This is a genomic window from Streptomyces sp. NPDC091377 (genome assembly GCF_044757045.1).
GTDB lineage: Bacteria > Actinomycetota > Actinomycetes > Streptomycetales > Streptomycetaceae > Streptomyces.
Genome location: NZ_JBIVUE010000002.1, coordinates 222,454 through 337,796, shown reverse-complemented (window position 1 = coordinate 337,796; position 115,343 = coordinate 222,454). Strand labels below are relative to the sequence as shown.

Below are 115,343 nucleotides of genomic sequence, written 5' to 3'. Positions count from 1 at the left end.
GCGCGGCGCGTTCCGGGGCGGAGCGCAGCAGCGCGAGCAGCAGGGCGAGGACGGCGAACCCGGCTCCCGCCAGCACGGCGGCCGTGTAGACGCGTTCGGCGCCGGACTGGAGCGGGGAGTCGACGAACCGGTCGCGTTCCTCGGACCTGAGCCGGACATGGGCGTCGCTGCCCGCGGTGGCCTCGCGCAGGGCGTCGCCGTCCGGGTCGCCGGTGGCGAGCACGGCGGTCGGCCGGGCCGCCTCGTCGCCGAGCCCGGCCCGGTCCACGACGAGGAACTCCGTGCCGGAGACGGCCGGTGTGCTCGCGCGGACCAGGGCGATCCGTACGGTGATCTCGCTGCCGTCGCCGAGCCGCACCGGGAACGGCCGGGTGCCGTACGCCTCGGCGACCACCGGGGAGGCCAGGGCGGGCAGCGGGTCGTCCGGGTCGGTCGGGCGGCGCACCTCGTCGGCGCCGAAGGCCCCGAGGCCGGTACGGTCGGCGAGGCCGGCGTAGGAGGCGATGTCCACGCCCGCGACCGGCACGGACTGCCGGCCGGCGTGCGGTTTGGCCTGGTAGTCGACGCTCATGGCGGTGGTGGCGCCCACCCCGGGCAGGTCGGCGACCCGGTCCGGCAGTCCGGCCGGGAGCGGGGCGATCCTCTCGACCCGGACGTCGGCGCCGACGGCGAGCAGGGCCGCCCGGTCCCGGGCGTCGTGCACGCCCGCGACGACCGAGCCGCCGAAGGCCGCCGTGGTCAGCGCGACCGACAGGGCGAGCAGCGGCAGCACGGCGGAGGCGGAGCCCCTGGCCGCGCGGGCCAGCGACAGCGGGCCGACCGTGCCGCGCAGCCGGGCCGCCGGGCGGGCCAGTGCGCGCAGCGGCAGCGGGTACAGGCGCAGCAGCACCAGTGCCGCGATCACGGCGACCAGTACCGGGGCCGCGGCGGCGAGTTCGGCACCGGCGGTGCCCCGGCGGCGCAGGGTGAGCACCGCGCCGACGGCCAGCACGACGAGGGTCAGTTCGGCCACCGTACGCCGCCGGGAGGGCCGTACGGAGGTCACGTCGGCGCGGGCGTCATGCACCCGGACGGTGCGGTGGGCGGCGAGGGCGCGCAGCGGGAGCGCGAGGACGGCGACGGCGGTGACCACGGCCGCGGCGAGCAGCGCGGGCAGCCGGCGGCCCTCGGGGGCGAGCAGCAGCGCGGCGCCGAGCCCGACGGCCCCGGCGGGCACCGCGACGACCGCCGTCTCGCCGGCCAGGCGGGCGGTGAGGCCGCGCAGGGAGGCGCCGCGGGCCCGCAGCAGGGCGAGTTCGGTGCGGCGCCGGTCGGCGGCGAGACCGCCCGCCATGACCAGGACCACGGCGGCGACGGTGCCGGCGCCGACGGCCGCGACGGCGACCAGCGGGCTGACGCCGGAGCGCAGCCGTTCGAAGCCGGTGAGGACCTCGTCGAGATCGGTCCGCACCTCGGTGCGCTCGTCGGTGACGGACCGTACGGCGCGCAGCCCCGGTCCTGACTCCAGCGCGGCGACGGCCGAGCGCAGCCCGGACAGGCTGTGCGAGCGCAGGGGAGCGGTGGCGGGGGCCAGATGCCAGTAGCGGGACAGCTCGCCGGGGACGCCGAGCAGGGCGGGGGCGGCCTCGGGGGCGAGGTGGAGGGCGCCGAGCCAGTAGACGAGGCGTTCGGGGCTGTTGGGGACGGTCATCAGGGCCGGGGTGCGCAGCAGCGGCACGGTCGACCAGTAGGCACCGCCCGGGTCCCGGGGGGTGAAGACGCCGGTGACGCGGACGGCGAGGGGTGCGCGGCCCTCGCCGGGGACGTGGATCACCGAACCGGGCGCGATGTTCATGTTCTCGGCCGTCTCGGCGCTGACCGCGGCCTCCACCTCGGGGGTGTCGGCGGTCACCGGCGCGGTGGACGCGCGCGGCAGCCGGCCCGCCGTCAGCGTGGAGTGGTCGGCGAGACCGGACTGCGCGGCGAGGACGACCTTCGCGGGCAGTCCGCTGGGCTGCGGGATCCACTTCTCGGGCACGGCCAGCGCCTCGGTGGTGCGCGCGCCGTACGACGACTGCCGCGGATCGGCGGCCAGCGGCTCCCGGACGGCCTCGCCGACCTGCTCGAACTGCCGGGCCAGCGTCTTCGGCCGCAGCGCCCGCGCCCGTTCGGCCGGGGACAGCGCGCCGTCCGGCTGCGGTGCCGACACCTGCACGGTGGAGCGGTCGGCGCCGGAGGCGTCGAGGGCCCGGCGCAGTCCGTCGTCCTGGTACTGGTCCACGGCGCGGGGGAACGCCGCCGCGAGCCCCGCCGTCAGCGCGACCAGGAGCGCCAGCGCCCAGGCGGCGGCGGGCGCGGCCCGCAGCCGGGTGCGGATCCAGGGGGCGGCGAGCCCCCGCCCTCGACCGGAGCGACCGATGCCCATGGTCACTCACCCCCCTCGCGCAGCGCGGCCACCGGATCGGTTCGTCTCAGGGCCAGGGCCGCCGTGACCAGCAGCGGGGTCACCGTCACGGCCGCGAGGAGCACGGCCACCCGGCCCGGCGGGAGTTCGACCAGGACCTCGGGGACGGGGCGGGTGGCCCGGGAGGTCAGCACGATGAGCGGGATGACGGTCCGGGCGAGGACGACGCCCAGGACCGCGCCCACCAGCAGCGCCAGCCCGACCAGCACGCCCTGTTCGGCGGCGATCGTCCGGGCCAGTCTGCGGCGTGGGGCGCCCAGCGCGCGCAGCACCGCGAACTCCGCGTCCCGCTCCCGCAGGGACCCGGCCGCGCTCACCGCGAAGCCCACCGCGGCCAGCGCCGCCGCCACCCCCGCCGCCGCGGTGAAGGCCGCCTCGGGTCCGGCGCCGAACGGGTCGTCGCGCAACTGGGCGGCGATCTCGTCGCGCACCACCACCTGGCCGGGGTCCAGGTCCGGCCGGGCCCGCAGTGCGGCGGCCACGGCGGCGCCGTCCCCGGGGGCGTCGGTGCCCAGCCACCATTCGGTGGGCATCAGGGCGGATCCGTACCGGTCGTGGAGCAGTTGGTTGACCGCCCGCAGGTCGACCAGGAGCATGCCGCCGTTCTTGTCCTCGGGCGTGGTCGGCAGCCCGGGCACCGCCCGCACGATCTTCACCGGCAGGGTCTCCCCGCCGAGGGTGATGTCCACCCGCTGCCCGGCGCGGGCGCCGGTGGAGTCGAGATAGCGGTCGGTGGCCACGGCCAGCAGCGGCGCCGGCTTCGGCTGCGCGACCTGGAGCCGTACCGTCACGACGACCGCGTAGCTGAACTCGTCGTAGCGGTATCCGGTGCTGTAGGTGGCGGACGGCGGTGCGTGGGAGGCCAGCTTCGGCGGGGTGGGCGCGCTGTCGTCCTCGGGGTCGGTGGCCAGTTCGTCGTCCGCGCTCGCGCCCTCGGTCTTCGCCGTCCACTCCTCGGGCAGCGCTATCGCCTCGCGGGTGCCGTCGGCGGCGGTCGCGGCCAGCTCCCGCAGGGTGAGCCGGTGCCGCTCGGGCGCGCCGATCGGCTGTGAGGCGGCCGACTCGACGGTGGTGAGGGTGAGCGGGCCGACCGCGCCCCGCAGGTCGGCGGTGAGCACATGGGGGCGGCCGTCGGCGGGCAGTTGACCGACCGGGACGTCGTACGGCGTCCCGCCCGCGTCCACCACCGTGACCAGCACCTCGGCGTCGGCGCCGCGGGCCCCGCCGGACAGGGACGCGGTGACCCGCAGTTCGGTCGAGCCGTCCGGGATCACCGCCCCGGCGATCCGCTGCTTCGGGGCGAGGGCGGAGAGCAGCCGGTCCACCGGCTCGGGGGAGAGGTCGGAGCGCATCAGGACGGAATCGGCGGCCTCCCCGGTGTCCAGGGCGAGCACGGTGCCGGTCCGGTTCCCGGACAGGGACTGCTCGCCGCGGGACGCGGGGGCGACCGAGGCGACGCCGGGGAGCCGGCCGTAGGCGACCGCGCGGCCCGGCTCCGGCTCACCGGCGGCCAGCACCCGCACCGGAGCGCCCGCCCGGAAGTCGGCCTGGTCGTCCTGCGACCGCTCCCACGAGGCGCCCTGGCCGATCGCCAGCATGCCCAGCGCGAGGGCGAGCACCAGCAGCAGCACCGGGCCCGCGCCACGCATCGGGCGACGGCTGAGCTGCCAGCCCGCGAGCGCGGCGGCGAGCCCGCGCCCGCCGGTCGCCCGCCGCTCGGCGAGCCGGGCCACCGGCGGCAGCAGCCGCAGCGTCAGCACGGTCCCGGCGAGCAGCGCCAGCGCGGGCGCCGCGACCAGCAGCGGATCCACGCCCAGGTGGCCCGCGCGGTCGTCGGCGACGACGCCGGACGTCTGCCCGGAGAGCTGCCAGTACGCGACCCCCGCCACCACCAGCAGCGCCAGGTCCGCGCCCGCCCGCACCACGCCCGGCAGCGCCCGCGGCCGGCCGGCCCGGAAGCCCACCGACGCCAGCGCGGGCAGGGTGACCGCGAGCGCGCAGCCCAGCGCCACGCCCGCCGCGACCAGCCACACCCCCGGATCCCCGGCGCCCGACACGTCCAGCCGCAGCCCGATCCGGTCCAGCGCGCCCTGTCCGGCCAGCAGCCGGGTCAGCGGCCCGGCGAGCAGCGGTGCGACCAGCAGCGCGGGCACCGCGATCAGCAGCGACTCCATCGCGGCGTGCAGCGCGACCCGGGCGCGGGAGCCGCCGCGGGCCCGCAACAGCCGGGTCTCGCCCGCGCGTTCGGCGCTCAGCAGCCGCGCCACCAGCAGCAGCGCGCAGCCCGCGAGCAGCACCAGCTGAAGGGCGACGATCAGCAGGGTGGAGCGGGACACCAGCAGGGAGCGCTCGATCCGGTCGAGCACGGCGGGCAACCCGGTGCCGGCGGCGGTGGTGCCGCTCAGCTCCGGCTTGCCGCGCAGCCCGGCCGCGCCGGTACGGGCGGACTCGCGCAGCGCGTCGATCCGCGCGGTGGTCAGCGCCGAGTAGTCGGCCGTCGCCAGCCACCCCGACTGCCCCGCGCTCACCGCACCGGCGGTCACCGTCTCCCGGGCGGCGAGCAGGGGACCGTACGTCGTGAATCCGCCCTGCTTGATGCCCCGGCCCTGGAGGTCGTCGAGCTGCCAGTACGGTGCCGAGGGCGTCGCCGGCCGGTAGACACCGGTGATCAGCACCCGGACGTCGGGGCCGCTGAGGCGGTTGGTGAGCGAGAGCCGGTCGCCGGGCTCGATACCGAGCCGCTCGGCGGCGGTGTGGGGGACGGCGGCCTCGATGACAGCGTTGCCGTCACCGGTTCCGGACGCGGACGCGGCCGTTGGCGGCGTGCCGGAGTCCATCCGGACCTGCGCCGGGTCAAGGGCGGCGAAGTGGGTCAGATCGGGTTCGCCGGCGGGTCCCGCCGCGTCCTTCGGCCGCAGCGCGGCGGGCAGCGCGTAGGGGCCCGAGCGCTCGAAGGTCCGCACGGTCACCGGCAGTCCGTCGAAGGTCCGCCGCGCGGCGTCCCGCACCGCCCGGTCGGCGGCGGCACGCTGCTCGGCCGTCACATCGGCCTTGACGATCAACGCGGTGTCGGCGGCGTTGCGTTCGTCGCGCAGGGAGTGCCGCAGGGCGGCATCGCCGATGGCGCCCGAGTAGGCGGCGAGCGTGGCCAGCACGGCCGTGGTCAGCAGTACGGTCAGCAGAGCCGCGGCCAGCAGCAGACGGTGCGCCCGTCCACGCAGCAGCACAAATCCGACAGCCCCCGTGATGCCCACCCGGCTCGCCCCTCGCCGTCGTCCCCCTGAGAGGTCCGGAGCCATGGCCGGACCACCGGTGATGTTGTCAGAGGGGCGGGGTCACAGGTAAGCGTCAGCGAACCGGCCTTGACCGGATTGTGACCGAAAATCGGCGAAGAGCGCCCGGAATCCGAGCTTCAGTGCAGGGGCGAGCCGGAGTACGGCTGTCAGCCAGGGGTGTTGACCATCGCGGCGGCGGCGTACGTCAGGTAGTCCCACAGCGTGCGCTCGTGCTCCTCGGAGAGCCCCAGCTCGTCCACCGCGACCCGCATGTGCTTCAGCCACGCGTCGTGCGCGGCCCGGTCCACGGCGAACGGGGCGTGCCGCATCCGCAGCCGGGGGTGGCCGCGGTTGTCACTGTAGGTGGTCGGACCGCCCCAGTACTGGATGAGGAAGAGAGCGAACCGCTCCTCGGCCGGTCCGAGGTCCTCCTCCGGGTACATCGGCCGCAGGACCGGATCCTCGGCGACTCCCTCGTAGAAACGGTGGACCAGGCGGCGGAAGGTCTCCTCCCCACCGACCTGCTCATAGAAGGTCTGCTCCTGAAGCGTCCCGCGCCGAATCTCTTTCACGCCGTCCATGGTCTCAGACGGCCCGACGGAGGACTTGAGACTTAGGTCCCGTCGTTCGGATCATCCCGGCGTCGCGTCCCGAGGTCCAAAGGCCGACGCACACCGGATGCGCGGCCCGTGACCACCCGACTCCCGTCGGTCAGCACCCCGGGGCGGTGCTTCGCGTCCGTCCCGCCGGGCCCGTGGACTCCGCCGCTCCTTCGGGTGACCGCTGCTCGCTTCCCGCGGGGAATCGCCGCACAGTGGAGCCATGGGCGCGCACGTTCCCGGTCGGGAGACGGAGGACCTCGCCGCGGCGGCGCGGGAGACGCTGGTGCGGGAGATCGACGCGAGCGGTGCCTGGGCCGCGGACCCCGTCTGGCGGGAGGCGTTCCTCGCCGTGCCCCGCCACCTCTTCGTGCCGTACTACTACATCGGCTCCGTCGGCGGCTACGCACGCTGCTGGGGCGAGAGCGCCGACCCGGTGGCCCGCGAGCGCTGGCTGATCGGCGCCTACGCGGACAGCCCGCTCGCCACCCGGCTCCGCGACGGCGAACTGCTCTCCTCCAGCAGCCAGCCCTCCCTCATGGCCCGCATGCTCACCGAACTGCGGGTCCGGGACGGCGACCGCGTCCTGGAGATCGGCACCGGCACCGGATACAACGCGGCCCTGCTCGCGCACCGCCTCCGCGACGACTCCCTCGTCACCACCGTCGACCTGGAACCGGAGATCACCGACGCCGCCCGCGGCCATCTCGCCGCCGCCGGACACCACCCCACCGTCGTCACCGGCGACGGCTTCCGCGGAGTGCCCGAGCACGCGCCCTACGACCGGATCATCGCCACCTGCGCCCTGTCCACCGTCCCGCGCGCCTGGCTCACCCAGTGCCGCCCCGGCGGCCGGATCCTCACCCCGCTCGCCACCGGGCTGATCGCGCTCACCGTGACCGACGCCGACCACGCCGAAGGACGCTTCCTGGACACCCCCGCCTACTTCGTGCCCCTGCGCGGCGCCGCTCCGCCCGAGCGCGAGCCGCAACTCGGCGGGGTACCGCGCCGGGGCCGTGAGCACGACCTGTACCGCTTCCTGATCGCGCTCACCCGCTCCGGTCCCGGCCCGCAGGAGGCGTACGCCCTGTGGGAGCAGGAGGGCCGCCCCGAGCGGGAGCGCTACGGCATCACCCTCGCCGGTGACCAGGCGTGGGCGTGGCTGGACGACCCGGAGGGCCCCTACGTCTGGCCCCTGCCGGGTTGATCAGCGGCGCTCAGCCGCGTCGGACGGTGATCGTCGTCCAGGCGCCCACATGCACCCGGTCCCCGTCCTGGAGCGGCACCGGCACGAACGGCTGGATGGGCTCCTCGGAGCCGTTCACCGTCGTCCCGTTGGTCGAGTTCTGGTCGACCACCGCCCAGGTGCCGTCCGGCTGCTGCACCAGCATCGCGTGCGCGTGCGAGACGCCCGGGTCCTCCGGCGGCACCGACAGATCGATGTCGGGCGTCTCGCCGGTGGAGTGGCGGCGGCGGCCGATGGTGATCTGGTTGCCGGTCAGCGCGCGCTGCTGCTCCGGCGAGTACGCGGGCAGGTTCAGCCCCGCCGCCTCCGGGCCGGAGCGCTGCATCATCGCCAGGAAGTAGTCACGGTCCGGGCCGATCGTCGCCGTCCAGGTCATCGGACGCTGTGGCGCGGGCGGGGCCTGGGTGGCACCGGGCTGGGGGTAGCCGTAGCCGCCACCACCGACCGGACCGCCGGGGCCCGCGGGGCCGCCCGGGCCGCCGTGTGCACCCGGGTTGCCGTGTCCACCAGGGCTGCCGTGTCCCCCGTGTCCGCCGTGTCCGCCGGGGCCGGTCGACGGCGGGGAGATCACCCAGTCGTCCTCACCGCCCCCGAACTGCGGACCACCGGCCGGCTGCCGGGGGAAACCGGGGGAGGCCGGAGGCGCGGGCGGTCCCGGGGGGCCGGGCTGCTGGAACGCCGACGGGACACCGCCGGTCACGGCCGGACCGGGCGGCGGCGGAACGGGCGAGCGTGACGGATCCCCGCCGAAGGGGCCGCCGGGGCCAGGAGGTCCGCCGTGTCCACCAGGGCCGCCGAAGGGGCCGCCGGGGCCCTGCCCCGGACCGGCGCCGGGTCCGCCCGGGCCGCCCGGGCCACCCGGCATCCCCGGGCCTCCGGGGGCTCCCGGCGGGCCCGGGCGCTGGCCGGCGGGGTCACCGTAGGGGCCGCCGGGCGGGATCGGCTCGGCGGGCCGGTTCACCTGCGAGGGGCGTGAGCCCTGGTAGTCGTAGGAGTCCGGACCCCCGCCGTACGTCGGGCCCGTCTGGAAGCTCGGGGGCGGGCCGCCGCCCGGCGGCCGGGTCGCCGCCGGGGTGTACGACGTCGCGGTGTTGGTCAGGAAGTTCCACCGGCACTCCTCGCAGAACGGCGCGGCCCCCTCGCGGGGCGTGCGGCACTGCGGGCAGAACTCGGGCTGGCGGCCGGCGGGCGCGCCCTGGCCGGCGGGCGGCGGGAAGCCGTACCCCCCGGGCGGTGGCGGCGGGGGAGGCGGGGGCACGGCACCGGCCATGCGGTGACCGCAGACCTCGCACCAGTCCTCGGAACCCGACTGGTGTCCGTTCGGGCAGGTCGGCATGTCGGCGCTTCCCCCTCTCCTGTCCGGCCGTACGGCCGGTTTCTCCCACCCCGAGGGGCCGGGCTCGCTGCGGTCCGGGACCCTGTCGGCCCGGCCCCGCACTGGCTACTTCCTGGCTGTCTGCTGACTACTTCTTCACGCGAACCGTCTTCGTGGACCGGGTTTCGAGAGTCATCTCGTCCGCGTCCGCGACCTTCGCCTTCAGTCGCACAGTACCCGCCGAGGCATCCACGACGTCCACCACCTTCGCAAGGAGTTTCGCCGTATCGGCGTTGCCGGAGGCGCTGGCGAGCTGAACCGCGCGGCCCAGTTTGGCCGTTGCCCCATCGACATCTCCCGATTTGCGCAATTCAAGCCCTTGTTGGATGACGTGCGCCAGTTCGGCCTGCCCGGTGTAGTGCGCGACCTGAGGGTTGATCGACGTGGACGCGACCATGTCGTCGGTCCACACGGCCCGTACGAGACCCTGCGCGCCGAGGTTGCGCACGGCACCGTCGGCCTCCGGGACGACCAGGGAGACGCGGGCGGCGAGCATCTCCTGACCCAGCCCGGCGGAGGGAACCTCCACGCAGACGTGGTAGTCACGGGACTCGTCGCCCCAGGAACCGGTGGGGTAGTCGCCCGCGCGCGGCCCCGACTCGGTGCGGCGCGCGGTGAGGTCCGTGACGGTCGGCGCGACCTGCTTCACGAACCTCACGGTGGTGCCCACCGGGGTCCACAGCCGGAGCGCGACATCGGCGACCTCCTTGCCCATCGCCGTCTCCATCATCTGTGTGAAGTCGGCGGAGAGCCCGGTCGGATCGGCGACGATGTCGGCGGTGCCGAGCAGCGCCGTGGCGATCCCTGTGACTTCTTTCACTTCCCAGTCGGTGCCCACGCCCCGCGCGTCACAGGTGAACCGTCCGGCACAGGAGTCCAGCGCGGCCCGGAGTTCCTCCGGCGACTCGTGCTCGTTGCGGCCGTCCGTCAGCAGGATGCCGTGCCGGATCTCGACGTCGGCGGCCGACAGCAGCCGGTCGGCCAGCCGCAGCCAGGTGCCGATCGCCGTGCCGCCGCCCGCACTGAGCCGGCGCAGCGCCTGCTTGGCCTGCTCGCGGGTGGCGGGGTCGGCGACCGCGAGCCGCCCGCCGCCCGGGTAGACCTCCGTGGCCACATGGGTGCCGCCGACCACCGCGAAGTGCACCCCGTCGCGCAGGGTGTCGATCGCGGCGGCCGTGGCGTCCCGCGCGCCGCGCATCTTGGCCGGCGGGTAGTCCATCGACCCCGAGCAGTCGACCATGATCGCGACGGCGGCGGACGGGCCCTCGCCCGGTGCGTAGAGGTGCGGTGCGGCGGCGGCGCTGCCGACGGTGCCGCCGCCGGTCGCCGTCACGGTGACGATCGCGCTGACCTCGCGCCCGCCCTCCGGCAGGAACTCGTTCTGGTACACGTCCACCGAGAACTGCGGCACGTGGGACTTCGAGAAATTGGCCATCCTTGCTCACATCCCCCCTTGGCCGCCCCGGAGCGGGGCGACGACGGTGAGCGGACCGGTCCCCTCCGGTCCGCGGGCGCTCATTCCGTACGTTCAGTACGCTCGCGGGGCCGCCGCGGCGGCCGGTCGAGACGGCGCGCTCTCCCGCCCGCGCGCCGGACTCTCACGCCGATCCTGCCCCCTGCGGCGGGACCGGGAACGGCAGGACGGCCACTGTTACGTTGTCGTGGCCCCCACCGTCCAGGGCATGGCCGACCAGCACCTGGGCACTGTGCAGCGGGCGCAGTGCCGCGTCGGCGGGCACGACCCGGGCCATCTCGTCGGCGGCCTCGGCGTAGTTCCACAGGCCGTCGGTGCAGACCACCACCACGCCCGGCCGGTCCGGCTTGAAGGACGCGGTGTGCGGCTCCAGTTCGTAGGCGTCGGCGCCGAGCCAGCCGGTGATCGCGTGGGCGCGTTCGTCGGCGTACGCCTCCGCCTCGTTCATCAGGCCCGCCGCGACCATCTGGGCGGCCCAGGAGTCGTCCTCGGTCAGCCGGGCGGGCGGTGAGGTGCGGTCGTCCGGCACCCAGTAGGCGCGGCTGTCGCCGACCCAGCCGACCACGAGCAGTCCGGCGGTGACGACGGCACCGACCAGGGTGCAGGCCGGGGCGTTCTGGTGCGGGGCCTGCTCACGGGCGGTCGCGGGCTCGTTGGCCAGCGAGTTGACCGCGCGGGAGGCCGCCACGATCGCGTCGTGCATCGCCTGCTGCGGATGCGCGCCGGTGGGCAGCGTCCCGAACAGCGTCTCGCTCGCCGCGCGGGAGGCGGCCAGCGAGGCGTCGTCCGGGCGGGTCGCCGAGGAGACGCCGTCGCAGACGATCGCGAGCGAGACGGCGGAACCGTCCGGCAGCGCGGTGTGCCCGACGGCGAACGCGTCCTCGTTGCGGTGGTGCCGCAGCCCCCGGTCGCTGACGGCCGCGATCGGCCCCGACTCCTGCTCCATGTGGTCGCGTTCACGCGGCTGGGCGTGCCCGCAGTTCTCGCAGTACCCGTCGTGGTCCACCCGCCCGGCCCGGCACGCCACACACACGGCGGGCGTGGCCGCCGCGGGCTGCTGCTGCTCCGCGATCCGGGGGTCGGGGGCCTGGAGCGGGTACTCGTCGGGCTCCCAGCCCGCCGAGGGCACGTCCTGCCCGCCGGGCGCCGGTGCCGCGGGGTGCCCGGCGGCACCGGAGCGGTGGTCGAAACGGACCTCCGCCGCGCGGGAGTCGGGCGACTGGGCCGGGACCGGCGGGACGCCCCCCGCGCCCGAACCGGCACCGGAACCGGCGCCCGCACCCGTGCCCGTGCCCGTTGAGCCTGCCGGACCCGCCGCACCCGATGGGCCCGCCGTGCTCGCCCGCGACGCCTGGGGGGGCACCCCGCCCGCGACCGCGCCGGGCGCGGCCCCCGGCACGGGGGAGCCGCCCGACAGCGGTGAGCCGCCCGAGTCCGTGCCCGGGAGGTCGGTCGGGAGGTGGGTGGAGCGGCTGCCGGCGGGGTCCGGGGCGGCGGGCTGGGGCCAGCCCGGGGCCGCGCCGGGCGCTCTCGGCGCACCGCCGTTCAGTGTCAGCGTCGGGTTCTCGTCCGGCCGGGCCGGCACGGCGGACAGGTCATAGCCGCACGCACCGCAGAAGCGGTCACCCGACTCAAGCGGCTCCGCGCAGCTCGGGCAATGCGACACAGCGGCCTGCTTCGGCATCTGCGACATCAACTACACCCACGTCCGGGGGCGGTAACGGTTGGCTCGTTCCACCAGGTCGATCCTTTCCTCGCCGCCCGGCGCCAGGCGGGCCAGCGTGCGGTACGCGCGCTCCAGTCCGAAGCGCAGGCCCCGCTCGTCCAGACCACTGCCGAGCAGCGTCCGTCCTCCGGCGGCAGGAGGGACGGAACCCTGGTCACCGGAGAGTATCCAGTCCAGGGCCGAGCCGAGCACCTCGGTCGCCAGCCGCTCGCGCCGGGTCGCGTCCAGACCGTACGCGTCGAGCGCGTCGACCTGCCCCGCGGCGGCGCTCAGATCCTCCAGGAACGGCACGTCGGAGGCGATCGCCGTACGGTGCCGCAGCCGGGCTCTGACGGCGGCCACCCGCGCGGCCGTGTAGTGGATGGACGCCTCCGGCACGGATTCGAGCGTGCGTACGGCACCCGCCCGGTCGCCCGCCGCGAGCTGGACCCGCGCCAGGCCGAACGCCGCGCTGACGAAACTCGGGTCGGTCGTCCACACCAACCGGTAGTACTCGGCGGCGTTGTCGAGCTGACCGAGCACCTCCGCGCACACCCCCAGCGCCAGCTTCGGGGCGGTCTCGCCGGGGAAGGCGTCGTAGATCGCGTCGAAGGAGAGCGCCGAGCCCTCGAAGTCACCGGTGGCCAGCGCGGCCACGCCCCGGTACCAGACCACCCGCCAGTCGTCCGGCCGCTCCCCTTCCAGCCGGCCGAGGGCCTCCAGCGCGGTGGCCGAGTCGCCGTGCTCCAACCAGGCCCGGATCTGGCGCAGCCGGGTCTCGATGGAGGGCGCGGGCGCCGCCGCGAGCGCGGTGACCAGCTCACCGGCCGCGGACGCCATCAGCCCCGCCAGGAAACCCGCGTTGGGATCGCCGGGGTCGACATGCGGCACGGGCAGCGCGATCGACGCGGCGGTGGTGTCCACGGCCCTGACGAGCCGGGGCGCGGCGACGGCCGCACCGCCCGGCCCGGCGGAACCACCGCTGAGGGCCCCGCCGCCGTGGTTCCGGTTCGCCACGCCCACGCCCACGACCACGGTCCCGGCGGCGGACGGGACCGCGCTGACGGTCCCGGCGGCGATCGGGACGGCAGACGCGGCGGGGCCCGCCGCTGCGGGCCCGAGCGCCGGGGCGGACGTCCCACCGGCCGCCGGAGCCGGCGCCCCGTTCGCCGCCCCCGGGCCCTCCACGCGGCCCGCCCGGGCCGCCCGGTCCGCGCGGCCCGGGACCGGACGGGCCCCCAGCCGGGACACCTCGCCCTCCAGCTCCGCGAACAACACCGCGTCCGTCACCCGCAGTTCGGGACCGAACAGGGTGGACAGGGCGGGACGGGCCCGGCCCGACTGGAGGGAGACCACCTCGCGCAGGACCCCCGTCAACTGCTCCGCCATCTCCTGGGCGGAGGCGAAACGGCGGGCCGGGTCCGGGTCGGTGGAGCGCACCAGCAGCCGGTAGAAGGACTCGTACCGGCGGAACACCTCGATGTTGTCCGGGTCGGGCAGCGAGTCCACGAACACACTCGTGTAGCCCTGGAAGTCGAAGGTGAGCACCGCGAGCGTACGGCCGACCGTGTACAGGTCGGACGCCACCGACGGGCCGGTCTCCGCCACCTCGGGAGCCTGGTAGCCGACCGTGCCGTAGATCGCGGACTCGTCGTCGTCCATCCGCCGGACCGCGCCCATGTCGATCAGCTTGAGCTGGTCCTCGGTCTGGATGGCGTTGTCGACCTTGAAGTCGCAGTACAGGAGATGACGGCTGTGGAGATGGCCGAGCGCCTCCAGCGCCTCGATGCCGTACGCGCACGCCTGCTCCACCGGCAGCGGATCGCGCCGCCCCTCGGGCGTACGGCGGTCGTTGGCGATCTCCTTGAGGGACTTGCCGCCGACGTACTCCATCACGATGTACCCGTCCAGCGAGCCCGTGCGCTGGTCCAGGTGCTCCACGAAGTTGTAGATCCGCACGATGTTGGAGTGCTCGATCTCGGCGAGGAAGCGCCGCTCGGAGATCGCGGCGGCCATCGCGTCCTGGTCCCCGGTGTCGAGCAGGCCCTTGAGCACCACCCACCGGTCGGAGACCGCGCGGTCCACGGCCAGATAGACCCAGCCCAGCCCGCCGTGGGCCAGACAGCCCATCACCTCGTACTGCCCGTGCACCACATCGCCGGTCTTCAGCTTCGGCACGAAGGAATACGGATGCCCGCACTTGGTGCAGAAGCCCTCCGTACGGCCCGGCCGTTCGCCGCGCGCGCGGCCCACCGGCGCCCCGCAGTCCGAGCGGGAGCAGAACCGCTTGCGCTCGGGCACCTCCGGGTTCTCCAGCACCATCGCGCGCGGGTCCGGCCGCGGGATCGGCGGCACCTGCACCAGCCCGGCGCCCAGCCGCCCCCGCGACACCGACCCGGTGCCGGAGCCCGAACTGCGCACCGACACCGAACGGCTCGTGGACCGCCCCGACAGCGAGCGCGAGAGCCGGCCCGACACCGACCGGCGCGACCTCGCCGACTGCGACGACTGCGACGACGTACGGGAACTCGCGCGCGAGCTGCCGGTACCGGTCGAGCCGCGGCCACCGCCGGTGATCCCGGTGGGCGGCGAGGCGACCATGCCGGTCGGCGACACGACCGGCGCCAGCCCGCACGTGTCGCAGTACAACTCGCCGCCGCCCACGTCCTCGTAGGTCCCGCCGCAGCCCGGCCGCTGGCAGGTCGTCCCCTGTCCGACACTCATGACGCTCCCCCTACCCCCTACGGTCCTCGGACACCTGCGGTCCACCACCGAGCACTTCGGCCGCCGCCCACTGATAGCGCAGCACCGCCTGTTCCGCCACCCGCAGATCGCACGGCGCGCTCCACAGCATGCGGCGGGCCGCGTCGTACCGCTCCACCAGCAGCGGATCTTCCGCCAGCCCGTGCCGGGTCACCTTCGCCCGGTACGCGTCCAGCCGGCCCCGCAGCTCCGCGCGCACCGCCAGCGGCGCGGTCACCGCGGTCAGCGACTCCCGGGCGCGCAGCAGTTCGTCCTCGGCCTTCTCCTCCAGCGACTCCAGCAGCGGCGACAACCGGTGCCAGCGGCCCTGCCGACGGTACTCGGCCGCCGTTGCGAGCTGCTCCTGGAGCACCGTCGGCGGGCCGCTCACCACCGGCACCTCCGTCGCCGCGATCTTCGCCAGCACCTCACCGCGCGCGGTGCGTGCCTCGGCGAGGGTGCGGTCCGCGCGGCTGAGCACGTCCCGCAGCCGGATCAGCCGCTGCTCGGCGTCCTGCCGCACCCCGAGCACCGCGTCGATCTCACGGCGCACCTCGTCCAGGGCGCGCGCCTCACGGTCGTAGACCGCGGTGTCCGGCCGGCCGCCGCCGGGCGCCGAACTGCCCTCCGCCGCCTGCCAGAACGCCAGCGGGTCGGACACCACCTGTTCGCGCAGCGAGGTCAGGGTGCGGGTGATGCGCTCCAGGTCGTCGCCGGCCGGATGCTCGCCGGGGCGTACGCCCACGGAGTGCGCCAGCTTGCGGGTGCGCTGGAGTTCGGCGGCCAGCAGATCGATACGGGCGGGCAGCGCCGACCAGACCGCGTCCGCCGCGACCACCATGTCCAGCGAGCGCGCGTACAGCTCGTTCATCCGGTCCACCAGCGCCGCCAGGGTGAAGCTGTGGCTGAGCCGGCCCGTGCCGTGCAGGGTGAGCGCGTGGGCGGTCGCCGTCGCCGCGCCGCCCGCGACCGTGACGGACTCGCCGCGCAGCAGTTCGGTCAGGTCGGTGAGGTCCTCACGCGAGGACCAGCGGCGCCGGGAGCGGATCTCGCGCGCGGTGCGCAGGGCGGCGGTGTACGCGTCGAAGTACGTCCACAGCAGCGTGATCGACGCCTCCGCCGACTGCCAGCGCTCCTTGGTGACGCCGGTGAGCTGGGCGCCTTCCAGGAGTCTGCGCCCGGCGTGGTCCTGGAGGGCGAGCAGGGACGTCTCGATCGCCTCGTGCTCCGCGCCGAGCCGCGCCAGCGCACGGTCCACCTCGTCCCGGTCCATCACCGGCCCGGTGGCTCCCGTGCCGCCCATCGATCACCCCTCGCTGCTGTCGCTCCACCACGGCCTCAGCCGCCGTCTGCCCACCAGGTCCCGCTCCCCGCCACCGCCCGCCGTACACCACCCGACCCACCGAGCGCGGCCTACCGCGTATCGCTTGCGTGTGGCCTACCGCTCCTCGCCCGCCGCCAGCTCCGCCGAGCCCTGCCTCCACCCGCCGACCGCCTCCACCGACCGCCTCCCGCGACCGCTTCCGCAGGAAACCCCGCAGGAAACCCCGCAGGGGACCCCGTAGGAAACCCCGTCACCGAGCGGGACGGACCCGGTCATCGGTACTTCGGGTCGGGTGGGGTCGCGGACTCCGAGTTCGCGCCCATCGTCGGCGACAGCCACCGGTCGTAGGAGTCCTTCCAGCCGCCGTCCTGGCGGTACTCCTCCAGTATTCGGTTGACGCGGCGCACCAGGTCGTCGGCGTCCTTCTTCATCGCCACGCCGTAGTACTCGGTGGTGAACCGGCGGCCCTTGAGCGCCACCGTCGGATCCTGCGCGGCCTGGCTCGCGGCGAGCGCGCCGTCGGTGACCACCGCGTCGACCTCGCCGAGTTGCAGCCGGACCAGGCAGTCCAGCTGGTTGGGGACGGTCGTGGAGATGTCCGCGCCCTCGGCCAGTTCGCCCGCCTTCCGGTCCGCCTCCAGGGTCTCGTACGCCGTCGAACCGGCCGCCGAGCAGATCCGCTGCCCCTTGAGGGACTCGTCGTAGCCCTCGACCGGGGAGGTCTTCGGCGCCAGCACCTGCTGGCCGGTCAGGAAGTACGGGGCGGAGAAGGAGACGTCCTCCAGGCGCGTGCAGCTGATCGTCATCGTGCGGACGACCATGTCCACCCGGCCGCTCTCGATCGCCTCGATGCGCTGGTTGGTCGGGATCGCCTTGAAGCGGATCTTGTCCGGGGCGCCGAGCAGCTCCTGCGCTATCCGGCGCGCGAGGTCGATGTCAAAGCCCTCCAGCTCGACCGTCTCCTCCTGGCTGTTGGGGTCGCGGTAGCCCCAGCCGAGGCTGTTCTGGTCGACACCGACCAGCAGATGCCCGCGGTCCTTGATGGCCTGCACCGAGGCCCCGTCGGCGGTGTCCGGGGAGAGGCTCTGATCCTGCGGATTCTCGCACTCCTCGGCCCTCACCCGGGAGGCGTCGGCGACACCGGAGCCGCCGAGACCGGCACGGTCGTCGTGCGACCCGGCCAGCGGCAGGAGCAGCGTGAGCAGCGCGGCCAGGGCGCAGACGACCGCCATGGCGGCCACGCCGCCCCAGCCCCTCAGACTGGACCGCACCCGACGTGCCCGCATCGTCACGCCCCCTTTCACCGGTACTCCGAAAGCCTGCGGCCGATGCCCACGACCGCGCCCGCCGCGCCCAGCACGGCCAGTACCGCCGCGCCCGCCGTGAGCCCGGTCATCGCGCCCAGACCGGCCTCGGCCGCCTGCTTGAACTCCTCCTGCTCGTGCTTGAGCGCCGTCTCCAGACTGCTGTCGACGGCGTCGAAGCACTCGCCGGTCGCCTGGTCGTCCTTGTCGGTGCCGATGGTCCGGTCCAGCGCGGTCTGGTAGTCGCCCGCCTCGTCGGCGGCCCGCGCCTCGCCGTGGCGGTCCTGCCACTCCTTCATATTGCTCGCGGCGTCCGCCACCGGAACCTCGCCCTGTCCGTCGGCCAGTCTCCCGGCGGCCTCCAGAGCGGTGGCGAGGTCCCGCATCGACTCCTTGAACGCGACGTCGAACTTGTCCTCGAACTCGCCCGGACGGACCTCCACGGTCTCCGCGCCGCGGTTGACCAGGGTGAGGTTCTCGTCGCCGCGGGCCTTCAGCGAGGCGATGCGCGCGTCCGTGAGCACATTCAGCGAGCGGACGCCGTCCTCGTAGGACTCGTCCAGGTTGGCGCGGGCCACGCTGTGCCCGGCGAGCAGCCACAGCAGCACCACCGCGGTGGCCGCCGACGCCGCGACCATGCCGTGGTTGAGGACCCGGTTGGTGCGCCGGTAGGTGCGGTGCTGGGCCCAGCCGAGGGCGCCGAGGGCGAGCACGCCGAGCGCGATGGCGGCCCACGGGTAGGGCGTCGCGTCGTCGTAGTCGGCGGCCAGCCTGCGGTTCTCCGTCGAGTACAGCGCCTCGGCCGCCGGGAGCATCTCGGTCTGCATCGTGTCGTTGGCGTACCGCAGGTAGGCGCCGCCCAGCGGGTAGCCCTGGCGGTTGTTGGCGCGGGCCCGCTCGATGAGGCCCTTGTACTCCGGCAGCAGCCGGCTCAGTTCGGCGATGGTCTGCGCCGAGTCGGAGCCGGCCTCGGAGCTGTTGGCCGCGCGCACCAGGCCCTCGGCGGCCTTGCGGATGCCCTGTTCGTACCGCTCGCGGGACTCCTTCGTCTCCTGACCGCCCGCCAGGAAGCCGCTGGAGGCGGCCGTGTTGGCGTCGGCCAGCGAGCGGTAGACGTCGGCGGCGGCGGAACTGAGGGGCTGGCTGGTGTGGAGCACGTCGTCGGCGGCGGTCGCGCGTCCGTCGGTCTGCCAGGCGGTGACCCCGCCGAACGCGATGACGACGAGGGCGAGCATCGCGCCGATGAGGCGCAGCCGCCCGGGCTCGGTCGTGGCCGCCGCGCGCACCCGGTCCACGCCCTCGGCGAAGGCCGTGCGGCGGGGTACGACGGGCGACGGGGGCGGCGCCTGCGCCGGTGCGGCGGCCGGAGCGCCGGACGGGGCGCCGGACGGGGCGACCGGGCCCGGCTGGGACGGCAGGACCTGCCCGGTCCGGGGCCCGGCCCCGGGCACGGCGGGCGTGCCGGGACCCCCGGCCGCGCCCGGTGGCACCGTGCTGCTGCTGGGCGGTTGTGTCACTGCCTCGACCTCCCCCATGGCCCTCCGTCGCCGCAAGTATCCCTGCCGGGGCCGACCTTCGCATCGGGCTTGCATGGATCTTGATTCCCGCAGCGCTCCCTTTCCATGAATACGCCGGTGGGATCGGTTCGGTTCCCACACGTCCGGACCACATGGAACCGCCCCCCGCGCGGACGGAGCGTCCGAGCGGGGGGCGGGGCGCGAAGGGGGCTCCCGGGGCGCCGAACGGCCCGGTGCGCTACGGCCGGGTGAAGTGCTCGCGGAGCCGTTCCCGGGCCGCCGCCCCCGCCCCTGCCTCGTCGAGGCCCAGCAGCGCCGCGCCCAGTACCGGACTGGCCGTCACCACCCGGGGCACGGCCTTCGGGGCGCGCTCGGCCAGCAGGTCCCGTACGCCCGTGTCGAGTTGTTCGTGCCGGGCGGCGAGGATGCTGCCGCCGAGGACCACCGGGGTCTCCTCCTCCAGGAGGCCGAGGCGGGTCATGGCGACCGTGGCCATCGTGGCGATCTCCTCGGCGAGCCGGTCGATCAGCCGGCGGGCGACGGGATCGCCCTCGGCGGCCGTGCGGAAGAGGACGGGGGCGAGTTCGTAGCGGCGCTGCTGGGCGATGTGTTCAAAGTGGAGCGCCTCTATGAGGGCCTGCATGGAGGGCAGTCCGAAGTACTCCGGCAGGGCGCGGGCGAGCGCGGTGGGCCCGCCCCGGCCATCCTCGGCGCGGGCCGCGTGGTACAGCGCCTCCTCGGCCAGGCCCCAGCCGCCGCCCCAGTCGCCGGAGAGCCGGCCGATGGCGGGGAAGCGGGCGACCTGTCCGTCCGGGCGCATGCCGACGCAGTTGATGCCCGCGCCGCACACCACGGCGACCCCGAGCGGCTCGGTGACCCCGGAGCGCAGGATGGCGAAGGTGTCGTTGCGGACGTCGACCGTCCGGCCCCAGCCGCGCGCGTGGACGGCCGCCGCGAGCTGTTCCTCCTCCACCGGGAAGTCGGCGTTGGCCAGACACGCCGAGACATGGGCGACCGAGTCGACCCCGGCCGCGGCGAAGGCCCGTCCCACCACCTCGGCCAGGACGTCCGTCGCCGCGTCCACCCCGACCGCGGGGGGCCGGAAGCCGCCGCCGCGGGCCCGGGCGAGGAGTTCGCCGTCACCCGCCACGACCGCGACGTCGGTCTTGCTGTTCCCCGCGTCGACGGCGAGGACCGCTGCGCTCATGCCCACGCGAGGTGCTCCCGGTTGTGCGCGATCAGCGAGTCGGTGAGCTGCTCGGCGTACCGGTACTGGCCGATCAGCGGATGGGCCAGCAGGGCCCGGAAGACCCGTTCCCGGCCGCCGTGCAGGGCCGCGGTCAGCGCCAGGTCCTCATAGGCGGTGACGTTCGCCATCAGCCCGGCGTACAGCGGGTCCACGGCGGTCACCGGCAGCGGGGCGGGACCCTTGGGGCCCACGGCCGCCTGGACCTCGATCACCGCGTCGTCCGGCAGGAACGGCAGCGTCCCGCCGTTGCGGGCGTTGACGACCTGGTACGGGCTGCCGCCGGCGCCGAGCAGCGCCGCCGCCAGGTCCACCGCGGCCTCCGAGTAGTAGGCCCCGCCGCGCTTGGCGAGCAGCGCGGGCTTCTCGTCCAGGGCCGGATCGGCGTACATCTTCAGCAGGTTCCGTTCCATCTCCGCGACCTCGGCGGCGCGCGAGGGCTTGGTGCGCAGTTCCTCGACCACCTCGTCGTGGGCGTAGAAGTAGCGCAGGTAGTACGACGGGATCACGCCGAGCCGGTCCACCAGGGGGTGCGGGAGCCGCAGATCGGCGGCGATGGACTCGCCGTGGGCGGCCAGCAGCGACGGCAGCACGTCCTCGCCCGCGGGGCCGCCGAGCCGTACCCCGGTCTCCCAGGTGAGGTGGTTGAGGCCCACGTGGTCGAGGTGGACCTCCGACGGGGCGACGCCCAGCAGTCCGGCGAACCGGCGCTGGAAGCTGATCGCCACATTGCACAGCCCGATCGCCTTGTGCCCGGCCTGGAGCAGGGCGCGGGTGACGATGCCGACCGGATTGGTGAAGTCGATGATCCAGGCGTCCGGGTTGGTACGGCGGACCCGTTCGGCGATGTCGAGGACCACGGGGACCGTGCGCAGCGCCTTGGCGAGGCCGCCCGCGCCGGTGGTCTCCTGGCCGACGCAGCCGCACTCCAGCGGCCAGGTCTCGTCCTGCTCGCGGGCGGCCTGGCCGCCGACGCGCAGTTGCAGCAGGACGGCGTCGGCGCCGTCGACGCCCGCGTCCAGGTCGAAGGTGGTCACGATGCGCCCGCCGTGCCCCTGCTTGGCGAAGATCCGCCGGGCCAGCCCGCCCACCAGTTCCAGCCGTTCCGGGGCCGGGTCCACCAGGACCAGCTCCTCGATCGGCAGGGTGTCGCGCAAGCGCGCGAACCCGTCGATCAGCTCGGGTGTGTAGGTCGACCCTCCGCCGACCACGGTGAGTTTCATCGCGTGCTAACCCTTCACTCCGGTGAGTGTGACGCCTTCGACGAACGCCTTCTGTGCGAAGAAGAACACGAGGATCACAGGGGCCATGACCAGCACGGTCGCGGCCATGGTGAGATTCCAGTCGGTGTGGTGCGCGCCCTTGAAGGACTCCAGGCCGTAACTCAGGGTCCAGGCACCCGGGTTCTCGGAGGCGTAGATCTGCGGTCCGAAGTAGTCGTTCCAGGCGTAGAAGAACTGGAACAGGGCGACGGCCGCGATGCCCGGCTTGGCCATCGGCAGCACGACCTTGATCAGGGTGCGCAGTTCGCCGCAGCCGTCGACGCGCGCGGCGTCGAGGTATTCGTCGGGGATGGTGAGGAGGAACTGGCGCAACAGGAAGATGGAGAACGCGTCGCCGAACGCCATCGGGATGATCAGCGGCCACAAGGTGCCGGTGAGGTCCATCTGCTTGGCCCAGAACAGGTACATCGGGATGATGACGACCTGCGGCGGCAGCATCATCATCGAGATCACCATCAGCAGGGAGAGATGGCGGCCCCGGAAGCGGAACTTGGCGAGCGCGTACGCCACCGGGATGGACGACACGACCGTCAGGAGCGTGCCCAGTCCGGCGTAGAGCAGGGTGTTGCGCCACCAGGTCAGGAAGCCGGGGGCGTCCAGGACCTTGGTGTAGTTGTCCCACTGCCAGGTGGTGGGGATCAGGTCGCGGGTGAGGGTCTGCTGGTCGTCCATCAGCGAGGTGAGCACCACGAAGACGAACGGCAGGACGAAGAAGAGCGCGGCGGCCACCCCGAGGGAGTGCACCGCGATCCACTCCAGGAGGGCCCGGCGGCGGGCGGCGCGGTGGGCGGGGGTGGGGCCGGGCGTGTCGTGGGTCGTCACGGATCGTGCGGGCTGGTCGGGCTGTTCGGGTCGGTCCGGCCGGTCCGGTCGGCCGGCTCTTTTCACGGTCCGGGTCATCGTTCACCTGCCGAGATCAGTCCGCCCCTGCGGCGCATCAGCAGTGCGGTGAACGCCATGGACAGGGCGAACAGCACCAGTGCGACGACGCAGGCGGCGCCGTAGTCGAAGCGCTGGAAGCCGAGGTTGTAGACGAGCTGGGGGAGGGTCAGGGTGGACTTCTCCGGATAGCCCGGTTCGAAAGCCTGTCCCGAGCCGCCGATGATGCCGGAGGCGACTTTTCCGGCGACGAGCGGCTGGGTGTAGTACTGCATCGTCTGGATCACGCCGGTGACCACCGCGAACAGCACGATCGGCGAGATGTTGGGCAGGGTCACGAACCGGAACCGCTGCCAGGGCGACGCCCCGTCCAGCTCGGCCGCCTCGTACTGCTCCTTGGGCACGTCGAGCAGGGACGCCATGAAGATGACCATGAGGTCGCCGACGCCCCACACCGCGAGCATGGTGAGCGCGGGCTTGGACCAGTCGGCGTCGGTGAACCAGCCGGGCGCGGGCAGCCCCAGGTTCTCCAGCACGGTGTTGACCGGTCCGGTACCGGGGTTGAGCAGGAAGACGAAGGCCAGGGTCGCGGCCACCGGAGGGGCGAGATAGGGCAGGTAGAACAGGGTGCGGAAGACCCCGGCACCCGTCTTGATCTTGGTGATCAGCAGTCCGACGCCCAGTCCGAAGACCACCCGGCAGGCCACCATGACCAGGACCAGCCAGAAGGTGTTGCGCAGCGCCGGCCAGAACATCGGATAGTCCTGGAAGACATACGTCCAGTTGTCCAGGCCCCGGAACTCCGGGACGCCGAACCCGTCGTACTTCATGAAGGAGAAGTAGACGGTGGACACCAGCGGATAGGCGAAGAAGACGCTGAAGCCGATGATCCACGGTGACAGGAAGGCCGCCGTCCGAAGCGCCGAGTTCCGGCGCTTCGCGCGGAGCGTGTGCGTGGCCATCGACCGCTACTTCGCCTGCTCGATGTCGCGGTCGATCTGCCGGGCGGTCCGTTCCAGACCGGCCTGGAGATCCTTCTCCTTGCCCGACTCGAACTGGTAGCCGAAGTCCTGGAGGGTCTGCTGGTAGGTCGAGCCGTTGACCGAGGCCGGCGGGGTGTTCGACTGCGGGTGCTGGGCGATGTCCAGGAAGGTCTGGAACTCCGGGTCGTGCTTCAGGTCGGGCGACTTCAGCGCCTCCAGGGTGGAGGGGACGTTGCGGATCGCGTTGGAGAAGGCCACGACGGCGTCGGTGTCCGTCGTCATGTACTTCACCAGCTCCCAGGCCGCGTTCTGCTTCTCGCTCTGCGGGGCGATGCCCATGACCGTGCCGGACAGGAAGCCCTTGCCGTACTCGGCCACCTCGTCGTCCGCGACCGGCATCGGCGCGGTGCCGATCTCGAAGTCCACCCCGGCGTCCTTGGCCATGCCGAGCCGCCACTCGCCGTCGAGCTGCATCGCCACCTGGCCGGTGTGGAAGGGGTGCTTGGCGCCCCATTCGTCGCCGAAGGTGTTGCGGTACTTCTCCAGCTTCGAGAACCCGCCCAGTTCGTCCACCAGGCTCTTCTGGTACGTGAACATCTCCGCGAACGCCGGGTCCTTGGCGATGGTGGACTTGCCGTCGGCGTCGAAGTAGGTGTGGTCCCACTGGGACATGTAGTGGTCGACCACGGTCTCGTAGCCGTGGTAGTTCGGCATGAACCCGAGCTGCTCGTAGCTGTCGCCCTTGGACTTGGTCAGCTTCTTCGCCACCTCGGTCAGTTCCGACCAGGTCTTCGGCGGCGCCTCGATGCCCGCCTCCTCGAAGGCGTCCTTGTTGTAGTAGAGGCCGTACGCGTCACCCAGCAGCGGCAGCGCGCAGCGGGTGCCCTCGAACTGGGTGTACTCCAGCATCGGCTTCGGGATGATCGTGTCGAGGTCGAGCTTGTCCTTCTCGATGAAGGGCTTGAGGTCGAGGAAGGCGCCCGAGGAGCAGAACTTGCCGATGTTGGCCGTGGTGAAGGACGACACCACGTCCGGGCCCTTGGAACCGCCCGCGCGCAGGGCCTGGTTGAGCTTGTCGTCGTTGATGTTGCCGACGACCTTCACCTTGATGTTGGGGTGGGCCTTCTCGAAGCGGGCGATGTTGTCCTCGATCGCCTTGACCTCACCCGGGGCGCTCCAGCCGTGCCAGAAGGTGAGGGTGGTCTTGGCGTCGGGGTCGTCGGAGGCGCCGGATTCGGCCGACCCGGTACAGGCGGTGGCGAGCAGGGCGAGCGAGGCGGACGCGGCCAGGGCCGCTACGACTTTTCTTGATATGCCGGGCATGGCGGGGTCTCCTGGGGAAGGGGGTGGACGGGGAGCGCCCTCATGAGGGCGTGAGGTGCCGTACGACCCGCCAGGTGCGGGCCGCGGTGATCTTCGCGGGGCTGTGAGTACGGGGCCGTGAGTACGTGCGTACGGGGCCGGGGGGTACGGGGCCGGGAGTCTGGGTGAGGCGGGGGCTTCGGCGGTCCGGGGCTTCGGCGGGTCCGGGCTCTCGTCGGCCCGGGGTCTTGTCGGTCCGGGGTCCCGTCGGCCCGGGGTCTTGTCGGTCCCGGGGTTTCGTCGGTCCCGGGGTCTCGGAGGGTCCGTAGGGTCCGTCAGCGGAGCGAGAGGGTGTCGAAGACCTCGTCGCGGGTGGTCGCGAGCGAGCTTTCCAGGGCGCCGCGCAGGACGGGGTGTTCGGTCACGTCGCCCACCACCAGCCGGGGCCGGGGAGCGGCCAGCTCCTCCAGTTCGGCCTGGACGAGGGCGCGCAGCCGTTCTCCGCCGGCGGTGAGCGCGGAGCCGCTGAGGACGACGAGTTCGGGGTCGAGGACGGAGACGAGGGAGGCGAGACCGGTCGCGAGGCGGGTCGCGTAGGTCTCCAGGAGCAGCCGGTCGCGGGCGGTGTCCCGCTCCACGGCCTGCTCGACGAGCGCGGCGGCGACCTCGCAGTAGTCGCCGGAGGGAAGGTCGGTGAAGCCGAGTTCGGCGGCGAGCCTCGGGACGGCCTGGGAACCGGCCAGTTCCTGGAAGCCACCGCTGTTGGCCTTGGTGACATGGCGGACCAGCGGGGTTCCGGGGACCGGCAGGAAGCCGACCTCGCCCGCGCCGCCGGTCCAGCCGCGGTGCAGCCGGCCCCCTAGGACCAGGGCGGCGCCGAGGCCCTCCTGGTTCCACAGCAGGACGAAGTCGTCGTGGCCGCGGGCCGCGCCGAGCCGCTGTTCGGCGAGGGCGACGAGATTGACGTCGTTCTCGTACTCCACCGGCATCGGCAGGGCGACGGCCAGCTCTTCGAGGAGCGTGGGGGAGTGCCAGCCGGGCAGGTGGGAGGCGTAACGGAGGCGGCCGGTGCCGGGGTCGAAGGCGCCGGGGGTGCCGATGACCAGCCGGTGGATGTCGGCGCGGGTCAGTCCGGCGGCCTTCACGGCGCCGTCGAGGGCGTCGGTGACCTGGCGGACGACGGTCGTGGCGGGGCGTCTGCCGGGGGTGGGCAGGGCGTGCTCACCGACGGTACGGCCGGTGATGTCGGCGACCGCGGCGCGGATCCGGCCGGGTGTCACATCCAGCGCCGCGGCGTGGGCGGCGGTCGGATCGACGGCGTAGAGCTGGGCGTTCGGCCCGGGGCGGCCCTCGCTGGTGCCGGTGGCGCGCACCAGCCCCGCGGCCTCCAGCCGGGCCAGCAACTGGGAGGCGGTGGGTTTGGACAGCCCGGTGAGCTTGCCGACCCGGGTACGGGACAGCGGCCCGTGCTCCAGGAGCAGATCCAGCGCGGCCCGGTCGTTCATGGCCCGCAGGACCCGCGGGGTGCCCGGCGTACCGGCCGTTCCAGCCATGGGCTCGACACCTGCCTCTCGCATGATCGTCGGGTCAGCTTGGCAGCGACGTGGACGACACGTCCATCCCCGGTCGCCGGGGCGCGATGAGCCGTACGGGAAAGCACTGTTAGGAAACTTTCCTATCCGGCTCGGTTGACAGAACGTAATCCCGCTGCGAGGAACCCGTCAAGAGACAGCGCCCCCGAGGCAACGGAGTCGTTACCTACGGGGGCGGGGAGGCCGGGCGAGGGTCAGGGGCCGATGGGCGGCGCGGTGTCCGCCGCCGGTGCTGCCGACACGCGAAGGCGCCGCTGCCGGGGGTGTCGCACGGCTCGCGCCGTCACGCGGGAGGGCCTTGAGCGTCGCCGTCGTCGCGCTGGTGGCCGCGGCGGGCGTCGCGGTCGAAGAGGCCCAGGATCTCGCAGACCCCGCCCTCGGCGCCGATCGCGTGCGGCATCATCGTGGGGAACTCGGCGGCCTGGTTGGTCTCGATACGGAAGCGGCGCCGGCCGAGCAGGAGGATCGCGGTGCCGGACAGCACGACGAGCCACTCGCGCCCCGGGTGGGCGCGCATGCGGGCGGGGTTGTCGGGCGGGGGGTCGGTCAGGCGCTGGCGCACCACGCTCATGCCGGGGTCGGCCTTCAGGTTCCAGCGCAGCCGGCCGTGGGCGCCGTCGACCGTCGGGCTGGTGACGACGTCGTCGGTGGCGGTTTCCACGAGCTGATCCAGCGTGGTGTCCAGGGCGCGGGCGAGGGTGACCAGTTGATCCAGCGCGAGGCGGCGCGGGCCGTTCTCGATGCGGCTCAGCGAGGACTGGCTGAGGTGGGCGCGGGCGGCCAGTTCCTCCAGTGACAGGCCCTGTGCCACCCGCAGCGCACGGATGCGTTTGCGTACGAGGCTGTCCAGCTCTCCATTCTCTTGCGTCATGAGCAACATTGTATGCCTTGGATGCAATGCGGGGTTAGCGTCGTGTCCCAGCTGGCCCGCACCTCCCGGGGACCACGCACGACGAAACCAGGAGGGCAGGGCGGTGACCGCGACGACTTCTCCGTACGCGAACGCGAGCGACGCACTGCCCGGTGGGACCGTCGGCGCAGTGGTGACCGGCGGGGGCACGGCGGGGCCGACCGGCCCTGCCCGGCGTCGGCTCGGCATACCCATTTTGTGAGGAATCCATGAGCACACCCCAGCCCCCACACGCCGCGCCCGTCAGGGGCGAAGGCGGCCCGGACGCGCGTCAGCTGCGGACGGTCCTGATCGCCGTCTCCCTCGCGCTGATGTCGGTCATCGCCTCGGTGTCCGGGCTGAACGTCGCGCAGACCCACCTGGCCGTGGAGTTCGGGGCCTCGCAGAACACGGTCCTGTGGATCATCAACATCTACACCCTCGCCCTGGCCGCCCTGCTGCTGCCGCTCGGCGCCATCGGCGACCGCCTGGGCCGCAAGCCCATGCTCCTCGCCGGACTGGGCGTGTTCGGCGTCGCCACCGTCGTCTCGGCCCTGGCCCCCACGGCAGAGGTGATGATCGCCGCCCGCGTCGCCGGCGGTATCGGCGCCGCGATGATCATGCCGATCACTCTCGCCGTCATCACCTCCACCTTCCCCGCGGAACAACGCGGCAAGGCGATCGGCGTATGGACCGGCGTCGCCGGCGGTGGCGGCATCCTGGGCATGTTCCTCTCCGCCCTCCTCGTCGACGTCGCCTCCTGGCGCTGGCTGTTCGCTTTGCCGGTGGCCCTGATCCTCGCGGCCCTGGCCCTGACGGCGAAGGCGGTTCCCCACTCCCGCGAGACCTCGGCCCACCGCTTCGACACCGTCGGCGCGCTGCTCTCCACCCTCGCCGTGACCGGCCTCATCTTCGTCCTGCAAGAAGGCCCCGAACGCGGCTGGACCGCCCCCGTCACCCTGATCAGCCTCGCCGTCGGTCTGCTCGCCGTCCTCGGCTTCGTGGCCTGGGAGCTGCACCGCCGCGACAGCGCGCTGCTGGACGTGCGGCTGTTCCGCGAGCGCGGTCTGAGCGGCGGCTCGATCACGCTGCTGGTGGTCTTCGGTGTCCAGGCGGGCATCGGCGTGGTCCTCTTCCCGTTCTTCCAGGCCGTGCTCGGCTGGTCCGGGCTGCTGTCCACGGCCGCCATGATGCCCATGGCCGTCATGATGATGGTCACCTCCGGGCTGGCCCCCCGGCTCGCCGCGGGCATCGGCTCCCGTATCACCATGGCGGCAGGCATCGCGTTGGGCGGGCTCGGCCTCGGGCTCATGGCGCTGCTCGTCTCCGTCGAGGGCGGCTACTTGTCCGTCCTGCCCGGACTGCTCGCCATGGGCGTGGGCATGGGCCTGTCGATGACCCCGTCCACCACCGCCATCACCGCCTCCCTGCCACGCGCCGAGCAGGGTGTGGCCTCCGCCCTGAACGACGTCACCCGCGAGTTCGGCACCGCACTCGGAGTCGCTCTGCTCGGCGCGCTGCTGGCCAACGGCTACCGCGGCGCCATCGACAACCGGCTGCAAGGCATCCCCGAAGGAACCGCGGACACCGCCCGCGAAGGCGTTGCCAACGCGGTCGAAGCGGCCGGCACCGCAGGCCCGCACGCTCCGGACCTGCTCCACGCGGCCCAGCAGTCTTTCGTAGACGGCTGGCAGCAGTCCCTGTGGGCAGGCACCGCCGTCATGGGCGCCCTGCTCGTCCACATCGTCTTCCGCGGCCCCAAGAACACAGCACCCGCGGTCACCGACGAGGCGGAAGCCGCCGAGACCCTCGCCGCCCGCTGACCGCACAAGAGCCAGACACGCACCAGGCACACACCAGGCACACACCAGGCACGCACCAGGCACACGCCTGGCACACCGCTTCGTGTGCATCGCGTTCACCGGCGCACGATCGGCCGGCCGGATCCCGGCCCGGCTGATCATGCGCCGATTGCGCGATCCGACCGTGTCCCCTACTTGGTGATGTTCGGCGGCGGTATCGGTGAGGCCGCCGTGGACTGGGGGGATGTCGTGCTGGCGAAGGCGGAAGGGGCGGACATGCCGGCCGTCGGGTCGGGTTCGGGGCCCGAGTCCAGCTGGACGGGGAGACCGCCGACCAGGCGGATGCCCTCGGCGTCGAAGGCGCGCTTGATGCGCCAGCGCAGTTCGCGTTCCACGGCGAGGGACTTGCCGGGCATGGTCCTGGCGGTGACCCGGACGACCATGGAGTCCATCAGGACGCTGTCCAGGCCCAGCACCTCGACCGGCCCCCACAGCATCTCGTTCCAGGGCTCCTCCTTGCTCAGCTCCTCGCCGACCCGGGTGAGCACCGCCTTCACCTGGTCGAGGTCCTCGGAGGGGTGCACGGTGACATCGACGCCCGCCGTGGCCCAGCCCTGGGAGAGGTTGCCGACCCGCTTGACCTCGCCGTTGCGGACGTACCAGATCTCACCGTTGTCGCCGCGCAGTTTCGTCACCCGCAGTCCGACCTCGATCACCTCGCCCGAGGCCACCCCCGCGTCGATGGAGTCGCCGACGCCGTACTGGTCCTCCAGGATCATGAAGACACCGGAGAGGAAGTCGGTCACCAGATTGCGGGCGCCGAAGCCGATCGCCACGCCCGCGACACCGGCCGACGCCAGCAGCGGGGCCAGATTGATCTCGAACGTGGACAGGATCATCAGCCCGCCCGTGCCGAGGATCAGGAAGCTCGCCACCGACCGCAGCACCGAGCCGATCGCCTGCGAGCGCTGACGGCGCCGCTCCACATTGACCAGCAGCCCGCCGATCGCGGTGCCGTCCACCGCCTGCGCGGTGCGGTTCATCCGGTCTATCAGCTTGGTGATCGCCCGCCGCACCGCCACCCGCAGCACCACCGCGATCGCGATGATCAGCAGCACCCGCAGCCCGATCGCCAGCCAGGTCGACCAGTTCTGCTCCACCCAGCTCGCCGCGTTCGTCGCGCTCTCGTGCGCGTCCTTCAGTGAGGGCACGGCCGGTCCGGTCGTCTCCGACTCCGACGGTGAGGGCGACGGCGAGGACGCCGAGGCCGGCAGCACGGGGGCGAGCAGAACGGACAGGGACGACACAGCGGGTACCTCCTGGTGCGGTGGTCCGCGCGCCCCGTCTCTCCACGGTGGATGTCTTCGATTTCGCTGTCTTCGACTGCGAGCGGCTTCAAGGTCACGAAAAGGTCACCGAGGCGGCGGAGCCACCCACATTAGCCGGGCCCGGCGCGGGGATCGCCGTCACGGCCGGGGGAGAGACGGGCCTCACCCCGGTATGAACTGGTGGGACGGGCGGTCGCGGCCCCCGGGGACGGATCGGGGTGTGGTCGAAAACACTCCCAGCCCGTTACCAGGACATGGTGGCGCTTCCACCAGGCATGAGGGGAGACTGTTGACAGATCGTCCCGGCGCGAGCCACGCGTCGCCGGCGTACAAGGAGGCATCCGTGCCGCATGTCCTGGTCCTCAACGCGTCGTACGAGCCACTCGGCGTCGTACCGCTCCGCCGCGCGCTGGTGCTCGTACTGGAGAACAAGGCCGTATGCCTTGAAGAGTCCGGCGCGTTCCTGCACAGTGCCACCGTCACCGTCCCCGCACCCAGCGTGGTCCGGCTCAAGCGCTTCGTCCGGGTCCCCTACAGGGGGCCCGTTCCACTGACCCGCCGAGCGCTCTTCGCGCGTGACGGGGGGCGGTGCATGTACTGCGGTGGCGTCGCCACCAGCGTCGACCACGTCATCCCGCGCTCACGCGGGGGCAAACACGTCTGGGACAACGTGGTGGCCTCCTGCCGCCGCTGCAACCACGTCAAAGCCGACCGCCACCTCGGTGAGATCGGCTGGCGCCTGCGCCACAAACCCGCCCCGCCCACCGGCCTGGCCTGGCGCATCATCGGCACCGGGCACAGGGACCCGCGCTGGATGCCGTACTTGCAGCCGTACGGCGCGGACGACGCTCTGGCCCGGATCGACGGCATCTCCGCCTGACGACCCGGGCCTTCGCATTGCCCGACCCGCCCCGGCGACCCCGGCCCGTCCACTCCGGTCCCGCCGGGACCCTCCGGTCCCTCGATCCATGGCCGCCCATGGCGGTCCGTCCGGGTCCGCCCGGCCAGTGGGCCGCCGGTCGGCGCGCCCGGGAGGGCCTACGACGGCCCCGCCCGGGCGGTGGGCCCGGCACCGGGGGCTCGGGGGTTGCGACGGCCTGGGCCCCGCCCCGGGGTGGACCGGGGAGACCCCCGTCCGCCCCGGTCCACCCTGTCTCTCTGACCCTCTTCGGTACGTCCCGTGGTCCCGCCTGCCGGTGCGCAAGGGAGGGCCAACGCCGGTGTGCCCCGAGGGACCTTTGACGCCCGGCCCCCCGGGGAGACCCCCGCCCCCGGGTCCCCCGGCCGACGGCGGTCCGTCCCGCCCGGCACGGCCCGTGGGTCCGCCCGTTGGGCGCCCGGGAGGACTTCGACGTCGGGGCCGGGGCCCCGCGCCCCGGAGGGACTGCGCCCCTGACCTCTGCCCGCGACACCCCGCCTCCGGCGGGTGTTACCCGTAGAGCAGTTCGGCCTCCGCCTCTTGGTCGCCCCCGGCTCATGGGTGCTCCGTACGTCCCGTGGTCCCGCCTGCCGGTGCGCTCGGGCCGACGGCGTCGGGGGCCCACGGCCGTGTGCCCCCGAGGAGCCCTTGACGCCCGGCCCCGGGGGAGACCCCCGCCCGGGGGCCCGGCGACGGCGGTCCGTCCCGCCCCGCACGGCCCGTGGGCCCGGCCGCGGGGCGCCAGGGAGAGCTTCGACCTCGGGCCGGGCCCGGGGCCGAAGCACCCGGTACGGCCACGGCCGACCCCGGGGCCCGGCGGTCCCGTGCCTGGCAAGGCCCTCGCCCTCCACCTCGGGCCCGATGCCGCAGGCCCGGGAATGCCCACCACCTCGGGCCCGGGCCCCTGCGCCCGGCACAGCCCACGACCGACCCCCAGGGGCCTGAGGCCCCGCGCCGACCCCGGCCCGCGACCCCGGCCGCCCTCCCCGGCCCACGACCCCGCCGGACGGCGCCCGGCGCCCGGCGCCCCGCGCCCCGAGGAGCCGACAACCCCCGCGCCCCGAGAGGCCCCCGCCCGTCGTCACCCGTACCGCAGTTCGGAGGCCCGTACCGATCTGCTCAGGAGTGGTAGGGAGGTCGCCGAGGCCAGGAGGGAGGCCGCGTACACGCCGGTCGGGACCAGGAGTGCCGCCCACGGGACGGTCAGTCCTCCGCTCACCAGGGATCCGTAGGCGATGCCGATGGCCAGCCCGCCGGTCGCCGCCAGCAGTATGGCCGGGGCCAGCGGCAGGGCGGTCTCCAGCAGCAGCGCCCGGCCCAGGACCGCGCGCGGGACACCGGCGGCCGACTGCGCGGCCAGACCCCGCCGCCGGGTCGCCAGGGACTCGGCGGCGCCGACCGCCAGCGCGCACAGCGTGATCAGCAGCCCCACCCCGATCGCGGCGGCGGTCAGATCGATGCCGGTGGTGTAGAAGTCCATCGACTCCGCGAGGCCGGTCGCGCCGTTCAGTTCGTCCAGCAGCCCCGCCCGCACCCCCACGAACCCGGTCCCCACCACCGTCACCAGCAGCACCGCCGCATGCGTACGGGCCGCCGCCCACGGGTCGTCGCGCAGCCGCTCCGCCGCGATCAGCACCGCGGGACGGGAGGTCCGTGCCGCCAGCACCCGGCCGGTCAGCCGCGCCGCCGCCCCGGCCAGCGCGATCGCGCCCAGCCCGGTCAGCAGGACGGCCAGGAAGACGGAGAGCGGCGCCGCGAGCCGGGAGACGTTCGGGCCCCGCATCAGGGACGCCGTCGCCAGCAGCCCCACGACACAGATCACCGTCCCGGCGACCACCAGCCACGCACCGCGCCCCCGGGGCGGCCGGACCCGGCGCACCCACCCCAGCGGCGACGCCACCACCCGGCGCAGCGCCAGCACGCTCACCAGCGCCCCCACGACCGGCACCGCCAGTGTCACCGCCGCCACCCCGAGCCAGGTCGTCAGCGTCGCCTCCGGCCACCGCAGCAGCAGCACCAGCACCGAGAACACCGCGGCCACCCCCGCGCCCGCCAGACCGGCCAGCGCGGTCTCGTAGCCGGCGATCCGCCGCACCTGGCCCGGGGTCGCGCCCGCCAGTCTGAGCCCGGCCAGCCGCCGGTCCCGGTGCACCGCCCCGATCCGCGCGCACTGACCGAGGAAGCCCAGCACCGGGATCAGCAGCAGCACCAGCGCGAACACCACCCCGTGCCGCTGACCCGGCTGGTCCAGCAGCCCGTGCGCGACACCGACGGAGTGGTCGCCCTCCAGCGACGCCAGGGCGACGGCCGCCAGCGCGAAACCGGTGCCGATCGCGGCCCCGATCCCGGTCAGGGTGATCCGCCACCACTCCCGTCGGTCGGAGCCGTTCAGCAGGGTCCACGCCAGCCGCAGATCCGCCCGCGTCCCCCGTATCGCGGGCCCGATCCGCACCGTCCGCACGGCCTTGAAGACCCGTGTCACGCCTGCCACACCCGTGCCACCCGTTCCGCCCGTTCCGGCCGTCCTGCCCGTCATCGCTCCACCACCGTGCTCCGTACCACCCGGATCCCCCGGACCGCCCTGTTCCCCCGGACCGCCCGCGCCGTCGCCCGCATCCGGGCCCGCACCCCGGTCATCCGCCCCTCACCGTGTCCCGGGCCACCACGGGGCCGGCGTCGTACGCCGCCACCCTGCCGTCGTGGAGGGCCACCTCGCGGTCGGCGTACGCCGCCACCCGCGCGTCATGGGTGATCAGCAGCACGGCGATGCCCGCCTCGCGGGCCGTGTGGACCAGGGACGTCATCACCTGCTCACCGGCGAGCGAGTCCAGCGCGCCCGTCGGCTCGTCGGCGAAGACCACCCGGGGGCCGGTCACCAGCGCCCGCGCCAGCGCGACCCGCTGCGCCTGGCCGCCGCTCAGCTCACCGGGGCGCCGCTCCTCCTGCCCGCGCACCCCGAACCGCTCCAGCCACTCGCCCGCCGCCGCCCGCGCCGTGGCCCGCGCCTGCCCGGCCAGCAGCAGGGGCAGCGCCACGTTGTCCACGGCCGTCAGCTCCGGGATGAGCTGCCCGAACTGGAACACCACACCGAAGTCGGTGCGGCGCAGTTCGCTCAGCCGGTGCTCCGGCAGCAGGTCGAGGCGGTCGGTGCCGTAGTCGACCTCGCCCTTGTCGGGCCGGACGATCCCGGCCAGGCAGTGCAGCAGCGTGGACTTCCCGCTGCCGCTGGGGCCGGTGACGGCGAGGATCTCGCCCGCGCCCAGCTCCACCGACGCGCCACGCAGCGCCACGGCCGGGCCGTGCGCCTTGACCAGTGCGCGGGCCGCGAGCAGCGGGCCCGGTCCGGTGGTGGTCATGGAGTTCATACGGGGTCTACCTCCGCGGTCAGGGATGTCAGCCGGGCCGCGGTGGTGGTCATCCAGCGCAGATCGGCGTCCAGGTGGGACAGGGCGTAGTCGGCGGACAGCACGGTCGGCAGCCCGGCGCCCGGGGTGGTCTTCAGCGCGGTCAGCTCCCGCATCCGCGCCATGTGCGCGGCGCGCTGCTCCCGCAGATAGGCGGCCGGGTCGCCGGAGGCCAGGATCGACACGACGACCTTGGCGAAGATCTCGTTGGCGACGAAGGGCGCGGGAGGCGCGACCTCACCCGCCCAGTGCGCCAGTTCGCGCCGGCCGTCCTCGGTGGCCCGGTACCGGGTGCGCTCCGGGCCGCCGTCCGCGTCCGTGCCGTCCACCTCGGCGAGACCGTCCCGGACCAGCCGCTGAAGGGTGGTGTACACCTGCCCGTAGGCCAGCGGCCGGGCTTGGGGGAAGCGCTCGTCGTGCCGTCGTTTCAGGTCGTACCCATGGCGGGGCCCCGAAGCGAGCAGGCCGAGCAGGATGTGGCGGGTGCTCATGGGATCAGTATGTACTGAGTACATGTACTGAGTGAATAGCTGACGGAGAATTCGTCTGCCACCCCCCTCCCACCAGGAAGGACGCCGACCACAAGCGCCCCGCACACCAGGAAGTACGCCCATGGCCGTGACGAGTTACGTCTGTGACCGCCCCGGCTGGGTAGGGCTGCACTTAACCGGCACGACGTCCGCCACCCCGCACCCGACGAAGGAGCCGCCTCGTGGCCGCATCAGCCCATCTCCTGCTCTCCGCCCTCACCGACCTGCCCGAACAGAGCGAGCGGACCCTCGAACCCGGCTTCGACGCGGGCTTCGATCCCGATCCCGATCCGGGCCACTGGGACCTGTGCGTCTTCAGCTCCGAGGGCCCCTGCGCGCAGACCCCGCTGACCAGCGAACCCCCGCTGCCCGACGCCGAACCCCTCACCAGCGAGCCCCCGCTCGCCGCCGCGGACGCCGACACCACGAGGCCGTAGATGAACGCACCCGGGCCGGCCGGGCCCCCGGACGCCGCCGACACCCCCCACGCCGACCCGCCCCCCGAACCGCCGTCCGGCGCCCCCGACGACGACCTCGTCCGGCTCGCCACCCTGCACGGCGTGATGTCCTCCTACAGCCCCGCCCCCGACCGCACCGTCACCGCCTCCGCCGCCGCCCTCACCCGCGCGCTCACCGCCCTCGGCGTCGACGCGAGCGGCCCCGACGCGGTCCGCGCCGCCCTCGCCGAACGGCGCCGCGCCCTGGACGAGCGGCTGCTGCCGCCGACCGTCGTCTCCTGGGGCAACGCCGCCCCCGCGGTCCTGGACACCCTGCCGTCCGGCACCCGGCTGCGGATCGTGACCGAGCAGGGCGAGGCCCGCGACTTCGCCGACGGCCTCCCGGCCGGTGTCCACCGGGTCACCGCCACCGCCCCCGACGGCCGCACCGCCGACGCCCATCTCGTCGTCGCCCCGCTCCGGCTGCCGGCGCCGCCGGGACGCTCGTACGGACTGCTGGTCCAGCTCTACTCGCTGCTCTCGCGGCGCTCCTGGGGCATGGGCGACCTCGGCGACCTGAGCGAGCTGGCCGCCTGGGCGGGACGGACGCTGGGCGCCGGATTCCTCCAGGTCAACCCGTTGCACGCGGCCGTGCCCGGCAGCCCCACCGACCCCTCGCCGTACCGCCCCTCCTCCCGCCGCTTCCCCGACCCCGTGCATCTGCGGATCGAGGACGTGCCCGAGTACCCGGAGTGCGCCGCCGACGACCGGGTGCGGGCGCTGCGCGAGCGGGCCGGACGGCTGCGCGAGGGCGTCCTGGCCAAGGGTGAGCTGATCGACCGGGACGCGGTGTGGGAACTGAAGCGCGCCGCGCTGGAACGGCTGGCCGAGGTGCCGCTGGGCCCCGGCCGCCGGGCCGCGTACTGCGACTTCCTCGCCACGCACGGCCGGGCGCTGGAGGACCACGCCACCTGGAACGCGCTCGCCGAGGTCCACGGACCCGACTGGCACACCTGGCCCGAACCCCTCAGGGACCCCCGCTCGCCGGAGACCGCCCGCGCCCGGACCGCCCTGATGGACCGGGTCGACCTGCACTGCCGGCTCGCCTGGCTCACCGACACCCAGCTCACCGCCGCCCAGCGCACCGCCCGCGAGGCCGGGATGCCGGTCGGGATCGTGCACGACCTCGCCGTCGGCGTGCACCCGCGCGGCGCCGACGCCTGGGCGCAGCAGGACCACTTCGCCGCCGGCATGTCGATCGGCGCCCCGCCCGACGCCTTCAACGCCCGCGGCCAGGACTGGGGGCTGCTGCCCTGGCGCCCCGACCGGCTCGCCGCGTCCGGCTACGCCCCCTTCCGCGACCTCCTGCGCGGCCTGCTCCGCTCGGCGGGCGCCCTGCGCATCGACCACGTCATGGGCCTGTTCCGGCTCTGGTGGGTGCCGGAGGGACTGCCCCCCACCGAGGGCACCTACGTCCGCTACGACGCCGAGGCGATGCTCGCCGTCCTGGTGCTGGAGGCCGCGCGCGCCGGGGCCGTGGTCATCGGCGAGGACCTCGGGACCGTGGAGCCCGGGATGCGGGAGGCGCTGCGCGAGCGCGGGGTGCTCGGCACCTCCGTGCTCTGGTTCGAGCGGGACTGGGAGGGCGACGGCGCCCCGCTGCCGCCCGAGCGCTGGCGCACGGACTGTCTGGCCACCGCCACCACCCACGACCTGCCGCCGACCGCGTCCCGGCTCAGCGGCGACCATGTCGCCCTGCGCGACCGCCTCGGCCTGCTCGCCCGTCCGCTCGCCGTCGAACACGCCGAGGCCGCCGCCGACACCGGCGAGTGGCTCGCCCTGCTGGCCCGGCTCGGGGTGCTGCGCGGCGGCAGCGGCGGCCACGGCCCGGACGAGGAGGAGGCCCAGATCCAGGCCGTCCACCGCTATCTGCTGCGCACCCCCGCCCGGCTCACCGGCGTCTGGCTCCCGGACGCGGTCGGCGACCGCCGCCCGCAGAACCTCCCCGGCACCTGGGACCAGTACCCCAACTGGCGGCTGCCCGTCGCCGACGCCGACGGCCGTCCGGTCACCCTGGAGGACCTCGCCGCCTCCCGCCGCCTGCACGCCCTGCTGGAGGTGATGCGCGAGGAACCCCACGGCCCCGCGTGAAGCGGGCCCGCGGTGTCCCGCCCGGCCCGCTCTTACGACACCCCGGGCGCGCGGCCGGAGCGGGCGTTGGATACGTTGGCCCCGTGGACAAGAAGAACGCCCTGCGCGCCGGTGCCGTGGCTTCCGGTACGACGCTGATGATGCTGCTCATGTCGTCCCCCGCGTTCGCGCTGACCCGCGACGACGGCGACGACCCCGGTCCGGGCTTCAGCGTCATCGAGACGCTGGGCTGGTTCGTGTTCCTCCCGCTCGTGATCTTCGGGGTCATCGCGGGTCTCGTGCTGGTCCTGGACAAGTCCGCCCCGGCCCACCGGGTCCTCGCCCCCGGCAAGCGCGGCCAGGCGAAGTCCGGCGTCTGAGCCGCCCTTCCGCACCGCTCACCGCGTCCGGCGCTCCCTGCGCCTGCGCCACCACGTCCGTGCCCACAGCACATGGACGCCGCCCAGCGTGATCAGTACGGCGGCGGCGTCGAGGCGTTGCGCCGTCGTGCTCCCGGTGGCGGTGAGGCCGCTCGCCGCGCGCGTGAGCAGGGCCGCGTCGGCGGGCAAGGTCACCGTCGCGAGGAACGCCAGGCACAGCACCGTGCCCACGACCAGGACCGCGCTGTACACCCGTACCGCCCGCCGCTCGTGCGCGGGCAGCGCGAGACTGGGGTCCGGGGGGCGGCGCCCCGTCAGCCGCCGGGCCGTGTACCGGGCGTAGGCCCGCCCGTCGCCGTACAGATCGCGGCAGCGGGTCAGGTCCTGGAGGACGAAGTACAGGTCCGTGCGCATGAAGACCATCAGCTGGAACGGCAGCGGCAGCAGCGCCAGCACGGTCAGCGCGGCCAGCATCCGGTGGACGGTGCCCTCGGTCGCGCCCGCGGCCAGCGCGGCGGCCGACGCGGCGGCCAGATTGACGGCGACGCCCGACAGATAGGCCGTCATACGGTGGCGCCGGGCGGCCAGTTCGATACCGCTGATGTCGGTCTGCATGACCAGGAACTGCAGTCGGGTGCCGAGCCGGATCCGGCCCGGGACCCCGGTCGCCCGCGCGGTCACCAGATGGGCCAGCTCGTGCAGGAGCAGCAGCGTCCAGCCCGACGCGGCGCCGAACGCCAGCACCAGGCTGCCGTGGTCGCTCCACAGCAGGGCGCGGTAGCCGAGGGAGACCCCGTCCGGGCGGACCGTCAGCGCGACCGCGATCAGCAGACCGACCAGGACGGGCAGCAGCGGGCTCAGCGTCCAGCGCACATGGTGCGGCAGGAGCCGGGGCAGCGTCGGCCGCGGCGGATCGGGCAGCGGCACCGGGCGGCCGTCGACCTCGGCCACGAAACCCAGCCCCACCAGCGCGTCCACGAAGTCCACGACATCCAGCTCGTGCCCGGTCTCGCGCGCCAGCCGCCGCGCCGCCTCGCCGGTGCTCAGCCCCTGTCCGAGCAGGTCCAGCACCCGCTTGCCGGCCTCCGGCACCGCCACGAACGTACCGGTGGCGGGACGCCCCACGATCCACTCCGTGCCGTCCGGACGCGCGGCCAGCTTATGCAGCCGCACCCGGTTCATGGCGCCGGGTCGCCGCAGGCCGGGCAGGAGCGGCGGCGCGGGAAGCGCTGCACCACCCGGTCGCCGGGCACCATCAGGTTCACCCCGAACCGGAACCCCGGCTCCAGCGCGGGCACCCCGGTCAGCAGGGACAGCGCCGCGTGCGCGAGCAGCCCGCCGGACAGCCCCGCGGTGACCGCGCTCGCCGGGTTCCACGGCAGCCGCGGCGAGGCCACCTCCTCGTCCTGACCGGGCGCCAGCCGCAGCTCACGCCGCTCGGCCTCACCGACCCGCAGACACTCCCAGCAGGCCCCGCGCCCCGGCACATACACCCCCGCCGTCACCAGCGGCCCCCGGTACCCGGCGTCCACCCACGCCAGCCCCGCCGCCACACAGGCGCGGTTGGCCCAGCGCCGCAGATCGGCGGGCCGGTCGGCGGCGAGCACGAGCAGGTCGTAGGCCCCGCCGACCGGGGACACCAGCTCCGCCAGATCCCGCGCCGCCCGCACCTCCCGGCGCTCCCCGGTGACCGTCACGTCCGAGTTCAGGGCACGCAGGGTCGCCACCGCCGCCGTCACCTTCGGACGGCCCAGATCGGACTCGCGGTAGAGCGGCTGGCGGTTGAGGTTGGACAGCTCGACCACGTCCGGGTCGACCAGATGCAGCCGACCGACCCCGGAGGCCACCAGCGCCTGGGCCGCGTGACCGCCGGTGCCGCCGACCCCGAGCAGCAGCACCCGGGCACGCCCCAACTGCGCCTGCGCCTCCCACGCGCTGGCCCGCGGACCCAGGTCCATCCAGCGCAGCAGCGGCACCCCCCGGCTGTAGCGCTCGCGCTCCCGGTCGGAGAACGGCACCGGCGCCGCCGCGTCCTCCACGAACCCGGCGTCCAGCAGATCGGCCATCGCCTGCCGTACGTCGTCCCCGGCCACCGCCGGATGCCCCGCCCGCACCCGCGCGACCACCCCGGCGGGGGAGCGTGAGCCGTCCATCGCCTCCACGAGCAGCCACACCCAGCCCTGCGGATCCTCGATCTCCGCGCCGATCCCGTAGACGACACTGCCGATGCGCACATGGCCGTCGACGGTCCGGTAGGCCCGGTGTTCCGGCTTCACCCGCGGGCGGCGCAAAGCCGCCACGTCCCCAGGCACCCGGCCGCCTCCCCTCGTGACATTCGGTTCGAAAGCACACCCTTGACACTGTTGTTCACCAGGACGACAGTTGGCAAGAAGTTCCCCCCGGGGAGCTGTGTTCCAGTCAAGTACCTTGCGAAGTCGGCGAGTTGAACGGGAGGAGAGCCGCATGGCCGAGAAGATCGTGATTCGCCCGCTGGACAAGAAGGAGACCACCGGAGACAGCAACTCCCAGGGCGCCTGAGCGGAGCACCAGCGTGCGGACTTCGTGCCATCCGGGATATCCGGCCGTCGGTGAACTGGAGCGGCGGGCCCGCGCGCTGGCCTCCGCGGCGCCCGGCACCCTGCGGCTCGAAACCGTCGGTGAGAGCCGAGCCGGGCGCCCGCTGTGGCTGTTGTCGGCCGGCCACGGTGAGCGCAACCTCCTCACCGTGGCCGGTGCGCATGCCAACGAACCCGTCGGCGGGGCCTCCGCGCTCCGGCTCGCCCGGCTCCTCGCCCACCGCCCGGCCACCCTCGAACGACTCGGCTGCACCTGGCACTTCCTGCTCTGCCTCGACCCCGACGGGGCCCGCCTCGCCCACGGCTGGGCCCCCGAGGAACCCGCGCCCTCCGTCGAGGAATGCCATCTGCGGTTCTACCGGCCCGCCTTCGCCCGCCAGCCCGAGTCACTGCCCGCCCCGGGCGAGGACCGCGCCCCGCTGCCCGAGTCGGCGACGCTGGTCGCGCTGCTGGACCGGCTCAGGCCGGTCGCCCAGTTCACCCTGCACGGCATCGAGTTCGGCGGCGCCTTCGCGATGATGACCCGGCCGGTGCCCGGCGCCGCCCGCGCCTTCCGCGCCACCGCCGACCTGCTGCGCATCCCCCTGGACGACCACCCCTGCGACGGCCCCGACTGGCAGCCCGACCGCCCCGGCGTCCTGATCCGCCCCGGCGGGCCCCCCGGCGACCGGGCCGGCAGCGAACGCGACCCCAGCGGCTTCACCGCCGACAGCACCTGGCTCTACCCGCGCCGCTACGGCACCCTCACCACCCTGATCGAGGCGCCCGCCTGGGCGGTGCCCGCCGTCAGCGACCCGCGCCCGGCACCCGACCCGGGCCGCGAGGTGGCGCGCGTCGGACAGCTGCTGCTGGGCCGCGTCCGGGAACTGACCGACCTGCTCGGCAGCGCCCCGGCCGCCCTGCGGGAGCCGCCGCGGGACCTCGCCCCGCTGCGGGACGCGGCCCTCGAACTGATCGCGGTCGCCCCCTCCGTCGCCGCCACCTGGGCCGCCGAGGAGGTCAGCGGCTCACGCGGCCACTTCGCCACCCTCCAGATCGCCGCCCGCCGCCTACCGCTGCGCGCGGCCGGGATGATGCGCCGCGCCCTGCTGCCCGTCGCCCCCGCCACCGCCGAGGCCCTCGGCGACCTGGTCCGCGAATGGTGCCAGGAACTGGACAAGACGTACGCCCCGCGCTGGGTGCCGATCCCCGCGCAGACCGCACTGCACCTGCGGACCATGGCGGACATCGCGGAACGGGTCTGCGGCCCCTCGGGCACCGGGAGCCGGCCGTGAGCGGGAAGGGCGGGTGACCGGAGCCCCGGCCACCCGCCCTTCCCCTGCCCGTACGCCGGGTTACCGCGCCGCCGCGTCCGCCGCCTGCGCCCTCAGCGCCCGCTCGACGCCCGCGCGGGACTCGGAGACCAGCCGGCGCAGCGCCGCGTTGGGCTCGGCCCGCGCCAGCCAGGCGTCCGTACGGTCCAGGGTGTCCTGGGCGACCTGCACGGCCGGGTAGAGCCCCACCGCGATCTGCTGCGCCATCTCGTGCGAACGCGAGTCCCACACGCCCTTGACCGCCTCGAAGAACTTCTCCGTGTACGGCGCGAGCAGCTCACGCTGGTCGGTCTGGACGAAGCCCGCGATCACCGCCTCCTGCACGGCGTTCGGCAGCTTGTCCGACTCCACGACCGACGCCCACGCCTGCGCCTTGGCCTCCGGCGTGGGACGGGCGGCGCGCGCGGTGGCCGCGTGCCGCTCACCGGCGGCCGTGCGGTCCCGCTCGTACTCGCCCGCGATCTCCGTGCCCTGGTACCGGCCCACCGCCGCGAGCCGCTGCACGAACGCCCACCGCAGTTCGGTGTCGACCGCCAGGCCCTCGACCGTGTGGGTGCCCTCCAGCAGCCCCTCCAGCAGATCCAGCTGCTCGGGGGTGCGGGCGGTCGCCGCGAAGGCCCGCGCCCAGGCCAACTGGTGGTCGCTCGCGGCCTCGGCGGCCCGCAGATGCGCCAGCGTGGCATCGGTCCAGCGGGTCAGCAGCGCGTCCCGCGCGGACGGCGCCGCGTACAGGTCGATCGCCAGCTTCACCTGCCGCTGGAGCGACTGCACCACCCCGATGTCGGACTCCTTGCCGATGCCGGACAGCACCAGCGAGAGGTAGTCACGGGCGGGCAGTTCGGCGTCCCGGGTCATGTCCCACGCCGACGCCCAGCACAGGGCGCGCGGCAGCGAGTCCGCGAAGTCGCCGAGATGCCCGGTGACGAACGCGAGGGACTCCTCGTCCAGCCGGACCTTCGCGTAGGACAGGTCGTCGTCGTTGAGCAGGATCACCGCGGGGCGCCGCTTCCCGGTCAGCTCCGCGACGGCGGTCAGCTCACCGTCGACATCCAGCTCGATCCGCTGCTCGCGCACCAGCTTGCCGCTCGCCGCGTCCAGCCCGTACAGGCCGATCGCGATGCGGTGCGGGCGCAGCGTCGGTTCGCCCTGGGCGCCGGCCGGGAGCGCCGGGGCCTCCTGGTGGACGGCGAAGGAGGTGATGACCCCGTCGGCGTCGGTCTCGATCCGCGGGCGCAGGACATTGATCCCGGCCGTCTGCAGCCACGCCTGCGACCAGGTCCCCAGATCCCGGCCCGAGGTCTCCTCCAGCGCGCCGAGCAGGTCGGACAGCCGGGTGTTGCCGTAGGCGTGCCGCTTGAAGTACGCCTGCACACCCTTGAAGAACTCGTCCTCGCCGACATAGGCGACCAGCTGCTTGAGCACGGAGGCGCCCTTGGCGTACGTGATGCCGTCGAAGTTGACGAGCACATCGTCCAGGTCGCGGATCTCCGCCATGATCGGGTGCGTGGAGGGCAGCTGGTCCTGCCGGTACGCCCAGGTCTTCATGGAGTTGGCGAACGTGGTCCACGCGTGCGGCCAGCGCGAACCGGGCGCGTCCGCCTGACAGGCGATGGAGGTGTACGTGGCGAACGACTCGTTGAGCCAGAGGTCGTTCCACCACTCCATGGTGACCAGGTCGCCGAACCACATGTGGGCCAGCTCGTGCAGCACGGTCTCCGCGCGCACCTCGTACGCCGCGTCCGTGACCTTGGAGCGGAACACGTACTGGTCCCGGATGGTCACCGCGCCGGCGTTCTCCATCGCGCCCGCGTTGAACTCCGGCACGAAGAGCTGGTCGTACTTCTCGAACGGGTACGCGTAGTCGAACTTCTCCTGGAACCACGCGAAGCCCTGCCGGGTGACCTCGAAGAGCGCGTCGGAGTCGAGGTACTCGGCCAGCGAGGGCCGGCAGTAGATACCGAGCGGCACGGACTGCCCGTCCTTCTCGTACACACTGTGCACGGAGTGGTACGGGCCCACGATCAGCGCGGTGATGTACGACGAGATCCGCGGCGTCGGCGCGAAGACCCAGACGTCGTCCGCCGGCTCGGGCGTCGGCGAGTTGGAGATGACGGTCCAGCCGCTCGGCGCCTTCACCGTGAACTGGAAGGTCGCCTTCAGATCGGGCTGCTCGAAGGAGGCGAAGACCCGGCGCGCGTCCGGCACCTCGAACTGGGTGTACAGATACGCCTGGTCGTCCACCGGATCGACGAAGCGGTGCAGGCCCTCGCCGGTGTTGGTGTAGGCGCAGTCCGCCACCACCCGCAGGACGTTGGGGCCGGCCTCCAGCCCGGGAAGCGCGATCCGCGCGTCCTTGAAGACCTCGCCGGGGTCGAGCGCGTCCCCGTTCAGCGTCACCTCGTGGACGTCCGGAGCCACCAGGTCGATGAAGGTCTCCGCACCCCCCTCGGCGACATCGAAGCGCACCGTGGTCACCGACCGGTAGGTGCCGCCCTCCTGCGCGCCGGAGAGATCGAGGTCGATCTCGTACGAGTCCACGGTGAGCAGCTTCGCGCGCTGCTGCGCCTCTTCGCGAGTCAGGTTTGTGCCAGGCACGCGGTCATCTCCTCGTGATGTGTCGTTCGCGCCATCCTTCCATGCCCCCCGCACCGGACGCGATGTCCGGAATCCGCCGGTGACCGGCGCGGACGCGGGTGAGGCTGGGCCCATGAGGACTTCCACGCACCCCCGCACGGCCCCCTTCACGGCCCGCCCCGTCGACCCGCGGACCCTGGCGGAACTGCGCGCCGCCGACGACGCCGGCCGTCCCGCGCGCCCGGTCCGCGACGAGGAGGGCGGCGCCCCGCTCCGCTGCTGCCTTCGCCGCAGCCGCCCCGGCGAGCTGATCGCCCTGGTGTCCTACGCCCCGCTGCGCCGCTGGGCCACCGCCACCGGCGCCGACCCGGGCGCCTACGACGAGCAGGGCCCCGTCTTCATCCACGCCGAGGGCTGCGAGGGCCCCGCCGACGACGGCCTCGCCTTCACCGGCTCCCACCGCGTGCTGCGCCGCTACTCGGCCGACGGCCGCATTCTGGGCGGACGGCTGGTGGAACCGGCCGGAGAAGCCACGAACGCCTCCTTCAGCGCGGCGCTGAAGGAGGCGTTCGATCTCCCGGACGTGGCATTGGTGCAGGTCAGGGCGGTGGAGTACGGCTGTTTCCTGTACGAGGTACGGCGGCCGTGACGGGCGCTGTCAGCCGCGCAGCTCCTCGGCGACCAGCTCCGCGATCTGGACGGCGTTGAGCGCGGCGCCCTTGCGGAGGTTGTCGTTGGACACGAAGAGGGCGAGGCCGTGCTCCACGGTCTCGTCGCGGCGGACCCGGCCCACGTAGGACGGGTCCTGGCCGGCGGCCTGGAGCGGGGTCGGGACCTCGGTCACGACCACCCCGGGCGCCTCGCCGAGCAGCTCGACGGCCCGCTCCGGGGAGATCGGGCGGGCGAACCGGGCGTTGACCTGGAGGGAGTGCCCGGAGAACACCGGTACGCGCACACAGGTCCCGGACACCTTCAGCTCCGGCAGCTCCAGGATCTTGCGGGACTCGTGGCGGAGCTTCTGCTCCTCGTCGGTCTCGTTCAGCCCGTCGTCCACGACCGAGCCGGCCATCGGCAGCACGTTGTACGCGATCGGCGCCACGTACTTGTTCGGCGCCGGGAACTCGGCCGCCGAGCCGTCGTGGGCCAGCTTGGGCGCGTCGTCGCCGACCTTCTTGATCTGCTCGAACAGCTCCTCCACACCGGCCGCGCCCGAGCCGGAGACGGCCTGGTAGGTCGCGACGACCAGCGCTTCGAGGCCCGCCTCGGCCGCCAGCGGCTTGAGCACCGGCATCGCGGCCATGGTGGTGCAGTTCGGGTTGGCGATGATGCCCTTGGGGCGGTTCCTGATCGCGTGCGGATTGACCTCGGAGACCACGAGGGGCACCTCGGGGTCGCGCCGCCAGGCCGAGGAGTTGTCGATCACCACGGCGCCCTGCGCGGCGACCTTCTCGGCCAGCGCGCGGGAGGTGGCGCCGCCCGCGGAGAACAGCACGATGTCCAGGCCGGAGTAGTCGGCCGTGGCCGCGTCCTCCACCGTGACGCCGTCGAGGACCCTCCCCGCCGAGCGGGCCGAGGCGAACAGACGCAGCTCCTCGACCGGGAACTTCCGCTCCGCGAGAATCCCGCGCATGACCGTGCCGACCTGACCGGTGGCTCCGACGATTCCGACCCTCACGGCGACTCCTTAGCGTGACGTGCGTGTGACGTGCCTGTATACCCAGGCGACCGGGGCCCCTCCATCATGCGTGGGACCCCGGCCGGTGTGTCCAATCGATTGCCCGAGGTGTGGACGGTCACACCTGGCCGGACCGGCCGCCCGCGCCGCCCGACGGTCCGCCCGCCACGGGCACGGACCTGGAGGATTCCCTCCGATATCCGCTGGGGATCGGAAGAACCGGTGATTCCGCGCCCGGGGAACAGGTTTTCGGCAGGCCGGGCGAGCCGCCGCGCGATCCCCGCCGGCACCGACGGGGCCCCGGTGCCCGGCCCGGTGTGACGTACGACTCCACCGCCGGTGCCCCGGCCCCGAACGTTTCCGCCGCCCTCGGCGTCGTAGAGGAAACGCGGCAAGGAGAGGGGTGGCTGTGCTGCGCAGAAAGGCCCGCCGCGCCCAGGGGGCGGACCGCTCGGCGGACGACCCGTTGGACGCGGCCCAGGAACGCCGGGTGCGTGCGGTGCTCGCGCTGGGCGGAGTGCCACAGGCGGACCTGCCGGACGGGGTGCAGCAGGTCCGCCTACGGCTGCTGGAGCGCGCCGCGAGCGGCCGTGAGGCGCCCCGCGACGTCTCCGCCTGGGCGGCGGTCGTCGCCTCCAACCTCGCCATGGACTGGCATCGCGCCAAGCGCCGCCAGGAGCGCCTCGGTGAGCGGCTCGCCGCGCACTACGACCCGGCGCTCCCGTCGGCCGAGGACAGCAGGCTGCTCTCCCTCGCCGTCGCCCGCGGCCTGGACGAACTGCCCGCCCCGCAGCGCCAGGTGCTGGTCCTGCGGTTCTACGCCGACCTCCCGGTGCGCGGCATAGCCGAGGAGCTGGGCATCCCCGAGGGCACCGTCAAGAGCAGGCTGCACACCGCGGTCCGGGCCCTGCGCACCCGGCTGCACGAGGACGAGGTGGTGTGACGTGTCCCTCGAACACGACGACTACAACCGTGACCGGCCCGACGACCGGCCCGACGACCGGCCAGGTGACCGGCCCGGCGACCGGGAGGACCCGGACGGCCCGCGTGCCTCAGGTGCCTCAGGTGCTGCTCAGGGGCCCGAGACGTCGTACGACGCCATGGACGCCCTGCTGGCCGTGCTCACCGAGGAACCGCTGTCCGAGGCCGCCCGCGCCGACGCCGGCTTCATGGCCGAGTACCGCGCCGCGACCGCCGATGTCACCGCGCTGCGCGAGGGGCTGGAGCAGATCGCGGACACCCTGGCCCCGCCCGGACCCGGAGCCGGACCCGGAGCCGCTCCCGGACGGGCGAGTGCTCCCGTACGACCCGCCCCCGCCCGTGCCCCCGCCGTACGTCCCCGCCCGCGCCGACGCCCCTTCGCCCTCGTCCTGGGCGGTCTCGCCGCCGCCTGTGCCGCGGTCCTCGTCGCCGGTCTCGGCTGGATCGCGGTCCAGGGCGGTGGCGGGGTGGCCGCGGACGCCTCCTCGTCCGGCGGCGACGAGAAGGCCGCGGCCGACCCCCGGCAGGACCTCCCGGCGAGCGGGGCGGGCCCGGGGCTCAGCGCCTCCGCCCCCGGGTACATCGCCTGCTCCCGGCTGGTGTTCGAGGGCGACGTCACCGGTGTGCGCGAGGGGACCGGCGGCGGCCGGGACCGGATCACGGTGGACGTGACGCGCTGGTTCAAACCCGCCCGGGGGGAGCGGCGGATCACCTTCCCGATGAGCCAGGACGTCGACCCCCGGCTGGAGGAGGGCGACCAGGTGCTGATCGGGATCCCGCTGGGCGGGGCCGAGCCCGACATCTGGACGACCGGTGAGCGGGAGACCGCCGAGACCCGGGACTGGATCGTCCGGGCCCTTCCCCTGGCCGCCGAACTCACCTGCGACCAGGACACCCCCCGGACATGAGGAAGGGCGGGCGCCCCCCGGGGAACGCCCGCCCTGGTCACCGGTCACCCGTGACTACGGCGTCACCTTGCCGATCGCCACGCTGCCCACGCCCGCGGTCGTGCCGCGGGTGTTGACCAGCTTGACCTCGCCGAAGAACGCGCGTCCCTCGGGCGCCGGGGCGTTGGCGGTGACACTGGCCGCGACCTGCGCCTTCTCACCCGTGCCCAGCTTGACCGGCGCGGACCCGTCGACGCTGACACTGCCCAGCGCGGAGGAGAAGAAGACATCCAGGTAGTCGAGGGCGGTGGTGCCGGAGGGCACCGAGTAGCCGTCGATCTCCACCCGGTAGGTGCCGGCCGCCGGGTCGGCGATGGACACCGCCTCCTCGGAGTCGCCGTCGGCCGCCTGGGCGACGACGTTCCCGTTCGGACCGTAGACATAGAGGTCCAGGTCGGCGGCGGCGTCGGAGACATTGCCGATCGAGACGTCGAGCCGGGTGGCGCCCTCGGGCACGGTCACCGTACGGCTGTCGTCCACCGTGCCGTGGGCGATCTCGCCGCGCTCGGCGAGCGAGGAGCCCAGCGGGCCGCCCTCCAGCCTGCCGTCGATCGGGGCCCGGGTGTTGGTGACCTCCCAGGAGACCGGCGACGGGGTGCCGACCTTGATCTCCGGCAGGGTCACGGTCTCCGGGGCGAAGTCCGCGCCGAGGACGGTGACCTCCAGCGTGTACGGGTTGTCGAGCAGCGGCGACGTACGCCGCGACTCGACCTCGATCTCCCACACGCCCGGCTGCGGGTCGGCGTACGAGCGCGCGTCGGGGCGGCAGCCGTTGCCGTCGAGGTAGTTGTTGTAGCAGAACGGCGTGGAGTTCTCGTCCAGCGGGACGCCGTACGGGTGCAGGGTGATGAACCGGGTCTGGCTCTTGTCCTTCAGCCCGCCGATCGCGACCTCCAGCGTCTTGGCGCCCTCGGGCACGGTGACGAAGTAGGACGTCGAGCTGTTGCGCTGGACCGAACCGGACGCCGAGAAGGTGTACTGCGCGGGCTTGGCGACCACGACCGTGCTCAGCACCTGGCGGTCGATGCCCTCGGTGCGCGGGTCGTCGACCTCCAGGATCGCGCTCTTGACCCCGGCCGACTTCGGCGACGCCTGGACCTTGACGGTCACCGGCTGGTTGAGCGGCAGCCGCACCTCGTCGGAGCCGACGATCCGGAAGGCGCCCTCCGCGTTGTTCTCGAAGTGCAGTTCGTGCCGCAGCGGCCGGTCCGCGCCGGACGTACGGGTCACCGTGATGTCGTACGTCTTCCTCTGCCCGGCCTTGAGCCCGCCCTCGCGGTCGTAGAGGCCGGTGCCGAAGCCCGGGGTGGCCAGGAACTGGTCGATCGCGGTGTCCACCGGCGCCTTGACCGTGTAGTCGTGCGCGGTGGCCCCGTCCCGGATCGCGTCCCAGGCGTCCTCGATGTTGATGAGGCCCGCGCCCTCCTCGTACGCCTGCACACCCTTGATGTGGTCGGCGGTGGAGGTCAGCGCGGTGCGCAGCGTCGCGGGTGTCAGCTCGATGCGCTGCTGCCGGGCGGCGCTCAGCAGCAGCGCGGCGGCGCCGGTGGCCTGCGGGGAGGCCATCGAGGTGCCCTGGAGCATGGAGTAGCCGGGCGGCAGGCTGTAGCCGGCCTCGGCGACCGGGCCGCCGGGCGACCAGGTCTGGGTGGTGTTGATGGCGGCGCCGGGCGCGGAGAGGGTCGGCGTGAACCCGCCGTCCTCACGCGGGCCGCGCGAGGAGAACGGCATCATCGCGTACCGCTTCTCCACCTGGGAGCCGTAGTTGGCGGCCCAGGTCTCGCGGGAGGCGGTGGCGCCGACCGAGATCACCTTGTCGGCGACGGCCGGGTCGCTGATGGTGTTGGTGCCGGGGCCGTCGTTGCCCGCGGAGATCACGAGCTGGACGCCGTACTCGTCGATCAGCCGGGTGTAGAGCGCGGCGCGCACGTTGTTGCCGTCGTTGAGGGAGGGCAGTCCGCCGATCGACATGTTGACGATGTCGACACCGCGGTTGACCACGAGGTCGATCATGCCCTCGGTGAGCGCCATGTTGGTGCAGCCGCCGCTCCAGGTGCAGGCGCGCGAGGAGACCAGCTTGGCGCCGGGCGCGGCCCCGTTCATCCGGCCGCCGAAGAGGCTGTTGGCGGCGGTGATCCCGGCCACGTGGGTGCCGTGGGCGCCCTCGATGACACCGATGCTGACGTAGTCGGCCTTGGCGCCGGTGCCCGGGTTGTAGACGACGTCCTTGCGGGTCTCGATGACGAACGGGATCCGCTCGGCGATCTCGGTCGCCGGGTCGTCGGTGCCGAACCAGCCGATCTGGAAGCCGTCCTTGTACGGCTTCAGGGCGGTCTCGTCGCCGAAGTCGAGATCGTCGTCCAGGTCCACCCGGACGGTGCCGGCGGCGGCGTCGTACAGCACGCCCCAGACGTCGGTGCGGTCGCCGTCGCGGTTGAGGTCGCCGGCCATGTCGCCGCCGGTGGTGGCGGACTCGGCGAAGTAGTTGAACTTGTACGAGCCCGTGGGCGCCGTGAAGGTCTCCCGGGTGCCGGTCGGCGAGGTGACCGTGAAGCCGGGGCCGCTGACGGAGGCGGTCATCCGCCGCCAGGTGCCGTCGCCGTCCACGACCGGGTCGGTCGCGGTCACCCAGTCGACGATCTTGCGCTCGCCGGTGGTGGTCTTCTGGAGCGCGGGGTGGCCGACGTCCACGCCCGAGTCGAGGATGCCGATGGTGACCCCGCGGCCGTCCGCCTTCGGACGGTCCTCGACGAAGTCGACGGCACCGGTCTCGAAGGACGGGTTGTACGGGTTCTCCGCCGGGGTCCGCCGGTTCGGCGCCGGGTAGGAACCGGTGGCCGAGCCGCCCTTGGCGGTGGCGCCCGCGTCGGGGCGCGGGTCCTCCAGCGGTATCTCCTCACGCAGGTCGATGGCCTGCACGGAGGAGAGCTTCGCGGCGGCGGCGATCGCGGCGTCCGCCTTGCCGGTGGGGAGCGTGGCGCGGACGTAGCCGAGCCGGTCGTAGGTCTTGCCGACCAGGGCGCCGTCGACACCGGCGAGCTGGTCCTCGACCTGCTCGGTGGCGCCGGGCGCGGTGGCCACCATCAGGGTGACGGTCTTGTCGCCGTCCGCCTTGGCCTCGGCGAGCAGTTCGGCGTCGTTGGAGCCGAGCTTGTCGTCGGCGGACTTCACGACCGGGTCCGCGGTGGCGGGCGGGGCGTCGGCGGCGAGGGCCACGGGTATCGGCCCGGCTGCGGCGAGCGCGGCCACCAGGCCGGCCGCCACGGCGATCCGGGCCACGCGTCTCGCGCCCGGTATCGATTCGCTCTCGGGGGTCAGGGTCATCGGCATCCCTTGTAGGTGAAGGAACGGGAGCGTTGCTCTGCGACCAGGGCCGATCGACCCTGGCCGAAGGGGTCCGGAAAGCGGTCCCGGACGACCGCTCAGCCTTACGCAAGAGGCGGTTGTTTGGGGAGAGTTGACCGAAACGAATTGGTGGAATGGGGAAAACCCGCGATGGGTTTCGCGGCCGTACGTCCGGGTTGGTGAGGCTTGCCCCCCCGGGGTGCCACCGGGGCACCCCAGAGGCGTTCCAGAGGTGTTCCGGAGGCGTTCCGGAGGCGGCCCCGAGGCGTTCCGGAGGCGGCCCTGAGGCGTTCCGGAGGTGTCCTGAAGGCGTCCTGATGGCGTCCTGGAGTGTCCCGGCGGGGTGGGCCTGATCGGGTCACGGCCCCACCCGTGCGACCGGGCCGGGACGGTGACCCGATCAGGCCCGCGCCGCGGGTGTCCGCGCCGGTCCGCCCCGGCGGCCGTCCGGGTCCGCGACCGCCGGGCGGCCCGTCCGGGCGGCTGTTTCCGGGCGGCGGCACGGAACACGGCGGCCCGCGCCGCCCTCCGCCCGCCGCGAGGTGACCGGCCACCATGTCGGGACCACCGCCCTCCTCGGCATCGACCCCCTGCGCGTACCGGTACCACGCCCCGGGCCGTTCCGCCCGGCCGGCCCCTCGGGCGAACTCCGGGTGACCGTCACCCGGACGGCCGACGAGCGGCCGGGGACGGGACGGTGGGGTCCGGGCGTCGTACGGCGATGGGCGTCGCGCGTTGTCGCCTCGTTCACGCACACGCCATTCCCGGTGCCGAGCATCCGGAGGAGGCGGACGTCCGCGAGCGCGGGCGGCCCGCCCCCACCTCCGACGCGTCCGCCCCGGGGAGATCGCGCCATGCCGCGCACACACTCTGCCGCCCACTCCGCCGCCGATCCGTCCACCACTCCCACCTCCCGCCCCACCGAGGGCCCTGCCACCGACGCCGGCCCGGTTGCCGGGTCCTCCACCGCCGGATCCCCCGCCGTCCCCGTCCCCGTCCCCGTCCCCGTCGCCGGTTCCGGGTGCCGTTCCGCCGAGTCCGTTGCCCGGGGCGTGGCTCGGGGTGGGGTCGATCGGCGGGGGGTGCTTGCCGTTGCCGGGGGGCTCGCTCTGTCCGCGGGGGTCGGATGTGCCCCGCGCCCCGCCGAGAGCAGGGTCGCCGCCGTGCGTGAGGCGCCGCCCTCCCGTACGGCCCCGCTCGCCCCCTACACCCGCGGCACCACCCTCTCCTCCGTCGCCGGGCCGCTCCCCGGTGACCGCTCCGGGTACCGGCGGCTCGGGGCCCGGCCGGGGTGGCGGCGGGTGGTCCGTGCCGACCTCGCCGCCCCGAAGCCGGGCCGCGCCGAGCGCCGTACGGTGCTCGCGGCCTTCGTGCAGCTCACCGATCTGCACCTCCTCGACGTCCAGCACCCGCTGCGCCTGGAGTTCGTCCGCTCGGCCGACGTGCACGCCTGGCGTCCGCAGGAGGCGCTGACCGTGCACGGCGCGATCTCCCTGGTGGAGCGGATCAACGCGCTGCGCGCGGGGCCCGCCACCGGCGCCCCGCTGCACTGCGCCATGACCACCGGCGACAACACCGACAACAACTGCGGCACCGAACTGGACTGGTTCCTCACCGTCCTGAGCGGCGGCCGGATCACCCCGAACTCCGGCGACCCGCGCCGCTACGAGGGCGTCATGAACAGCGGCCTACGCCAGTACTGGCACCCCGACTCACCCCTGCGCGACGCCGACAAGCAGCGCGGCTTCCCCCGGCTGGAGGGCTTCCTCGCCGCCGCCCTGCGCGAGGTCCGCAGCCCCGGCCTCGACCTGCCCTGGTACTCCACCGTCGGCAACCACGACTCCCTCCCGCTCGGCTGCTACGGCCACGGCGACCCCTACCTCGCCGACTTCGCCACCGGCGGCCGCAAACTGATGTCCCTGCCCGCGGACGAGGCCGAGCGGCTCCGGAAAACCATCAGGAAGGCCAAGGACCCCGTCGGCAGCCACTTCCGCGACCTGCTCAAGGCCCACGCCCGCGACCTGCGCCCGGTCACCCCCGACGAGCGCCGCGCGCCCTTCACCGCCACCGAGTACCTCACCGCCCACCTCGACCCGGCCCGCACCGGCAGCGGCCCGGTCGGCCACGGCTACTCCCGGGACAACGTCGCGGCGCGCACCCAGTACTACTCCTTCCGCATCACCGACGACGTCCTCGGCATCAGCCTCGACACCACCGACCCCGGCGGCCACTACGAGGGCTCCCTCGGCACCGCCCAGCTGGACTGGCTCGACCGCACCCTGCGCGAGAACGCCGACTCCCCGGCGGTGATCTTCAGCCATCACACCAGCACCTCCATGGACAACCCGCGCCCCGACCCGGCCCGCCCGGGCGAACGCCGCCACAACGGCGCCGAGGTCGTCGCCCTGCTGGGCCGTCACCGCAATGTCGTCGCCTGGGTCAACGGCCATATCCACCGCAACGCCGTCACCGCCCACCGGGGCCGCGGCGGCTCCGCGTTCTGGGAGATTTCCACCGCCTCGCATGTGGACTTCCCGCACCACGCGCGGATCATCGAGCTGACCGACAACCGCGACGGCACCCTCTCCGTCTTCACCACCCTGGTCGAGTCCGCGGCCCCCCGTCGCACCGACTACACCGACCTCTCCCAGACCGGTCTGGCCGCCCTGTACCGCGAACTCTCCTTCAACGCCCCCGGCGCCCGCACCGACCTGGGGGGCACCGCCCGGGACCGCAACACGGAACTGCTGGTGCGGAAGGGCTGAGGGGGGCGGCGCGGAGAAGGCCGAAACCCACTCAACCGGCCCACACCGAGCAACCTTCCGGGAAAACCCCCGGTCTTGGCCCTCGACCGAACCGTGGCCCGCCGTGTCGACGAGCGGGCGAGAAGGGGGAACGACATGACCGTACGTGCACGGGCGACCCTGGTGGCGGCGACCGCGACCGCGCTGTCGCTGGCTGTCGCCGTACCCGCGTTCGCGGCACCGTCCGGCGGCCAGCACACGGCGACCCGGGACGCGATGCGCGCCGCCGTCCAGGACGGAGTGCCCGGCGTGACGGCCACCGTACGCGACAGCCGCGGCACCTGGCGGGCCACCGAGGGTGTCGGCCATCTCAAGACGGGCGCCCCGCGCTCGGCGGACGACACCTACCGCGTCGGCAGCATCACCAAGACCTTCGTGTCCACGGTGATCCTCCAACTGGAGGCCGAGGGCGAGCTGTCGCTGGACGACACGGTGGACTCATGGCTGCCGGGCCTGGTCACCGGCAACGGCCACGACGGCCGGAAGATCACCGTGCGCCAGCTCCTCAACCACACCAGCGGAGTCTTCAGCTACACCGCGGACGACGCCTTCGCCCAGGAGTTCTTCCTCAAGGAGGGCTTCTTCAAGAACCGCTTCCGCACCTACGCCCCCCAGGAACTGGTGGCGAGGGCGATGGAGCACGCACCCGACTTCGCGCCCGGCACGTCCTGGAACTACTCCAACACCAACTACATCCTGGCCGGACTGGTCATCGAGAAGGTCACCGGCCGCCCCTACGGCGAGGCCGTCCGGGACCGCATCATCGACCCCCTCGACCTGGACGACACCTTCGTGCCCGCCGGCCGCCCGACCCTCGGCGAGCGGCACAGCCGCGCCTACTCCAAGCTGGCGCTGACCGCCGACGGACCGTCGTACGACGTCACCGTCTTCAACCCGTCCGCCGCCGGCGCCGCGGGCGAGATGGTCTCCGACTCCTCCGACCTCAACCGCTTCATGAGCGCCCTGCTGCGCGGCAAGCTGCTGCCGCCCGAGCAGCTCAAGAAGATGAAGAACACCGTCCCCGCCCCCGGCGTCCCCAACGCCACCTACGGCCTCGGGCTGATCGAGCAGAAGCTGTCCTGCGGGATCACCGTGTGGGGCCACGGCGGCGGCATCCACGGCTCCAGCACCGAGTCCGTCACCACCGCCGACGGCAAGCACAGTCTGGCCTTCAACTTCAACGGCGACTGGTCGGGCGACAGCCAGGCGGTGATCGAGGCGGAGTACTGCGGCTAAGTGACGGTCGCCGGTCCACGGCCCTGACCGCCGCACGGCATCCGGAGGCCCGCCGGATGCCGTGCGGTGCGGTGCGCGGCGGTGCGGGGCGGTGCGGTGCGAGGCGGTGCGGGGGCGTCAGCGGGGAAGGACGACGACGTACGCCGCCGGGTCCCGCTCGCCCGCCGTCATCAGCGCGGTCCGCACCACCGCCGCCTGCTGCTCCACCGCGTCCCGCAGTTTGCGCGGGGTGAGGTGGACGACGGTGATGCCGAGCCGCTCCAGGTGTTCGCGCTTACGGGCGTACTCCGACCAGAGGGCGTCCTCGTCGTGCGGGTCGCCGTGGCGCGGGGCGCGGGTGTCGAGTTCCACGGCGACGGACTGCTCGGGCCAGTAGGCGTCGAGGCCACCGAGGTGCGGGCCGCCGGGCAGCCGCAGGTCCACGTTCCACAGCGGGTCGGGCAGCCCGTGCTCGCGGACCATCCGGTACAGCCGCTCCTCGGCGACCGCCCGCCCCTCCGCCAGCAGCGAATCCACGGCGTCCACGACATGCGCCCGGTTCAGCAGTCTGGCCAGATTCAACTCCCGTACCACCGCGCCCGGTTCGCAGTGTCCGTCGCGCACCGCCTCGGTCAGCAGCAGACGCACCGCGCCCGCGTCCGACAGCCGGGCCACCGCGTCGGCCAGCGCACGCGGCACCGGCGCGACCGGGAGTCCGGTGCGCTGCTGGGGCGCGGGCGGCGCGGCGGCCCGTACGATCCGCGCCCAGCCGGTGGAGCGCAGCCGCCGGTTGCGGGGCACGAGGACGTCGATGGGGTCGAGGGAGAGCAGCGGCGGCGCCCCGGAGAAGCCGTGCAGATTCAGCGCGGCCGGCCCGGTGATCATCGCGTCGGGGTACGCGGGGGCGCCCGGCGGCTCGTGCCCGCCGTCCGGCTGTGTCGGGACCCCGGGCGGGACCTGGCGCGGGGAGGCGTACATCAGCACCGCGTGCAGCCGCTCCTCGCTGGTCGGCGGACCCGGGTGCAGCAGATAGACGCCGGGCAGCACCTGCCGCCAGGCGCCACCGCCCCGGCATCGCTCATCGGCCTCGGCGGCGGAGACCCCGTGTGCCCGCAACTGGGCCGCCGTCATCACCCGCCGCCGCACATCGGCCGGCCGGCCCAGCGGGCGCGGGGTGAGGGGGGAGACCTGGGGGAGGGGGGCGTCGTGGTTCATGCCGGGCCACTTCCCACCCGCCGCCCCTCCCTTAACCCCTGTTACCAACCCGTCGACAAATCAGGACAACCCAGCGCTAAAGTACGCATGTTCGGATACCGAAAACCTTGACTCGCCACCCGGCCGCCCCTGTTACCTGGCCGCCCCGTCGCACTCCTGTCCCCGCAGGGTCCGTGCCAGGTCGTCGCGGGACTCCAGGACCAGGCGGCGCAGGGCCGGCGCGGCGTCCTCGTGGGCGGTCAGCCAGGCGTCGGTCGCCGCGAGCGTCTCCGGGGTGTCGACCAGGGACGGGAACAGCCCCTCGACCACGTCCATGCCGATCTGGATGGACCGCTCCTCCCACACCCGCTCGATCACGGCGAAGTACCGCTCGGCGTACGGCGCCAGCAACTCCCGCTGGGACGGCTGCCCGAAGCCCGCGATCGTGGCCTCCACCAGCGCGTTGGACAGCGCGTCGGACTCCACGAGCCGCGCCCACGCCTGGGCCTTCACCGCCGCCGACGGCCGGGCCGCCAGACACCGCACCTGATGCCGCTTCCCGGACGCCGTGTCGTCCCGGGCCAGTTCGGCGGCCAGTTCCTTCTCGCCCACGACCCCGTGCACCGCGAGGGACTCAAGGAACGCCCAGCGCAGCTCCTGGTCGACCTCCAGACCCGGCAGGGACACCGTGCCGTCGAGCAGCCCGCCCAGCAGTTCGAGGTCGGCCCCGTCCGCGGCCACCCGTGCGAAGAACCGCGCCCACGCCAACTGGTGCTCGCTGCCCGCCTCGGCGGCCTGCAACCGCGTCGACGCGCCCCGCGCGAGGATCCGGCCGGTCTCCTCGCGCCGCCCGGGGGCCGTGTAGTGCACCGCCGCCGACTGCGCCCACGCGTGCAGCATCTGGAGCACCCCGATGTCGGACTCCCGGCCGCCGAACTCCAGCACCAGCTCGATGAACTCCCGGGCCGGCAGCAGCGCGTCCCGCGTCATGTTCCACAGCGCCGTCCAGCACAGCGCCCGCGCCAGCGGGTCGGACAGCAGGCCGAGGCCCTCCCGCAGGGTCGCCAGCGAGGTCTCGTCGAAGCGGATCTTGCAGTACGTCAGATCGTCGTCGTTGACCAGGACCAGCGCCGGCGCCTGCTCGCCCGCCAGTTCCCCGACGACCGTGCGCGGCCCGTCCACGTCCACCTCGGCGCGCGCGTACCGCTCCAGCGCGCCGCCCTCCGTACGCCGGTACAGACCGATCGCCACCCGGTGCGGACGCAGCCGCGGATGCGCCTCCGGCGCCTCCTGCACCACCGCAAGCTCCGCGATCCGCCCGTCCGCCGCCAGCAGCGTCTGCGGGGTCAGCGCGTTGACGCCGGCCGTCTGGAGCCAGGCGGCGGCCCACGCGCCCATGTCCCGCCCGCTGGTCTCCTCCAGCACCGACAGCAGATCACCGAGGCGCGTGTTGCCGTACGCGTTCCGCTTGAAGTAGCGCCGCGCGCCCTCCAGGAACGCGTCCTGACCGACGTACGCCACCAGTTGCTTGAGCACGGAGGCGCCCTTGGCGTACGTGATGCCGTCGAAGTTGAGCTTGGCGTCCTGGAGGTCGCGGATGTCGGCCGTCACCGGGTGGGTGGAGGGCAACTGGTCGGCCCGGTAGGCCCACGCCTTGCGGCGGTTGGCGAAGGTGATCCAGCCGTCCGTGAACCGGGTCGCGCCGACCAGCGAGAACGCGCCCATGAAGTCCGCGAAGGACTCCTTCAGCCACAGGTCGTCCCACCACTCCATGGTGACCAGGTCGCCGAACCACATGTGCGCCATCTCGTGCAGGACGACATTGGCCCGGCCCTCGTAGGACGCCCGCGTCACCTTCCCCCGGAAGATGTACTCCTCCCGGAAGGTCACCATCCCCGGGTTCTCCATCGCCCCCAGGTTGTACTCCGGCACGAACGCCTGGTCGTACTTCCCGAAGGGGTACGGGTAGTCGAAGTGGTCGTGGAAGAAGTCCAGTCCCTGCTTGGTGATCAGGAAGATGTCGTCCGCGTCGAAGTACGGCGCCAGCCCCTTGCGGCACATCGCGCCCAGCGGGATCTCCAGCTTCGTCCCATCCTCGAAGACCCGCTCGTAGGAATCCGTGACGTAGTGGTACGGCCCGGCGACGACACAGGTGATGTACGTCGAGATCGGCTTCGTCTCCGCGAACCGCCACACCCCGTCCGTGAGGGTCCCGGCGCCGTTGCTCCACACCGTCCAGCCCTCCGGCGCCCGCACCTCGAAGCGGAACGGCGCCTTGAGGTCCGGCTGCTCGAAGTTGGCGAAGACCCGGCGCGCGTCGGCCGGCTCGTACTGGGTGTACAGGTACACCTCGCCGTCCTCGGGGTCCACGAACCGGTGCAGCCCCTCACCGGTACGGGAGTAGGCGCACCGCGCGTCCACGATCAGCTCGTTGTCCGCCGCCAGGTCCTCCAGCGCGATCCGCGCCCCGTCGAAGACCTCGGCCGGGTCCAGGTCCCGTCCGTTGAGGGAGACCGCGGTGACCTCCGGCGCGATCAGGTCCGCGAAGCCGGCGGCGCCCGGCTCGGCGCAGCGGAACCGGATCGTGGTCACGGACCGGAACGTCCGCGGGCCCCCTCCCGCGCCCCCCGGGTCCCCGTCGGCCTCGCCGACGGCCGACCGCAGGTCGAGGGAGACCTCGTACCCGTCGACCGAGAGCAGGGCGGCCCGCTCCCGGGCCTCGTCGCGGGACAGATTCTCACCGGGCACGGGCGGCACTCCCTAGCATCAGGTCCAGGCTGAACAGGACCGATCCTGCCATGTGCCCCTGACGGCGGGTACCCGGGGAATGGGGTGGACAGGACCACTGTTGCCGCCAGTGTTGACCGACTTCACAGGGAGAGCCATGTCCGAGACCGCGTCCCCCGCCCCCAAGACACCCGTCGACTTCTGGTTCGACCCGGTGTGCCCCTGGGCCTGGATGACCTCCCGCTGGGTGCTGGAGGTGGAGAAAGTCCGTGACATCGAGATCCACTGGCATGTGATGAGCCTGGCGGTGCTCAACGAGGACCGGCTGGACGAGCTGCCCGAGGAATACGCGAGGAACATGCGCCCCGGCGGCAGCACCTGGGCCCCGGTCCGGGTGGTCACCGCGGCCCAGCAGCTCTACGGCGACGAGGCCGTCGGCCGTCTCTACACCGCGCTCGGCACCCGCTTCCACAACCAGCGCCTCGGTGTGAACCGCGACAGCATCGCCGCCGCCCTCGCCGACGCCGGGCTGCCGGCCGATCTGATCGACCACAGCGACAAGGACACCTACGACACCGAGTTGCGCGCCTCCCACAAGGAGGGCATCGACAAGGTCGGCCAGGAGGTCGGCACCCCGGTGATCGCCGTCCCCGGCCCCGACGGCACGGAGGTCGCCTTCTTCGGCCCCGTCGTCACCCCCGCCCCGCAGGGCGAGCACGCCGCCCGCCTCTGGGACGGCACCCTCGCGGTGGCCTCGGTCCCCGGCTTCTACGAACTGAAGCGCACCCGCACCAAGGGCCCGGACTTCAGCAACCTGTAACGGGGCCCGGGCTTCTGGGCCCCCGGGTCTGCGGGCCCTGGGCTTCCGGCCCCCGGGGCTGCGGGTCTGCGGGCCCTGGGCTTCCGGGTCTCCGGGCCCTCGGGTCTCCGGGCTCCCGGATCTTCGGGGTTCGGATCTCCGGGCCTCCGGCCCCCGGGCCCCGGCCTCCGGGCCCCCGGGCCCCCGGCCTCCGGCCCCCGACCTCCGGGCCCCGGCCCCCGGGCCTCCCGGCCTCCGGGCTTCCGAACTTCTGGGCTTCCGGGCTTCCGGGTCTCGCGGGTCTGCGGGCCTCCCGGCTATCGGATCTCCGGGCCTCGGATCTCCAGGCCCCAGGCCCCAGGCCCCAGGCCCCAGGCCCCAGGCCCCAGGCCCCAGGCCCCCAGGCCCCCAGCCCCCCAGGCCCCCAGGCCCCCAGGCCACAGAAACACCACGAACACTCAGCATCTGGCCCGTGCCCACTCCAGCCGGGTCAGATGGTCCTCGTAACCCCGTGCGTAGTACGCCACCCGTTCCGGGGCCGGTTCCACCACCCGCGTCGGTGCGGTCCATGCCGTCGTGTCCAGCGGGACCCCGAAGCGCCCGGCCGCCGCCAGCACCGCGCCCCGTGCCCCCACCTCGCCCCCGACCACCCGCAGGGGCCAGCCCAGCACCTCCGCGAGCAGCTGTGTCCAGGCGGGGCTGCGGGTGCCGCCGCCGCACACGGCGAGGGTGCCGTCCAGCCCCGCCGCCTCCAGGCAGTGCCGGGCGGCGTAGCCGATGCCCTCGCAGGTGGCCCGGACGAGATCACCCCGGGTCGACTCCAGACCGACTCCGCTCAGCTCGGCCCGCAGCCCCGGCGCCACGAACGGCGCGCGTTCCCCGGAGGGCGCGAAGTACGGCAGCACCCGCACCCCGTGCGCCCCCGGAGGGGTTCCCGCCAACAGGCCGTCGACCTCCTCGTGCGCGACGCCGGTGGTCGACAGCATCCAGTCCAGCGCGGCCGTCCCGACCATCGCGGGCATGGCCCGCAGCCGGTGTCCGGCCCGGTCCGTGGAGACGTACAGCCCGGCCGGCTCCCCGCCCAGGTCCAGTTCCTCCGTCGCCACCAGCGCGGCCAGACAGGTCCCGACGATCAGCAGCCCGTCCCCGGGCGCGGTCACCCCGGCCCCGAGCGCGCTCGCGGGCAGGTCGTACGGCCCGTTCGCCAGCCGGGTCCCGGCCGGCAGCCCCTCGCCGCGCGCCGCGCCCGTGCCGACGGGATCGCTCACCGGCGCCAGCAGCCCCCGCCGGTGCCCGAGCCCGAGCAGTTCGAGCACCCCGTCGTCGTACGTCCGGGTCCCCGGGTCCAGGAACGGCATCGACGCGTCCGACACGTCCGTCACCGCGCGGGCCGCCCCCGTGAGCCGCTGGAAGACCATGTCCTTGCAGTACACGGCGGCGCGCGCGGCATCGAGCGACGCGGGCTCGTACCGGTCGAGCCAGGCCAGCAGCGGCCCCGGGCAGCCCGGGAACATCGCGCTGCCGGTCCGCCGGAACACCGCCTCGAAGGTGCCGTCCGCGAGCCAGCCGTCGAGCAGCCGGTGAGCCCGCCCGTCCATCCAGGACACGGCCGCCCGTACCGGCCGCCCCGCCCCGTCCACCAGCCACACCCCGTCGCCCTGCCCGGTCAGCCCGGCCAGTGCGACCGGCTCGCCGGGGAAGCGGGCGGTGAGCGCGGCGAGGACGGCGACGACCGCCCCGTACACCTCGTCCATGTCCTGCTCGGCCCGCCCGTCGCGCAGCGAAAGCCCCACCGGCCGTGCCTCGACGGCCCGTTCCTGTCCGTCCGGAGCGAAGGCCGCGGCCTTGACGACGGACGTCCCGACATCGATCCCGACGTACACGCCGGCCTCCTTCACTCAAGACGCATCCGGCATCGGACATCTGACACCGGGCCTCGCGCACCGACGCCCGCTCATCCGAGGCTGTGGGCCGGTGGCTCCCCCCGGGCCCAGCGGCCGACCTCCGCCGCCGCGATCGCCGCCGCCTTCTCGGCCACCGCCCGGCTCGCACCGCCCAGATGCGGGGTGAGGACGACCCGTTCGGCCTGCGCGCGCAGCCGCGAGGCGGGCGGCAGCGGCTCGTGCGCGTAGGTGTCCAGCGCCGCCGCCGACACCTGCCCGCTCTCCAGGGCGTCGCACAGCGCCTCCTCGTCGAGCAGCGCCCCCCGCGCGGCGTTCACCACCACCGCGCCGCGCGGCAGCAGCGCCAACTCCCGTGCCCCGACGAGCCCCCGGGTCTCCTCGGTGAGCCGGGCGTGCAGGGAGATCACCCGGGAGCGGGCGAGCAACTCGTCCAGGGAGTGCACGCGCAGCCCGTGGATCTCGCCCCGGGCGTAGGGGTCGTGGACCATCACCCGCGCGCCGAAGGCGCACAGCACCCGGGCCACCCGGCTGCCGACGGCCCCGTGGCCGATCAGCCCGACCGGCAGATCCTCCAGTTCCAGCCCGCCGCGCTCATAGGTGTAGTACGTCGCCCCCGCCGCCCAGCTTCCCTGCCGGGCCAGCAGGTCATGGGCCTGCGGGAGCCGGCGCAGCGCGGCCAGCAGCAGCCCGACCGTGAATTCGGCGGTGGCGGCGGCGTTGCGGCCGGGCGCGTAACACACCCGTACGCCACGCGACCCGGCCGCCTCCGCGTTCACATTGACCGGGCCGCCCCGGCAGACCACCACCAGCCGCAGACCGGGCGCGGCGGCCAGCACCCGCTCGGTGACCGGTGCCATCTGGGTGACCAGCACCTCCCGCCCGTCCCCGAGCGCCTCGATCACCTCGTCCTCGGCGGCGCTCGCCTCCCGCACCTCGGCGACCTCCCCGAAGGGCTCCAGCGGCCAACCGAGCGTCAGCTCACGGAGATCGAACGGCCGTTCGCCCAGCTCGCGCGTCAGGGCCGTACGGATCAGGGAGGGGAGGACGAAATGGTCCCCGGCGGCAACGATACGCAGCGTCTCGTTCATGGCGGTACGCCTCCGTCTCGGCGTGCTGATGTCCTGTCCGGTCCCACGGAACGGGTCTCTTCACACATCGCGTCGACTTGTCAGCAGAGGGTGGAACGAGAGAGGAGACCCGTCAATCCCCCGCGCGAGCGGGCATCCGATACAGAGCGGGCGACCGACGGCCGGGTGAGGAGGCGCACCGATGGTGACGTGGCTGGGGATCGATGTCGGGACCCAGGGTGTGCGGGCCCTGCTGGTCGCCCTCGACGGCACGGTGCTCGGCGAGGGCGCCGCCCCGCTCACCGGCCGCCGCGACGGGAACCGGCACGAGCAGGACCCGGCCCACTGGTGGCGGGCGGTCTGTGCGGCGGCCCGCCGGGCGACCGAGGGCGCCGCACCCGTCACCGGCGTCGCCGTCTGCGCCACCTCCGGCACGGTCCTCCTCACCGACCGGCGGGGCCGCCCGACCTCCCCGGCCCTGATGTACGACGACGGACGCGCCGCCGCCCACGGCGCCCGGGCCCGTACCGCCGGACTCGCGGTGCAGGACACCTGGGCGCTGCCGAAGGCCCGCTGGCTGACCGAGACGTACGGGCCGGGCCGGCTCACCCACCAGTCGGACGTGATCACCGCGCACCTGGTGGGCCGCCCCGTACCGACAGACTCCAGCAACGCCCTGAAGTCGGCGTACGACGTCCAGCGCGACACCTGGCCCGACATCCTCGGCCTCCCGGACGGGGCGCTGCCCGACGTCGTACGCCCCGGCACCCGCCTCGGAGCGGTCTGCCCGGCCGCCGCCGAGGCCACCGGCATCCCCGCCGGCACCCCGGTCGTCGCCGGGACGACCGACGGCTGCGCGGCCCAGATCGCCTCGGGCGCGCTGGACGAGGGCGCCTGGAACTCCGTCCTCGGCACGACCCTCGTCCTCAAGGGCGTCTCCGCGACCCCCCTCCGCGACTCCACCGGCGTGATCTACAACCACCGCGCCCCGGACGGGGCCTGGCTGCCCGGCGGGGCCTCCAGCGTGGGCGCCGGGGTGCTGACGGCGGCGTTCCCGGGCGCGGACCCGGCGGCGATGGACACCCGCGCGGCGGCCTTCGAACCGTCCGGCGCGGTCGCCTACCCCCTGGTCTCACCGGGGGAGCGCTTCCCGTTCCTGGCCCCCGACGCCACGGCCCTGGTCCTCGGCGAACCCGGCGGCGACGCCGACCTGTGGGCCGCGCTCCTCCAGGGCGTCGCCTTCACCGAACGCCTCTGCCTGGACCACGTCGACCAGCTGGGCGCCCCCGTCCGCGGCCCCCTCACCTTCACCGGCGGCGCCACCCGCAGCGCCTACTGGAACCGGCTGCGCACCGACGTCCTGGCCCGCCCGGTCCACCTGCCCGCCCACCCCGAACCGGCCCTGGGCATGGCGGCCCTGGCGGCCTACGCCACACAGGGCGCGGCCTCCCTGTCCGACATCACCCGCACGATGGTCCGCGTCGCCACCACCCTCACCCCCACCCCGGCCCGCACCGCCCGCTTCGCCGAGCCCTACACCCGTCTGATCACCGCCCTGGAGACCCGGGGCTGGCTCCCGACCCCCCTCGCCACCCACGCGCGCGCCCGAATGGAGCAGGACACCCTTTAGGACCATCGGCAAGCGCTGCGTCATACTGCCGGACCATGACCGCGACGCTCCTCCTGGCCCGGCACGGCGAGACGATCTGGCACGCCGAGAACCGCTACGCGGGCAGCAGCGACATCCCGCTCACCGACCGCGGCCGGGCCCAGGCACGGACCCTGGGCCGGTGGGCGGCGGCCCACCCCGTGGACGCGATCTGGACCTCACCGCTCTCCCGGGCCATCGACACCGCGGCCCCGGCCTGCGCCGCCCTCGCCCTCACCCCGCACCGCGAACCGGCCCTGGCGGAATGCGACTTCGGCGTCCAGGAGGGCCGTACCCTCGCGGAGTACGCCGAGCGGGACCCGGCCGCCGCGCGGGCCTTCGTCCGGGATCCGGTGGCCCACCCCTTCCCCCGCTCCGAGAACCCCGCCTCCGCCGCGGACCGGGGCGCCGCCACCCTCCGCCGGATCGCCGGGGCCCATCCCGGCGGGCGGGTCCTGGTGGTGGCCCACAACACCCTGCTCAGGCTGACCCTGTGCGCGCTGCTGTCGATCCCGCTGGGCGAGTACCGCCGGGTCTTCCCGAAGCTGCGCAACACGGCCCTCACCGAACTGCGCGTCGGCCCCGAGGGACGGGCGGCGCTGCTGTCGCTCAACGTCCCCGCCACCGGCTGACCACCGCGACAAAGAGCCCCCGCGAGTCACGTCCTCGCGGGGGCTCTCCTCACTCCGCCCGCCCGGTGATGGTGGAGAAGACGATCACGAGGCAGGGCGTTCTGGGTGGCTCAGGGAGCCAGCAGCAGGACGTCGGCGCGGGACTTGGCGGCGTCGTAGCGGCGGGCGACGTCCTGCCAGTTGACGACGGCCCACATCGCGTCGATGAAGTCGACCTTCTGGTTCTTGTACTGGAGGTAGAAGGCGTGCTCCCAGGCGTCGAAGACCAGGATGGGGGTGGAGCCCTGGCCGACGTTGCCCTGGTGGTCGTAGACCTGTTCCACGATGAGCCGGCCGCTGAGCTGCTCGTAGGCCAGGACGCCCCAGCCGGAGCCCTGGGTGGTGGCGGCGGCCTTGCCGAGCTGGGCCTTGAAGTGCGCGAACGAGCCGAAGGACTCGGCGATCGCGCCCGCCAGCTCACCGACCCCGTCCTGCTCCAGGGGCTCGCCGCCGCCCTCACCGGTCATGTTGTGCCAGTAGATGGAGTGCAGGATGTGACCCGAGAGATGGAAGGCCAGGTTCTTCTCCAGGCCGTTGATCGAGCCCCACGTCTCCTTGTCCCGCGCCTCCGCGAGCTGCTCCAGGGTGTCGTTGGCGCCCTTCACATAGGCCGCGTGGTGCTTGTCGTGGTGCAGCTCGATGATCTCGGGGCTGATCACGGGGGCCAGCGCGGAGTAGTCGTAGGGAAGCTCCGGGAGCGTGTATACCGCCATGTTCAACGTCCTCCGAGTAATTGCCACTGATGTGCAGTTGCACGCTAACAGCAAGAGGGGTGTGGCGCCGATGAGGCGTTGGTCCTAGGTCTTCGGTCGCGTCGCGCCGCAGCGGACTGGGGCGTTCATGTCGCCGCTAGGGATGTGCACCCGCCCCGTCCTTGTTGCACACTATGTGCAACAACATATCCTGTGCAGAAAGGTCGCTGATGGCTTCTCCGATCGTGCTCGGTGTCGAGTCGCTGGCCGAGGAGCGCTGCCGGGGCGCCGGGATCGAGTTGAGGGTGCCGCCGCCGCGGCTGTGCACGGACAACGGGGCGATGATCGCCGCCGTGGGTGACCTGTTGGTGCGGGCCGAGGCGGTGGCGGCCTGATGACCGACGTCCAGGCCCTCTCCGGCGACGCCCTGCTCTCCCACACCGCCGCCCTGCGCTCGCTCTATGTGGACGCCTTCTGCGCGCCGCCCTGGAACGAGGACGAGAGCAGGGCGACGGAGTTCACCGACCGTCTCCTGACGGACGTACGCCGTCCCGGGTTCGCCGCGGCCGTCGCCGTGCGGGAAGGGGAACCGGTCGGTTTCGCCACCGGCTGGACCACCCTCGACCCCTTCCCCGGCGACCGCAGTTACCCGCAGGTCGTCGCGGCGCTGGGGGCCCGGGACACCGCGGACTGGCTGATGGGGGCCCGGGAGATCGACACACTCGTCGTCAGCCACGCGGCCCACGGGACCGGGGTCGCGTCATCCCTGCTGCGGACCGTCGTCGCCGGCGCGCCGGGCGGCCGGTCCTGGCTGCTGACCTCCGCCGGGGCGCCACGCGCGGTGGCGTTCTACCGCCGTGAGGGCTGGGCCCAGGTCACCCACCCCTCCCCCGACGGCAAAGGGATCGTGGTGTTCCTCGGCCCCGGGCACCCTGGCGCCGCGCTCGCCGCCGAGCCGTTGTGAGGACGACGAGCGCGGGCCGGCGGCGGACGCGGACCGCTTGAGTCAGTGGTCCTCCTGCGGAACCGTTTCCCGGGTGGGTGTGGGGGGCGGCTCGTCCTGCTGGGCTCGGCGGTGGGCCTCGGCGTCGGGGTCGGTTCGGGCGTCGTAGCTGAGGAGTCTGGGCAGGGCGAGGGTGAGCAGGCCGACCGTGGCGACGCAGGCGAGGCCGCCGGTCCAGAAGGCCGGGCGGGCGCCGGTCCAGCCGGCCGTCACTCCGGCACGGACCTGGCCGAGTTGGGGGCCGACGCTGTAGGAGAGGACTTCGATACCGGCGAGTCGGCCGCGCAGCCGGTCGGGAATGGTCTGGTTCCAGATGGTGGAGCGGCCCAGACCGCTCAGCATGTCCCCCGCTCCCGCGAGGGCGAGGCACAGCAGCACCAGCCAGATCTGCGACATCCAGCCGGCCGCCGCGATGGCCAGACCCCACGCGGTGGCGCCGAACACCACCAGCAGGCCGTGCCGTTGGGTGCGGGACACCCAGCCGCTGGTCAGGCTGACCACCAGCGATCCGACCGCCCCGGCCGCGTACATCAGCCCCAGCGCCCAGTCAGCGTCGAGTTCGTCGGCGAGGAACGGGAAGATGGTGTTCGGGAAGGCGAAGAACATCGCCGCCAGATCGATCGCGTACGTGCCCAGCAGCACCGGCTTGGACCAGGCGTACCGGGCTCCTTCCACGATGCCGCGCCAGGACGGCTTGGCCGCGTGTTCGATGGGCGGCACGGGCGAGAGACGGCGGCACAGCAGGACCGACACGGCGAAGCCGACGACCGTGGTGGCGTAGGCGGGGACGTTGCCCGCGTAGGCCACCACGAGGCCCGCGAGCGCGGGCCCGGCGATGGCGCCGATCTGCCAGCGCAGGGCGTTCAGGGCGGCTGCCGCGGCAAGCTGGTCGTGGGGGACGATCCGGGCCAGCAGTGAGTCCAGGGCGGGGCGTTGGAGCCCGGCGAGGGCCGCCACCGCCGCCGCCACCAGGTACAGCGGCCACAGCATGGGCTGCGGCAGCATCGCGTTGACCAGCAGGATGACGGCCAGCACGCCCAGTCCGGCCTCGGTCAGCACGATGACCTTGCGGCGGTCCACCGCGTCGGCGAGGGCTCCGCCGTACAGGCCGAAGACGACCAGGGGCACCAGTTCCACGGCGCCCATCGCGCCCACGGCGAGGGGTGAGCCGGTCAGCTCCTTGATCTGGAGCGGCAGCGCGATCAGCGCCATCACGCTGCCGAGATAGGTGATCAGGCCCTGCACCCACAGCAGACGGAAGTCCCGTGAGGAGTGCCAGGGGGCCAGGTCGGGCAGGAGCGCGGCGAGCTTCGTCTTCATGACGCGGCGGCTCCCGGCCGTCTGCTGCCTGAGGGCCGGCGGGTGGTGGGCATGAGGTGACTCCGCATCTAGCAGTTGGTTCCGACGCCCTCGGCCGTCGAGTGGTGGCGGCCGATCGGCAGCACGAGCGGCTTGCCGGACAGCGGGTCCTCGATGACGCGGCTCTCCATGCCGTACAGGGCGCGCACCGTATTCTCCGTCATCACCTCTTCGGGCGTTCCGGCGGCGTGCAGTCGTCCGGCGGCCAGGGCGATGAGGCGGTCCGCGTAGCGGGCGGCCAGGTTGAGGTCGTGCAGGACCATGACGATGGTGGTGCCCCGGGTGCGGTTGAGGTCGGTGAGCAGGTCGAGGACCTCGATCTGGTGGCTGATGTCGAGGAACGTGGTGGGTTCGTCGAGCAGCAGCAGATCGGTCTGCTGGGCCAGTGCCATCGCGATCCACACCCGCTGGCGCTGGCCGCCGGAGAGTTCGTCGACCGCCCGGTCCACCAGGTCGGTGGTGCGGGTGGCCTCCAGCGCCCCGGCGACCGCGGCGTCGTCCTTCGCCGTCCAGCGGGCGAAGGCGCGCTGGTGGGGGTGGCGGCCCCGGCCGACCAGGTCCAGGACGGTGATGCCCTCGGGGCTGACCGGTGCCTGCGGCAGCAGCCCCAGGGTGCGGGCGAGTTCCTTGGCCGGAGTGCGGTGGACCTCCCTGCCGTCCAGGACGACCCGCCCGGTGCGCGGGGCGAGCAGCCGGGACATGGAGCGCAACAGGGTGGACTTGCCGCAGGCGTTGGCACCGACGATGACGGTGATCCGCCCGGCGGCGAGGGTCAGGTCCAGGCCCTCGATGACGGCCCGGTCGCCGTAGCCGAGGGTGAGGTTCTCGGTGACGAGGGTGTGGGACGCGGTCACTTCGCACCTCCGGCCCCATTGATGCGGACGACGGTCACAGGGAGCCTCCGGCCCTGTTGATGCGGACGACGGTCACAGGGAGCCTCCGGCCCGGTGGGTGCGGACGATCAGATGGACGAGGTAGGGCGCGCCGAGGACGCCGGTGACGACGCCCACGGGGTAGCGGACGTCGAAGGCGTACTGGCCGGTGAAGTCGGCGACCAGGACGAGCAGGGCCCCGACCAGGCCGGCGGGGACCAGCAGGGAGCCGCCCGTTCCGACGAGGCGCGCGGCGATCGGCCCGGACAGGAAGGCGACGAACGCGATCGGTCCGGCGGCGGCGGTCGCGAAGGCGATCAGTCCGACGGCCGCGACGATCACCGTGACGCGGGTGCGTTCGACCCGGACGCCGAGCGCGGACGCGGTGTCGTCGCCGAGGCTCAGCGCGCTCAGCTCGCGGGCCCGGGACAGGAGCACCGGGACGAGCACCAGCACGGCGAGGACGGTGGGTACGGTCTCCTGCCAGGTGGTGCCGTTGAGGCTGCCCGTGAGCCAGCGCATGGCCTCCTGGAGGTCCCAAGCGCCGGCCTGCGACAGGACGTACGAGGTGACGCTGTCGAGCAGGGCGGCGACGCCGATGCCGATCAGGATGAGCCGGGTGCCGGCGACCCCGTCGCGGAAGGCGAGGGTGTAGACGAGCAGGGCCACGCCGAGCGCGGCGGCGATGGCGACGGCGGAGACCGCGGTCTCGCTGAGGGAGAAGCTCACGATGGCGAGGGCCGCCGCCGTGCTCGCTCCGGCGCTGATGCCGATGATGTCGGGGCTGGCGAGCGGGTTGCGGAGCATCGTCTGGAAGGTGACACCGGCGATGCCGAAGCTGAGTCCGGCGGTCAGGGCGAGCACCGCGCGCGGCAGCCGCAGGGTGCCGACGGTGAACGAGGCGCCCGGGACCTGCTCGCCCAGGATGACGCGCAGCACGTCACGCGCCGGGTAGAAGGTGTTCCCGGCCATCAGGGTCACCGCGAACGCGGCGACGACGAGAAGGGCGAGGGTGAGGACGATCAGCCGCCGCCGGTACGCGCCGCGCAGCCGTGCTCGGGTGACCGTCCGCAGGGTGGAGGGGCCGGTGACTGCGGGGGCGCTCACAGGGACCTGACCTTCTGCCGGCGGACGATGTGGATGAAGAAGGGGGCCCCGATCAGGGCGGTCACGATGCCGACGGCGATCTCGGACGGCCGGGCCACGACCCGCCCCACCACATCCGCGACCGTCAGGAGGATCGCGCCGCTGAGCGCGGAGAAGGGCAGCAGCCAGCGGTGGTCGACGCCCACCAGGAGCCGGCAGGCGTGCGGGACGAGGAGTCCGACGAAGGCGATCGGTCCGGCGACGGCGGTGGAGGCGCCGCAGAGCACGACCGCGCCGAGTGCCGCACCGGCCCGCACCAGGGCCACCCGCTCGCCGAGCCCGGCGGCCAGGTCGTCGCCCAGGGCGAGCGAGTTGAGGGCGCGGGCGGAGGCCAGGCAGATCAGGAACCCGGCGGCGAGGAAGGGCACGACGGTGCCGAGCTGGGGGTAGGAGGCGCCCCCGACGCCGCCGATCTGCCAGAGGCGGAAGGTGTCGGAGATGTCGTTGCGGGGCAGGACGACGGCGCTGACCAGTGAGGCGAGCGCGGCGGAGATGGCGGCTCCGGCGAGGGCCAGCTTCAGCGGGGTGGCCCCGCCGCGTCCCAGCGAGCCGACGGCGTACACGAAGCCCGCGGTCAGGCCCGCGCCCAGCAGGGCCACCCAGATGTAGCCGGAGACCGACCCGAGGCCGAAGTGGGCGATGGCGGTGACGACGGCGAGTGAGGCGCCCATGTTGACGCCGAGGATGCCGGGGTCGGCCAGCGGGTTGCGGGTCACCCCCTGCATCACCGCGCCGGCCAGTCCCAGGGCGGCGCCCACGACGACGGCGAGGAGGGTGCGCGGTACGCGTTTGGCGACCGCGGCCTCCTCCAGGGTGCGCTCCGCGCCGCCGAGCGCCGCCCCCACGTCGGTCCAGGTGACGTCCCGGGAGCCGAGGGCGAGGGAGGCCGTCATGGCGGCGACGAGGACCGCGACGAGGACGAGGAGCCAGAGCAGGCGGACGCGCACCGGACGCCGGACGAGGACCGGGTCCGGTGCGCGGGGGAGGTCGGTGACGGTCACGCGGCCTTGTCCGCGGCCTCGGCGAGCGCCTTGATGTAGTCCTCCAGCACGAACGGGATGGACAGCGGGGTCGGGTTCGCGGCGGTGGCCAGGGGGGTGCTGCCGGGCAGCAGGTAGAGGGAGTCCCGCTCGACGGCGGCGAGCTTCGAGGTGAGCGGGTCGTCCTTGAGGGCCCCCAGCAGTTCGCCCTTGTCGTCGCCGTAGCCGGTGATGATGTCGACGTCGTTGAAGTCGTCGATGCGCTCGGCGCTCTTGGTGAGGACGAACTTCTTCGTCGTCGCGGAGGGCTCGGAGACACTGGCGGGGATCTTCATGCCCAGGTCGGTGAAGAACTGGGTACGGGTGTCGTGGGTGGTGTAGAAGCCGACCTGGCTGACGTCCTTTGACGACACATGGGTCATGAACATCGCCGACTTGCCCTTGAGCTGCGGGTACTTGGCGACGGTCCGGTCGATCCGCCCCTCCAGGTCGCCGATCAGCCGGTCGCCTTCGTCGGCCAGTCCGATGGCCTTGCTGTTCAGGCGGATGATGTCGCGCCACGGGGTCGCCCAGGCGGCCTCGGGGTAGGCCACGACGGGGGCGATCCGGCTGAGGGTCTCGTAGTCCTGCTCGCTGAGTCCGGAGTAGGAGGCGAGGATGACATCGGGCCTGGTGTCGGCGACGGCCTCGAAGTCGATGCCGTCGGTCTCGTCGAACAAGACCGGGGTCTTCGCGTCGAGTTCTTTCAGACGCTTCTCGGTCCAGGGGAGCACTCCGTCGCCGTCGTCGTCCCCGAAGGTGGCCTTCGCCATGCCGACCGGGACGACGCCGAGGGCCAGCGGCACTTCGTCGTTGGCCCAGTTCACGGTGGCCACCCGCTGGGGCTCGGCGGGGATCTCGGTGCTCCCCAGGGCGTGCTCGATCGTCACGGGGAACTGGCTGGAGCGGTCGGCGCCGGCACTCGTGCCGTCCTTGCCGACTCCGCCGTCCTTGTCGTCCTTGTCGGAGGTCTGGCCACCGCAGGCGGTGAGGCCGATCAGCAGGGCGGCCACGAGGGCGGGCACACGAAGGCGCGGGGTTCTCATCGACCCGTGTCACTTTCCAGGTTAGGTAAGGCTTGCCTGCACAGATTAGGGAGCCGGGGCGGCCCGGAGCAATCAAGCCTTTTCGACAGCCCTTGTAGCGAGTCGGACATCCCTCGGGCGCCGCACCACCGGGTCACGCGGGCCGGGGCGGCGGGGTCACTGGGGCCGGAAGCGGCCGGGCGTCGTCCCCGTGGTGCGTCGGAAGGCGGCCCCGAAGGCACTCGCCGAGCGGAAGCCGACCGCGTCGGCCACCTCCTCGACCTCGACGCCGCGGGAGAGCAGTCGGACGGCGTGCTGGGCGCGGACCGAGGCGACCCAGCGGGCGAACGTCGTCCCCGTCTCCGCGCGGAACGCCCGGGCGAGGGTACGGGTGCTGCACCCGAGGGCGGTGGCCCAGCCGGTCAGCGTCCGCTGGTGGGAGGGGTCGGCCCGGACCGCGTCCACGATCGGCCGCAGCAGGGCGGAGGTGGGCAGCTGCACCAGCAGCGCCCGGGGCGAGGGCCGCAGGACGTCGAGGACCATCGCCTCCGTCACGGACCGGGAGCGCGGGCCCAGGTCCGGTTCCTCCAGCCGCTCCAGCAGCAGCCGCAGCAAGGGGGTGATCTCCACCGCCACCGGTTCGTCGGGCAGCGCCGACGTGGTGCCGTGCCGGAAGAAGTGGGCGCGGTACGCGGTCCCCGCGACGGCGGAGGCGGAGTGGAGCCGGCCCGCCGGCATCCACAGGCCCAGCGTCGGCGTGATGCACCACACCTGGGACCCGACCACGGCCGTGGAGGCGCCGCGCTCGTTCCAGAGCAGTTCGTGCCAGGGGTGGGCGTGTTCGTTCCAGGCGGTGTCGTCGGTGACGACCTCCTCGTACCCCTTGATCACGAAGGGCACGTCCACCTCGCCGGCGGCGAGCGTCGGCAGCTCCCTGGTGACACCCATGCGCTTCAGGGTAATCGCGCCCCCGTCCCGGGCGGGTCCGCGCCGCCGACGGCGAGGACGGGGTGCTCTCCCCCGCCGCCGACGCGTACCCGTACTCAGCGCCCCTCGTTCAGCCCGTCCCGCCCCCGCCCCGTGCCCGCTCGGTGCGTTCGGAGGTCAGCGTGGCCAGGCCGACCAGGTCGTCGGCCTGCGCGTCGGGCACCTCCTGGTCGAAGCGGGCGAGCCTGCGCACCCGTAGCGAGACCAGGCCCAGCAGCAGGATCGCGGCACCCAGCAGGACGTACAGCAGCCCGATCCCCCGGCCGGGTCCGGTGCCGAGCACGGCGCCCACCGTGTCGGCGAGGGCGCCGCCGGGGGCCATCAGCGGCCCCAGCAGGCCGGTGCCGAGCGGGGCGATCACCAGGAAGCCGACCGGCAGGGTGGACCAGGCGACCAGCTGGTTGAGGGCCATGACGCGGCCGTGGAACCGCTGCGCCACCTTCACCTGGACGATCGTCAGATAGATGCCGTTGAGCAGGGACAGCGAGGCGGACATCCCGAACACCCCGGCGCCGACCACCAGCAGGTCGGGCCGCAGCCCGGTCAGGGCGCAGAACAGGGCGAGGACGGGGACGACCAGGAGCATGCCCCGCATCCGGCGGCGCCGGGGCCCGCCCCACAGGCCCATCACCAGCCCGCCCACGACGGCGCCCAGTCCGCCGGCGAGGGAGACCGAGGCCACCGAGGCGAGTGAGGAGAAGCCGAGGACCAGGGGCGAGATCATCTGGAAGAGCACCGGCAGGAACAGATTGAGCACCGCGAAGAAGATCAGCATGGCCCGGAAGCCGCGCTCCGCGACGACCAGCCGGAACCCGGCGACGATCTCCCGGCGCAGGGTCTCGCGCCGGGTGGCGGGCAGGGTGCGGGGGAACCTGACGGCCAGCAGTACGGTCGCGGCCACCGCGTAGCTGATCACGTCCAGGAGCAGGACGCCGCCGATCCCGATCGCGGCGAGCAGTCCGACGGCGGCCAGCGGGGCCACGACCTGGGCGATGCCGCCGGAGATCTGCACGACTCCGTTGGCGTGCCCGAGGTAGCGCTTGGGGACGAGTTGCGGAATGGCCGACTGGAAGGCGAGGCGCTGTCCGGTCAGGGAGACGGACAGCACGGCCATCAACGCGCCCACGTGCCAGGGGTGCAGGGCGTCGAAAAGGTGCAGCAGGGCGAGGGCGGCCTCCGTCGAGCCGGAGACCAGGGTGGTGACGAGCATGACCCGGCGGCGGTCGACACGGTCCACGAGGCTGCCGAGGACGGGCGCGGCGAGCAGACCGGGCACGATGCCGAGGACGGCGAACAGGCCGAACCAGGCGACCGATCCGGTGGTGAGGTAGATCCACAGCGGCAGCGCGAACTCGGTGAGCGCCGACCCGGTCTGGGAGACCGTCTGGGAGGCGGCGACGGCGACGAAGCGGCGGGTGTCGCGCCGGGTGCGGGCCCGCCCCTCGGGGTCGGCGGCGGTGCTCTGCGCCCGGTCGGTGGCGGTGCTCTGCGCCGGGTCGGTGGCGGCGGGTGCGCGATGGGTTCCGTCCAGCCACCAGGTGGCGCCGGCCGGGCGTCCCCGCCGGGTCAGCCCGTCCGGCCGGCCCTCGTGGACGGCGGGGTGGACGGTGGTGACGATCTCGGCGAGTTCGGCGGCCCGGTGCTTGAGGAAGTAGTGGCCGCCCTCGTCGAGCACGGCCACCGCGGTGGTGGGCCCGACGAACCCCCACTCGCGGAACCGTTCGCGGTGGAACTCGGTGCCGGGGTCCGCCGAGCCGACGACGGAGACCACGGGGCCGGTGAGCCCGGTGGGCGGCCCGGCGAGCCGCTCGGTGAAGTACGCCTCGGCGGCCCGGGAGTCCTCGCGGACATTGCGGACGATGGTGGTCAACTGGTCGGGTTCGAGCCCTTCCAGGTCGGCGCCCATCGACCGGAGCCAGTTGAGGTGGAGCCGCCCGCTGCGCCGCCGGTCGAGGACGGAGACGCGGGAGACCAGGCCGAGCAGCCCCTCGGTGGGGCGGGCGAAGGGGAAGATGCCGCCGAGGTAGACGGCGGCGGGCTCGCGTCCGGCGGCGGCCAGCAGCCGGGCCGTCTCGACGGCGAGCGCGGCACCGACCCCGCAGTGCCCGTAGACGGCGACGGGTCCGGGCACGGACTCCAGCACCTCGTCGGCGCAGCGGCGGGCCACCTCCTCCAGCGGGAGGGACTCCTCCGACATGCCGAGGTCGTGTCCGGGTACGGCGACGGCGTGCAGGGCCACCTGGTCCGGCAGGGCGTCGGCGAGCGGCTGGTAGACGACGGCGCTGCCGCCGCCGTAGGGGAGACAGACCAGGGAGAGGGTCACCTGGTCCTGCGGCCGGGGCGGGGTGAGCCGGTGCAGCAGCCGGCGTGGGCCGCGTTCCTGTCCGGTGCGGTCGGCGAGGGCGGCGACGGCCGCGACCGTGCGGTGCTGGAAGACATCCATGAGGGTGATGCCGGCCTCGGGGCCGAGCAGCCGGCGCAGGGCGGCGACCATCCGGATGGCGAGCAGCGAGTGGCCGCCGAGGTCGAAGAAGTCGTCGTGCGCGCCGACGCGTTCGAGTCCGAGCAGTTCGGCCCACACGGCGGCGACGGTCCGTTCGGCGTCGGTGCGTGGCTCGACATGGACGGCGCCGTCGTCGGGGCCGGGCCGCCCGGGATCCGGCAGGGCGCGGCGGTCGGTCTTGCCGTGGGCCTGGCGGGGCAGTTCGGGCAGCACGACGAAACGGGAGGGGACGAGGTAGTCGGGGAGGTGTTCGGCGAGCAGGCGCCGCAGTTCGGCGGCGGGCGGGGGCGGGGTGTCGGGGTCGGCGGGGACGAGGTAGCCGACGAGGGTCAGTTCGCCCGCGGGGCCGCGCGCGGCGGCCACGGCCTGTCCGACGCCGGGCAGCCGGGCGAGATGGGTCTCCACCTCGCCCAGCTCGACCCGGTAGCCGCGGATCTTGACCTGGTCGTCGCCGCGGCCGAGGAACTCGATCGTGCCGTCGGGTCGGTGGCGGGCCAGGTCACCGGTGCGGTACATGCGCGGTCTCTGTGCGTGCGGTGAGGTCGGTGGGTGGCCCGGCGTCGGCCGGGGGGCGAACGGGTCGGGGCGGAAGCGGGCCGTCGTGAGGTCGGGCAGGTTGAGGTAGCCGCGGGCCAGTCGGTCGCCGCCGATCCACAGGTCGCCGACCGTGCCGGGCGGCACCGGGGCGCCGTGGGGGTCGAGGACGTAGGCGCGGGCGCCGGGCAGCGGCCGGCCGATGGGGGTGGTGGGGCCGTCGGCGGGGCGGGCGGGGTCGATCAGGTGGGTGGTGGCGCCGACGGTGGCCTCGGTGGGCCCGTAGTGGTTGACGACCCGGCAGCCGGTACGGGCTCCCGCCTGGGCCAGGGACCGGCTCCACTCCCAGCCGGACGCTTCGCCGCCGAGGATCAGCAGCCGCCGGGGCAGCAGTGCGGCGGGGTCGTCGACCTCGGCGGTGAGGGCGGCGAGATGGGAGGGGGTGAGCTTGACGCAGTCGATCCGGTGCCGGGCGAGGTGGGCGGCGAGTTCGGGGCCGGGGGTGCGGGGCGGCAGCAGGTGCAGGGTGCCGCCGGTGGTCAGCGAGAGGTAGAGGGTGGTCAGGCCGAAGTCGAAGGCGAGCGACTGGAGGAGGAGATGGCGGGCGCCGTCGGGCAGTCCGGCCTCGCCGAACCGCCGCCGCACCCCGTCGAGATAGGTGAGGACCTGCCGGTGCTGCACGGCGACGCCCTTGGGGGTGCCGGTCGACCCGGAGGTGTAGATGACGTAGGCCAGGTCGTCCGGTCCGGCGCCGCCCTCCGGGTCCGGCGGGGTGTCGGGTGCGGCGGCGAGCGGGTCCGCCGGGTCGTCCAGCAGGAGTACGGGGGTGTCTTCGGCGCCGCTCAGCAGGGCGCGGTGGGCGGCGGTGGTGACCAGGGCGACCGGGGCGCTGTCGGTCAGCATGTGCGCGAGGCGGCGGCGGGGCTGCTCGGGGTCGAGCGGGACGTACGCGGCCCCGGACTTGAGGACGGCGAGGAGGGCGACGGCCTGCTCGATGCCCTGGTCGAGGCAGACGCCGACCAGGGTGTCGGGGCGGGCGCCCGCGTCGCGCAGCACATGGGCGAGCCGGTTGGCGCGCCGGTCGAGCGCGGCGTAGGTGAGGGTGTGTCCGTCGTGGACGAGGGCGGTGGTGTCCGGGGTGCGGGCGGCCTGGGCGGTGACGGCGTCGGCGAGGGTGGGCGCGCAGGGGGTGGCGGTGCCGGTGTCGTTCCATTCCGTCAGGACGCGGTGGCGCTCGTCCGGGCCGAGCAGATCCAGGGTGGCCACGGGGGTGCGGGGGTCGGCGACGGCCCCGGCGAGGACGCGCTGCCAGTGTTCCGCGAGCCGGGTGACGGTCCCCGCGTCCCAGAGGTCGGTGCGGTAGGTGAGGAAGGCGTCGAGTCCGTCGTCGGTCTCGGTGCAGTACAGGCCGAGGTCGAGATGGACGCCGGTGCCGTGGAAGGGGAAGGTGCGCCACTCCAGGTCGCGGGGCGTGAACCGCTGGGCGCGGTGGTTCTGGAGCGCGAAGGACACCTGGAACAGGGGCGGCCTGCCGACATCGCGCGGGAGGTCCAGGGCCTCCACGAGGCGTTCGAAGGGGGTGTCCTGGTGCTGCTGGGCGTCGAGGGTGGCGGCCCGGACGCGGGTGAGGACGGTGCGGAAGTCGGGGGACGCGGGCGGCGCGTCACGGTCTTCGGCATCCGCGTCGGGTGCGGTGGCGCCCAGGTCGGCCCGGAGCGGGAGCAGGGTGCTGAAGAGGCCGATCAGGCTTTCGGTCGTCTCGTCGGTACGGCCCGCGAAGGGGGTGCCGACCGCGAAGTCCCGCTGCCCGGACCAGCGTCCGAGCACCACCTGGAAGGCGGCGAGGAGGGTCATGTAGAGGGTGGCGCCGTGGGCCCGGGCCAGCGCGCGGGCGCCGGCGTGGGTCGCCGGGTCGAGACGGAAGGTGTGGGTGGCGCCGCCGGGGCCGGGCAGCGCGGGCCGGGGCCGGTCGGTGGGCAGGTCGAGCGGCGGTACGCCGGCCATCGCCGCACACCAGTGCCGCAGGCCCTCGCGGGCGGCCGGGAGTTCCTGGCGCTCGCGCTGCCAGTGGGCGACATCGGCGTAGGTGACGGACAGCGGGGCGTGGGCGGGCGGGGCGCCGGTCACCAGGTCCTGGTGTCCGGCGAGGAGTTCGTCCAGCAGCAGGGACGCGGACCAGCCGTCGCCGGTGAGGTGGTGCTGGCAGACGGTGAGGACATAGTCGTCGTCGGCGAGACGCAGCAGCAGCGCGCGGACCAGGGGCCCTTCGGCGAGGTCGAAGGGCCGTGCCACCTCGGTCTCGACCTCGGCGCGGGCGGCGGCTTCCCGCTCCGGCGCGGGCAGCCCGGTCAGGTCGCGGGTGCGCCAGGGCACGGTGAAGGTGTCCGCGGGGGCGATCCGCAGCAGCGGGCTTCCGTCGTCGGCCGCGGGGAAGGACGAGCGGAGCGTGTCGTGGCGTACGGCGATCAGCCGCAGCGACTCGGCGAGCGCGTCGGCGTCGAGCGCGCCCCGCAGCCGTCCGGCGATGGGCAGCACGTAGGCGGCGGTGCCGGGGGTGAGTTGCTCCACGAACCAGAGGCGTTCCTGGGCGAGGGAGAGGGGTGCGGGGGTGCCGGGCGGCCGGGGCGGTACGGCGGGGGTGCGGCGGCCCGCGGCGGTGGGTCGGTCGCGGAGCCGGGCGGCGAGCAGGGCCTTCTGCTCGGGGGTGAGAGTGCGGCGGGCGGGGCGGGGCGGGCCGGCGGAGCCGACAGGTCCGGCGGGGCGCGGGATCGGAGGTGGGCTCGGGGCGGGGGTCGGTGGGACGGGAGTGCCCGGCTGGTCCAAGGAGGTCATCAGCGCGCCTCTCCCAGCAGTTCGAGGGTGACGGCGTCGGCGACGGCGGCGACGGTGGGGGCGTCGTAGAAGACGTGCAGCGGTACCTCGACGCCGAGGCGGTCGCGGATACGGGCGGCGACCTGGGTGATGGTCAGGGAGTGGGCGCCGAGGTCGAAGAGGTCGTCGTCCGGGCCGAGGGAGGTGAGTCCGAGGACTTCGCGCCAAATGGCGGCGACCTCGGTGGTGACCTCGTCCCACGGGTCGTCTTCGGAGGCGGGTGCGGATGCGGGTGCGGGTGCGGGTGCGGGTGCGGTGCCGTCCGGTGCGGTCGCGGGGTCCGGGGGCAGCGGGTCTCGGTCCCGGTCCCGGTTCCCGTCGCGGTTCCGGTCCCGGTCCCGGTCTCGGTCGCGATCTCCGTCTCGGTCGGGTTCGGGCAGGGCTCGTCGGTCGGTCTTGCCGTTGGGGGTGAGCGGGAGCGCGGGCAGCGGGTGGAGGGCTCCCGGGAGCATCACGGCGGGCAGCGTGAGGGCGAGGAAGGCCCGCAGTTCGGAGAGGGTGGGGGCGGGGGCGTTCGGCCGCCAGACCGGGTAGACGGTGAGGAGTTGCCCGCCCGGGGCGTCGGGGGTACCGCGTACCGCGACGGCGGCGTCGGCCACGGACGGATGCTCCTGGACACGGGCCTCGATCTCCCCCGGCTCGATCCGGTGGCCCCGCAGTTTCACCTGGTCGTCCAGGCGGCCCAGGCAGTCCAGGGCGCCGTCGGGGCGGACCCGGGCGAGGTCGCCGGTGCGGTAGAGGCGCAGGCCGGTCGCGGGGTCGGTGACGAACCGTTCGGCGGTCAGGGCGGGGCGGTCGCGGTAGCCGCGGGCCAGTCCGGCGCCGCCCAGGGCGAGTTCGCCGACGACTCCGTGGGGCGCGGGGCGTCCGGAGTGGTCCAGGACGAGGGCGGTGGTTCCGGCGATCGGGCGGCCGATGGTGATCTCCCCCGGCGCCGGGGGCACTTCGGCGGCGGTGGACCAGATGGTGGTCTCGGTGGGGCCGTAGACGTTCCAGAGCCGTCCGACCCGTTCGCGCAGGGCGCGGGCGAGCGGCAGCGGCAGTGCCTCGCCGCCGGTGAGGGCGGTGAGGCCGGGGGCGTCGAGCCCCGCGTCGAGCATCAGGCGCCAGCCGGACGGGGTGGCCTGGAGATGGGTGACGTCGTGCCGCGCGACCAGGCCGGTGAGGGCCCGGCCGTCGCGCACCTGTCTCTCGTCGGCGAGGATCACCCGGCCGCCGGTGACGAGGGGCAGAAGGAGTTCGAGCGCGGAGATGTCGAAGGACAGGGAGGTGACGGCGAGCCAGACATCGCCCGGACGGGAGTCCAGCGAAGTGCGGAAGGCGAGCAGCAGATGGGCCAGGGCGCCATGGGGCACCTCGACGCCCTTGGGGCGGCCGGTGGAGCCGGAGGTGTAGATGAGGTAGGCGAGGTCGGAGGGGGTGACAGGGGTGACAGGGGTGACAGGGGTGACGGGGGCGGCGGGGACCGAGGGGTCCGTGGGGGTGTCTGTGGGGGTGTCTGTGGGGGTGTCTGTGGGGGTGTCTGTGGGGGTGTTCGGCAGGGTGTCCGTGAGGGTGTCCGTCGGGTCCGCGAAGAGGGTGTCGATCAGGACCGTGCGGACGCCGGAGGCGATCCGGTCGGCGGTGCGGCGCTGTACCAGCGCCACGGGTGCGCCGGAGTCGGCGAGGACGAACGCCACCCGGTCCGGCGGGTATCCGGGGTCGACGGGCAGGTAGGTGCCTCCGGCGAGGGTGACGGCGAGCACGGCGGCCACGGTCTCGGGCGACCGTTCGGCGCAGACCGCGACCACGGTGCCCGGCCGGGTGCCGGCGGCGATCAGTGTGTCGGCCAAGGTGCGCGCGGCGCGGGCCAGTGCGCCGTAGGTGACGGTCCGGTCCCCGGCGGTGAGGGCGGGGCGGTCGTGGTGCGCGGCGAAGGCGGCGGTGAGCAGGGCGGGCAGGGTGGCGCCCGCGGCGTCGGGGTGCGCGGCGGGCCCGGTGAGCGGGGCGAGTTCGGCGTCGGCGAGGAGGGGCAGATCGGCCAGCGCGGTGCCGGGGGCGGCGGCGACCGCGGCGAGCAGCCGCCGCAGGTGGGCGCCGATCCGTTCGGCGCGGGAGGCCGGCAGCCGGTCGGTGCGGTGGATCAGGAAGACGCTGAGGCGGTCGGGGCCGTCGAGCAGATGCACCCGCAGGGCGCCGCGCGCGATCCCGGGGAACACGAACCAGTCGGTGGTGGTGGTGAGGCCGTGGAAGGTGACGAGGGCCATCCGGCGCCGGTAGGTGAGGGAGACCGGGGCGAGGGTGACCCCGGGCCGTATGCCTCGCACGGCACGGGCCAGCGGGATCCGGCGGTGCGGGTAGCCGGCCCGGAGTTCGGTCCGGACGGTGTGCGCGAAGGTCCCGAAGGGGGTGTCGGGGCGGGGGGCGCTGACGACGGGCAGTTCGTTGACGTGCATCCCGATCCGGCCCTCGTCCTGGGGGCCGCGGGTGCCGAGGTCGACGGCGACGGCGGGGCGCTCGTTGCCGTACCGCAGCAGCAGGGTGTGCACGGCGGTGAGGAGGAGTTCGAAGGTGGTGATGCCGAGTTTCCCGGCGGTGACGGCGAGGTCGGCGCGGAGCCCGGGGTCGAGGTCGAAGGCGACGACCGCGCCCGGTCCGGTGCCGGGGCCCGAGGGGCCGTCGGGGTCGGCGGTGAGGCCGGGGAGGTGGACCGTGGGGGCGGGCAGGTCCCGCGCGGCCCAGTGCTGGGCCGCCGCTGCCAGGTCTTCGGGCCCGTACGCGGTGGTGAGGGCCGGGTCCGTGAGCGGTTCGGGGGCGGGGCCGTGGCCGGTGCGGTGGGCGTAGCAGCCGGCCAGATCGGTCAGCAGGACGTCGGTGGAGGTCCCGTCGTGGATGATGTGGTGGAGGACCGCGAGGAGTGTGGCCCTGGTGGCGCCGGTGCGCAGCAGGGTGAACCGGGCCGGGGGGCCGGCGGTCAGGTCGAAGGGCGCGGCGCTCTCCTCGGCGGTCACGGCGGTGCGTGACGCGGGCGCGATGTCGCGCACGACGAGTGAGGGGGCCGGGCCGGGGACGAGGACGGGGCTGCCCTCGTCCTCCTGGACGGTGAGGGACAGCGCGGGATGCCGGGCCGTCACGTCGGCGACGGCGGCGGCCAACGCCGGTGCGTCGAGCGCGCCTTCGAGGTGTACGGCGAGTGCGATGTGGTGGACGGATCCGAGCGGGGCGAGCCGCTCGTTGATCCAGATGCCCTGCTGGGCGGGGCTTGCGGGGATGCTGGTCACGGGGGTGGATTCCTCGGTCGGTAGAGCGGGCGGGAAAGGGGGTGAAAAGGGCGCGGGGTGCCGTCCGGACGGGGCGGCGGTGCCCAGGGGTCCGGTCACTCGTGTCAGGGGTGGGTGACGGAGTCGCGGTCGGGGGTGGGACCTGCGGACGGGAGTGCGGGCGGTACGGGGGTCAGGCGCCCGCGGCGGTGAGCGCGGTGGTGAAGCCGTCGGCGAGGGCGCTGATGTCGCTCTTCTCGAAGGCCAGCGCGTTGAACTGGATCCAGCAGTCCAGCGAGCCGTCGGGCTGTTCCACGACGGTGAGTTCGGGTACGCCCAGGTCACCGCCGGGCAGCGGCCAGGGGACGGTGGTCCCGCGGGGCAGCGTCCACGGCTCGCAGCGCAGGCCGGGCAGATGGGCGTCGGCGGCCCACTTCTCGTACCGCAGCCAGGCAGGGAAGGCGATCCGGTACGGGTTGAACTCGGCGTACGGGTACATCTGGTGGTCCAGCGCGGCGGTGGCGGCGAGCCGGACCCGGTCGGCCAGTTCGGCGAAGCCGGGGCCGCCGGAGCAGTCGACGCGCACCAGCAGGGACTGCACCAGACAGCCCACGGTCCGCTGGGCCTCGGGCCGGGTCCGGCCGGGTACGGGGGTCATCAGCACCAGGTCGCTGCCGCCGGAGCGGGCGCAGAGGAGTCCGCTCCACAGGGCGGCGACGGCCATGAACGGCGTGACGCCGAGGTCCCGGGCCCGCTCGCGCAACCGGCCGGCGGGTCCGGCGGCGACGGTGAAGGGGTGGGCCACCGTGTGGACCCGGTCGACGGCGCGGCGGCCGGGGAACGGGTCGAGGGCGGAGGGGGCGCCGTCCAGCGCGGTGGCGAAGTGACGGCGTCCGGCCTCCCATTGCTCCGCCGCCCAGCGCGTCAGGTCCGCGTAGGGCAGGGCGTGGGCGGGCAGGCGGGGGGTCCGGCCGCGGCGCAGGGCGTCGTAGGCGAGGCCGAGTTCGTGCAGGAGGACGCCGATGGACCAGCCGTCGGCGACCATGTGGTGGACGGCGAGGAGGACGACATGGTCCTCGGGGCCACGGGTGACGACCAGCAGCCGGGTGAGCGGGTCCGCGCCCAGGTCGGTGAGCCGGTCGCGTTCGGCGGTCAGCAGCGCGTCGGTCTCGTCGTCGGTGGCGCCGGGGGTCTCGCGCAGGGTGAGGCGGACGTGGGGTTCCGTGTCCAGGACGGTACGGACCAGTCCGGGCACCTCACCGGGGACGGGGACGAACCGGGTGCGCAGGGCGGGGTGGCGGACGGCGAGTGCGGTGACCGCCCGGCCGAGGGCCTCGGCGTCGAGCCGGTCGGTGACCCGGAAGAGCGCGGTGACCGCGCCGGCGTCGCGCCCGGGTGCCCCGGCCATCCAGTCCAGGAAGTTCTCCTGCTGGCTGGTGAGGGGGACGTCATGGGGCTGGGCGCGCAGGGCGCGTAGGTACGGGGAGAGGGCGGGTGGTTCGCCGGGGGTGGGGGCGGGTCGGGCGGTCGCCGGGGGCTCGGTGCCGGGCGTGGTGGACCGCTGGTCGATCCAGGCGGCCTGGGCGCGCAGCGAGGGGCGGCCGAAGACGAGGGCGGCGTTCGCGTCGACGCCGAACCGGTCGCCGAGGGCCGCGGCGAGCCGCACCGCGCGGAAGGAGTCGCCGCCCAGTGCGAAGAACTCCTCCTCGACATGGCGCACCCGGCGCCCCAGCACCTCGTGCCAAAGGGTGGCGAGGGTCTGTTCGGTGGCGGAGGTGATGGGCGGGGGTGGCGTGGCGGGGTCGGTGTCCGCTGTCGGGGCGGGGGCGGAGGCGGAGGCGGGGTCGGAGGCGGGGTCGGTGCCGGGGGTTGGGCCGATACGGCGGTCCGGGTCGGGGTCGGGGTCGGGGTCCGGATCGGGCCCCGGGTCCGGGTCGGGGTCGGGGTCCGGATCGGGGTCCGGATCGGGCGCGGTGAAGAGCGGGCTCAGTCGGCGCTTGACGACCTTTCCGCTCGCGTTGCGGGGCAGGTCGGCGGCGAGCAGGATCCGTACTGGCAGTTCGACGCGGCTCAGCCGCTCGGCGAGGAAGAGCCGCAGGTCGTCCAGGTCGAGCCCGTCCGGGGCGGGCACCACGACGGCGGCCGGGACCGTGCCCATCACGGGGTGCGGGACGCCGAGGACGGCGGCGTCGGCGACCTGGGGGTGCGCGTGCAGGACCTCTTCGACGCGCAGGGTGGAGACCTTGAGGGCACCGGACTTGATGACCTCGCTCTCGCGGTCCACGAGATGCAGGTATCCGGCGTCGTCCAGCCGTCCCAGGTCGCCCATCCGCACCCAGCCGTCGCGGAAGACGGCGTCGGAGGCGGCACGGTCACCGGCGTAGCTGCGCGGCGGGCCGGGCTGGCGCAGCCAGACCTCGCCGGTCTCCCCCGGCGCCACGGGTGTCCCGTCGGGGCCGAGGAGGCGCAGGTCCCGGGGGTCGGTGGGGCGTCCGACCGACCCGGGGCGGGCGAGGTCGACGATGGTGGAGAGCTGGGCGGGGGACGCCTCCGCCGAGGTGTAGGCGTTGACGACGGTGGCCTTGGGCAGGGCGTCGGTCAGGGCGAGGGCGACGGGGGCGGGCAGCGCGGCGGCCGAGGAGGAGAGCAGCAGCACACTGGAGAGGTCATGGCGTTCGGCGGCCCGGGAGTTGAGGAGTTCGATCGCCATGGAGGGGACGACGAAGACGGTGCCGATCCGCAGTTCCGCCACCGCCCGGCCGAACTCCTCGGCGTCGAACCGGGGCAGGACGACGGTCGTGGGAGCGCCGGTCAGAGCGCCGATGACCATCATCTGGGCCGCGTTGGTGCCGAGGGGGAAGGCATGCAGGGCGTGCTGTGAGTGGGCGTAGGGGCGGTGGCGCGGGTGGCGGCGCAGGCCGGCCGTCAGACTGGCGTGGGAGGCGACGACCCCCTTGGACGTTCCGGTGGTACCGGAGGTGCCGACGATCTGGGCGGTGTCGGTGGGGGCGGGCCGGTACGGGGGTGAGGGGCTGGCTTCGGTGCCGACGGCCGTGGTCGCCCCGGCCGACTCGACCTCGGTGAGACGGTGGTCGGCCGTCGCCGACGGTCCGCTCAGCGGCGGGAGTCGGGTGCCGCGCAGGACGGCGGTGGCACCGCAGAGCGCGGCGATCCGGGCGGCCTCCGGTGCGGTGAGGTCGGCGCGGAGCACGAGGGCGGCGGCCCCGGTGTAGTGGGCGGCCAGGAAGGCGACGGCGTACGCGTCCCACTCCTCGTTGTCGAAGCGCAGGGCGAGCAGGTCACCGGGGCGCACGCCCGCCGCGGCGAGTCCATGGGCGGCGCGGACGGCTCGTGAACGCCAGGCGCCGTAGGTGAGGGTGCCGCCGCCGCGTACCTGGAGGGCGACGCGGTCGGGCTGCTCGGCGGCCCTCGCGTCGAGCAGCTCGGGAACGGTCGGCACAGCGGGCGGTGCGTTGATGGTGCCCTCCAAGTTCGTTGGCCTGTACGGGAGTTGACCGGACATGCGATGACACAGGAGTCGGTCGTGGGGCATGGCGCGCGAAGTCCGCCCTTGGGTATGGTCTGGACCACTCGGCGGGGCACGGCGAAGAATAGCGCGCGACTGTCGCACTTGTGTCGCAATGATGGAGAGTTCATGGACATCGGTGGGGATCGGCCGCACGGGCCGACCCCCCGAGGCCCGGACTCTTCGGTAAAACCCCTCGTCACGAGGGGTGCGGCTGTTCCTGTCACCTGGGACGCGGCCGTACGACCGGAAAGGACACCGGAGCACGAGACCCGACTCCGGCCCGCTTCTCGACCGTGTCCCGGCCCCACCGGACCTGGACCGTGTCCCCGTCCCATCGGACACGGGACACCTCTCACCCCAACCCCTTCATCCGACCTCCCGGGCGCGTTGCCGTGCCCGGGCGAGCGAGTAGGAATCACACAGATGCTGTACGCGGGAATCGCCTGGTCCGCCGATGGCTATCGGGTCGAAGTGGTGGACGCCGACGGCGAACGCGCCGTGCCGGGCACCCACTGGGGCGCGGAGCGGGTGCCGGAACTCACCCGGTGGCTGGGCGGCGGCGACGGCGGAATGCCCCGGGGTCGGTGCGCCGTGGCCCTGGAGAGCACCAACGGCCTGGTGGACGGACTGCTGACCGCGGCCGGTCTTGAGGTGTACCGCGTCGACCCATGGCTGCTGGGTGAGCGCCCCGACTTCGGCTCCGTACCGGCCCTCGCCCTCGCGGAGCTGGTCAGGACCCGGCGCGCGACCCTGTCCCCGCTGACGGCGGAGGGCGGCGGTCAGAGCGGACGGGACGAGGACTACCACGACGGGATCCGCCGCAGCGCTCCGGTGGAGGCGGAACTCACGGAGGCGGGCCGCTGGTTCCGGCACGGCCCGCGCGACCGCCCCGAGATCGCCCTGACCTTCGACGACGGCCCCGATCCGGTGTACACCCGGCAGGTGCTCGCCCTCCTGGCCCGCTACGGGGTCCGGGCCACCTTCTTCTGCGTCGGGCTGCATGTGAACGCGCTGCCGGACGAGGTGCGGCGGATCGTGGACGCGGGACACAGCCTCGGCAACCACACCTGGTCGCATCCCTTCCTGCCGGACCTCACCGCCCGCCAGTTCCGGCTCCAACTCGACCGCACCGGCGAGGCGTTCGAGCGGGCCGTGGGCCGGGTCCCGGCCGTCTTCCGGCCCCCTTACGGGGCACGCACCCCCGAGACCCTGACCGAGTTGCTCGCGGGCGGACCGGCGCTGGCCCTGTGGGACGTCGACTCCTGGGACTGGGCCCGGCCGGGCCCCGAGAAGATCGCGAGGACCGTCCTCGACCACGCCGGCCCCGGCTCACTCATCCTCATGCACGACGGCGGCGGCGACCGTCACCAGAGCGTGCTGGCGCTGCCCGCCGTGATCGAGGGCCTGCTGGAACGGAACCTGAGCTTCGTGTCGGCGGAGGCGCTCGCGGGGCTGCCCAAGGCGCTCTGACCGGCCGATCGCCCTCGGCGCGGGACGGGGCGGGACGGGACGGGTCGGTGAGTGGGGGTGACTGTGTTGATCCGTTCACGAGTGTCACAGGCCGTCGACAGGGACAACCGGCCGGACCCGTTCCCTGTCCTGTAGGGCGGACGGAGCAGTTCCGTCCGCCGCCCGCACCAGTCGAGGGAGATTCTCCATGCCCAGGACATCCACGTCCGAGAACCGGCGTCTTCGTGGCCGGGCCACGCGACTCGCCGTGGCCGGTACGGCTCTCGCCCTCGCCGCCCCGGTCCCGGCCGCGGCAGCGGTGCCCGGCGAGGTCCAGGCCCAGGGCGGGGCCCAGGCCGCGGCGGCGAACCCCGTCTCCCTCCTCAAGTACACGACCAAGGAGCGGCGTGACGCCCTCGCCTACTGGACGACCGCGCGGATGAAAGCCGTCGGCGCGTCCGTGGACCTCGGTCCGTCCGGTCCGAGGGCCAAGCCCTGGCGGGGCCCGGCCCTGAAGACCGTAGGACGTCTCTTCTTCGTCAACGCCACGGGCGCCGACACCTGGTGCTCGGCCACCGCCGTGAAGAGTGCCAACAAGTCCGCCGTGATGACCGCCGCCCACTGTGTCCGCAGAGGCTCCTCCCCCGTCAACACCAACATGTCGATGGTCTTCGTCCCCGGGTACAGCAAGGGCAAGCAGCCGCACGGGGTGTTCGCGGTCCGTGCGGCCGTGACCCCGCGCAGTTGGGAGAACGACTCCGTCAACGACATGGCCGCGCTGATCGTGGACGCGGGCAAGGACGGCCGCAAGCTCACCGACACCGTCGGCGGCCAGGCCATCGCCTTCAACCGTCCGGTCGGGGGCACCGTCAGCGCCCTCGGCTACCCCGCCACCCGGCCCCAGCGCGGTGAGGAACTCCTGCGCTGCGTCGGTACGGCGAAGAAGGAGAACGGCGCGCAGGTCATCCCCTGCGACCTGAACGGCGGCTCCAGCGGGGGCCCCTGGTTCGCCGACTTCGACACCACCACCGGCAAGGGCGTCCTGGTCTCCGTCAACAGCGGACTGGACTCCCTGGCCCCGACCAAGATGTACGGGGAGGTGCTGGGGGACACGGCCAAGAAGGTCTACGACCGCGCCCAGCGCCCCTGACGACCCGTCCGGGCCGGATCAGTCGCGGTCCGGGGCGTCGCACTCCGCGCGCACCAGCCCCAGGACGCCCCACACCACGGGCAGGATGCGCTCTCTGCTGCGGTGCGGCAGTGACTTGAAGGTGTCGGCCAGAATGCGGACCTCGGGGTCCTCGTCGTCCGGGCATCTGCGGGCGAGCGCGAGGGCCTCCCGCAGTTCCTTGGAGAGCCGTGACTCCCCGTTCTCCGGGGCGCAGCCGCCCATCGCGAGCCCGGCGACCGACTTGCCTCTGAGCAGTGCGAGATGGGTGAGTTGGTCGCGGATCGGGCCCAACGCCCGCAGAAGCGCCTGCCGTTCGGTCGCGGTGAAGAAGCCGGGCTGTACGCCGAAGAAGCCCTCCAGGCTGGCGAGTGCGGCGAGCCCCGGGCTGCGCTGCCCCTTCAGCAGATAGCCCACCGAGCCGTGGGAGATCCCGGCGCCCGCGCCGATCTCGTCCAGGGTGTACTGCTTGCCGTCGGGCTTGAGACGGGTCTCGCGCAGGAAGTTGAGGCGCTTCTGGAAGTTCCGCTGGACGTCTCCGGGGTCGGCGTCCGTGCCGTCGAGCAGCGCGTTGACCCGCTCGGCGAGGATGCCCGTCTCGTGGGAGAGCTTGCCGATGTCGATGGCTCCCCGGTCCAGGCCCAGTGCGTGAAGCAGCTCGTCGATCGCTGCGACGGCCACCGCAAGGTCATCCACCTGAGTGTCAGGGGTGCGATCCATGGACGAGCGGTCTCCTGATGGGTTAAGTCGGATCGGCGCCGCCGGTCGTGCCGTCTCCCCGTGGGCGTGCGGGAAGGTTATCGGTTCGCCGGGCCCCCTATGTGTGAGCCTTCGGCTTGCGGGGCAATTCGGCACGCCGTACGGCGTCGGAGGCCAGGGCGACGACCACGGCCACCGCGGCGAACGCGCCGGAGCCGACGAACACCGACGTGGCGCCCCACGCACCGATCGCGGCGCCGACCAACGGGTAGGTCAGGGGCGCCACCCCCACCGCGGTCAGCATGACGACCGAGGTCACCCGGCCCAGATAGGCGGGATCCGTCTCGGTCTGTACGAGGGTGTTGTTCAGGCTGCCGAAGACGCCCGCGCTCAGCCCGGTCACCGCGGCCACCGCCACGGCGGCCCACAGGCCGGGCACCAGCGCGAGGGAAGCCGCTCCGGCGCAGCTCGCCAGCAGGGTGGCGGACATCGTCAGGCCGCCTCGGGGCAGCCAGCCGACGAAGGTGAGCAGGGCGGCGCTGGCCGCCGCTCCCGCCCCGAAGGCGCTGATGATGAAGCCGTAGCCGGAGGGTCCCCAGCCGCGTTCGTCGTTGAGCAGCACCATGCCGACGTTGAGGGTCCCGGTCAGGGCGAGTTCGCTGATGGCGCCGACGAGCACCAGCGGGAAGAGGAGCGGGTGGCGGCGTATGTGGCGCAGGCCGTCGACGATGTCCTGCCATGCGCTGCCGGCCGGTGCCTGCGGCTGTTCCTCGACGTGCCGTCCCTCGACCTGCTGTCCCTCGTCGCGCTGTCCCTCGCCGCGCTGTCCCTCGTCGCGCGGTTGCTCGTCGCGCGGTTGTCCGTCGCACGGTTGTCCGTCGCGCGGTTCCAGGGGGCGCAGCCTCACGGCCAGGAGCAGCGGCAACGACACGGCGAAGAGCACGCCCGCGACCGCGAACGCCGCCGCCGCGCCGCCCAGTCCCATGGCCAGGCCGCCGATCGGCGGGCCCGCGATCTGGCTGAGCCGGATCGACAGCGAGCGCATGCCGGTGACCCGGGCCAGTTGGTCCGCGTCGGTGATGCGGGGCGGCAGGGCGCCGACGGCGGGCATGAACACCGCGTCCACGGTGCTGAAGACGAGCGCCGTGGCGATGAGGAGCCACAGGGCGGGCCCGCTCAGCGCGATGGCCGCGGCCACCGTGAGGATGAGCAGACAGCGCACCGTGTCACTGCCGAGGACCACCCGCCGGGGGCCGAAACGGTCGGCCACCACGCCGCCGCCGAGCATGAGCACGGCACGCGGTAGCGCTCCCATGGCCATGACCAGGCCGATCTCGGTGGGTCCCGCCACCTTCTGGGCGGACCAGGCCAGGGCGACGAAGTAGACGCTGTCGCCGACGAGCGACGCGGTGTACGCGGCGAGCCACCGCAGCACGTTGGCGTCGCGATAGGCCGGACGGGCCTCGCCCACGGGCGGGGGCGGAGGCGAGGGCGGGGGCGTCTCGGTGGAGGCCACGGCGTGCTCCCATCGGTGCGGAATCGGGCCCGGGTCGGGGCCGGAACGAGTAGCCGTACGCGGCATCCCCGCTGAGCCGACCGCGCCGACGGCGGCGACGGAGGCGACGGGCGGTGGCCCCTTCGGGCGGGTCCGCGACCTCACCGCCGGGAGAGGTCGGTGATCCGCACGGCCCAGCGCGGTGACGGCTCGCCCGAACCCTAGTTACGAAGCGGAAGTTGCGCAATAAGTCTTTCGCGTCTGCCGCTCAGGCACGTCCGGTGCCGGTGGCCGACCCAGCGTCTGCCGGTGGCGATCGCCGCCGGTATTGCCGATGCGTTGCCTGGCGGTTGTCTCCGGGCACGGCTTCTAATCGGTCGAGCGCCGATCCGGTGGTGAGCCCGCGGGCCGAACTTGAATCGACGAAGGATGTCACGCATGCATGCCTCGGACAGCGGTGCCAGCCGCGCCCAGGAGAGAATGCTCGCCGGTCGCACGGCCGGGGGACCCTCGCCGTACCACCTCGTGGTGAGCGCCGATGTCACCGGACCGCTCGACGCCGGACGGCTGCGCGAGGCGGTGGCCCGGCTCGCCCGGCGCCGCCCGGCGCTGCGCACCCTGTTCACCCGCCCCGCCGACGGCCGGGCGACGGCCGTACGGGTCGCCGCCGACTGGCGACCGCCCGTCCTGGAACAGGAGTTGCCGCCCGCCCCGGAGGGCGCCGACCCGGTCGAGCTGGTCGAGAACCTGCTGGTGGCCGCCGCGCCCGGGCTGCTGCGGCCGTACGACCGACCGCCCGCCGTCTTCGTGCTCACCTCGGCCGGACCGGAGCGGGCGGTGTTGTCGGTGCTGGCGCACCAGGCCGTCGTCGGCGTCCGGGACACCGCGCGTCTGTGGGAGGAACTGGTCGCCGCCTACCGTGACGCGAAGGCCGCACGCTCGGCGGCCGAACTCCCCCCGGACGCGGCACCCGCACCCGCACCCGCACCCACCGCCGACCTGCTCACCGAGCGGGTGCGGCAACTGGCCGACTGGCCCGGTGTGGTGGAGCTGCCCAGCGATCTGACCCGGCCCCCGGCACGGACGTTCACCGCCGCCCGGCTGCCCTTCACCCTGCCCGGCACCACACTCGCCGACGGCACCCGGCTCGCGCGCCGCCTCGATGTGCCGTGGGACGCCGTGCTGCTGGCCGGCTGGGCCCTGGCCGTCGCCCGCCGGGCCGGGGTCGACCGGCTCCTGGTCGAGACCCGGCCGACCGCCGGCACGGGCCTGGTCGCCTGCGAGATCCCCGGCGACGACAGCGTGGAGGCGTATGTCCGGCGCACGGCCGGGGCGATGGCACAGTCGGCGCGGTACGACGGCGTGCCCTTCGACGACCTGGCCGAGGCGCTCGGCGCGGACGCTGACCCCGCACGCCACCCCCTGGTCCAGTTCGCCTACGGGAGTGCCGAGGGCACCGAGGGTGCCGACGGGCCGCGCGAACTCGTCGCCGACGGGGTGCGGTTCGAGGTCCGGCCCGCACGGCTCGGCGGCATCGCCCATGACGCCGTACTGCGCGCCCGGGACGGGGCCGGGGGGCTGGAGCTGGAGTACGCGGCGGCGGCTCTGTCCCCGCAGGAGGCGGCGGACCTGGCGGCGGGGGTCGTCCAGGCGCTCACGGACCTGGCCGCGGATCCCCGGGCCCGGACGGCGGAACTGACCACCGTCACGGCGGCCCAGCGACGACGGCTCGAAGCGGTGGAGCGGGGACCCGGGGTCGACTGCTCGGCCGGGCTGTGGCAGCTGATCGAGGAGGCCGCCGCCCGCCACCCGGACGCGATCGCGGTCCGCGATCCGGACAGCTCCCTGACGTATCGTCAATTCATCGCTGCCGCAGGTGTGTTGGCCGCCGAACTGGCGGGCGTCGGGGTCCGGGAGGGTGACCGGGTGGCGGTCGCGGCCCGCAGGTCCGTCGACCAGATCGTCGCCGTCGCCGCGATCGTCCGGAGCGGGGCGGCCTACGTCGGTGTCGAGTCCGACATGCCGCCCGCGGCGGCGGCCACCATCCTGGACACCGCCGGGGTCCGGGTGGTCCTCGGCGACAAGGACCGGGTCGCCGCACTGGGCGCCGCGGCGGACGGCAGGGTGACCCTGCCCGTGGCCGGTCCGCGCACGGGCGGTCCGGTGCCGCCCCCGGCCCCCGCCGACCCGGAGCGCGCCGCGTATCTGACCTTCACGTCGGGGACGACGGGACGGCCCAAGGGGGCCGTGATCCCGTGCCGGGCGGTGGTACGGCTGTCCCGTCGGGCGGGCTGGCTGCTGCCCGGCGCCGCCGCACGGTTCCTGCGGATCGCGCCCATGGCGTTCGACGCGTTCACGCTGGAGGTGTTCCCCGTCCTGCTGGCCGGCGGGACCCTGGAGGTCTTCACGGACGAGCACATCACCGTCGGCGCGCTGACGTCGTTCCTGGAGGAGCGCGCGGTCACCGGGCTGTATCTGTCGTCCGGGCTGTTCCGGCTGGTCGCGGACTTCCGGCCGGACGCCTTCCGGAGCGCCGTTCAGGTCCTGACCGGCGGCGAGGTGGTGCCCGCGGAACAGACCCGCCAGGTGCTGCGCGCCTGCCCGGGACTGACGGTCAGCAACGGGTTCGGTCACTCGGAGAACACCAGCTTCACCGTGGTGCATCATGTCTCCGACCCGGCCGAGGTGGGCGACGCCCTGCCGGTCGGCAGGCCGATCGACGGCACGGGCGTCCTGGTGCTCGACGGTGCCGGACGGACCGTCCCGCCCGGTGCCGTGGGTGAGTTGTTCACCTACGGCGACGGTCTGGCGCAGGGCTACGCGGGGCTGCCGGACGAGACCGCCGAGTCCTTCGGTGACTTCGGGCGGCCCGAAGGGCGGCGGCTGTACCGCACCGGTGACCTGGTCCGGTGGGGCGGCGACGGGCATCTGCGGTATGTGGGGCGACGGGACCGGCAGGTCAAGATCCGCGGGTTCCGTGTCGAGCCCGACCATGTGGCGGGCGTGCTGCGGGCCCACCCCGGGGTGCGCGACGCGGCGGTGGCCGTCGTGGCCGAGGGCGACGGCGACAAGCTGCTCCTCGCCGCCGTGGCCCCGCTCGACGGGCGGGCGCTGCCGCCGGATCTGCGGTCGTACGCCGAGCAGCGGCTCCCCTCCTACGCCCGGCCCAAGCGGTGGGCGGCGGTGGAGGAGTTCCCGGTGACGCGCAACGGCAAGCTCGACGTGGCCCGGCTGACGGAGATCGCCGGCCCGTTCCCCGACGCACCGCAGCACCCGGCGACCCCGGCGGCCCCGGTGACCCCCGCGACCCCGGCTGCGCGGACCTACGTACCGCCGACAGACGCGAACCCACAGCCGGACAAGGACCCGCAGCCGGACGGGGAGCGGCTCGCGGAGGCTGTCACGGAGGCGTGGGAGCAGGTGCTCGGCCATCGCGACTTCGGCCCCGCCGACTGGTTCTTCGACGTCGGCGGCGACTCCCTGCGGCTCATCCGGGTCCACGCGATCCTCAGCCGGACGCTGCCCGCCTGGAACATCACCATCAGCGACCTGTACACCTACCCCACCATCGACGACCTGGTCGCCGTGCTGTACGAGGAGTCCGCGGACGGTTCCGCCGAGGGGGCGAGCGCCCATGCCCCGGCGTGAACCGCGGCGCCGCGGCCGGCCCGAGTGGCTGTACCCGCTGCGCAGGGCCGCCGGCCGCCCCCGGGCCCGGCTCGTGGTGTTCCCGTACGCGGCGGCCGGGGCGACCGCCCTGCGTCCGGTGCTGACCGGTCTGCCCGACGAGGTCGAGTTGCTCGGGGTCGCGCTGCCCGGCCGGGAGCGGCGCTTCGGCGAACCGCCGGCGAGCGGGCTGGACGGCATCGTGGACGCGGTGGCCGCCGAGTTGGCGGCCGACCCGTCGGTGCCGACCTCGGTGTTCGGTCACTGCATGGGCGCGGGCATGGCGCTCGTGCTGGCCCAGACCCACCCTCGGCTCGTGCGGGGGGCGGTGGTCAGCGGGCGCAATCCGCCGGGCGCGCCGAGGTCGACGTCCCTGGACATGGACGACGCGGACATCATCGCCTTCCTGGAATCCGCCGGGAACACCGCGCCGGAGCTGCTGGCCGACGCGTTCTGGCGGGACAAACTGCTGGAGCTGTTCCGCGGCGACGCCGCGCTGGGTGAACAGGCGTCCCAGGTCATCGGGGCCCGGCCGCTCGGCCAGGACCTGCTGGTGCTCGGCGGCGGGGACGACCCGTACGTCGACCCGAGCGGGCTTTCAGGGTGGGCGGCACGCACCAGCGGGCGGTGCGAGGTCCTCGTCCTGCCCGGCGACCACTTCTTCGTCATCGACCCGCCCAACATCCCGGTCATCACGCGCGCCCTGGGCGATCTCGTCCTGGACGCGCCGGCGAGCACAGGAGGCGACAGTGGTGGCAGCCCACGAGTCGGGCGACCGTGAAGCACTGCTCGACTGGAACGAGAGTCCCATCGGCCCACCGCCGATGGCCGTCAAGCGTGTGGTGGAGGCGGCCGGGCGGCTGCACCGCTACCCGCGCGGGCTCATGGAGGAGGTGACCGCCCTCTCGGCGGCCCACGTCGGGGTGGCGCCCGAACAGGTGCTGCTCACCGCGGGGGTGGACGAGGCGGTCGATCTGACGCTGTCGCTGGCCCGCCGGGCGTGGGGGCTGCGGCCGGGGTTCGACGGATACCCCGACCGGGCCGAGGCGAACGGCAAGCCGTTCCACGGGATCCCGCTCGACGCGCGGTGGCAGCCGCCGCCGCCCCCGGCGGAGCTGGGCGAGGGCGACATCGTGTATCTGGCGCAGCCGGGCAATCCGATCGGCCTGCTGCTGCCGGACGCGTGGATCGACGCGGTGACCTCCGAGCATCTGCTGATCGACGAGACGTATCTCGACTTCTCCTCCCGGCCCAGTGTGCTGACCCGCCCGGATCGTTCCGGCCGACTGGTCTACCGCAGCTTCTCCAAGGCCGCCGGGCTGGCCGGGATCCGGATCGGCTGTCTGATCGGCGAGGCGGCGACGATCGCCCGTCTCGAACCGCTGCGCCGTTTCATGCCGATCGACGCCGTCAGTCTCAACGCCGTGGTCGGCCTGCTGGAGGAGCCCGACTTCATGACCCGGCTCACCGCCCATGTGCTCCAGGCCCGCCCGGCCCTGTGCGCGCTGCTGCGCGACAGCGGGCTGTTCGCCGAGGTCGTGGAGTGCGAGACGAACTTCGTGCTGGCCCGGCCCACCGAGGCGGCCCGTGACCTCATCGTCCCGCGGCTCGGCCGGGACCTGGTCCGGGTCAAGGACTGCGCCGTGCTCGGTCTGCCCGGCTGGCTGCGGATCAGCGTCGGTTCCCGGGACGACCAGACCCGACTGGCCGACGCCCTCGGCCGCGTGACGACCCCAGAGAAAGGCTGACCCCCCATGCTCACCGATGACTTCGAGCGCCGTCTGATCGAACACACCCAGCCGGTGCGCCAGTTCTTCCTGGCCCAGGCGCTGCACCACGCCCTGCACCTGGGGGTGGTCGGCGCGCTGGAGGAGGAGCCGGGCGCCGACGCCGGCAAGTTGGCCGGGCGCCTGGGCCTGGACCCGTACCGCACCGGCGCCCTGCTGCGCTATCTGCGCAACGAGGGCTACACGGTGCTGGAGGACGGCGGCTGGTCGCTCAGCGCGAAGGGCCGCGAGGTCCAGGTGTTCGCCCCGTGGTACGAGATGCTGGTCGGCGGTTACGCGCCGTCCATGGATCAGCTCGGGGAGGTCCTGAAGGACGGCTCGCGCTACGCCTCGCGCAACACCACGAAGGTCGGCGAGGGCAGTTGCGGCATCGGGGCGTACGACGCGCTGCCGCTGGTGCAGAATCTGCTGGACTCGGCCGGGGACGGTCTGCACAAGATCATCGATCTGGGCTGCGGCGACGGCGGTTTCCTGATGGATGTGCTGGTGACCCGGCCGAAGCTGGCCGGTGTCGGCGTCGAGCCGCACGGGGAGTCGATCGTCCTGGGCGAGCGCCGCCGGGCCGAGCTGGGCCTTGAGGACCGGATGGAGCTGGTCAAGGGCGGGGCGCTGGACGCGGCCGGGTTCGACCTGGCGGACGGCGGTGAGGGGATCTCCTTCATGACGGCGTTCGTGCTGCAGGAGGTCATGCAGCAGGAGAGCCCGGAGGCCGTGGAGAACCTGCTGGCCACGGTGTTCGAGCGGCACCCGAAGGCGCGCTGGCTGATCGTCGAGATGGACCTTCAGCCGCTCTCCCCCGTGATGGGCAGCCACGGTCTGGCGCTGAACTTCTACAACCCGTACTTCCTCATCCACTCGATCACCCAGCAGCGGCTGGAGACCCGCGGGTGGTGGGACGCCATGTTCGACCGGCTGGGCCTGACGGTGGAGGCGGCGGCCACCCCGGACCCGCGCGCCGACTCCACGGGCCTCCAGTTCGGCGTACTGCTGGCGAAGCGGCGGTGACTGGGCCGTCGGTGAAGGTCGCCCCCTCCCCGCGCGGTGAGCGCACCGGTGGCGGGGCGCTGACCTTCGTGCTGTGCACCGTGCCGTCGGACTCCCACATGTGGAACCTGGTCGCGCTCCAGCTCCTGATCGAGGAGATGGGGCACCGGGTGGTCAACCTCGGTGCGTGCACGGCCGTGCCGACGCTGATCGGGACGTGCCGGTCCGAGCGGCCCGACTGTGTCGTGGTCAGCACGGTCAACGGGCTCGGCAGCATCGACGGCGCCGCGCTGATCACCGCCCTGCGGGCCGAGCCCGACCTGGCCGGACTGCCCGTCGTGATCGGCGGGAAGCTGGGGCTGGGCGGCACGCGGGACAGCGATCCCACGGCCGAGTTGCGGCGGCTCGGCTACGACGGGGTCTTCCCGGTCGGTGCGTCCGCCGAGGAGGCGCTGGCCGGGTTCCGCGGGTTCGTGGCCGGCACGCTAGAGCGGGCCGGATGACCGATGAGCACGCGCCGTTCAGCGCGTTCGTGGCCGCCCGGCGGCGTACGGACACGCTGATCGTGCAGCCCCGGATGGGATTCAGCGACCCGGCCGTGATGCGCCGCGGGCTGCTGGCCGTACGCGCGGCCGGGGTGCCCGCGGTGGGCACGGTGACACTGGACAGCTTCACCCGGCAGGGCCAGCACGACCGTGCCGCGCTGGCCCGCGAGGCCGACGTGGAGCTGAACGGCTACGCCCTGGTGGCGATGGGCGCGCGGCGCACCGCCCGGATGCTCGACGGGATCGGGGGCCCCGACTTCCCGGTCCAGGTCCGGCACGGCTCGCCGCGTCCGGAGCGGATCTTCCGGGTGATGCTCGCGGCGGGTGTGGAGGCCACCGAGGGCGGGCCGGTGTCGTACTGCCTGCCGTACAGCCGGGTGCCGGTGCGGGAGTCCGTCCGGGCCTGGTCGCGGGCGACACGGCTGCTGGCCCGGCAGGCGGACCGGGGGGTGCGCTGCCATCTGGAGACCTTCGGGGGGTGCATGCTCGGCCAGTTGTGCCCGCCGTCGCTGCTCGTCGCGCTGTCGGTGCTGGAATGCCTGTACTTCGCCGAGCACGGCATCACCAGCATGTCCGCGAGCTATGCCCAGCAGACCTGTCCCGAGCAGGACGCGGAGGCGCTGGGCGCGCTGCGGCTGCTGTGCGCCGAGTATCTGCCGGGCGTCGACTGGCATGTCGTGCTGTACACGTTCATGGGCCTGTACCCGCGGAGCCCGGAGGGTGCCGACGCGTTGCTGCGGCAGAGCGCGCGGCTCGCGGTGCGCACGGGTACGGAGCGGCTGATCGTCAAGACCGTCGCGGAGGCCCACCGGATCCCGACGATCGAGGAGAACGTCGAGGCGCTGCGCACCGCCCATGGTGCCGCGCGGGCCGAGCCACCGGGGACGGGCAGCCCGTCCCGCGCCCGGGACACGGAGGTGTACGAGCAGGCCAGGACGCTCGTGGACACCGTGCTGGGGCTCGCCCCGACCGTCGCGGGGGCGCTGCCGGTCGCGTTCGAGCGCGGGTTGCTCGACGTGCCGTACTGCCTGCACCCGGACAACCGCAACGAGGCCCGGTGCGCGCTGGGGCCGGACGGCCGCCTGGAGTGGTGCGACACCGGCCGGATGCCGTTGCGGGCGGCGACCCGCCGGCGCGGTCTGGTGGGCCTCGAAGCGCTGCTGGCCGATCTGGAGTTCCACCGGCGCCGGCTCGACCCCGTACCCCGTCCGTCGATCCTTGGGAGTGACCCGTGACCACCATTGAGTCCGCCGCGGACGCGACCCCGGCCGCGGTGCCGCCCGACCTGCGGGCGCATCTGTCCGCGCCGCGGACGCGCAGCGCCGTCGCCGTGCAGCAGGCGATCCTGGGGGCGGCCCGGGAGTATCTGGCCGGGGAGGGCTTCACCGAACTGCTCGCGCCGGTCATCGGGCCGGTCACGGACCCGGGGGCCCGCGGGTCCAAGCAGGTCGACATCGACTACTACGGCCACCGCTACAAGCTGATGACGAGCGCGATCCTGTACAAGCAGGCTTCGCTGCTGTCGTTCGGCAAGATCTTCTGCGTCGCGCCCAACGTCCGGCTGGAGCCGCTGGAGACCGCGAACACCGACCGGCATCTGGCCGAGTTCCATCAGCTCGACGTCGAGATCGCGGGCGCGAGCCGGGACGAGGCGACGGAGGTGGCCCAGGGCGTCGTGCGGCACGCGGTGCGCCGGGTGCTGGACACGGCGGCGGACCATCTCGACGTACTGGGCCGCGACCGTGACGCGCTCGCCACCTGGCTGGACGACCCGTTCGGGAGGATCACCCACCGCGAGGCGGTCCGGCGGCTGCACGCCTCGGACCACCCCCAGGACCCGGGGGCGGAGATCGACTGGGCGGGCGAGCGGCTGCTGTCCGAGAGCGAGAAGTGCCCGTTCTTCATCACCGACTACCCGAAGGGCTCACGGGGCTTCTACGACCGGGAGAGCGCCACCGACCCGGGGTCGCTGCGCAACTTCGACCTGATCGCGCCGGAGGGGTACGGCGAGTTGTGCAGCGGCAGTGAGCGGGAGTACGACTACCGGCGGATGATCGCCCGGATGCGGGAGACCGGCGAGAACCCGGCGAAGTACGGCTGGTACCTGGACCTGGTGCGCGGCGGTATCCCGGCCAGTGCCGGTTTCGGCATCGGCGTGCAGCGGCTGACCCGGTACGTGGCCGGGCTGGACGCGGTGTGGCAGGCCAGCATGTTCCCCAAGCTGCCCGGCGTGGTCTCGGCGTGAGCGCGCTGCGGGGGGACGGGTTCCCGGAGGCCGAGGTGCGGCACCGGGCGCGGGCGGGTGCCGCGGCGGCCTTCCCGCCGGGCGCCGACTACGGCGCGGCCCTGTTCGGCGGTACCGCGGGCGGCGCGGGTGGGGGCGTCGACATCCTTGACCTGGCCCGGCTGGTGCCGCCGGTGTTCATGCCGCAGCGCCTGGAGAAGCTGATCGACCTGGGCCGGGAGCCGCTGTACAGCGATGTGGAGCTGGCCGTCGACATCGGCGGACTGCGCTCCCCGCTCCCCGTGTACCTGTCGGCGTTCGGCTCGACCAGGGCGGCGAGCGCGGAGGTGGGTGAGGCGGCGAGCCGGCAGGCCGGGCGGCTCGGGCTGCCCATGGTGATCGGCGAGAACGTGGTGGCGCACGGCGGGTACGGGCGCACCGACGACGCGCCCGAACGCTCGATGCTGCGCCGGCTGCGGGCGTACGGCGAGGCGCTGCCGGACGGGCTGGGCGGGGTCGCCGTGCAGCAGAGCACCGAGGACGCCGACGCCGAGGTGTGGAACCTGGTGTACAGCGATCCGTCGGCGCTGCCGCTGCTGGCGTCGGGGCGGCTGGCGTTCGAACTGAAGGTCGGCCAGGGCGCGAAGCCGGGTCTGGGCGGGATGACGCTGGTGGATCCCGCCACGGCGGCGCGGCTGCGGGCGCACTATCCGCTCGAACCGGTGGACGGCACGGGCCAGTCGCTGCGCAGCAGCAGTCCGGGGACGTACACCGAGGAGATCCTGCGCCAGCAGATCCGGCTGATGCGCAACAACTTCCCCCGCGCCCGCGTGTGGGTGAAGCTGCCCCCGGCCCGGGATGTGGCGGCAGCGGCGGCGCTGGCCTGGGAGGCCGGGGCCGACGCGGTCACGGTGGACGGGGCGGAGGGCGGTACCGGCTGGGCGCCGAACGCGTTCCTCGACCAGGTGGGGCTGCCGCTCGGTGAATGCCTGCTGCGGATCGGCGGCGGGGGGCGCGCGCTGCTCGCCTCCGGCCGGATGTGGGAGGGGGCCCGGAGCGTCAAGGCGCTGGCGCTCGGCTGCCGGGCGGTCGGTCTCGGCCGGGCGGCGCTGCTCGCGGCGGACGAGGACCGGGCCGAGGGGCTGGAGCGGTTCGTGCGCTGTCTGGCGCTGGAGATGCGGCTGCTGATCAGTGCGCTGGGCCGGTACGCGCCCGGCGATCTGGAGCCCGGGGACGTCTGGCTGCCGCGCGGTGTCCGCCCCGAGGCGGCTCCGGCGGCGGACGGCCCGGAGGCGGTGCGCCGCCCATGAGCCTGTCCGACCGCGTGACGGCCGCGCGTCCGAGCCGCGGGGTGGAGCTGACCCGGTGGTGCCTGGACCGGATCGCGCGCTACGACCCGCTGGTGAACGCCGTGATCGGGCTGGACCCGACCGCGCTCGACCAGGCCGCGCGGGCCGAACGGCTCCGTGACCGGGCGCCGTTGGCCGGGGTGCCGGTGCTGGTCAAGGACAACATCGACGTGGCGGGAGTGGACTGCACGGCCGGTTCCCGGCTGCTCGTCGGCGCCCCGCCCGCCCGTGACGCCCCGGTCGTCGAGGGGCTGCGCGCGGCCGGTGCGGTCGTGCTGGGCAAGAGCAATCTGAGCGAGTGGGGCACCTTCCGCTCCGTGCGGGCGCCGGAGGGCTGGTCCGCGGTCGGTGGGCAGACCCGTAACCCGTACGCGCCGGACCGCAGTCCGTGGGGGTCGTCCGCGGGCTCGGCCGTGGCGGTGGCGGCCGGGATGGTGCCGCTGGCCCTGGGCACCGAGACGGACGGCTCGATCGTCTGCCCGGCCGGGGCGAACGGGGTGGTCGGGGTGAAGCCGGAGCCGGGGTTGCTGCCTTCGGGCGGTGTCGTGCCGATCTCCCCCGTCCAGGACTGCGTGGGGGTGTTCGCCACGAGGCTGGGCGACGCCGTGCTCTGTCTGGCCGAGCTGACCGGGCGCGGCGACCTGTCGGCGGCCCCGGCCCGGCTCACCGGGCGCAGGTTCGGGCTGTGGCACGTCCCGGGGCTGCCCCGGCTCGCGCTGGAGGCGGTGGGGTCCGCGCTGCGGACGGCGGGCGCCGAACTGGTCGAGGTGGACTTCCCTGAGCACTCCGGGCTTCTGCTCGCCGAAGTGGTCGCCCTCCAGGCCGGGTTCCCCGAGGCCGTCGAAGGCTATCTGCGGACCCGTCCCGGGGTGCCGGACAGCCTCGCCGCGCTGATCGCGGGCAACCGTGCCGACCCCGAGGAGCTGCGCCTGTACGACCAGGATGTCTTCGAGGCGTCGGCGGCGCTGTCCGCGCAGGACCGGGCGCTGCGCGCCGAGGCGGGCCGGCAGGCCCGGGCCCGGGCGCGGCGGCTGCTGGACGACGCGCTGCGCGGTGTGGACGCCGTGCTCGCCCCGACGAACCCGCCCGCCTGGCGGCTGGTCCCCGGCCGCCCCGACCCGCGGCCCGCGACCAGTTCGGTGCTGGCGGCGCTGGCCGGATACCCGAACGTGTCCCTCCCGGCGGCGTGGACCGACGGACTGCCGCTCGGTGTGTCCGTGTTCGGGCCGCCGCGGCTGGCCGACCTGCTGCCGCTGGCCGCGGCCGTCGAACAGTGCTGCCCCGCCCCTCGTGCTCCGGCGCCGGCCGGGGCCATGCCGTGAGCCACCCGACCCCAGGAGATCACCGTGTCGCAGACAACCCCGGCGGCTCAGCGCAGAGTCGGCCATGGTGACCTGTTCACCGACCACATGATCAGCTCCGTCTGGAGCGGCCCGGACGGCTGGCGGCCGGCCGAGCTGGTGCCGCTCGCGCCGGTCCCGACCCATCCCGGCACGCTCGGGGTGCACTACGCGCAGGTCATCTTCGAGGGCCTCAAGGCGCACCGGCAGCCGGACGGCTCGATCGCCGTGTTCCGGCCGTGGGAGAACGCCCACCGGTTCCAGCGCTCGGCCCGCCGCCTGGCGATGCCGGAGCTGCCGCAGGAGATGTTCATCGACGCGATCGACCGGCTGGTCGCGGCGGACGCGGACTGGCTGCCCGCGGGCGACGACGAACTGAGCCTGTATCTGCGGCCGGTGATGTACGGCTCCGAGCCCAATCTGATGCTGCGGCCCTCGGACGAGTACCGCTTTCTGCTCCTGGCGTTCCTCGCCGGCGGGTTCTTCGGCCACCGGCCCGATCCGCTGTCGGTGTGGGTGAGCCGCACCCACAGCCGGGCGATGCCCGGCGGCACCGGCGACGTCAAGTGCGCCGCCAACTACGGGCCGTCCTTCATGGCCCAGCGGGAGGCCGCCGCCGCCGGATGCCAGCAGGTGATCTGGCTCGACTCGGCGGAGCGGCGCTGGGTGGAGGAGATGGGCGGGATGAACCTGTTCCTCGTCCGCGGTGCGGGGCCCGGCGCGGAGGTGGTCACCCCGGCGCTGACCGGCACGCTGCTGCCGGGGGTCACCCGTGACTCGCTGCTGACCCTGGCGGCCCGGACGGGGTACCGGGTCCGGCAGGAACCCGTCTCCATCGACCAGTTGCTCGCCGACTGCGCGTCCGGTGCGGTGACCGAGATGTTCGCCTGCGGCACGGCGGCCGTGGTCGCCCCGATCGGTGTCCTGCGCGACGACAAGGGCGAGTGGACCATCGGCGACGGGCAGCCGGGGCCGACCACCCTGGCCCTGCGGGAGCGGCTCGTCGACGTCCAGCACGGCCGTGCCCCCGACCCGGACGGCTGGCTGCACCCGGTGCGCCTGCCGGGCACCGCACGGTGAGCGGGGACCCCGGCTGCCTGCACGTCCTGTTCGAGCGGCAGGCCGCGGCCCGCCCCGACGCGACCGCGCTCATCCACGCCGGGGAGCGAATCGGCTACGCCGAACTGGACGCGCGCGCCGACCGGTTGGCGCGCGGACTGACCGCCCGAGGAGTGCCGGCGGGGCGCACCGTGGGGATCTGCCTGGACCGCGGGATCGACCTGGTGGTGGCCGTCCTCGGGGTGCTCAAGGCGGGGTGCGCGTACACGATGCTGGATCCGGCGTTCCCCGACCGGCGGCTCGCCGAGGTGATCGGTGCGGCCGACGCCGCGGCGGTGCTCACCGAGGGGCGCGCGCTCCCCCGTGCCGTGTCGTTCGCCGGGACGGCCGGGTACGACGGCACCGGGCGGCGGGTGCGGACCCGTGCCGCCGACCCGGCCTGCGTGATGTTCACGTCCGGGTCGACGGGCGCGCCCAAGGGCATCCTCACCCCGCACTCCGCGCTGACGGCCACGCTCGTCGGGCAGGACTACACCGCCTTCGGCCCGCGGGAGGTGTGGCTCCAGTGCTCGCCGGTGTCGTGGGACGCCTTCGCCCTCGAACTCTTCGGCCCCCTGCTGTCCGGCGGCGTCTGCGTCCTGCAGTCCGGTGGCGCGCCGGAGCCGGAGGAGATCGCGGAGCTGGTGGTGGCGCACAACATCACCACGGTGTACGTCTCGGCCAGTCTGATGAACTTCCTGCTGGACGAGCACCCCGCGATGTTCACCGGGCTGCGGCAGGTGCTCACCGGCGGGGAACCCGCCTCCCTCACCCATGTCGAGCGGCTGCTGCGGGAGTTCCCCGGGCTGCGGGTGGTCAACGGGTACTCCCCCGCCGAGAACACCATCTTCACCTGCTGCCACACCATCGGGGCGGGCGATGTCGCGACCGCGTCGATCCCGGTCGGTCGGGCCATCGCGCACAAGGCGACCTATGTGCTGGACGAGAAGCTGCGTCCGGTGCCGCCCGGCGTCACGGGTGAGCTGTACATGGCCGGAGAGGGGCTGGCCTACGGTTATGTCGGCGCCGTCGCTCCCACCGCCGAACGCTTCGTGGCCGACCCGTTCGGCGGACCCGGGCGGCGGATGTACCGGACCGGTGACCTGGTGCGCGAACGGGACGACGGGGCGCTGGAGTTCCTCGGCCGGGCCGACCAGCAGGTGAAGATCCGCGGGTTCCGGGTGGAGCCCGCCGAGATCGAGGCCGTCCTGACCGGCCACCCGGGGGTGACCCGGGCCGCCGTCGTCCCGTTCGGCGAGGGCGCGGCGACCCGGCTCGTCGCGTATGTGGTGGGCGGCGCGGGCGAGGAGGAGTTGCGGGCGCACGCAGCCGGGCGGCTGCCCGCGCATCTGGTGCCCGCCCGGTTCCTGGCGCTTCCCGCGCTGCCGCGCACCGCGACCGGCAAGCTGGACCGGGCCGCGCTGCCGGTGCCGGAGCGCCGTGAGCCGGTGGGCCGGTCCGCGGCGACGGCGGACGAACGGCTGCTGTGCGCCCTGTTCGCCGAGGCGCTCGATCTGCCGGAGGTCAGGCCCGAGGAGAACTTCTTCGCCCTGGGCGGGCACTCGCTGGCCGCGGCGAAGGTGGTGGGCCGGCTGCTGCGGCTGGACGGCGTACGGCTGTCGGCGCGGGCCGTGTTCGACGCGCCGACCGCGGCCCTGCTCGCCGTCGAACTGGGCCGCGTACGGCGGTCCGGGCGGGGGACGCCCCGGGCGGGCGGGGGCATCGGGCGCCGGACGGACGACGGCCCGGCGCCGCTGTCCCCGCTCCAGACCCGGCTGTGGATCGCGGACCGGCTGCACCCCGGCACCGCCGAGTACGTCATCCCGATCGCCCTGCGGATCGGCGGGCCCCTGGACGAGGCGGCCCTGGCGGTGGCGCTGACCGCGATCGTGCGACGGCACGAACCGCTGCGGACCCGGATCGTGGAGAGCGGCGGGGAACCCGTCCAGGTGGTCGACCCGGCCGGGCCGGTGGCGCTGCCGGTCACCGGCATCACGGACGTCGAGCGGTTCGTCGCCGAGCGGGCGGGGCAGGGCTTCGACCTGGCGCGCGGGCCGCTGCTGCGGGTGGCGCTCGGCCGGCTGGGACCGGACGACCATGTGCTCACCCTGTGCGTGCACCACATCGTGGCCGACGACTGGTCCGTCTCCCTCCTCGCCACCGAACTCGCCCACCACTACGCCCGCGCCGTCGGCCTCACCGGCCCCTGGCGGGAGGAGCTGCCCGAACTTCCCGTGACCTTCGGTGACGTGGCGGTCTGGCAGCGGGCGCGGGGTGACCGGCTCGACGCCTCGGCCGCGTACTGGCGTGAGCGGCTGGCCGGTATGCCCAGCGTGGTGGAACTGCCCGCCGACCACGTCGGACCGGCCCGGCGCGATCTGCGCGGCGACCGGCGGGAGTTCACCGTGCCGGCCGGGCTCGCGGCCCGCGCCGCCGCGTTCGGGCGCGCGCACGGAGCCACGCCCTTCATGGTGCTGCTGGCCGCGTTCACCGTGCTCGTGCGGCGCCACACCGGGATGCGTGACTTCGGCGTCGGCACACCGGTGGCGGGACGGGAGCACCCCGACACCGAGTCACTCATCGGCTTCTTCGTCAACACACTGGTGCTGCGCGCCGATCTCTCGGGCGACCCGGACTTCGTCACCGTCCTCGCCCGGACCCGGCGGACGGTGCTGGACGCGCTGCACCATCAGGAGCTGCCGTTCGACCGTCTCGTGGACGAGGTCAAGCCCGTGCGTGACGCCACGCGCAACCCGCTCGTCCAGGTCGACTTCGCTCTTCGGACGGCCGCCACGTCGTCGTGGCCGCTGCCCGGACTCGACGTACGGCGGCTGCCCGCGTCCACCCGGACCAGCAAGTTCGATCTGCTGGTCGATCTGGAGGAGCGCCCCGACGGCAGCCTGGCGGGGGTGGCCGAGTACCCGGTGGCCCTCTTCGAACCGGCGACCGTCGACCGCCTGACCCGCCACTACCTGCGGGTGCTGGAACACGCGGTCGAGCGGCCCGGCGTACCGGTGGACCGCTTGCCGATGCTGACCGGCGCGGAACGCGAACGGCTGGCGGACGCGCTGCGCGGTGCCGAGCCGTCCGACCCGGGCGAGGCGACGCTCCCCGCGCTCGTGGCGCGGCAGGTCCGGCTGCGCCCGGAGGCGGTCGCGGTGGACGACGGGGAGCGGCGGCTGACCTATCGCGAACTGGACGCCGAATCGGCGTGGACCGCCGGGCGGGTGAGCGCCGCGGTGACCGGGCCGGAGGCGCGCGTCGCGGTCCTGCTGCCGCCCGGCGCCGACGCGGTCGTGGCCGCGCTCGGGGTGCTGCGCGCGGGCGGGGTCGTCGTACCGGCCGAACCCGTCGCGCGGATGCCGGCCGCCGCCCGGCCCGACCTCGTCCTGACGCGGAGCCCGCTCGCCGGGGACGTCCCGGTGCTGAGGTGGGAGAAGCCGCAGACGGCCGCTGCGGGCCCGATACCCGAAGTGCACCCGGACCAGGCCGCCTACGTCCTGTTCACGTCCGGCACAAGTGGCTCGCCCGAGGCCGTCCAGCTCACCCATCGGGGCATCGCGCGGCTCGCGCCCGACGCGTTCGCCCGCGCCGGTGAGGTCGTCGTGACGGCCGCTCCGGAGGGGTCGGCCGCCGCGCTCCTCGCACTGTGGGGGGCGCTCGGCAACGGCGCCCGGCTGGTGATCCGGCCCCCCGGCCCGCCGACGGCGGACGACGTGCGCGAGACCGTCGCACGGTCCGGGGCGGCCTCGACCTGGCTCCCCACGGGACAGCTCCACGCGCTGCTCGGGTCCCGGCCGGACGCGCTCGACGGGCTGCGCCGGCTCGTCACCGGCGGCGAACCGCTCTCCCCGGTCCTCCTGGGGGCGCTGCTGGAGCGCGGCGTGGGGGTCACTCACGTCCACGGGCCGGTGGAGGCGACCGGATCCGCCTGCGCGCGAAGGGAGGTGCTCCCCGCCGACGGGGGTCGGCTGATCGGCCGGCCCGCCCCCGGCGTCAGGCTGTACGTGCTGGACGAACGGCTCGCCCAGGTGCCCCTCGGCGTCCCGGGCGAGCTGATGATCGCCGGTGCCGGACTGGCCCGCGGCTACCACGGCCGGCCGGAACTGACCGCGGAGCGGTTCGTCGCCGATCCCTTCGTGCCCGGCGGGCGGATGTTCCGCACCGGGGACATGGTGCGCGTCCGCGCCGACGGCACCGTCGAGTTCCTCGGCCGCCGCGGCGACCGGGTCACCGTCCGCGGCCTTTCGGCCGACCCGGCCCGCACCGAGGCCAGGCTGTACGCGCACCCCGACGTCGGTCAGGCGCTGGTGGTGGGCCGGGCGGGGCCGGACGGTGAGCGGCGGCTGATCGCGTACGTCGTCGGCCGTGGCCGCGCGCCGGTCGACCCGGCCGCGCTGCGCCGGTTCTGCCTCGCCGGGCTGCCCCGCCACCAGGTGCCGGCGGCCGTCGTGGAACTGGCCGCGTTCCCGCTCACCGCGCACGGCACGGTGGACCGCCCGGCTCTGCCCGCGCCCTGAACGCGGACGCCGGTCGTGGTTCCCCCGGGCGGGGAGCCACGACCGGCTGACGGTGCGGGCGGGGGGCGGCGGCGGTCCTAGACCCTGAAGGTGGGGAACAGGGTCTCGCGGTGGTCGATGCGTCCGGCGCGGAAGTGGACGAAGTCCCGGAAGCGGAAGTCGACGTCGGTGCCGTCCTTGAGGGTGCCGGTGAAGCGGCCCCGGACGGCGACCCAGGGGCCGTCGGTGATGATCTGGTCCAGCGCGTGCCGGCCCGTGGCGATGACGCGGTCGTGCTCGTAGAAGCGGCGCAGGGCGGTCGCGCCGTGCAGGTCGGGCATGCCCTGGCGTTGATAGACGACGTCGTCGTGGAAGTGGGCGAGGAAGCCCTCCAGGTGGCCGGCGTCGATCAGTTCGTAGCAGCGGCGCACTGTGTCGGTGTGGTAGGTGCCGGTGCGGCCGGTTTCGTCGGTTTCATCGGTGTCGGTGTCGGTGTGGTCGGCGCGGGTCGTGTCGGTCATGGCGGTTGCGGGGCCTTCCTGTCGGCGTCCGTCGGCGTGCGTCGGCGTCAGTCCGCGTTCATCGCGGCGATCAGGCTCTTGGGCCGCATGTCGGTCCAGTGCTCGTCGACGTGGTCCAGGCAGGACCGCCGGTCGGCGGGGCCGTGGACGACGTGCCAGCCCTCGGGCACCTCGGCGAAGCCGGGCCACAGGGAGTGCTGGCCCTCGTCGTTGACCAGCACGAGGAAGGACTGTCCGTCGTCGTCGAACGGGTTGGTCATCGTCTGTTCCTTTCGGTGGGATCCGCGGCGGGCGGGATCAACGGCGACGCAGCACGACCGGCGCCGACTCGAAGCCCCAGATCAGGTTGGAGCGCAGCCGCCGCACCGGGCCCGCGGGCGCCCCGCCGGAGAACGTCGACAGCAACTCGCCGAAGAGGACCCGCAGTTCGATGCGGGCCAGGGTGGCGCCGAGGCAGTAGTGGGGGCCGCTGCCGAAGGCGAGGTGCGGGTTCGGGGTGCGTGCTCCGTCGAACCGGTCGGGGTCGGCGAAGACCGTCTCGTCGCGGTTGGCCGAGGGCATCCACACCGTCACCGGTTCCCCGGCGCGTACCGGCTGCCCGCCGATCTCGACGTCCTCACGCGGTGTCCGCAGCACATGCATGGCCGGACTGGTGTAGCGCAGCACCTCGTTGACCAGGGTGTCCATGGCCTCGGGCGCCTCGGCCGCCGCCCGCCACTGGTCGGGGCGGTCGAGGAGGGCCAGCAGTCCGCCGACGCTCGCGTGCCGGGTGGTCTCGTTGCCGCCCGAGATGAGGCCGTCGCAGTTCAGGAAGATCTCCTCGTCGGTGAGGGGGATCCCGTCGACGGCTCCGCCGACCATGGTGCTGATGACGTCCTCGCGCGGGGTGCGGCGGCGCTCCGCGACCAGTTCCTGGTAGTACTCCAGGATCCCGGCGTGCGCTTCGAGCCGCTCCAGCGGATCGGCGTCCCCCTCGCCGAACGCGATCCTGGTGGACCGCAGCATGAACGGCCAGTCGGCCTTGGGCACACCGAGCAGGTCGCAGATGACGGACAGCGGCAGCACGGACGCGATGTCGGTGAACTCGCGGGGCTCCCCGTCGCGGAGCGCGGCCAGTTCCTCCCGTACGGTGTCGCGCATGTTCCGCTCCAGGCGGGCGGCCGTGCGCGGGGTGAACGCGGAGCTGACCACCCGTCGGATCTTGCCGTGCCGGGGCGCGTCCGTGACGATCATGAGCTTGCCCGCGGCGGCCTCGGTGGCGGCCGGACGGTGGTCCAGCCGCATGCCGCGCCCGGACACGAACGTGGTGGCGTCCTTGAGGACGCGGACGGCCTCCCGGTGGCGGGTGACGGCCCAGAAGCCGCTGCCGTCCGGCCGGGTGTTCCAGTGGACGGGCCGTTCGCGGCGCAGCCGGGCCCAGACCTCCTCGGCGTCGGGGCGGGCGGAGAAGTCCTCGTCGGCGAGGTCGGTCCCGGCGAGCGCGGCACTTGAGTCCGTCGTCATGACCGGCCGCCCTCTCCCGACGGGCCGTCCCCGTCCACGAGGCCCTCCGCCCGGCCCGCCGCGAGGACGCCCGCCGGGGTGCCGAGCACCAGTTCCGGGAGGTGGCGGGAGACGGCCTCGATCGGCCAGTCCCACCACTTCGCCATGCGGAGCAGGTCGATCTCGTCGGGGGTGTAGCGGGTGCGGACGGCGCGCGCCGGGTTGCCCGCGGCGATCTGGTAGGCGCCGATGTCGGAGGCGACCACCGCGCCCGCGCCGATGATGGCGCCGTCGGCGACGGTGACACCCGGCATGATCGTGGCGGCGCGGCCGATCCACACGTCGTTGCCGATCACGGTGTCGCCCTTCCCCTGCGGGCCGCGCTCGATCAGCGGGTCGATCAGTCGGTCCTGCCAGTCCCCGGGGAAGGTGGCGAACGGGAACGCGGTCGGTCCGCTGTGGAGGTGGTTGGCGCCCGGCATGACGAAGGTCGCCCCGGCGGCGACGGAGCAGAACTTCCCGATCAGCAGACGCTGCGGTCCGAACGCGTAGCGGACCCGTGCCTCCTCGAACCCGGCGGTGTCCTCGGAGGCGTCGTAGTAGGAGTAGGCGCCCGCGACGACCTTGCCGCCGGGGGCGAGCACCGGGCGGATGAAGACACAGTGGTCGTCGCCGAGCGGGCGGGGCTCGTCGGGGTCGGGGATGTCCAGGCCGTGGCCGGCGGCGCCCCGCCAGGCGTCGATCAGCGCGGCCCGGCTGGCGCCTTCCGCCCCTTCGTGTTGTGGTGACACCCGGTTGAACCCACCTTCCTGGAGACAGTTCCTGGACCGACCGGCCGGTGCCGGGTCAGCCGGAGCGCGGACCGTCGGGCGAGCCGCCCCCGTCGGCGGTCGGGTGGGACAGCGCGGTCCGCAGGATCGGTCCCACCCGGCCCATCACCGCCTCCGTCATCATCGAGCCGTGCTCGGCGTCGACCGTGTGGTGCTCGGCGTCGCGCAGATACGGGCTCCAGGCGGCCTCGGCGGAGCCCAGGTCCTCGACCGAGCGGGCCGCCGCGATGTTCAGCACCCGGCCCCGGTAGCCGTCCGGGGTGGGCGGTCCGAGGACGGCCGAGATCCCGAGCGCCGCGTTGATCAGCGCCTTGCTCTGCCGGTCGCCGAGGACGGCCTGTGCTCCCCCGCTGCTGAGGACCTCGGTGGTGACCCACTCCACGAACTCGTCGGTGGCGTCGCCCGGGAGGATCGCCTTCTCGTACGGCCGGGAGTCGAACATGGCGACGAGGTCGACCTGTCCGCCGGCGGCCTGGATCCGGCCCGCCACCTCGTGGGCGAGGACACCGCCGAGGGACCAGCCCATGAGGAGGTACGGCCCGTCGGGGTGGGTCGAGGTGATCAGGTCGGCGTAGCGCGCGGCCAGTTCACCCATCGACTCCACCGGGCGGTAGCGGCCGTGGCTCTCGGTGGCCTGGATGCCGTAGACGGGCTGTCCGCGGTCCAGGTGGGGCAGGAGCGCGGTGTAGCACCAGGCGAGCCCGCCGATCGGGTGGATGCAGAAGACGGGCCGGCCGTGGCCGGTGTCGCGCCGCAGCTCGATGACGTTCGAGAACGGGTCGCTCGGGGTGTCGTCGAGCTTGGCCGCGAGGGCGGCCGGGGTGGGTGCCTCGAACAGGGTCCTGATGCTGATCTCGGCGCCGAGCAGCGCGCGGACCCGGCTGATGAGCCGGACGGCGAGCAGGGAGTGGCCGCCCCGTTCGAAGAAGGCGTCGTCCGGGCCGATCCGCTCCAGGCCGAGCACCTGGGCGAAGAGCCGGGTGAGGAGCTTGACCCGGGGATCGGGGGCGGGCGGTTCGTCGGGGCCGTGGGTGCCGGGGGCGTCACCGGGGTTCTCGGGTCCGGCCGCCGGGGCGGGGAGGGCCTTGCGGTCCAGCTTGCCGTTCGGGGTCAGCGGCAGCGCGTCGAGGACGACGACCGCGGCCGGGACCATGAACGCGGGGAGCCGGTCGGCGAGGAAGCGGCGTATCTCCGCCGGATCGGTCGGGGGCGCGGGGGTGGCGGGCGCCGCTCCGGTGGCCGGGGCGGCGGGGGTGGCGGGGACCTCTCCGGTGGCCGAGTCCCCAGCGGTGACCGGGACCGCCGCGGTGGTCGGGGCCGCCGCGGTGGTCGGGGGCGCCGCGGTGACCGTCGCCGTCGTCGTCGCGGTCGCGGGGACCGCGTAGGCGATCAGGCGGAGGTCTCCGGGGCGGTCCTCGCGGGCGATCACCGCGGCCTGGCTCACTGCGGGGTGCCCGGTCAGTACGGACGCGACCTCGCCTGGCTCGATCCGGAAGCCGCGGATCTTCACCTGTTCGTCGGTCCGGCCGTGGAACAGCAATTCGCCCTCGCGGGACCAGGACGCGAGGTCTCCCGTGCGGTACATCCGCTCGCCGGGCGCCCCGAACGGATGGGCCACGAAGCGCTCCGCCGTGAGCCCCGGCCGGTTCAGATAGCCGCGGGCCAGTCCGGCGCCCGCGAGGTACAGCTCGCCGGGCACCCCGGGCGGGACCGGGGCCAGCGTCGGATCCAGCACGTACACCCGGGTGTTGGCCAGCGGACGGCCGATCGGCACCGTCGCCGCCGGCGCCCGCGGGTCCAGCCGGTGCAGGGTGGCGCACACGGTGGACTCGGTGGGGCCGTAGGCGTTGACGACCTGTCCGAAGGGGCGGGTCGCCTCGGCGACCTCGCGGGTGCACGCCTCGCCGGCGGTCACCAGGGTCACCCCGGCGGCGTCGGTGTCGAAGTCCGTGCCGAGCAGCACGGCCGGCGGGAGCGTGGCGTGGGTGATGCCGTGGCCCCGGACGAAGTCGGCGAGGGCCGTTCCGGCGGTGCGGTCGGAGTCCGGTGCCACGACCAGGCAGGCGCCGTTGGCCAGCGCCATCCACGTCTCCCACACGGAGGCGTCGAAGCTGACCGGCGCGAACTGCAGCACCCGTGCGTCACCGTCCACCGCGAGGGTCGCCGTCTGGGCGGCCACCATGCTGGGGACGCCCGCGTGGGACACCACCACGCCCTTGGGCCGGCCGGTGGAGCCGGAGGTGTAGATGACGTAGGCGGCGTGGGCGGGCAGCAGCGGCCGGGTGCGGGTGGCGTCGGTGGGATCGTCGGCGGGGCGTCGCCGCAGCGAGCGGGCGAGTGACGGGTCGTCCAGACGCAGGACCGGGATGCCGGGCCCGGCGGGCAGGGTCGGCGCGGTCCCGGCGGTGCTGAGCACGCAGGCCGGTGCGGCGTCGCCGAGGACGAACCGGATGCGGTCGGCGGGGAGGGTGGGGTCGATCGGCAGGTACGCCGCCCCGGTCTTGAGGACAGCCAGCAGGGCGACGGTCAGTCGCTCGGAGCGGGGCAGGGCGAGGGCGACGAGTTGCTCGGGGCCGACGCCGCGGGCGATCAGCTCGTGGGCCAGCCGGTTCGACCGGCGGTTCAGCTCGGCATAGCTGAGTTCCACGTCCTGGAAGACCACGGCCGGGGCGTCGGGGGTCCGGGACACCTGGGCGGCGAACAGGTCGGGCAGTGTCACGTCCGGTACCTGCCGGGCGGTGTCGTTCCAGTCGACCAGGGTCCGCCGCTGTTCCTCGGGGGTGAGCAGGTCGAGTTGCCCGACCCGGGTGTCCGGGGCGGCGGACACCTGGTCGATCAGGCGGACGAGGCGGGCGGCCAGTGCCTCTACCGTGGCCTCGTCGAAGAGATCGGCCCGGTAGCGGATCGAGGCGGTGATCGGCTCCGGCCCACCGTCCCCGGGTCCCGCCGGGTCCGGACCGCCCCCGCCGGGCCGCTGGACATGCTGGAAGACGAAGGACAGGTCGAAGGGGGCCAGACCCGGGCCCACGCCCCGCCAGTCGACCTCAAGTCCCTGGAGAGTCAGCTCCGTCCACTCGCCGGTCTGCATCGAGACGCTGACCTGGAACAGCGGGTTGGCGCCGGGCACGCGCTCCGGGTTGAGGGCCTCGACCAGGGACTCGAACGGCACGTCCTGGTGGGCGAAGGCCGCGAGGTCCGTCTCACGGACCCGGTCCAGCAGTTCCGCGAAGGTCGGGTCGCCCGACACGTCGGTGCGCAGGACCACGGTCTTCGCGAAGAAGCCCACCAGGCCGTCGAGGAGTTCGTCGGGCCGGCCGTAGGTGGCGGTGCCGAGCGGGATGTCCGGGCCCGCGCCCGACCGGGACAGTGTCACCGCGACCGCGGCCTGGAGCGCCATGTAGAGCGTGGAGTCGTGGGCGCGGGCGGCCCGGGCGAGGCGGGCGGCGGCCCGCGGGGGCACCGAGAACCTGACGATGCCGGCCACCGGCGCGGCGCCGGGCCGCCGGGGGCGGTCGAACGGCAGCTGGAGCTGGTCGGGGATGCCGGCGAGGGTCTCCCGCCAGTGGTCGAGCTGCCGGGCGGCCAGGCTGGCCGGGTCGTCCTCGTCGCCGAGCAGCTCGCGCTGCCACAGGGCGTAGTCGGCGTACTGGACCGGCAGCGCGGGCGGGGTGGGCGCGCTGCCGCGCAGCCGGGCCGCGTAGGCGTCGGCCAGGTCGCGCAGCATCGGTTCGAGCGACCACTCGTCGCAGGCGATGTGGTGGACGACCAGCAGCAGCACATGGTCCGTGGGGCCGAGGGTGAACAGGGTGGCGCGCAGGGGGAGTTCGCGGGTGAGCCGGAACGGCTCGTCGGCGGCTGCGGCGAGGGCGTCGTCCAGCGC

General features: G+C 74.0%; 76 protein-coding genes and 1 pseudogene (2 of these 77 only partly in view). 30 read left to right on the top strand and 47 right to left on the bottom strand.

The genetic code is table 11. The annotated features are described in order from the left end of the window. The 3 genes from ACIQNG_RS05565 to ACIQNG_RS05555 all read right to left on the bottom strand — a co-directional run. Window positions 1-2,404: the 5' portion of an FtsX-like permease family protein gene (locus tag ACIQNG_RS05565; protein ID WP_401482727.1), read on the bottom strand. It extends 338 nt beyond the left edge of the window; only the first 2,404 of its 2,742 coding nucleotides appear in the window; it begins with the start codon at window positions 2,402-2,404; its stop codon lies off the left edge, out of view. Between the two features lie 2 nt (window positions 2,405-2,406). After that, complete coding sequence (locus tag ACIQNG_RS05560) at window positions 2,407-5,697, bottom strand: FtsX-like permease family protein (RefSeq protein WP_401482726.1); 3,291 nt, start codon at window positions 5,695-5,697, stop codon at window positions 2,407-2,409. A gap of 188 nt (window positions 5,698-5,885) precedes the next feature. Next, window positions 5,886-6,299: a globin gene (locus ACIQNG_RS05555; RefSeq protein ID WP_401482725.1), complete on the bottom strand. Its 414-nt coding sequence runs from the start codon at window positions 6,297-6,299 to the stop codon at window positions 5,886-5,888. Between the two features lie 241 nt (window positions 6,300-6,540). Here ACIQNG_RS05555 and ACIQNG_RS05550 point away from each other — a divergent pair, with 241 nt between their 5' ends. Beyond that, window positions 6,541-7,524 carry a methyltransferase domain-containing protein gene (locus tag ACIQNG_RS05550; protein WP_401482724.1) on the top strand — a complete coding sequence of 328 codons (984 nt, stop codon included), beginning with the start codon at window positions 6,541-6,543 and terminating at the stop codon, window positions 7,522-7,524. 10 nt (window positions 7,525-7,534) lie between these two features. Here the strand turns inward: ACIQNG_RS05550 and ACIQNG_RS05545 are convergent, their stop codons facing one another. The 14 genes from ACIQNG_RS05545 to ACIQNG_RS05480 form a co-directional block, all read right to left on the bottom strand. Beyond that, the gene (locus ACIQNG_RS05545; RefSeq protein WP_401482723.1) at window positions 7,535-8,899 is read right to left on the bottom strand and encodes an FHA domain-containing protein; all 1,365 of its coding nucleotides are present in this window, start codon (window positions 8,897-8,899) and stop codon (window positions 7,535-7,537) included. A gap of 127 nt (window positions 8,900-9,026) precedes the next feature. Continuing rightward, entirely contained in the window at window positions 9,027-10,373 is a 1,347-nt protein-coding gene (locus tag ACIQNG_RS05540) for a VWA domain-containing protein (protein WP_401482722.1), read from the bottom strand. Window positions 10,374-10,536: 163 nt separating this feature from the next. Further along, complete coding sequence (locus ACIQNG_RS05535; protein ID WP_401482721.1) at window positions 10,537-12,105, bottom strand: protein phosphatase 2C domain-containing protein; 1,569 nt, start codon at window positions 12,103-12,105, stop codon at window positions 10,537-10,539. 3 nt (window positions 12,106-12,108) lie between these two features. Next, window positions 12,109-14,841: a tetratricopeptide repeat protein gene (locus ACIQNG_RS05530; protein ID WP_401482720.1), complete on the bottom strand. Its 2,733-nt coding sequence runs from the start codon at window positions 14,839-14,841 to the stop codon at window positions 12,109-12,111. Between the two features lie 10 nt (window positions 14,842-14,851). After that, window positions 14,852-16,162: a hypothetical protein gene (locus ACIQNG_RS05525; protein WP_401430639.1), complete on the bottom strand. Its 1,311-nt coding sequence runs from the start codon at window positions 16,160-16,162 to the stop codon at window positions 14,852-14,854. A 293-nt stretch (window positions 16,163-16,455) separates the two neighbouring features. Further along, window positions 16,456-17,469, bottom strand: coding sequence for a glutamate ABC transporter substrate-binding protein (locus ACIQNG_RS05520; RefSeq protein WP_401482719.1), 1,014 nt, complete (start codon window positions 17,467-17,469; stop codon window positions 16,456-16,458). Between the two features lie 14 nt (window positions 17,470-17,483). Further along, a complete protein-coding gene (locus ACIQNG_RS05515; protein ID WP_401482718.1) occupies window positions 17,484-19,022 on the bottom strand; it encodes a hypothetical protein in 1,539 nt (512 codons plus the stop codon). Window positions 19,023-19,242: 220 nt separating this feature from the next. Then, a complete protein-coding gene (locus ACIQNG_RS05510; protein ID WP_401482717.1) occupies window positions 19,243-20,217 on the bottom strand; it encodes an N-acetylglucosamine kinase in 975 nt (324 codons plus the stop codon). After that, window positions 20,208-21,473 (bottom strand): 6-phospho-beta-glucosidase, encoded by a 1,266-nt coding sequence (locus ACIQNG_RS05505; RefSeq protein WP_401430631.1) that lies wholly within the window; start codon window positions 21,471-21,473, stop codon window positions 20,208-20,210. Before ACIQNG_RS05505 ends, ACIQNG_RS05510 begins: the two co-directional genes overlap by 10 nt. A gap of 6 nt (window positions 21,474-21,479) precedes the next feature. Then, on the bottom strand, window positions 21,480-22,433 hold the full coding sequence (locus ACIQNG_RS05500; RefSeq protein WP_401482716.1) for a carbohydrate ABC transporter permease: 954 nt from the start codon (window positions 22,431-22,433) through the stop codon (window positions 21,480-21,482). Further along, the gene (locus ACIQNG_RS05495; RefSeq protein WP_401482715.1) at window positions 22,430-23,374 is read right to left on the bottom strand and encodes a carbohydrate ABC transporter permease; all 945 of its coding nucleotides are present in this window, start codon (window positions 23,372-23,374) and stop codon (window positions 22,430-22,432) included. Before ACIQNG_RS05495 ends, ACIQNG_RS05500 begins: the two co-directional genes overlap by 4 nt. Before the next feature lie 6 nt (window positions 23,375-23,380). Beyond that, the gene (locus ACIQNG_RS05490; RefSeq protein ID WP_401482714.1) at window positions 23,381-24,718 is read right to left on the bottom strand and encodes an ABC transporter substrate-binding protein; all 1,338 of its coding nucleotides are present in this window, start codon (window positions 24,716-24,718) and stop codon (window positions 23,381-23,383) included. 314 nt (window positions 24,719-25,032) lie between these two features. Beyond that, entirely contained in the window at window positions 25,033-26,250 is a 1,218-nt protein-coding gene (locus tag ACIQNG_RS05485; protein ID WP_401430623.1) for an ROK family protein, read from the bottom strand. 322 nt (window positions 26,251-26,572) lie between these two features. Continuing rightward, on the bottom strand, window positions 26,573-27,160 hold the full coding sequence (locus ACIQNG_RS05480; RefSeq protein WP_401482713.1) for a helix-turn-helix domain-containing protein: 588 nt from the start codon (window positions 27,158-27,160) through the stop codon (window positions 26,573-26,575). A gap of 248 nt (window positions 27,161-27,408) precedes the next feature. Between ACIQNG_RS05480 and ACIQNG_RS05475 the strand changes: the two genes are divergently transcribed. Continuing rightward, window positions 27,409-29,001: an MFS transporter gene (locus ACIQNG_RS05475; RefSeq protein ID WP_401482712.1), complete on the top strand. Its 1,593-nt coding sequence runs from the start codon at window positions 27,409-27,411 to the stop codon at window positions 28,999-29,001. Between the two features lie 170 nt (window positions 29,002-29,171). On the opposite strand, the gene ACIQNG_RS05470 is transcribed toward ACIQNG_RS05475, so the two are convergent. Further along, window positions 29,172-30,287: a mechanosensitive ion channel family protein gene (locus ACIQNG_RS05470; RefSeq protein ID WP_401482711.1), complete on the bottom strand. Its 1,116-nt coding sequence runs from the start codon at window positions 30,285-30,287 to the stop codon at window positions 29,172-29,174. A 364-nt stretch (window positions 30,288-30,651) separates the two neighbouring features. On the opposite strand from ACIQNG_RS05470, the gene ACIQNG_RS05465 reads away from it, so the two are divergent. Further along, window positions 30,652-31,188, top strand: a complete 537-nt coding sequence (locus ACIQNG_RS05465; RefSeq protein WP_401430613.1) for an HNH endonuclease — start codon at window positions 30,652-30,654, stop codon at window positions 31,186-31,188. A 1,120-nt stretch (window positions 31,189-32,308) separates the two neighbouring features. On the opposite strand, the gene ACIQNG_RS05460 is transcribed toward ACIQNG_RS05465, so the two are convergent. The 3 genes from ACIQNG_RS05460 to ACIQNG_RS05450 all read right to left on the bottom strand — a co-directional run bounded on the left by ACIQNG_RS05460 (window position 32,309) and on the right by ACIQNG_RS05450 (window position 35,122). Continuing rightward, entirely contained in the window at window positions 32,309-33,661 is a 1,353-nt protein-coding gene (locus ACIQNG_RS05460; protein WP_401483038.1) for an ABC transporter permease, read from the bottom strand. 199 nt (window positions 33,662-33,860) lie between these two features. Continuing rightward, complete coding sequence (locus ACIQNG_RS05455) at window positions 33,861-34,592, bottom strand: ABC transporter ATP-binding protein (protein ID WP_401482710.1); 732 nt, start codon at window positions 34,590-34,592, stop codon at window positions 33,861-33,863. Then, a complete protein-coding gene (locus tag ACIQNG_RS05450; RefSeq protein ID WP_401482709.1) occupies window positions 34,589-35,122 on the bottom strand; it encodes a PadR family transcriptional regulator in 534 nt (177 codons plus the stop codon). Before ACIQNG_RS05450 ends, ACIQNG_RS05455 begins: the two co-directional genes overlap by 4 nt. A gap of 221 nt (window positions 35,123-35,343) precedes the next feature. On the opposite strand from ACIQNG_RS05450, the gene ACIQNG_RS05445 reads away from it, so the two are divergent. The 3 genes from ACIQNG_RS05445 (at window position 35,344) to ACIQNG_RS05435 (ending at window position 38,108) form a co-directional block, all read left to right on the top strand. After that, the gene (locus tag ACIQNG_RS05445) at window positions 35,344-35,598 is read left to right on the top strand and encodes a hypothetical protein (RefSeq protein ID WP_401430607.1); all 255 of its coding nucleotides are present in this window, start codon (window positions 35,344-35,346) and stop codon (window positions 35,596-35,598) included. Beyond that, window positions 35,599-37,749, top strand: coding sequence for a 4-alpha-glucanotransferase (gene malQ, locus ACIQNG_RS05440; RefSeq protein WP_401482708.1), 2,151 nt, complete (start codon window positions 35,599-35,601; stop codon window positions 37,747-37,749). An 83-nt stretch (window positions 37,750-37,832) separates the two neighbouring features. Next, window positions 37,833-38,108: a hypothetical protein gene (locus ACIQNG_RS05435; protein WP_401430603.1), complete on the top strand. Its 276-nt coding sequence runs from the start codon at window positions 37,833-37,835 to the stop codon at window positions 38,106-38,108. A gap of 18 nt (window positions 38,109-38,126) precedes the next feature. Here ACIQNG_RS05435 and ACIQNG_RS05430 read toward each other — a convergent pair whose 3' ends face one another. Further along, window positions 38,127-39,290, bottom strand: coding sequence for a hypothetical protein (locus tag ACIQNG_RS05430; protein WP_401482707.1), 1,164 nt, complete (start codon window positions 39,288-39,290; stop codon window positions 38,127-38,129). After that, window positions 39,287-40,384 (bottom strand): HesA/MoeB/ThiF family protein, encoded by a 1,098-nt coding sequence (locus tag ACIQNG_RS05425; RefSeq protein WP_401430715.1) that lies wholly within the window; start codon window positions 40,382-40,384, stop codon window positions 39,287-39,289. Before ACIQNG_RS05425 ends, ACIQNG_RS05430 begins: the two co-directional genes overlap by 4 nt. Before the next feature lie 275 nt (window positions 40,385-40,659). Between ACIQNG_RS05425 and ACIQNG_RS05420 the strand changes: the two genes are divergently transcribed. Continuing rightward, on the top strand, window positions 40,660-41,958 hold the full coding sequence (locus tag ACIQNG_RS05420; protein ID WP_401482706.1) for a M14 family zinc carboxypeptidase: 1,299 nt from the start codon (window positions 40,660-40,662) through the stop codon (window positions 41,956-41,958). A gap of 60 nt (window positions 41,959-42,018) precedes the next feature. Here ACIQNG_RS05420 and pepN (ACIQNG_RS05415) read toward each other — a convergent pair whose 3' ends face one another. Continuing rightward, window positions 42,019-44,592: an aminopeptidase N gene (pepN, locus tag ACIQNG_RS05415; protein WP_401482705.1), complete on the bottom strand. Its 2,574-nt coding sequence runs from the start codon at window positions 44,590-44,592 to the stop codon at window positions 42,019-42,021. A gap of 112 nt (window positions 44,593-44,704) precedes the next feature. On the opposite strand from pepN (ACIQNG_RS05415), the gene ACIQNG_RS05410 reads away from it, so the two are divergent. Beyond that, on the top strand, window positions 44,705-45,220 hold the full coding sequence (locus ACIQNG_RS05410; protein WP_401482704.1) for a DUF1203 domain-containing protein: 516 nt from the start codon (window positions 44,705-44,707) through the stop codon (window positions 45,218-45,220). Window positions 45,221-45,229: 9 nt separating this feature from the next. Here ACIQNG_RS05410 and ACIQNG_RS05405 read toward each other — a convergent pair whose 3' ends face one another. Beyond that, complete coding sequence (locus tag ACIQNG_RS05405; RefSeq protein ID WP_401482703.1) at window positions 45,230-46,246, bottom strand: aspartate-semialdehyde dehydrogenase; 1,017 nt, start codon at window positions 46,244-46,246, stop codon at window positions 45,230-45,232. Between the two features lie 403 nt (window positions 46,247-46,649). Between ACIQNG_RS05405 and ACIQNG_RS05400 the strand changes: the two genes are divergently transcribed. Beyond that, the gene (locus tag ACIQNG_RS05400) at window positions 46,650-47,189 is read left to right on the top strand and encodes an RNA polymerase sigma factor (RefSeq protein ID WP_401482702.1); all 540 of its coding nucleotides are present in this window, start codon (window positions 46,650-46,652) and stop codon (window positions 47,187-47,189) included. Between the two features lies 1 nt (window position 47,190). Further along, window positions 47,191-48,135, top strand: a complete 945-nt coding sequence (locus ACIQNG_RS05395; protein ID WP_401482701.1) for a hypothetical protein — start codon at window positions 47,191-47,193, stop codon at window positions 48,133-48,135. Between the two features lie 54 nt (window positions 48,136-48,189). On the opposite strand, the gene ACIQNG_RS05390 is transcribed toward ACIQNG_RS05395, so the two are convergent. Further along, on the bottom strand, window positions 48,190-51,498 hold the full coding sequence (locus ACIQNG_RS05390; RefSeq protein WP_401430587.1) for a S8 family serine peptidase: 3,309 nt from the start codon (window positions 51,496-51,498) through the stop codon (window positions 48,190-48,192). A gap of 1,073 nt (window positions 51,499-52,571) precedes the next feature. Between ACIQNG_RS05390 and ACIQNG_RS05385 the strand changes: the two genes are divergently transcribed. Then, a complete protein-coding gene (locus ACIQNG_RS05385; RefSeq protein WP_401483037.1) occupies window positions 52,572-54,284 on the top strand; it encodes a TIGR03767 family metallophosphoesterase in 1,713 nt (570 codons plus the stop codon). A gap of 135 nt (window positions 54,285-54,419) precedes the next feature. Further along, window positions 54,420-55,559, top strand: a complete 1,140-nt coding sequence (locus ACIQNG_RS05380) for a serine hydrolase domain-containing protein (protein WP_401482700.1) — start codon at window positions 54,420-54,422, stop codon at window positions 55,557-55,559. Window positions 55,560-55,676: 117 nt separating this feature from the next. On the opposite strand, the gene ACIQNG_RS05375 is transcribed toward ACIQNG_RS05380, so the two are convergent. Together ACIQNG_RS05375 and pepN (ACIQNG_RS05370) are read right to left on the bottom strand one after the other, a co-directional pair. After that, the gene (locus ACIQNG_RS05375; protein ID WP_401430583.1) at window positions 55,677-56,753 is read right to left on the bottom strand and encodes a hypothetical protein; all 1,077 of its coding nucleotides are present in this window, start codon (window positions 56,751-56,753) and stop codon (window positions 55,677-55,679) included. Window positions 56,754-56,885: 132 nt separating this feature from the next. Further along, on the bottom strand, window positions 56,886-59,480 hold the full coding sequence (gene pepN, locus ACIQNG_RS05370; protein ID WP_401482699.1) for an aminopeptidase N: 2,595 nt from the start codon (window positions 59,478-59,480) through the stop codon (window positions 56,886-56,888). 136 nt (window positions 59,481-59,616) lie between these two features. Between pepN (ACIQNG_RS05370) and ACIQNG_RS05365 the strand changes: the two genes are divergently transcribed. Beyond that, window positions 59,617-60,279, top strand: coding sequence for a DsbA family protein (locus tag ACIQNG_RS05365; RefSeq protein WP_401482698.1), 663 nt, complete (start codon window positions 59,617-59,619; stop codon window positions 60,277-60,279). Between the two features lie 437 nt (window positions 60,280-60,716). Here the strand turns inward: ACIQNG_RS05365 and ACIQNG_RS05360 are convergent, their stop codons facing one another. Next, a complete protein-coding gene (locus ACIQNG_RS05360) occupies window positions 60,717-62,141 on the bottom strand; it encodes an FGGY family carbohydrate kinase (RefSeq protein WP_401482697.1) in 1,425 nt (474 codons plus the stop codon). A gap of 71 nt (window positions 62,142-62,212) precedes the next feature. Next, window positions 62,213-63,250, bottom strand: coding sequence for an NAD(P)-dependent oxidoreductase (locus ACIQNG_RS05355; protein ID WP_401430575.1), 1,038 nt, complete (start codon window positions 63,248-63,250; stop codon window positions 62,213-62,215). Between the two features lie 181 nt (window positions 63,251-63,431). On the opposite strand from ACIQNG_RS05355, the gene ACIQNG_RS05350 reads away from it, so the two are divergent. Both ACIQNG_RS05350 and ACIQNG_RS05345 read left to right on the top strand, forming a co-directional pair. Continuing rightward, window positions 63,432-64,859, top strand: a complete 1,428-nt coding sequence (locus ACIQNG_RS05350; RefSeq protein WP_401482696.1) for an FGGY-family carbohydrate kinase — start codon at window positions 63,432-63,434, stop codon at window positions 64,857-64,859. A 35-nt stretch (window positions 64,860-64,894) separates the two neighbouring features. Further along, entirely contained in the window at window positions 64,895-65,509 is a 615-nt protein-coding gene (locus tag ACIQNG_RS05345; RefSeq protein WP_401482695.1) for a histidine phosphatase family protein, read from the top strand. Window positions 65,510-65,619: 110 nt separating this feature from the next. On the opposite strand, the gene ACIQNG_RS05340 is transcribed toward ACIQNG_RS05345, so the two are convergent. Then, window positions 65,620-66,261 carry a superoxide dismutase gene (locus ACIQNG_RS05340; protein WP_401482694.1) on the bottom strand — a complete coding sequence of 214 codons (642 nt, stop codon included), beginning with the start codon at window positions 66,259-66,261 and terminating at the stop codon, window positions 65,620-65,622. 233 nt (window positions 66,262-66,494) lie between these two features. Here ACIQNG_RS05340 and ACIQNG_RS05335 point away from each other — a divergent pair. After that, window positions 66,495-66,632: pseudogene (locus ACIQNG_RS05335) on the top strand (tRNA (adenosine(37)-N6)-threonylcarbamoyltransferase complex transferase subunit TsaD); the annotation flags it as partial. A gap of 2 nt (window positions 66,633-66,634) precedes the next feature. Further along, window positions 66,635-67,204 carry a GNAT family N-acetyltransferase gene (locus tag ACIQNG_RS05330; protein ID WP_401482693.1) on the top strand — a complete coding sequence of 190 codons (570 nt, stop codon included), beginning with the start codon at window positions 66,635-66,637 and terminating at the stop codon, window positions 67,202-67,204. Between the two features lie 42 nt (window positions 67,205-67,246). Here ACIQNG_RS05330 and ACIQNG_RS05325 read toward each other — a convergent pair whose 3' ends face one another. The 9 genes from ACIQNG_RS05325 to ACIQNG_RS05285 form a co-directional block, all read right to left on the bottom strand. Beyond that, window positions 67,247-68,563, bottom strand: coding sequence for an MFS transporter (locus ACIQNG_RS05325; protein WP_401482692.1), 1,317 nt, complete (start codon window positions 68,561-68,563; stop codon window positions 67,247-67,249). Window positions 68,564-68,631: 68 nt separating this feature from the next. Continuing rightward, window positions 68,632-69,456 (bottom strand): ABC transporter ATP-binding protein, encoded by an 825-nt coding sequence (locus ACIQNG_RS05320; RefSeq protein ID WP_401482691.1) that lies wholly within the window; start codon window positions 69,454-69,456, stop codon window positions 68,632-68,634. Window positions 69,457-69,528: 72 nt separating this feature from the next. Next, window positions 69,529-70,581 carry a FecCD family ABC transporter permease gene (locus ACIQNG_RS05315; protein ID WP_401482690.1) on the bottom strand — a complete coding sequence of 351 codons (1,053 nt, stop codon included), beginning with the start codon at window positions 70,579-70,581 and terminating at the stop codon, window positions 69,529-69,531. Continuing rightward, complete coding sequence (locus tag ACIQNG_RS05310) at window positions 70,578-71,621, bottom strand: FecCD family ABC transporter permease (protein ID WP_401482689.1); 1,044 nt, start codon at window positions 71,619-71,621, stop codon at window positions 70,578-70,580. The genes ACIQNG_RS05315 and ACIQNG_RS05310 overlap by 4 nt, the downstream gene beginning before the upstream one ends. Next, window positions 71,618-72,685 carry an iron-siderophore ABC transporter substrate-binding protein gene (locus ACIQNG_RS05305; RefSeq protein WP_401482688.1) on the bottom strand — a complete coding sequence of 356 codons (1,068 nt, stop codon included), beginning with the start codon at window positions 72,683-72,685 and terminating at the stop codon, window positions 71,618-71,620. The genes ACIQNG_RS05310 and ACIQNG_RS05305 overlap by 4 nt, the downstream gene beginning before the upstream one ends. 156 nt (window positions 72,686-72,841) lie before the next feature. Beyond that, window positions 72,842-73,612: an AraC family transcriptional regulator gene (locus tag ACIQNG_RS05300; RefSeq protein WP_401482687.1), complete on the bottom strand. Its 771-nt coding sequence runs from the start codon at window positions 73,610-73,612 to the stop codon at window positions 72,842-72,844. A gap of 109 nt (window positions 73,613-73,721) precedes the next feature. Further along, on the bottom strand, window positions 73,722-79,520 hold the full coding sequence (locus ACIQNG_RS05295; protein ID WP_401482686.1) for an amino acid adenylation domain-containing protein: 5,799 nt from the start codon (window positions 79,518-79,520) through the stop codon (window positions 73,722-73,724). Next, window positions 79,520-82,819, bottom strand: a complete 3,300-nt coding sequence (locus tag ACIQNG_RS05290) for an amino acid adenylation domain-containing protein (protein WP_401482685.1) — start codon at window positions 82,817-82,819, stop codon at window positions 79,520-79,522. Before ACIQNG_RS05290 ends, ACIQNG_RS05295 begins: the two co-directional genes overlap by 1 nt. Before the next feature lie 172 nt (window positions 82,820-82,991). Then, complete coding sequence (locus ACIQNG_RS05285) at window positions 82,992-86,321, bottom strand: AMP-binding protein (protein WP_401482684.1); 3,330 nt, start codon at window positions 86,319-86,321, stop codon at window positions 82,992-82,994. A 429-nt stretch (window positions 86,322-86,750) separates the two neighbouring features. Between ACIQNG_RS05285 and ACIQNG_RS05280 the strand changes: the two genes are divergently transcribed. Together ACIQNG_RS05280 and ACIQNG_RS05275 are read left to right on the top strand one after the other, a co-directional pair. Further along, window positions 86,751-87,797, top strand: a complete 1,047-nt coding sequence (locus ACIQNG_RS05280; RefSeq protein ID WP_401482683.1) for a polysaccharide deacetylase family protein — start codon at window positions 86,751-86,753, stop codon at window positions 87,795-87,797. A 187-nt stretch (window positions 87,798-87,984) separates the two neighbouring features. Continuing rightward, entirely contained in the window at window positions 87,985-88,926 is a 942-nt protein-coding gene (locus tag ACIQNG_RS05275; protein WP_401482682.1) for a trypsin-like serine peptidase, read from the top strand. 18 nt (window positions 88,927-88,944) lie between these two features. On the opposite strand, the gene ACIQNG_RS05270 is transcribed toward ACIQNG_RS05275, so the two are convergent. After that, complete coding sequence (locus ACIQNG_RS05270) at window positions 88,945-89,664, bottom strand: hypothetical protein (RefSeq protein WP_401431060.1); 720 nt, start codon at window positions 89,662-89,664, stop codon at window positions 88,945-88,947. A gap of 97 nt (window positions 89,665-89,761) precedes the next feature. Continuing rightward, on the bottom strand, window positions 89,762-91,159 hold the full coding sequence (locus ACIQNG_RS05265) for an MFS transporter (RefSeq protein WP_401482681.1): 1,398 nt from the start codon (window positions 91,157-91,159) through the stop codon (window positions 89,762-89,764). Window positions 91,160-91,576: 417 nt separating this feature from the next. On the opposite strand from ACIQNG_RS05265, the gene ACIQNG_RS05260 reads away from it, so the two are divergent. Genes ACIQNG_RS05260 through ACIQNG_RS05210 form a run of 11 tightly spaced genes read left to right on the top strand, consistent with a single transcriptional unit; the run spans window position 91,577 to window position 108,651 of the window. Next, window positions 91,577-94,786 (top strand): amino acid adenylation domain-containing protein, encoded by a 3,210-nt coding sequence (locus ACIQNG_RS05260; RefSeq protein WP_401482680.1) that lies wholly within the window; start codon window positions 91,577-91,579, stop codon window positions 94,784-94,786. Then, window positions 94,773-95,585 (top strand): thioesterase II family protein, encoded by an 813-nt coding sequence (locus ACIQNG_RS05255; protein WP_401482679.1) that lies wholly within the window; start codon window positions 94,773-94,775, stop codon window positions 95,583-95,585. The genes ACIQNG_RS05260 and ACIQNG_RS05255 overlap by 14 nt, the downstream gene beginning before the upstream one ends. Further along, window positions 95,557-96,552 (top strand): pyridoxal phosphate-dependent aminotransferase, encoded by a 996-nt coding sequence (locus ACIQNG_RS05250; protein ID WP_401482678.1) that lies wholly within the window; start codon window positions 95,557-95,559, stop codon window positions 96,550-96,552. Before ACIQNG_RS05255 ends, ACIQNG_RS05250 begins: the two co-directional genes overlap by 29 nt. Before the next feature lie 6 nt (window positions 96,553-96,558). Next, entirely contained in the window at window positions 96,559-97,596 is a 1,038-nt protein-coding gene (locus ACIQNG_RS05245; protein ID WP_401482677.1) for a 2-ketoarginine methyltransferase, read from the top strand. Continuing rightward, complete coding sequence (locus tag ACIQNG_RS05240) at window positions 97,593-98,078, top strand: cobalamin B12-binding domain-containing protein (protein ID WP_401482676.1); 486 nt, start codon at window positions 97,593-97,595, stop codon at window positions 98,076-98,078. The genes ACIQNG_RS05245 and ACIQNG_RS05240 overlap by 4 nt, the downstream gene beginning before the upstream one ends. Next, the gene (locus ACIQNG_RS05235; RefSeq protein ID WP_401482675.1) at window positions 98,075-99,355 is read left to right on the top strand and encodes a methylaspartate mutase; all 1,281 of its coding nucleotides are present in this window, start codon (window positions 98,075-98,077) and stop codon (window positions 99,353-99,355) included. Before ACIQNG_RS05240 ends, ACIQNG_RS05235 begins: the two co-directional genes overlap by 4 nt. Next, window positions 99,352-100,365, top strand: a complete 1,014-nt coding sequence (locus ACIQNG_RS05230) for an asparagine synthetase A (protein WP_401482674.1) — start codon at window positions 99,352-99,354, stop codon at window positions 100,363-100,365. The genes ACIQNG_RS05235 and ACIQNG_RS05230 overlap by 4 nt, the downstream gene beginning before the upstream one ends. Next, window positions 100,362-101,654 carry a glutamate synthase-related protein gene (locus ACIQNG_RS05225; RefSeq protein ID WP_401482673.1) on the top strand — a complete coding sequence of 431 codons (1,293 nt, stop codon included), beginning with the start codon at window positions 100,362-100,364 and terminating at the stop codon, window positions 101,652-101,654. Before ACIQNG_RS05230 ends, ACIQNG_RS05225 begins: the two co-directional genes overlap by 4 nt. After that, window positions 101,651-103,015, top strand: coding sequence for an amidase family protein (locus ACIQNG_RS05220; RefSeq protein WP_401482672.1), 1,365 nt, complete (start codon window positions 101,651-101,653; stop codon window positions 103,013-103,015). The genes ACIQNG_RS05225 and ACIQNG_RS05220 overlap by 4 nt, the downstream gene beginning before the upstream one ends. Window positions 103,016-103,039: 24 nt before the next feature. Beyond that, entirely contained in the window at window positions 103,040-104,113 is a 1,074-nt protein-coding gene (locus tag ACIQNG_RS05215; RefSeq protein ID WP_401482671.1) for a branched-chain amino acid aminotransferase, read from the top strand. Next, window positions 104,110-108,651 (top strand): amino acid adenylation domain-containing protein, encoded by a 4,542-nt coding sequence (locus tag ACIQNG_RS05210; protein WP_401482670.1) that lies wholly within the window; start codon window positions 104,110-104,112, stop codon window positions 108,649-108,651. The genes ACIQNG_RS05215 and ACIQNG_RS05210 overlap by 4 nt, the downstream gene beginning before the upstream one ends. A 77-nt stretch (window positions 108,652-108,728) precedes the next feature. On the opposite strand, the gene ACIQNG_RS05205 is transcribed toward ACIQNG_RS05210, so the two are convergent. The 5 genes in view from ACIQNG_RS05205 to ACIQNG_RS05185 are tightly spaced (at most 55 nt apart) and all read right to left on the bottom strand, a layout consistent with a single transcriptional unit that may run on beyond the window. Further along, window positions 108,729-109,151 carry a nuclear transport factor 2 family protein gene (locus ACIQNG_RS05205; protein WP_401482669.1) on the bottom strand — a complete coding sequence of 141 codons (423 nt, stop codon included), beginning with the start codon at window positions 109,149-109,151 and terminating at the stop codon, window positions 108,729-108,731. 47 nt (window positions 109,152-109,198) lie between these two features. After that, complete coding sequence (locus ACIQNG_RS05200; protein WP_401482668.1) at window positions 109,199-109,411, bottom strand: MbtH family protein; 213 nt, start codon at window positions 109,409-109,411, stop codon at window positions 109,199-109,201. Between the two features lie 37 nt (window positions 109,412-109,448). Beyond that, window positions 109,449-110,654 (bottom strand): cytochrome P450, encoded by a 1,206-nt coding sequence (locus ACIQNG_RS05195; RefSeq protein WP_401482667.1) that lies wholly within the window; start codon window positions 110,652-110,654, stop codon window positions 109,449-109,451. Beyond that, window positions 110,651-111,424 (bottom strand): CatB-related O-acetyltransferase, encoded by a 774-nt coding sequence (locus ACIQNG_RS05190; protein WP_401482666.1) that lies wholly within the window; start codon window positions 111,422-111,424, stop codon window positions 110,651-110,653. Before ACIQNG_RS05190 ends, ACIQNG_RS05195 begins: the two co-directional genes overlap by 4 nt. Before the next feature lie 55 nt (window positions 111,425-111,479). After that, a protein-coding gene (locus tag ACIQNG_RS05185; protein ID WP_401482665.1) for an amino acid adenylation domain-containing protein crosses the window boundary here: on the bottom strand, window positions 111,480-115,343 show its end. It continues 6,951 nt past the right edge of the window; the window shows 3,864 of its 10,815 coding nt (coding positions 6,952-10,815); its start codon lies off the right edge, out of view; its stop codon occupies window positions 111,480-111,482.

Coding starts and splice junctions, on each gene's coding strand:
- ACIQNG_RS05270 (WP_401431060.1), bottom strand. CDS start 89,664: ATGGATCGCACCCCTGACACTCAGGTGGATGACCTTGCGGTGGCCGTC.
- ACIQNG_RS05525 (WP_401430639.1), bottom strand. CDS start 16,162: ATGGGCGGCACGGGAGCCACCGGGCCGGTGATGGACCGGGACGAGGTG.
- ACIQNG_RS05280 (WP_401482683.1), top strand. CDS start 86,751: ATGCTGTACGCGGGAATCGCCTGGTCCGCCGATGGCTATCGGGTCGAA.
- ACIQNG_RS05555 (WP_401482725.1), bottom strand. CDS start 6,299: ATGGACGGCGTGAAAGAGATTCGGCGCGGGACGCTTCAGGAGCAGACC.
- ACIQNG_RS05200 (WP_401482668.1), bottom strand. CDS start 109,411: ATGACCAACCCGTTCGACGACGACGGACAGTCCTTCCTCGTGCTGGTC.
- ACIQNG_RS05365 (WP_401482698.1), top strand. CDS start 59,617: ATGTCCGAGACCGCGTCCCCCGCCCCCAAGACACCCGTCGACTTCTGG.
- ACIQNG_RS05245 (WP_401482677.1), top strand. CDS start 96,559: ATGCTCACCGATGACTTCGAGCGCCGTCTGATCGAACACACCCAGCCG.
- ACIQNG_RS05535 (WP_401482721.1), bottom strand. CDS start 12,105: ATGTCGCAGATGCCGAAGCAGGCCGCTGTGTCGCATTGCCCGAGCTGC.
- ACIQNG_RS05350 (WP_401482696.1), top strand. CDS start 63,432: ATGGTGACGTGGCTGGGGATCGATGTCGGGACCCAGGGTGTGCGGGCC.
- ACIQNG_RS05455 (WP_401482710.1), bottom strand. CDS start 34,592: ATGAACTCCATGACCACCACCGGACCGGGCCCGCTGCTCGCGGCCCGC.
- ACIQNG_RS05305 (WP_401482688.1), bottom strand. CDS start 72,685: ATGAGAACCCCGCGCCTTCGTGTGCCCGCCCTCGTGGCCGCCCTGCTG.
- ACIQNG_RS05450 (WP_401482709.1), bottom strand. CDS start 35,122: ATGAGCACCCGCCACATCCTGCTCGGCCTGCTCGCTTCGGGGCCCCGC.
- ACIQNG_RS05275 (WP_401482682.1), top strand. CDS start 87,985: ATGCCCAGGACATCCACGTCCGAGAACCGGCGTCTTCGTGGCCGGGCC.
- ACIQNG_RS05300 (WP_401482687.1), bottom strand. CDS start 73,612: ATGGGTGTCACCAGGGAGCTGCCGACGCTCGCCGCCGGCGAGGTGGAC.
- ACIQNG_RS05255 (WP_401482679.1), top strand. CDS start 94,773: ATGCCCCGGCGTGAACCGCGGCGCCGCGGCCGGCCCGAGTGGCTGTAC.
- ACIQNG_RS05195 (WP_401482667.1), bottom strand. CDS start 110,654: ATGACGACGGACTCAAGTGCCGCGCTCGCCGGGACCGACCTCGCCGAC.
- ACIQNG_RS05480 (WP_401482713.1), bottom strand. CDS start 27,160: ATGACGCAAGAGAATGGAGAGCTGGACAGCCTCGTACGCAAACGCATC.
- ACIQNG_RS05285 (WP_401482684.1), bottom strand. CDS start 86,321: ATGTCCGGTCAACTCCCGTACAGGCCAACGAACTTGGAGGGCACCATC.
- ACIQNG_RS05380 (WP_401482700.1), top strand. CDS start 54,420: ATGACCGTACGTGCACGGGCGACCCTGGTGGCGGCGACCGCGACCGCG.
- ACIQNG_RS05495 (WP_401482715.1), bottom strand. CDS start 23,374: ATGGCCACGCACACGCTCCGCGCGAAGCGCCGGAACTCGGCGCTTCGG.
- ACIQNG_RS05330 (WP_401482693.1), top strand. CDS start 66,635: ATGACCGACGTCCAGGCCCTCTCCGGCGACGCCCTGCTCTCCCACACC.
- ACIQNG_RS05485 (WP_401430623.1), bottom strand. CDS start 26,250: ATGGCTGGAACGGCCGGTACGCCGGGCACCCCGCGGGTCCTGCGGGCC.
- malQ (WP_401482708.1), top strand. CDS start 35,599: ATGAACGCACCCGGGCCGGCCGGGCCCCCGGACGCCGCCGACACCCCC.
- ACIQNG_RS05375 (WP_401430583.1), bottom strand. CDS start 56,753: ATGAACCACGACGCCCCCCTCCCCCAGGTCTCCCCCCTCACCCCGCGC.
- ACIQNG_RS05260 (WP_401482680.1), top strand. CDS start 91,577: ATGCATGCCTCGGACAGCGGTGCCAGCCGCGCCCAGGAGAGAATGCTC.
- ACIQNG_RS05475 (WP_401482712.1), top strand. CDS start 27,409: ATGAGCACACCCCAGCCCCCACACGCCGCGCCCGTCAGGGGCGAAGGC.
- ACIQNG_RS05515 (WP_401482718.1), bottom strand. CDS start 19,022: ATGGGGGAGGTCGAGGCAGTGACACAACCGCCCAGCAGCAGCACGGTG.
- ACIQNG_RS05550 (WP_401482724.1), top strand. CDS start 6,541: ATGGGCGCGCACGTTCCCGGTCGGGAGACGGAGGACCTCGCCGCGGCG.
- ACIQNG_RS05410 (WP_401482704.1), top strand. CDS start 44,705: ATGAGGACTTCCACGCACCCCCGCACGGCCCCCTTCACGGCCCGCCCC.
- ACIQNG_RS05340 (WP_401482694.1), bottom strand. CDS start 66,261: ATGGCGGTATACACGCTCCCGGAGCTTCCCTACGACTACTCCGCGCTG.
- ACIQNG_RS05390 (WP_401430587.1), bottom strand. CDS start 51,498: ATGACCCTGACCCCCGAGAGCGAATCGATACCGGGCGCGAGACGCGTG.
- ACIQNG_RS05520 (WP_401482719.1), bottom strand. CDS start 17,469: ATGCGGGCACGTCGGGTGCGGTCCAGTCTGAGGGGCTGGGGCGGCGTG.
- ACIQNG_RS05235 (WP_401482675.1), top strand. CDS start 98,075: ATGACCGATGAGCACGCGCCGTTCAGCGCGTTCGTGGCCGCCCGGCGG.
- ACIQNG_RS05295 (WP_401482686.1), bottom strand. CDS start 79,520: ATGACCTCCTTGGACCAGCCGGGCACTCCCGTCCCACCGACCCCCGCC.
- ACIQNG_RS05345 (WP_401482695.1), top strand. CDS start 64,895: ATGACCGCGACGCTCCTCCTGGCCCGGCACGGCGAGACGATCTGGCAC.
- ACIQNG_RS05500 (WP_401482716.1), bottom strand. CDS start 22,433: ATGACCCGGACCGTGAAAAGAGCCGGCCGACCGGACCGGCCGGACCGA.
- ACIQNG_RS05220 (WP_401482672.1), top strand. CDS start 101,651: ATGAGCCTGTCCGACCGCGTGACGGCCGCGCGTCCGAGCCGCGGGGTG.
- ACIQNG_RS05530 (WP_401482720.1), bottom strand. CDS start 14,841: ATGAGTGTCGGACAGGGGACGACCTGCCAGCGGCCGGGCTGCGGCGGG.
- ACIQNG_RS05355 (WP_401430575.1), bottom strand. CDS start 63,250: ATGAACGAGACGCTGCGTATCGTTGCCGCCGGGGACCATTTCGTCCTC.
- ACIQNG_RS05545 (WP_401482723.1), bottom strand. CDS start 8,899: ATGCCGACCTGCCCGAACGGACACCAGTCGGGTTCCGAGGACTGGTGC.
- ACIQNG_RS05205 (WP_401482669.1), bottom strand. CDS start 109,151: ATGACCGACACGACCCGCGCCGACCACACCGACACCGACACCGATGAA.
- ACIQNG_RS05490 (WP_401482714.1), bottom strand. CDS start 24,718: ATGCCCGGCATATCAAGAAAAGTCGTAGCGGCCCTGGCCGCGTCCGCC.
- ACIQNG_RS05430 (WP_401482707.1), bottom strand. CDS start 39,290: ATGAACCGGGTGCGGCTGCATAAGCTGGCCGCGCGTCCGGACGGCACG.
- ACIQNG_RS05325 (WP_401482692.1), bottom strand. CDS start 68,563: ATGAAGACGAAGCTCGCCGCGCTCCTGCCCGACCTGGCCCCCTGGCAC.
- ACIQNG_RS05540 (WP_401482722.1), bottom strand. CDS start 10,373: ATGGCCAATTTCTCGAAGTCCCACGTGCCGCAGTTCTCGGTGGACGTG.
- ACIQNG_RS05505 (WP_401430631.1), bottom strand. CDS start 21,473: ATGAAACTCACCGTGGTCGGCGGAGGGTCGACCTACACACCCGAGCTG.